At 73.1% G+C, this 113,710-nt stretch carries 112 protein-coding genes (1 of these 112 cut by a window edge); 67 read left to right on the top strand and 45 right to left on the bottom strand.

The annotated features are described in order from the left end of the window. Window positions 1-292: 292 nt before the first annotated feature. The 9 genes from AB0I60_RS31125 to dapC all read left to right on the top strand — a co-directional run bounded on the left by AB0I60_RS31125 (window position 293) and on the right by dapC (window position 8,644). Window positions 293-1,291: an ABC transporter permease gene (locus AB0I60_RS31125; protein ID WP_360736029.1), complete on the top strand. Its 999-nt coding sequence runs from the start codon at window positions 293-295 to the stop codon at window positions 1,289-1,291. A 1-nt stretch (window position 1,292) separates the two neighbouring features. Continuing rightward, entirely contained in the window at window positions 1,293-2,240 is a 948-nt protein-coding gene (locus AB0I60_RS31130) for an ABC transporter permease (protein ID WP_360736346.1), read from the top strand. A 14-nt stretch (window positions 2,241-2,254) separates the two neighbouring features. After that, on the top strand, window positions 2,255-3,415 hold the full coding sequence (locus AB0I60_RS31135) for an ABC transporter ATP-binding protein (protein ID WP_360736031.1): 1,161 nt from the start codon (window positions 2,255-2,257) through the stop codon (window positions 3,413-3,415). Then, a complete protein-coding gene (locus tag AB0I60_RS31140; protein WP_360736033.1) occupies window positions 3,412-4,467 on the top strand; it encodes a dipeptide ABC transporter ATP-binding protein in 1,056 nt (351 codons plus the stop codon). The genes AB0I60_RS31135 and AB0I60_RS31140 overlap by 4 nt, the downstream gene beginning before the upstream one ends. Before the next feature lie 82 nt (window positions 4,468-4,549). Further along, on the top strand, window positions 4,550-5,386 hold the full coding sequence (gene mshB / locus AB0I60_RS31145) for an N-acetyl-1-D-myo-inositol-2-amino-2-deoxy-alpha-D-glucopyranoside deacetylase (RefSeq protein WP_360736036.1): 837 nt from the start codon (window positions 4,550-4,552) through the stop codon (window positions 5,384-5,386). A gap of 26 nt (window positions 5,387-5,412) precedes the next feature. Then, entirely contained in the window at window positions 5,413-5,772 is a 360-nt protein-coding gene (locus AB0I60_RS31150) for a hypothetical protein (protein WP_360736349.1), read from the top strand. Then, the gene (locus AB0I60_RS31155; protein WP_360736039.1) at window positions 5,756-6,595 is read left to right on the top strand and encodes a hypothetical protein; all 840 of its coding nucleotides are present in this window, start codon (window positions 5,756-5,758) and stop codon (window positions 6,593-6,595) included. The genes AB0I60_RS31150 and AB0I60_RS31155 overlap by 17 nt, the downstream gene beginning before the upstream one ends. A gap of 643 nt (window positions 6,596-7,238) precedes the next feature. Then, on the top strand, window positions 7,239-7,565 hold the full coding sequence (fdxA, locus tag AB0I60_RS31160; protein ID WP_033430540.1) for a ferredoxin: 327 nt from the start codon (window positions 7,239-7,241) through the stop codon (window positions 7,563-7,565). Continuing rightward, complete coding sequence (gene dapC, locus AB0I60_RS31165) at window positions 7,562-8,644, top strand: succinyldiaminopimelate transaminase (RefSeq protein ID WP_360736041.1); 1,083 nt, start codon at window positions 7,562-7,564, stop codon at window positions 8,642-8,644. Before fdxA ends, dapC begins: the two co-directional genes overlap by 4 nt. Window positions 8,645-8,678: 34 nt before the next feature. On the opposite strand, the gene dapD is transcribed toward dapC, so the two are convergent. Next, window positions 8,679-9,650, bottom strand: coding sequence for a 2,3,4,5-tetrahydropyridine-2,6-dicarboxylate N-succinyltransferase (dapD, locus tag AB0I60_RS31170; RefSeq protein ID WP_360736043.1), 972 nt, complete (start codon window positions 9,648-9,650; stop codon window positions 8,679-8,681). A 25-nt stretch (window positions 9,651-9,675) separates the two neighbouring features. Between dapD and dapE the strand changes: the two genes are divergently transcribed. From dapE to AB0I60_RS31185, 3 genes are read left to right on the top strand one after another with little or no spacing between them, the layout of a single operon-like run. After that, window positions 9,676-10,743 carry a succinyl-diaminopimelate desuccinylase gene (dapE, locus tag AB0I60_RS31175; protein WP_360736046.1) on the top strand — a complete coding sequence of 356 codons (1,068 nt, stop codon included), beginning with the start codon at window positions 9,676-9,678 and terminating at the stop codon, window positions 10,741-10,743. 22 nt (window positions 10,744-10,765) lie between these two features. Continuing rightward, window positions 10,766-11,536, top strand: a complete 771-nt coding sequence (locus AB0I60_RS31180; RefSeq protein ID WP_360736049.1) for a TIGR00730 family Rossman fold protein — start codon at window positions 10,766-10,768, stop codon at window positions 11,534-11,536. Beyond that, window positions 11,518-12,069, top strand: coding sequence for a TIGR00730 family Rossman fold protein (locus tag AB0I60_RS31185; RefSeq protein ID WP_360736052.1), 552 nt, complete (start codon window positions 11,518-11,520; stop codon window positions 12,067-12,069). Before AB0I60_RS31180 ends, AB0I60_RS31185 begins: the two co-directional genes overlap by 19 nt. A 61-nt stretch (window positions 12,070-12,130) precedes the next feature. Here AB0I60_RS31185 and AB0I60_RS31190 read toward each other — a convergent pair whose 3' ends face one another. Both AB0I60_RS31190 and AB0I60_RS31195 read right to left on the bottom strand, forming a co-directional pair. Further along, window positions 12,131-12,490 carry a DUF3224 domain-containing protein gene (locus tag AB0I60_RS31190; RefSeq protein ID WP_360736055.1) on the bottom strand — a complete coding sequence of 120 codons (360 nt, stop codon included), beginning with the start codon at window positions 12,488-12,490 and terminating at the stop codon, window positions 12,131-12,133. 35 nt (window positions 12,491-12,525) lie between these two features. Next, window positions 12,526-14,049, bottom strand: coding sequence for a CocE/NonD family hydrolase (locus AB0I60_RS31195; protein ID WP_360736057.1), 1,524 nt, complete (start codon window positions 14,047-14,049; stop codon window positions 12,526-12,528). Between the two features lie 89 nt (window positions 14,050-14,138). On the opposite strand from AB0I60_RS31195, the gene folP reads away from it, so the two are divergent. Further along, entirely contained in the window at window positions 14,139-15,008 is an 870-nt protein-coding gene (gene folP, locus AB0I60_RS31200) for a dihydropteroate synthase (RefSeq protein ID WP_360736060.1), read from the top strand. A gap of 24 nt (window positions 15,009-15,032) precedes the next feature. On the opposite strand, the gene AB0I60_RS31205 is transcribed toward folP, so the two are convergent. Genes AB0I60_RS31205 through AB0I60_RS31220 form a run of 4 tightly spaced genes read right to left on the bottom strand, consistent with a single transcriptional unit; the run spans window position 15,033 to window position 19,966 of the window. Continuing rightward, window positions 15,033-16,481 carry an ATP-binding cassette domain-containing protein gene (locus AB0I60_RS31205; protein WP_360736062.1) on the bottom strand — a complete coding sequence of 483 codons (1,449 nt, stop codon included), beginning with the start codon at window positions 16,479-16,481 and terminating at the stop codon, window positions 15,033-15,035. Further along, window positions 16,478-17,968: a thiol reductant ABC exporter subunit CydD gene (gene cydD / locus AB0I60_RS31210; RefSeq protein WP_360736065.1), complete on the bottom strand. Its 1,491-nt coding sequence runs from the start codon at window positions 17,966-17,968 to the stop codon at window positions 16,478-16,480. The genes AB0I60_RS31205 and cydD overlap by 4 nt, the downstream gene beginning before the upstream one ends. Next, on the bottom strand, window positions 17,955-18,791 hold the full coding sequence (locus tag AB0I60_RS31215; protein ID WP_360736067.1) for a cytochrome d ubiquinol oxidase subunit II: 837 nt from the start codon (window positions 18,789-18,791) through the stop codon (window positions 17,955-17,957). The genes cydD and AB0I60_RS31215 overlap by 14 nt, the downstream gene beginning before the upstream one ends. 14 nt (window positions 18,792-18,805) lie before the next feature. Further along, on the bottom strand, window positions 18,806-19,966 hold the full coding sequence (locus AB0I60_RS31220) for a cytochrome ubiquinol oxidase subunit I (RefSeq protein WP_360736070.1): 1,161 nt from the start codon (window positions 19,964-19,966) through the stop codon (window positions 18,806-18,808). A 90-nt stretch (window positions 19,967-20,056) separates the two neighbouring features. On the opposite strand from AB0I60_RS31220, the gene AB0I60_RS31225 reads away from it, so the two are divergent. The 5 genes from AB0I60_RS31225 to AB0I60_RS31245 are packed head-to-tail and all read left to right on the top strand — an operon-like array spanning window position 20,057 to window position 22,455. Then, a complete protein-coding gene (locus AB0I60_RS31225) occupies window positions 20,057-20,395 on the top strand; it encodes a helix-turn-helix transcriptional regulator (RefSeq protein WP_360736072.1) in 339 nt (112 codons plus the stop codon). Next, a complete protein-coding gene (locus AB0I60_RS31230; RefSeq protein ID WP_360736074.1) occupies window positions 20,377-21,060 on the top strand; it encodes a permease prefix domain 1-containing protein in 684 nt (227 codons plus the stop codon). The genes AB0I60_RS31225 and AB0I60_RS31230 overlap by 19 nt, the downstream gene beginning before the upstream one ends. A gap of 57 nt (window positions 21,061-21,117) precedes the next feature. Then, the gene (locus AB0I60_RS31235; RefSeq protein WP_360736076.1) at window positions 21,118-21,507 is read left to right on the top strand and encodes a DivIVA domain-containing protein; all 390 of its coding nucleotides are present in this window, start codon (window positions 21,118-21,120) and stop codon (window positions 21,505-21,507) included. Further along, complete coding sequence (locus AB0I60_RS31240) at window positions 21,494-21,904, top strand: SRPBCC family protein (protein ID WP_360736078.1); 411 nt, start codon at window positions 21,494-21,496, stop codon at window positions 21,902-21,904. Before AB0I60_RS31235 ends, AB0I60_RS31240 begins: the two co-directional genes overlap by 14 nt. Continuing rightward, window positions 21,901-22,455 carry a DNA-3-methyladenine glycosylase I gene (locus AB0I60_RS31245; protein ID WP_360736080.1) on the top strand — a complete coding sequence of 185 codons (555 nt, stop codon included), beginning with the start codon at window positions 21,901-21,903 and terminating at the stop codon, window positions 22,453-22,455. Before AB0I60_RS31240 ends, AB0I60_RS31245 begins: the two co-directional genes overlap by 4 nt. Here AB0I60_RS31245 and AB0I60_RS31250 read toward each other — a convergent pair. Both AB0I60_RS31250 and AB0I60_RS31255 read right to left on the bottom strand, forming a co-directional pair. Then, window positions 22,442-23,221 carry an enoyl-CoA hydratase-related protein gene (locus AB0I60_RS31250; protein ID WP_360736083.1) on the bottom strand — a complete coding sequence of 260 codons (780 nt, stop codon included), beginning with the start codon at window positions 23,219-23,221 and terminating at the stop codon, window positions 22,442-22,444. The genes AB0I60_RS31245 and AB0I60_RS31250 overlap by 14 nt on opposite strands. Window position 23,222: 1 nt before the next feature. Then, complete coding sequence (locus AB0I60_RS31255; RefSeq protein WP_360736085.1) at window positions 23,223-24,017, bottom strand: PaaX family transcriptional regulator C-terminal domain-containing protein; 795 nt, start codon at window positions 24,015-24,017, stop codon at window positions 23,223-23,225. Window positions 24,018-24,279: 262 nt separating this feature from the next. Between AB0I60_RS31255 and AB0I60_RS31260 the strand changes: the two genes are divergently transcribed. Both AB0I60_RS31260 and AB0I60_RS31265 read left to right on the top strand, forming a co-directional pair. Then, window positions 24,280-24,447 (top strand): DUF3117 domain-containing protein, encoded by a 168-nt coding sequence (locus tag AB0I60_RS31260; RefSeq protein WP_012783412.1) that lies wholly within the window; start codon window positions 24,280-24,282, stop codon window positions 24,445-24,447. A 90-nt stretch (window positions 24,448-24,537) separates the two neighbouring features. Continuing rightward, the gene (locus tag AB0I60_RS31265; protein WP_360736088.1) at window positions 24,538-25,959 is read left to right on the top strand and encodes a leucyl aminopeptidase family protein; all 1,422 of its coding nucleotides are present in this window, start codon (window positions 24,538-24,540) and stop codon (window positions 25,957-25,959) included. Here AB0I60_RS31265 and AB0I60_RS31270 read toward each other — a convergent pair. Then, window positions 25,947-26,819 carry a LysR substrate-binding domain-containing protein gene (locus AB0I60_RS31270; RefSeq protein ID WP_360736352.1) on the bottom strand — a complete coding sequence of 291 codons (873 nt, stop codon included), beginning with the start codon at window positions 26,817-26,819 and terminating at the stop codon, window positions 25,947-25,949. The two genes, AB0I60_RS31265 and AB0I60_RS31270, sit on opposite strands and share 13 nt — an antisense overlap. Before the next feature lie 56 nt (window positions 26,820-26,875). Here AB0I60_RS31270 and AB0I60_RS31275 point away from each other — a divergent pair, with 56 nt between their 5' ends. Next, window positions 26,876-28,189, top strand: a complete 1,314-nt coding sequence (locus AB0I60_RS31275; RefSeq protein WP_360736090.1) for an MFS transporter — start codon at window positions 26,876-26,878, stop codon at window positions 28,187-28,189. On the opposite strand, the gene AB0I60_RS31280 is transcribed toward AB0I60_RS31275, so the two are convergent. Together AB0I60_RS31280 and glgA are read right to left on the bottom strand one after the other, a co-directional pair. After that, window positions 28,167-29,546: a hypothetical protein gene (locus AB0I60_RS31280; protein WP_360736093.1), complete on the bottom strand. Its 1,380-nt coding sequence runs from the start codon at window positions 29,544-29,546 to the stop codon at window positions 28,167-28,169. The genes AB0I60_RS31275 and AB0I60_RS31280 overlap by 23 nt on opposite strands. Window positions 29,547-29,652: 106 nt before the next feature. Next, window positions 29,653-30,813 carry a glycogen synthase gene (gene glgA, locus AB0I60_RS31285; RefSeq protein WP_360736095.1) on the bottom strand — a complete coding sequence of 387 codons (1,161 nt, stop codon included), beginning with the start codon at window positions 30,811-30,813 and terminating at the stop codon, window positions 29,653-29,655. A gap of 104 nt (window positions 30,814-30,917) precedes the next feature. Between glgA and glgC the strand changes: the two genes are divergently transcribed. Continuing rightward, complete coding sequence (gene glgC, locus AB0I60_RS31290; protein ID WP_360736098.1) at window positions 30,918-32,132, top strand: glucose-1-phosphate adenylyltransferase; 1,215 nt, start codon at window positions 30,918-30,920, stop codon at window positions 32,130-32,132. Window positions 32,133-32,203: 71 nt separating this feature from the next. Here the strand turns inward: glgC and AB0I60_RS31295 are convergent, their stop codons facing one another. Continuing rightward, on the bottom strand, window positions 32,204-32,830 hold the full coding sequence (locus AB0I60_RS31295; RefSeq protein ID WP_360736100.1) for an O-methyltransferase: 627 nt from the start codon (window positions 32,828-32,830) through the stop codon (window positions 32,204-32,206). Window positions 32,831-33,065: 235 nt separating this feature from the next. On the opposite strand from AB0I60_RS31295, the gene sigE reads away from it, so the two are divergent. The 4 genes from sigE (at window position 33,066) to tatB (ending at window position 36,418) form a co-directional block, all read left to right on the top strand. Further along, entirely contained in the window at window positions 33,066-33,638 is a 573-nt protein-coding gene (gene sigE, locus AB0I60_RS31300; RefSeq protein ID WP_015098323.1) for an RNA polymerase sigma factor SigE, read from the top strand. Then, window positions 33,635-34,288, top strand: a complete 654-nt coding sequence (locus AB0I60_RS31305; protein WP_360736103.1) for a zf-HC2 domain-containing protein — start codon at window positions 33,635-33,637, stop codon at window positions 34,286-34,288. The genes sigE and AB0I60_RS31305 overlap by 4 nt, the downstream gene beginning before the upstream one ends. A gap of 129 nt (window positions 34,289-34,417) precedes the next feature. Further along, window positions 34,418-35,959 (top strand): trypsin-like peptidase domain-containing protein, encoded by a 1,542-nt coding sequence (locus AB0I60_RS31310; RefSeq protein WP_360736105.1) that lies wholly within the window; start codon window positions 34,418-34,420, stop codon window positions 35,957-35,959. Between the two features lie 45 nt (window positions 35,960-36,004). Further along, entirely contained in the window at window positions 36,005-36,418 is a 414-nt protein-coding gene (tatB, locus tag AB0I60_RS31315) for a Sec-independent protein translocase protein TatB (protein WP_360736108.1), read from the top strand. Window positions 36,419-36,757: 339 nt separating this feature from the next. Here the strand turns inward: tatB and AB0I60_RS31320 are convergent, their stop codons facing one another. Further along, a complete protein-coding gene (locus tag AB0I60_RS31320; protein WP_360736355.1) occupies window positions 36,758-37,909 on the bottom strand; it encodes a P-loop NTPase in 1,152 nt (383 codons plus the stop codon). A gap of 120 nt (window positions 37,910-38,029) precedes the next feature. On the opposite strand from AB0I60_RS31320, the gene AB0I60_RS31325 reads away from it, so the two are divergent. After that, entirely contained in the window at window positions 38,030-38,491 is a 462-nt protein-coding gene (locus AB0I60_RS31325; protein ID WP_360736111.1) for a MarR family transcriptional regulator, read from the top strand. Between the two features lie 61 nt (window positions 38,492-38,552). On the opposite strand, the gene AB0I60_RS31330 is transcribed toward AB0I60_RS31325, so the two are convergent. From AB0I60_RS31330 to AB0I60_RS31340, 3 genes are all read right to left on the bottom strand, one after another. After that, window positions 38,553-39,059, bottom strand: coding sequence for a DUF1003 domain-containing protein (locus AB0I60_RS31330; RefSeq protein WP_360736113.1), 507 nt, complete (start codon window positions 39,057-39,059; stop codon window positions 38,553-38,555). Continuing rightward, a complete protein-coding gene (locus AB0I60_RS31335; protein WP_360736115.1) occupies window positions 39,052-40,305 on the bottom strand; it encodes a CBS domain-containing protein in 1,254 nt (417 codons plus the stop codon). The genes AB0I60_RS31330 and AB0I60_RS31335 overlap by 8 nt, the downstream gene beginning before the upstream one ends. Before the next feature lie 120 nt (window positions 40,306-40,425). Beyond that, window positions 40,426-40,557, bottom strand: a complete 132-nt coding sequence (locus AB0I60_RS31340; protein WP_360736117.1) for a hypothetical protein — start codon at window positions 40,555-40,557, stop codon at window positions 40,426-40,428. An 87-nt stretch (window positions 40,558-40,644) separates the two neighbouring features. On the opposite strand from AB0I60_RS31340, the gene AB0I60_RS31345 reads away from it, so the two are divergent. Continuing rightward, complete coding sequence (locus AB0I60_RS31345; protein ID WP_360736119.1) at window positions 40,645-41,496, top strand: PhzF family phenazine biosynthesis protein; 852 nt, start codon at window positions 40,645-40,647, stop codon at window positions 41,494-41,496. A 55-nt stretch (window positions 41,497-41,551) separates the two neighbouring features. Here the strand turns inward: AB0I60_RS31345 and AB0I60_RS31350 are convergent, their stop codons facing one another. Then, window positions 41,552-42,406: an aminoglycoside phosphotransferase family protein gene (locus AB0I60_RS31350; protein ID WP_360736121.1), complete on the bottom strand. Its 855-nt coding sequence runs from the start codon at window positions 42,404-42,406 to the stop codon at window positions 41,552-41,554. After that, window positions 42,403-42,753: a hypothetical protein gene (locus AB0I60_RS31355; RefSeq protein ID WP_360736124.1), complete on the bottom strand. Its 351-nt coding sequence runs from the start codon at window positions 42,751-42,753 to the stop codon at window positions 42,403-42,405. Before AB0I60_RS31355 ends, AB0I60_RS31350 begins: the two co-directional genes overlap by 4 nt. 113 nt (window positions 42,754-42,866) lie before the next feature. Here AB0I60_RS31355 and AB0I60_RS31360 point away from each other — a divergent pair, with 113 nt between their 5' ends. The 9 genes from AB0I60_RS31360 to AB0I60_RS31400 all read left to right on the top strand — a co-directional run bounded on the left by AB0I60_RS31360 (window position 42,867) and on the right by AB0I60_RS31400 (window position 53,228). Next, window positions 42,867-43,826, top strand: a complete 960-nt coding sequence (locus AB0I60_RS31360; protein WP_360736126.1) for a CoA ester lyase — start codon at window positions 42,867-42,869, stop codon at window positions 43,824-43,826. Window positions 43,827-44,360: 534 nt separating this feature from the next. Next, complete coding sequence (locus AB0I60_RS31365) at window positions 44,361-45,569, top strand: acyl-CoA dehydrogenase family protein (protein WP_360736128.1); 1,209 nt, start codon at window positions 44,361-44,363, stop codon at window positions 45,567-45,569. Between the two features lie 415 nt (window positions 45,570-45,984). Continuing rightward, window positions 45,985-46,512, top strand: coding sequence for a general stress protein (locus AB0I60_RS31370; RefSeq protein ID WP_360736130.1), 528 nt, complete (start codon window positions 45,985-45,987; stop codon window positions 46,510-46,512). 175 nt (window positions 46,513-46,687) lie between these two features. Further along, window positions 46,688-47,929, top strand: coding sequence for an ABC transporter substrate-binding protein (locus tag AB0I60_RS31375; RefSeq protein ID WP_360736133.1), 1,242 nt, complete (start codon window positions 46,688-46,690; stop codon window positions 47,927-47,929). Further along, the gene (locus AB0I60_RS31380; RefSeq protein ID WP_360736136.1) at window positions 47,926-48,879 is read left to right on the top strand and encodes a sugar ABC transporter permease; all 954 of its coding nucleotides are present in this window, start codon (window positions 47,926-47,928) and stop codon (window positions 48,877-48,879) included. Before AB0I60_RS31375 ends, AB0I60_RS31380 begins: the two co-directional genes overlap by 4 nt. Further along, entirely contained in the window at window positions 48,879-49,724 is an 846-nt protein-coding gene (locus AB0I60_RS31385) for a carbohydrate ABC transporter permease (protein ID WP_360736138.1), read from the top strand. Before AB0I60_RS31380 ends, AB0I60_RS31385 begins: the two co-directional genes overlap by 1 nt. A gap of 4 nt (window positions 49,725-49,728) precedes the next feature. After that, on the top strand, window positions 49,729-50,913 hold the full coding sequence (ugpC, locus tag AB0I60_RS31390) for a sn-glycerol-3-phosphate ABC transporter ATP-binding protein UgpC (RefSeq protein ID WP_360736141.1): 1,185 nt from the start codon (window positions 49,729-49,731) through the stop codon (window positions 50,911-50,913). A 246-nt stretch (window positions 50,914-51,159) separates the two neighbouring features. Next, window positions 51,160-52,047: an SDR family oxidoreductase gene (locus AB0I60_RS31395; protein ID WP_360736144.1), complete on the top strand. Its 888-nt coding sequence runs from the start codon at window positions 51,160-51,162 to the stop codon at window positions 52,045-52,047. Window positions 52,048-52,256: 209 nt separating this feature from the next. Then, window positions 52,257-53,228, top strand: coding sequence for a hypothetical protein (locus tag AB0I60_RS31400; RefSeq protein WP_360736146.1), 972 nt, complete (start codon window positions 52,257-52,259; stop codon window positions 53,226-53,228). A 10-nt stretch (window positions 53,229-53,238) separates the two neighbouring features. On the opposite strand, the gene AB0I60_RS31405 is transcribed toward AB0I60_RS31400, so the two are convergent. Beyond that, window positions 53,239-54,081, bottom strand: coding sequence for a chromosome partitioning protein ParB (locus tag AB0I60_RS31405; protein WP_360736148.1), 843 nt, complete (start codon window positions 54,079-54,081; stop codon window positions 53,239-53,241). Further along, window positions 54,081-54,761: a metallophosphoesterase gene (locus AB0I60_RS31410; RefSeq protein ID WP_360736149.1), complete on the bottom strand. Its 681-nt coding sequence runs from the start codon at window positions 54,759-54,761 to the stop codon at window positions 54,081-54,083. Before AB0I60_RS31410 ends, AB0I60_RS31405 begins: the two co-directional genes overlap by 1 nt. A 108-nt stretch (window positions 54,762-54,869) precedes the next feature. On the opposite strand from AB0I60_RS31410, the gene AB0I60_RS31415 reads away from it, so the two are divergent. After that, entirely contained in the window at window positions 54,870-55,955 is a 1,086-nt protein-coding gene (locus AB0I60_RS31415) for a DUF2332 domain-containing protein (protein WP_360736151.1), read from the top strand. A 12-nt stretch (window positions 55,956-55,967) separates the two neighbouring features. Here AB0I60_RS31415 and AB0I60_RS31420 read toward each other — a convergent pair whose 3' ends face one another. Both AB0I60_RS31420 and corA read right to left on the bottom strand, forming a co-directional pair. Then, window positions 55,968-56,243, bottom strand: coding sequence for a hypothetical protein (locus tag AB0I60_RS31420; protein ID WP_360736154.1), 276 nt, complete (start codon window positions 56,241-56,243; stop codon window positions 55,968-55,970). 257 nt (window positions 56,244-56,500) lie between these two features. Then, window positions 56,501-57,583: a magnesium/cobalt transporter CorA gene (corA, locus tag AB0I60_RS31425; protein ID WP_360736156.1), complete on the bottom strand. Its 1,083-nt coding sequence runs from the start codon at window positions 57,581-57,583 to the stop codon at window positions 56,501-56,503. Window positions 57,584-57,879: 296 nt separating this feature from the next. Between corA and AB0I60_RS31430 the strand changes: the two genes are divergently transcribed. Further along, on the top strand, window positions 57,880-58,386 hold the full coding sequence (locus AB0I60_RS31430; RefSeq protein ID WP_360736159.1) for a MaoC family dehydratase: 507 nt from the start codon (window positions 57,880-57,882) through the stop codon (window positions 58,384-58,386). Window positions 58,387-58,457: 71 nt separating this feature from the next. Further along, the gene (locus AB0I60_RS31435; RefSeq protein ID WP_360736161.1) at window positions 58,458-59,537 is read left to right on the top strand and encodes a DUF2332 domain-containing protein; all 1,080 of its coding nucleotides are present in this window, start codon (window positions 58,458-58,460) and stop codon (window positions 59,535-59,537) included. 48 nt (window positions 59,538-59,585) lie between these two features. Here AB0I60_RS31435 and AB0I60_RS31440 read toward each other — a convergent pair whose 3' ends face one another. Continuing rightward, window positions 59,586-59,999: an NUDIX domain-containing protein gene (locus AB0I60_RS31440; RefSeq protein ID WP_360736163.1), complete on the bottom strand. Its 414-nt coding sequence runs from the start codon at window positions 59,997-59,999 to the stop codon at window positions 59,586-59,588. Between the two features lie 143 nt (window positions 60,000-60,142). Between AB0I60_RS31440 and AB0I60_RS31445 the strand changes: the two genes are divergently transcribed. From AB0I60_RS31445 to AB0I60_RS31465, 5 genes are all read left to right on the top strand, one after another. Further along, window positions 60,143-60,301, top strand: coding sequence for a hypothetical protein (locus tag AB0I60_RS31445; protein WP_360736165.1), 159 nt, complete (start codon window positions 60,143-60,145; stop codon window positions 60,299-60,301). 43 nt (window positions 60,302-60,344) lie between these two features. Then, window positions 60,345-60,905 carry a PH domain-containing protein gene (locus AB0I60_RS31450; RefSeq protein ID WP_360736168.1) on the top strand — a complete coding sequence of 187 codons (561 nt, stop codon included), beginning with the start codon at window positions 60,345-60,347 and terminating at the stop codon, window positions 60,903-60,905. A gap of 14 nt (window positions 60,906-60,919) precedes the next feature. After that, the gene (locus tag AB0I60_RS31455) at window positions 60,920-61,777 is read left to right on the top strand and encodes a PHP domain-containing protein (RefSeq protein ID WP_360736170.1); all 858 of its coding nucleotides are present in this window, start codon (window positions 60,920-60,922) and stop codon (window positions 61,775-61,777) included. A gap of 74 nt (window positions 61,778-61,851) precedes the next feature. Beyond that, window positions 61,852-62,691 (top strand): PD-(D/E)XK nuclease family protein, encoded by an 840-nt coding sequence (locus AB0I60_RS31460; protein ID WP_360736173.1) that lies wholly within the window; start codon window positions 61,852-61,854, stop codon window positions 62,689-62,691. Between the two features lie 8 nt (window positions 62,692-62,699). Further along, window positions 62,700-62,996 carry a hypothetical protein gene (locus AB0I60_RS31465; protein ID WP_360736176.1) on the top strand — a complete coding sequence of 99 codons (297 nt, stop codon included), beginning with the start codon at window positions 62,700-62,702 and terminating at the stop codon, window positions 62,994-62,996. Between the two features lie 54 nt (window positions 62,997-63,050). Here the strand turns inward: AB0I60_RS31465 and AB0I60_RS31470 are convergent, their stop codons facing one another. The 3 genes from AB0I60_RS31470 to AB0I60_RS31480 all read right to left on the bottom strand — a co-directional run bounded on the left by AB0I60_RS31470 (window position 63,051) and on the right by AB0I60_RS31480 (window position 67,872). Then, entirely contained in the window at window positions 63,051-63,926 is an 876-nt protein-coding gene (locus AB0I60_RS31470; RefSeq protein WP_360736178.1) for an alpha/beta hydrolase, read from the bottom strand. Between the two features lie 76 nt (window positions 63,927-64,002). Continuing rightward, window positions 64,003-65,358, bottom strand: a complete 1,356-nt coding sequence (locus AB0I60_RS31475) for a PQQ-binding-like beta-propeller repeat protein (protein ID WP_360736181.1) — start codon at window positions 65,356-65,358, stop codon at window positions 64,003-64,005. 75 nt (window positions 65,359-65,433) lie between these two features. Beyond that, window positions 65,434-67,872 carry a DEAD/DEAH box helicase gene (locus AB0I60_RS31480; protein WP_360736183.1) on the bottom strand — a complete coding sequence of 813 codons (2,439 nt, stop codon included), beginning with the start codon at window positions 67,870-67,872 and terminating at the stop codon, window positions 65,434-65,436. A gap of 284 nt (window positions 67,873-68,156) precedes the next feature. Between AB0I60_RS31480 and AB0I60_RS31485 the strand changes: the two genes are divergently transcribed. Together AB0I60_RS31485 and AB0I60_RS31490 are read left to right on the top strand one after the other, a co-directional pair. After that, window positions 68,157-68,822 carry a ferritin-like fold-containing protein gene (locus AB0I60_RS31485; protein ID WP_360736186.1) on the top strand — a complete coding sequence of 222 codons (666 nt, stop codon included), beginning with the start codon at window positions 68,157-68,159 and terminating at the stop codon, window positions 68,820-68,822. A 62-nt stretch (window positions 68,823-68,884) separates the two neighbouring features. Then, window positions 68,885-69,109: a DUF3107 domain-containing protein gene (locus AB0I60_RS31490; protein WP_015098363.1), complete on the top strand. Its 225-nt coding sequence runs from the start codon at window positions 68,885-68,887 to the stop codon at window positions 69,107-69,109. 89 nt (window positions 69,110-69,198) lie between these two features. Here the strand turns inward: AB0I60_RS31490 and AB0I60_RS31495 are convergent, their stop codons facing one another. Beyond that, complete coding sequence (locus AB0I60_RS31495; RefSeq protein WP_360736190.1) at window positions 69,199-69,519, bottom strand: DUF4873 domain-containing protein; 321 nt, start codon at window positions 69,517-69,519, stop codon at window positions 69,199-69,201. Next, window positions 69,519-70,241: a TetR/AcrR family transcriptional regulator gene (locus AB0I60_RS31500; RefSeq protein ID WP_360736193.1), complete on the bottom strand. Its 723-nt coding sequence runs from the start codon at window positions 70,239-70,241 to the stop codon at window positions 69,519-69,521. Before AB0I60_RS31500 ends, AB0I60_RS31495 begins: the two co-directional genes overlap by 1 nt. 102 nt (window positions 70,242-70,343) lie before the next feature. Here AB0I60_RS31500 and AB0I60_RS31505 point away from each other — a divergent pair, with 102 nt between their 5' ends. Further along, the gene (locus AB0I60_RS31505) at window positions 70,344-71,243 is read left to right on the top strand and encodes a diiron oxygenase (RefSeq protein WP_360736195.1); all 900 of its coding nucleotides are present in this window, start codon (window positions 70,344-70,346) and stop codon (window positions 71,241-71,243) included. Next, window positions 71,216-72,109, top strand: coding sequence for an alpha/beta hydrolase (locus AB0I60_RS31510; RefSeq protein WP_360736197.1), 894 nt, complete (start codon window positions 71,216-71,218; stop codon window positions 72,107-72,109). Before AB0I60_RS31505 ends, AB0I60_RS31510 begins: the two co-directional genes overlap by 28 nt. A gap of 191 nt (window positions 72,110-72,300) precedes the next feature. Here the strand turns inward: AB0I60_RS31510 and AB0I60_RS31515 are convergent, their stop codons facing one another. Next, complete coding sequence (locus AB0I60_RS31515; RefSeq protein ID WP_360736199.1) at window positions 72,301-72,945, bottom strand: TetR/AcrR family transcriptional regulator; 645 nt, start codon at window positions 72,943-72,945, stop codon at window positions 72,301-72,303. 138 nt (window positions 72,946-73,083) lie between these two features. Between AB0I60_RS31515 and AB0I60_RS31520 the strand changes: the two genes are divergently transcribed. From AB0I60_RS31520 to AB0I60_RS31540, 5 genes are all read left to right on the top strand, one after another. Beyond that, complete coding sequence (locus AB0I60_RS31520) at window positions 73,084-74,061, top strand: alpha/beta fold hydrolase (RefSeq protein WP_360736202.1); 978 nt, start codon at window positions 73,084-73,086, stop codon at window positions 74,059-74,061. A gap of 87 nt (window positions 74,062-74,148) precedes the next feature. After that, on the top strand, window positions 74,149-75,168 hold the full coding sequence (locus AB0I60_RS31525) for a DUF3152 domain-containing protein (RefSeq protein ID WP_360736205.1): 1,020 nt from the start codon (window positions 74,149-74,151) through the stop codon (window positions 75,166-75,168). A gap of 134 nt (window positions 75,169-75,302) precedes the next feature. Next, entirely contained in the window at window positions 75,303-76,475 is a 1,173-nt protein-coding gene (gene moeZ / locus AB0I60_RS31530) for an adenylyltransferase/sulfurtransferase MoeZ (protein WP_360736207.1), read from the top strand. A gap of 169 nt (window positions 76,476-76,644) precedes the next feature. Then, the gene (locus AB0I60_RS31535; protein ID WP_360736210.1) at window positions 76,645-77,442 is read left to right on the top strand and encodes a TIGR02569 family protein; all 798 of its coding nucleotides are present in this window, start codon (window positions 76,645-76,647) and stop codon (window positions 77,440-77,442) included. A gap of 69 nt (window positions 77,443-77,511) precedes the next feature. Continuing rightward, on the top strand, window positions 77,512-77,904 hold the full coding sequence (locus AB0I60_RS31540; RefSeq protein ID WP_360736212.1) for a tetratricopeptide repeat protein: 393 nt from the start codon (window positions 77,512-77,514) through the stop codon (window positions 77,902-77,904). On the opposite strand, the gene AB0I60_RS31545 is transcribed toward AB0I60_RS31540, so the two are convergent. Continuing rightward, the gene (locus tag AB0I60_RS31545) at window positions 77,867-78,193 is read right to left on the bottom strand and encodes an MGMT family protein (protein WP_360736215.1); all 327 of its coding nucleotides are present in this window, start codon (window positions 78,191-78,193) and stop codon (window positions 77,867-77,869) included. The genes AB0I60_RS31540 and AB0I60_RS31545 overlap by 38 nt on opposite strands. 34 nt (window positions 78,194-78,227) lie before the next feature. Then, window positions 78,228-79,184, bottom strand: coding sequence for a chitinase (locus AB0I60_RS31550; protein WP_360736218.1), 957 nt, complete (start codon window positions 79,182-79,184; stop codon window positions 78,228-78,230). 174 nt (window positions 79,185-79,358) lie between these two features. On the opposite strand from AB0I60_RS31550, the gene AB0I60_RS31555 reads away from it, so the two are divergent. Continuing rightward, entirely contained in the window at window positions 79,359-82,514 is a 3,156-nt protein-coding gene (locus tag AB0I60_RS31555; protein WP_360736358.1) for an ATP-dependent DNA helicase, read from the top strand. A gap of 259 nt (window positions 82,515-82,773) precedes the next feature. After that, on the top strand, window positions 82,774-86,316 hold the full coding sequence (locus AB0I60_RS31560) for a UvrD-helicase domain-containing protein (protein WP_360736221.1): 3,543 nt from the start codon (window positions 82,774-82,776) through the stop codon (window positions 86,314-86,316). A gap of 33 nt (window positions 86,317-86,349) precedes the next feature. Here AB0I60_RS31560 and AB0I60_RS31565 read toward each other — a convergent pair whose 3' ends face one another. Then, the gene (locus AB0I60_RS31565) at window positions 86,350-86,886 is read right to left on the bottom strand and encodes a hypothetical protein (RefSeq protein ID WP_360736223.1); all 537 of its coding nucleotides are present in this window, start codon (window positions 86,884-86,886) and stop codon (window positions 86,350-86,352) included. A gap of 78 nt (window positions 86,887-86,964) precedes the next feature. After that, window positions 86,965-87,345, bottom strand: coding sequence for a hypothetical protein (locus AB0I60_RS31570; protein ID WP_360736225.1), 381 nt, complete (start codon window positions 87,343-87,345; stop codon window positions 86,965-86,967). Between the two features lie 59 nt (window positions 87,346-87,404). On the opposite strand from AB0I60_RS31570, the gene AB0I60_RS31575 reads away from it, so the two are divergent. Together AB0I60_RS31575 and AB0I60_RS31580 are read left to right on the top strand one after the other, a co-directional pair. Further along, window positions 87,405-88,817, top strand: a complete 1,413-nt coding sequence (locus AB0I60_RS31575; protein ID WP_360736227.1) for a M20/M25/M40 family metallo-hydrolase — start codon at window positions 87,405-87,407, stop codon at window positions 88,815-88,817. Then, window positions 88,814-89,890, top strand: a complete 1,077-nt coding sequence (locus AB0I60_RS31580) for a potassium channel family protein (protein WP_360736229.1) — start codon at window positions 88,814-88,816, stop codon at window positions 89,888-89,890. Before AB0I60_RS31575 ends, AB0I60_RS31580 begins: the two co-directional genes overlap by 4 nt. Window positions 89,891-89,928: 38 nt before the next feature. Here AB0I60_RS31580 and AB0I60_RS31585 read toward each other — a convergent pair whose 3' ends face one another. Then, entirely contained in the window at window positions 89,929-91,302 is a 1,374-nt protein-coding gene (locus tag AB0I60_RS31585; protein WP_360736232.1) for a HAMP domain-containing sensor histidine kinase, read from the bottom strand. An 11-nt stretch (window positions 91,303-91,313) separates the two neighbouring features. After that, the gene (locus tag AB0I60_RS31590) at window positions 91,314-91,991 is read right to left on the bottom strand and encodes a response regulator transcription factor (RefSeq protein WP_360736235.1); all 678 of its coding nucleotides are present in this window, start codon (window positions 91,989-91,991) and stop codon (window positions 91,314-91,316) included. Window positions 91,992-92,748: 757 nt separating this feature from the next. Here AB0I60_RS31590 and AB0I60_RS31595 point away from each other — a divergent pair. Further along, window positions 92,749-93,228, top strand: a complete 480-nt coding sequence (locus AB0I60_RS31595; protein WP_360736237.1) for a hypothetical protein — start codon at window positions 92,749-92,751, stop codon at window positions 93,226-93,228. Here AB0I60_RS31595 and AB0I60_RS31600 read toward each other — a convergent pair. Continuing rightward, window positions 93,159-94,055 carry a neutral zinc metallopeptidase gene (locus AB0I60_RS31600; protein WP_360736239.1) on the bottom strand — a complete coding sequence of 299 codons (897 nt, stop codon included), beginning with the start codon at window positions 94,053-94,055 and terminating at the stop codon, window positions 93,159-93,161. The two genes, AB0I60_RS31595 and AB0I60_RS31600, sit on opposite strands and share 70 nt — an antisense overlap. A gap of 15 nt (window positions 94,056-94,070) precedes the next feature. Then, window positions 94,071-95,126, bottom strand: a complete 1,056-nt coding sequence (locus AB0I60_RS31605) for a neutral zinc metallopeptidase (protein WP_360736242.1) — start codon at window positions 95,124-95,126, stop codon at window positions 94,071-94,073. 294 nt (window positions 95,127-95,420) lie between these two features. On the opposite strand from AB0I60_RS31605, the gene AB0I60_RS31610 reads away from it, so the two are divergent. The 4 genes from AB0I60_RS31610 (at window position 95,421) to nudC (ending at window position 100,930) form a co-directional block, all read left to right on the top strand. After that, window positions 95,421-97,061 carry a DUF2207 domain-containing protein gene (locus AB0I60_RS31610; RefSeq protein ID WP_360736245.1) on the top strand — a complete coding sequence of 547 codons (1,641 nt, stop codon included), beginning with the start codon at window positions 95,421-95,423 and terminating at the stop codon, window positions 97,059-97,061. A gap of 220 nt (window positions 97,062-97,281) precedes the next feature. Then, complete coding sequence (locus tag AB0I60_RS31615; RefSeq protein ID WP_360736248.1) at window positions 97,282-98,595, top strand: pitrilysin family protein; 1,314 nt, start codon at window positions 97,282-97,284, stop codon at window positions 98,593-98,595. After that, window positions 98,592-99,980 (top strand): pitrilysin family protein, encoded by a 1,389-nt coding sequence (locus AB0I60_RS31620; RefSeq protein WP_360736250.1) that lies wholly within the window; start codon window positions 98,592-98,594, stop codon window positions 99,978-99,980. The genes AB0I60_RS31615 and AB0I60_RS31620 overlap by 4 nt, the downstream gene beginning before the upstream one ends. Continuing rightward, window positions 99,977-100,930, top strand: coding sequence for an NAD(+) diphosphatase (gene nudC / locus AB0I60_RS31625; protein WP_360736253.1), 954 nt, complete (start codon window positions 99,977-99,979; stop codon window positions 100,928-100,930). Before AB0I60_RS31620 ends, nudC begins: the two co-directional genes overlap by 4 nt. 64 nt (window positions 100,931-100,994) lie before the next feature. On the opposite strand, the gene AB0I60_RS31630 is transcribed toward nudC, so the two are convergent. Continuing rightward, a complete protein-coding gene (locus tag AB0I60_RS31630) occupies window positions 100,995-101,849 on the bottom strand; it encodes an NmrA/HSCARG family protein (protein WP_360736256.1) in 855 nt (284 codons plus the stop codon). 58 nt (window positions 101,850-101,907) lie between these two features. Between AB0I60_RS31630 and AB0I60_RS31635 the strand changes: the two genes are divergently transcribed. Next, the gene (locus AB0I60_RS31635) at window positions 101,908-102,378 is read left to right on the top strand and encodes a MarR family transcriptional regulator (protein WP_360736258.1); all 471 of its coding nucleotides are present in this window, start codon (window positions 101,908-101,910) and stop codon (window positions 102,376-102,378) included. A gap of 42 nt (window positions 102,379-102,420) precedes the next feature. Here the strand turns inward: AB0I60_RS31635 and AB0I60_RS31640 are convergent, their stop codons facing one another. From AB0I60_RS31640 to AB0I60_RS31650, 3 genes are read right to left on the bottom strand one after another with little or no spacing between them, the layout of a single operon-like run. Further along, entirely contained in the window at window positions 102,421-106,434 is a 4,014-nt protein-coding gene (locus tag AB0I60_RS31640) for a TIGR02680 family protein (protein WP_360736260.1), read from the bottom strand. Next, window positions 106,431-107,669, bottom strand: coding sequence for a TIGR02678 family protein (locus AB0I60_RS31645; RefSeq protein ID WP_360736263.1), 1,239 nt, complete (start codon window positions 107,667-107,669; stop codon window positions 106,431-106,433). The genes AB0I60_RS31640 and AB0I60_RS31645 overlap by 4 nt, the downstream gene beginning before the upstream one ends. After that, window positions 107,669-109,147, bottom strand: a complete 1,479-nt coding sequence (locus tag AB0I60_RS31650; RefSeq protein ID WP_360736265.1) for a DUF2397 domain-containing protein — start codon at window positions 109,145-109,147, stop codon at window positions 107,669-107,671. Before AB0I60_RS31650 ends, AB0I60_RS31645 begins: the two co-directional genes overlap by 1 nt. A gap of 50 nt (window positions 109,148-109,197) precedes the next feature. Here AB0I60_RS31650 and AB0I60_RS31655 point away from each other — a divergent pair, with 50 nt between their 5' ends. Further along, window positions 109,198-110,160, top strand: coding sequence for a cobalamin biosynthesis protein (locus AB0I60_RS31655; RefSeq protein WP_360736268.1), 963 nt, complete (start codon window positions 109,198-109,200; stop codon window positions 110,158-110,160). On the opposite strand, the gene AB0I60_RS31660 is transcribed toward AB0I60_RS31655, so the two are convergent. The 3 genes from AB0I60_RS31660 to AB0I60_RS31670 are packed head-to-tail and all read right to left on the bottom strand — an operon-like array spanning window position 110,099 to window position 111,967. After that, on the bottom strand, window positions 110,099-110,896 hold the full coding sequence (locus tag AB0I60_RS31660) for an SURF1 family cytochrome oxidase biogenesis protein (protein ID WP_360736270.1): 798 nt from the start codon (window positions 110,894-110,896) through the stop codon (window positions 110,099-110,101). The two genes, AB0I60_RS31655 and AB0I60_RS31660, sit on opposite strands and share 62 nt — an antisense overlap. A gap of 16 nt (window positions 110,897-110,912) precedes the next feature. Further along, complete coding sequence (locus AB0I60_RS31665) at window positions 110,913-111,476, bottom strand: DUF1349 domain-containing protein (RefSeq protein WP_360736272.1); 564 nt, start codon at window positions 111,474-111,476, stop codon at window positions 110,913-110,915. Window positions 111,477-111,514: 38 nt separating this feature from the next. Further along, on the bottom strand, window positions 111,515-111,967 hold the full coding sequence (locus AB0I60_RS31670) for a low molecular weight protein-tyrosine-phosphatase (protein ID WP_360736360.1): 453 nt from the start codon (window positions 111,965-111,967) through the stop codon (window positions 111,515-111,517). Between the two features lie 47 nt (window positions 111,968-112,014). Here AB0I60_RS31670 and AB0I60_RS31675 point away from each other — a divergent pair, with 47 nt between their 5' ends. Next, complete coding sequence (locus AB0I60_RS31675) at window positions 112,015-112,485, top strand: hypothetical protein (RefSeq protein WP_360736275.1); 471 nt, start codon at window positions 112,015-112,017, stop codon at window positions 112,483-112,485. Between the two features lie 277 nt (window positions 112,486-112,762). Then, a protein-coding gene (locus AB0I60_RS31680; protein ID WP_360736278.1) for a polyprenyl synthetase family protein crosses the window boundary here: on the top strand, window positions 112,763-113,710 show its 5' portion. Its footprint extends 36 nt past the window's final position; only the first 948 of its 984 coding nucleotides appear in the window; its start codon is at window positions 112,763-112,765; its stop codon lies beyond the right edge, outside the window.

Here is a 113,710-nt window from a genome sequence, read left to right on the forward strand (position 1 = left end):
AGGAGATGCGCAACGACCTGCACAGCGTCCCGCTGTTCCAGCTCACCGACTTCGCCGCCAGCACGGCGGACATCTCGCCGATTTCCTACATCGGCGTGGGTGGTGGCGTGACCTGGAACCTGTACGCCTGGCAGATCAAGAAGTAAGTCGAGCTGCCACCAGCTCGCGACGCCAAACTGATTGAATCGACCGGGGGGCCGGTGCCACAAGCACCGGCCCCCCGGACGGTGTCCGCGTCGGGTAGGCTGGCCCGCTTGACGGCGGGGGCGCCTAGGGAGACTAGAGACTTGTCATGTTCCGTTACATAATCCGGCGGTTGTTGATCTCGATTCCGCTGCTGATCGTCGCTTCATTCCTCTGCTTCGGGCTCGTCAACGCCATGGGTGACCCCCTGGGCGAGTGGAAGCTGCAGAAGCCCCGCACCCAGGCGGAGATCACCGCCGCCTACGAGCGGACCGGCTACAACAAGCCGTTCTTCGAGCGCTACGCCAACTGGGCGGGCGACTTCGTGACCGGCGACTGGGGCGAGTCGGTCGTTCCCGGCAACGCGGGCAAGCCGGTCAAGGAAGAGCTGATCACGGCCTTCGGCATCACCCTGCGGCTGATCTTGATCGCGGAGATCGTCGCGCTGGTGCTCGGTATGGCCGTGGGCGTCATCGGCGCGGTCAGACAGTATTCGATATTCGACTACACGGCGACGGGCATAGCCTTCGCGATGTTCTCCATGCCGCTGTTCTGCGTGGCGCTCATCATCAAGGCGGGCGGCATCAAGTTCAACGACTGGCTGGAGTCGATCGGCGCGGGCCGCTGGTTGACCATGGCCGGTCCGCCCGGTGACGGGTTCAAGGGCAACATCGGCGAGCAGATCTACCAGTACTCCGGCGCGTTCATCCTCCCGACGATCTGTCTGGTGGCCATTCAGTTCGCGCTGTACAGCCGCTTCCAGCGGGCCTCGATGCTGGACACCCTCAACGCCGACTACGTGCGCACCGCACAGGCGAAGGGCGTCTCCGAGGGCCGCGCGATCTTCCGCCACGCGTTCCGCAACGCGCTCATCCCGATCGTCACGGTGTCCTCGCTGAACATCGGTGCCCAGTTCGGTGGTGCGGTCATCACCGAAACGGTCTTCGGCTGGTCGGGAATGGGCAAGTTCCTGATCGAGGCCATCACGAAGATCGAGCCCTACCAGGTGCTCGGATTCATGATGGTGACCGCCGTGTTCATCATCGTGTTCAACCTGATCGCGGACATCATGTACGCGGTCCTGGACCCGAGGATCCGCCTTGACTGAGATGGGTTCCCCCGTGGCGCAGGCACCCGCGCCCACCTCGGGCGAGGCGAGCCAGTTCGACAGCACCGCCGCCCGCAAGCAGTCCACCGTCATCCTGCGCCGGTTCCTCCGGCACAAGGCCGCCGTGTTCGGGCTGGTGCTGTTCGTCATCCTCGCGCTGTTCGCGTTCCTCGGCGGCGCGATCTGGAAGTACTCCTACACGGACCTGAGCTTCAAGCGGTACCTGCCGCCCAGCCTGGACCACCCCTTCGGCACCGACCGGCTCGGCGGCGACATGGTCGCCCAGCTCATCCGGGGCACCCAGTTCTCCCTCCAGATCGCCCTCGTGGTGGCCGTGCTGTCCACCGTGATCGGCGTGGTGCTCGGCGCGCTGGCCGGCTACCTCAAGGGCTGGGTCGACACCGTCATCAGCCGGTTCATCGACCTGCTGCTGGTCATCCCCAGCCTGGTCATCGCGGCCGTGCTGGTGCGCAACAGCTTCGTCGTCTCGGTGGCCGGCAACGGCGGCTCGTCCAACTGGATGATCGTGGCCCTCTACCTGGGCCTCATCGGCTGGCTGTCGATCGCCCGCGTCATCCGGGGCATGGTGCTCTCGCTGCGCGAGAAGGAGTTCGTGGAGGCCGCCCGCGCGCTGGGCGCGTCCACGTTCCGGATCGTGTTCCGGCACATCCTGCCCAACACCGTCGACGTCATCATCGTCAACGCGACGCTGGCCATCGCCCAGGCGGTGCTGCTGGAGGCCGCGCTGTCGTTCATCGGCCTCGGCGTCCAGTCCCCGGACACCTCGCTCGGCCTCATGATCAGCCAGAACAAGAACGAGCTCACGCTGCACCCGTGGCTGTTCCTGGCCACGTTCGTGTTCATCGTGCTGATCTCGCTGTCGGTCAACTTCATCGGCGACGGTCTTCGGGACGCCTTCGACCCGAGGCAGAAGAGGGTGAAGGCATGAGTGGGGTGGATGTCATGAACGAACCCGAGTCCGCCACCGAGCGCGGGGGCAGCGACAAGCTGATCAAGGTCGAGAACCTGTCGGTGGACTTCCCCACCGACGACGGCGTGGTGCACGCGGTGCGCGACGTGTCGTTCTCGCTCGGCAAGGGCGAGGTCCTCGGCATCGTCGGCGAGTCCGGCTCCGGCAAGTCCGTGTCGTCGATGGCGATCATGGGCCTGCTGCCCAAGACCGCCCAGATCGGCGGCTCGATCCGGTTCAAGGGCCGCGAGCTGGTGGGCCTGAGCTACAAGCAGATGCAGCCGGTGCGCGGCAACGGCATCTCGATGATCTTCCAGGACCCGATGACCTCGCTGAACCCCGTGTACACGGTGGGGTGGCAGCTCGCCGAGGCGTACCTGGCGCACCACGACGTGTCGAAGAAGGCGGCGTTCGCCAAGGCCGTCGAATCGCTCGAACTGGTCGGCATCCCGCAGCCGGACCGCCGTGCGGCGCAGTACCCGCACGAGTTCTCCGGCGGTATGCGGCAGCGCGCGATGATCGCCATGGCGATCATCAACGACCCGGACGTGATCATCGCGGACGAGCCGACCACGGCGCTGGACGTGACCGTGCAGGCGCAGATCCTGGACACGCTGCTGCGCATCCGGGACGAGACGAGCGCGGGCATCATGATCATCACCCACGACCTCGGCGTCGTGGCGGGCATGGTGGACCGCGTGCAGGTCATGTACGGCGGCACGGTGGTCGAGCAGGGCGGCGTGGACGAGGTCTTCGAAGCCCAGCGGATGCCCTACACCGTGGGCCTGCTCGGGTCGATCCCGAACCCGCAGCTGCTGGGCAAGCGGCTCACCCCGATCAAGGGTGCGCCTCCCTCGCTGATGAACCTGCCGAAGGGCTGTTCGTTCTCGCCCCGGTGCCCGCTCGTCGTCGACGAGTGCCGCGAGACCGAGCCGCTGCTGCTGGAGACCGACCGGCACGGCCACTTCGCGCGCTGCCACCGCTCGGCGCACCTCGCCACCATCGAGCACCCGCAGCGGCTGTTCGCGACCGAGGAGATCGGCGTGGTCGAGAACCCCGCGTCGCTCACCATGGCCAACCCGGACATCCCCGTCGCCGAGGACCTCGGCGCCGTGGAGGCGCGGCTGCACGAAGAGGAGAACCGGACCTCATGACCACCACCACACAGACCGGCCCCCGGGCCGGCGGTACCCCGGCCGGGGACGGCGGCGCACCGCTGCTGGAGGTCAAGGACCTGGTCAAGTCCTTCCCGGTGCGCGGCGGCGGCATCATCCCGCGCACGGTCGGCCAGGTGCAGGCGGTGTCCGGCGTCACGTTCGACCTGCGGGCCGGCGAGACGCTCGGCCTGGTCGGCGAGTCCGGTTGCGGCAAGTCCACGACCGGCCGCGCCATCCTCCAGCTGCACAAGCCGACGTCCGGCTCGGTGAAGTTCCAGGGCAAGGAGCTGACCAAGCTCGGCGGCAAGAGCCTGCGCGGCGTGCGCCGGGACATGCAGATCGTGTTCCAGGACCCGTACGCCTCGCTCAACCCGCGCTGGCAGATCAACGAGCTGATCTCCGAGCCGTTCAAGATCCACGGCACGGAGGACGGCCAGGACGTCCAGCACCGGGTGAACGAGCTGATGGAGCTCGTGGGCCTCAACCCCGAGCACCGCAACCGGTACGCCCACGAGTTCTCCGGCGGCCAGCGGCAGCGCATCGGCATCGCCCGCGCGCTGGCGCTGAACCCGAAGCTCATCGTGCTCGACGAGCCGGTGTCCGCGCTGGACGTCTCGGTGCAGGCGGGCGTGGTCAACCTGCTCGAAGAGCTCCAGGAGCGGTTGGGCCTGGCCTACCTGTTCGTGGCGCACGACCTGTCCGTGGTGCGGCACATCTCCGACCGGGTCGCCGTGATGTACCTCGGCAAGATCATCGAACTCGGTGAGCGCGAGGACATCTACGCCCGGCCGATGCACCCGTACACGCAGGCGCTGCTGTCCGCCGTGCCGGTGCCCGACCCCAAGCTGGAGCGCCGCCGCCAGCGGATCGTGCTCACCGGCGACGTGCCGTCCCCGGTGAACCCGCCCTCGGGCTGCCGCTTCCGCACGCGCTGCTGGAAGGCGCAGGACATCTGCGCCGTCGAGGAGCCGAAGCTGGAGGCGCGCGGCGACGGCCTGGGCACGCTGTCGGCGTGCCACTTCGCCGAGGTCCGCTCCCTGGTCGGCTGACCGGGTCGTGCCGACACGTCGGGGTCACCGCTTTCGCGGTGGCCCCGACGTCGTTGTCGGACCAGGTCTCTACGCTGATCCGGTGACGCTGACTGCTCCACCACGGCTGCTGCTGGTACACGCACACCCCGACGACGAGAGCCTGTGGACGGGCGGCACCATCGCCCGCTACGCGGCGAACGGGGTGCACGTCACCGTGGTCACCTGCACCCTCGGCGAGGAGGGCGAGATCATCCCGCCCGCACTGAGCGAACTGGCCGCCGGCGCGGCCGACCAGCTGGGCGGCTACCGGGTCGCCGAGCTGAGGTCCGCGTGCGCCGCGCTGGGCGTGACCGACCACCGCTTCCTGGGCGGCATCGGCCGCTGGCGCGACTCGGGGATGGCCGGCGTGCCCGCGAACGACCACCCGCGCGCCTTCTCCCGGGGCTCGCTCGACGAGCAGGCCGCCGAGCTGTCCGCCATCATCGCGTCGGTGAGGCCACAGGTCGTCGTCACCTACGACGCGTTCGGCGGGTACGGCCACCCGGACCACATCCGGGCGCACGAGATCACCACGGCGGCGGCCGGCGACGTGGACCGGGTGTTCCACGCGGTCACCTCCCGGTCGGCCACCGACCGGGGCGCGGCGGAACTGGCGACCTGGGACGACCTGCCGTGGCGGCTGCCCGAGCCCGGCGAGCTGCCGGTCACCGACGACGACGGGATCACCACCGCCGTCGACGTGTCCGAGCACCTGGTCGCCAAGCTGCGGGCGCTGCGCGCGCACTCGACCCAGGTCAGCGTGTGGCAGGACGGCCCCCGCGCGGCGTACGCCCTGTCCAACGGCATCGCCCAGCCCGTCGTGCCGGCCGAGTACTACGTGCTCGCGCGGGGCTCGGCGGACGGGGCGGAAGCGGACCTGTTCGGGGGGTTGGATTGAGGCGGCGGGTGGCCATCGGCGTCCTGATGGTCGAGGCGTTCGTGCTGGCGGTGCTGGAGCTGTTCTACCTGCCGCTGCGCCTCGACGGGACGCTGTTGCCCAAGGTCGCCGACTACCAGTTCCCGGTGACGATCCTGCTCGCCGTCGTCACCACCCCGCTGCTGGTCGTGCTGGCCTCCCGGTACGCGGACGGCGCGCTCGCCGCCGCCGCGCCGCTGCTGGTGTGGTTCGGCACGCTGCTGTACTTCGGCCTGTTCGGGCCGACCGGGAGCACGGTGCTGCTCGGCGACTGGCGGACGCTGCTGCTGTTCGCGGGCGGCGCACTGCCGGGCGCGATGGCGCTGGGCGCGTTCCTGGGGAGGGCGGCCCGTGCCGGCGATCACTGACCGGGACGTGGTCCGGGCGCTGCGGCCGTTCGTGCGGGCGACCGGGCCGCTGCTGGACACCCTCCGCGAGGCCAACCTGCTGGGCCTGCGCGACCGCTCGGCGGAGCACGGCGCGGACCGGCAGCTCGTGGAACGGCTGTGGGACCAGCTCGCCAAGGTGAAGGTGCCCGGGACCGCCGCGTGGGCCGGGATGTCGGTCGAGCAGCGCGACACCTGGTGGCTCAACCGGGTGGGGCGGCTGCTGTCGCTGCTCGCGGCGCTGCCGGGCGTCGGCGGCGCCCTGGCCGACCGGTTGCCGATCCAGTCGGCGCTGGGCGCGGCCGGGCAGGGCCTGCTGCTGTCGGCGATGGCGGGCGAGCACGGGCACACGACCACCGAGGCCCGGGTGCGGCTGCTGGCGCACGTGCTGTTCCAGCGCGAGGTGGACGGCCTGCCGGTGGACGCGCGGGCGGAGGACGAGGACACCGAGCAGCTGACCGCGGAGCTGGGGCACCGCTCGACCCTGCGCGCGATCGGCCGCACGGTGTGGAAGCTGGCGAAGGTGCTGTGGAGCCTGGAGGACGAGCTGGACAAGCGCCCCCACGGCCGCTTCTACCACCAGGCGCTGGGGATGCTGCCGGTGGTCGGCGTGGTGGGCGACTACCTGGGGGAGCGCTCGGCCCTGCGCCGCGTGCGGACGGCGGCCTACGAGTGGTTCGCCTCCCAACCACCACCGACGCCGAAACCCGCACTGCACCCACCGACCGAACCAACCCCGTCCACCGAGCAGGGCACGTCCGCTGTCCCTGAACCGCCGACCGACTCCGAACCACCCGCCGAGTAGCGCCCGCACCCCGACCCACCCCCTCCGACCTGACCGCATCCGCCCGCCCCCGGGGCCTCTACCCACTACATGCCGTCAGGTGCTCGGTGGGTTGTCGCGGGTTTCGGGTTCCCACCATGCGGACGCCCGGACCCCCGGAACGTCCACGCCGGCGGGCTTCGGGGTGGCGAAGGATCCCGGTCGACCGGTCGGCACCACGGGCTCCGCACCGCCCGACGAGCCCCCGCCGACCCGGCCTCCGACGACCGCGACCGCCTCCTCCGAGGGCGACCACACGGCCCCGTGCGCGGTCGGCGCAACGCCGGAACGGGCCGCGAGAACACCCACCCGCATCGCCCCCAGCGCACCGGTTGTCCGGCGGAAACCGTGGTCAGGGCGCTGTGTGCACCTCCGGGCGAACCGCCGCCGGCACGCGGCCACCGCCCGCCGCACGCACGTCCCGCGACGCCGGCCGGACGCCTGCGAAGGACGGCTCCGACCCGCCGCCCCGATCCGCCCCGGCATCGTCCTCCGCCCTGGTGGGCGACGTCCTGTGAGGTGGAGCACGGAGCGGATAAGGCAAGCCTGACCGGTGGACAATCGGACTCGCCGCGTACTCTCCGGCTTGCGCGGTGTGGACCAGGACAAGAGCAGGAGAGCAGCAGTGACCTATGTGATCGCCCAGCCGTGCGTGGACGTGCTCGACAAGGCGTGCATCGAAGAGTGCCCCGTCGACTGCATCTACGAAGGCGACCGGATGCTCTACATCCACCCGGATGAGTGCGTCGACTGCGGTGCTTGTGAGCCGGTGTGCCCCGTCGAGGCCATCTACTACGAGGACGACGTCCCGGACGAGTGGAAGGAGTACACGAAGGCGAACGTGGACTTCTTCGACGAGCTCGGCTCCCCGGGCGGCGCGTCCAAGGTGGGCAAGGTCAGCGCGGACCCGGCCTTCGTGAAGGCTCTCCCGCCGCAGGCGTCGCACGAGTGACCAAGCGGCTCCCGGACTTCCCCTGGGACGCACTGGCCGACCACGCCGCCACGGCGCGCGCGCACCCCGGTGGCGTGGTCGACCTGTCCGTGGGCACGCCGGTCGACCCGGTGCCGGAGGTCGTCCAGGCCGCCCTGTCGTCGGTCGCCGCCGAACCGGGCTACCCGACCACGCACGGCACGCCGGCACTCCGCGAGGCAGTCGTCGGCGCGCTGGCCCGGCGGCACGGCGTGCACGGGCTCGACCCGGCGGCCGTGCTGCCGACCATCGGCTCCAAGGAGCTGGTCGCCTGGCTGCCCACCCTCCTCGGCCTCGGCCCCGGCGACGTGGTGGCGATCCCGGCCCTGGCCTACCCGACCTACGAGGTCGGCGCGCGGCTGGCCGGCGCGACCGTGGCACGGCTGGCGGACGGTGAACCGCCGCCCGACGGCACCAGGCTGGTGTGGCTGAACTCGCCGTCGAACCCGACCGGCCGGGTCCAGTCGGCGCGGGAGCTGGCGCAGGCCGTGGCGGACGCCCGCGCGGTCGGCGCGGTGGTCGCGTCGGACGAGTGCTACCTCGCGCTGCCGTGGGAGGCGTCGCCGGTCTCCGTGCTGCGCGACGAGGTGCGCGGCGGCTCGCTGGACGGGCTGCTCGCGGTGCACTCGCTGTCCAAGTCGTCCAGCCTCGCCGGGTACCGCGCCGGGTTCGTCACCGGCGACCCGAAGCTGGTGGCGGCGCTGCTGGAGGTGCGCAAGCACGCCGGGATGATCGTGCCCCGGCCGGTGCAGGCGGCGATCACGGCGGCGTTGGGCGACGACGAGCACGTGGCGGCCCAGCGGGACCGCTACGGGCGTCGGCGGGAGCTGCTGCTGCCCGCGCTGAAGGCCGCCGGCTTCGCGGTCGACCACTCCGAGGCCGGGCTCTACCTGTGGTCGACCCGGGACGAGGACGCCTGGGACACGGTGGGGTGGCTCGCCGAGCGCGGCATCCTCGCCGCTCCGGGCACGTTCTACGGGCCCGCCGGCGACCGGCACGTGCGGATCGCGCTGACGGCCGCGGACGAGCGGGTCGCCACCGCCGTCGAGCGCCTCGCCTGACACCGGGCGGGGCGGACCCCGCCCGGCGCGGGCGTCAGTCGTTCGAGTGCAGCGCGGCGTTCAGCTCCACGCCGGTGCCCTTGCGGGCCTTCACCTTGATCACGCCGGTGGTCGAGTCGCGGAGGAACAGCAGGTTCGGCACGCCCGACAGGGTCGCCGCCTTCACGGTCGTGCCGTCCTCGGCGGTCACCTTGGTGCCCGCCGTGACGTAGAGCCCGGCCTCCACCACGGTGTCGTCGCCCAGCGAGATGCCCACGCCGCCGTTCGCGCCGACCAGGCAGCGCTCTCCGATGGAGATGACCTGCTTGCCGCCGCCGGACAGGGTGCCCATCACCGACGCGCCGCCGCCGATGTCCGAGCCGTCGCCCACGACCACGCCGGCCGAGATGCGGCCCTCCACCATGGACGCGCCGAGCGTCCCGGCGTTGAAGTTCACGAAGCCCTCGTGCATCACCGTCGTGCCGGCCGCCAGGTGCGCGCCCAGCCGCACCCGGTCCGCGTCGGCGATCCGGACGCCGCCGGGAACCACGTAGTCCACCATCCGGGGGAACTTGTCCACCCCGTAGACGGTCACCGGGCCGCGTGCGCGCAGGTTCGCGCGGGTCTCCTCGAAGCCCTCCACGGCGCACGGGCCGTGGTTGGTCCACACGACGTTGTTCAGCAGGCCGAACACGCCGTCCAGGCTCAGCCCGTGCGGGCGGACCAGCCGGGACGACAGCAGGTGCAGGCGCAGGTAGACGTCGTAGGTGTCGGCGGGCGGGGTGTCGAGCGCGGCGATGCCCACCCGGACGCCCACCACCTCGACGTCGCGGTCGGCGTCGGTGCCGAGCTGCCGGGCGGCGGCCTCGCCCAGCTCGGCCGCGACCTCGGCGGCGGACAGGCGGACCGTGCCCGCCTCCGCGTCGCCCAGCCGGGGCGACGGGAACCAGGTGTCCAGCACGGCTCCGGTGGAGGTGACGGTGGCGAGGCCGACGCCGTACGCGCCGGTGGGGTTTGCGGTGCTCACGGGTCTGAACGGTAACGTGCCGGGCGTGGCCGACACCTTGCACCTCGCCTCCGACCCCGTCGAGCTGACCGCCGCGCTGGTCGACGTGCCCAGCGTCTCCGGCGACGAGGCCGAACTCGCCGACCTGGTGGAGCGCTCGCTGCGCGCCCAGACCGGGCTGGAGGTGGTCCGGTCCGGCAACTCGGTGCTCGCCCGCACGAACCTCGGGCTGCCCGGCCGGGTGATCCTCGCCGGGCACCTGGACACCGTGCCGGTCAACGACAACCTGCCCTCCCGGCTGGTCGACGGGGTGCTGCACGGCCTCGGCACGTGCGACATGAAGGGCGGTGACGCGGTGATGCTGAACCTCGCCGCGACCGTCGACCGCCCCCGGCGCGACCTGACCTTCGTGTTCTACGACTGCGAGGAGGTCGAGGCGTCCCGCAACGGCCTGGGCCGGATCGAGCGGGAGCTGCGCCCCTGGCTGGACGCGGACCTGGCGATCGTGTGCGAGCCGTCGAACGCCGCCGTCGAGGCGGGCTGCCAGGGCACCATGCGGGTCGAGCTGCGGACGTCCGGCGTGCGGGCGCACACCGCGCGCGGCTGGATGGGCGTGAACGCGATCCACGCGGTCGGCGAGGCCCTGCGCAAGCTGGAGTCCTACGAGGCGCGGACCGTGGACATCGACGGCTGCGTCTACCGCGAGGGCCTCCAGGCGGTGCGGATCGCGGGCGGTGTCGCCGGGAACGTCGTACCGGACGAGTGCGTGCTCGCGGTCAACCACCGGTTCGCGCCGGACCGCACGCCGGAGCAGGCCGAGCAGCACCTGCGCGAGGTGTTCGAGGGCTACGAGCTGACCGTCACCGACTTCGCCGCCGGCGCGCTGCCGGGACTGGGCGCGGACGCCGCGCGGGAGCTGCTGCGGGCCGCCGGCGGCACCCCGGTGGGCAAGCTGGGCTGGACCGACGTGGCCCGGTTCGCCGCGCTCGGGATGCCGGCGGTGAACTTCGGGCCGGGCGACCCGACGCTGGCGCACACGCAGCAGGAGAACGTCCCGGTGAACCAGATCCGACAGTGCCGCGAAGTGTTGCACCGCTTCCTCAACGAGGACTGATCGCGGGGATAGACTCGCGCCAATGAGCGACCAGAACGGCGTCGACGAGCACCCCAAGGAGAAGCAGCGCGGACCTGTCGTCCTGCGCCGAGGTCGCCGCGAGGAGCTGACCACGACCGACCAGCGCCTGCTCGACTCGCGCGGCCCGACGGACTGGGTGCACACCGACCCCTGGCGGGTGCTGCGCATCCAGGCGGAGTTCGTCGAGGGCTTCGGCGCGCTGGCCGAGGTGCCCAGCGCGGTCACCGTGTTCGGCTCCGCCCGCACCGGCCGCGACCACCCCGAGTACGAGGTGGGGCGCAAGCTCGGCGGCGCGCTGGCCGAGGCCGGGTTCGCGGTGATCACCGGCGGCGGGCCGGGCGCGATGGAGGCGGTCAACCGGGGCTGCTCCGAGGCGGGCGGCTTCTCCGTGGGGCTGGGCATCGAGCTGCCGTTCGAGCAGGGCCTGAACCCGTGGGTCGACCTCGGCGTGAACTTCCGCTACTTCTTCGTCCGCAAGACCATGTTCATCAAGTACTCGCAGGCGTTCATCTGCCTGCCCGGCGGGTTCGGCACCCTGGACGAGCTGTTCGAGGCGCTGACCCTGGTGCAGACCAAGAAGGTCACCAAGTTCCCGGTGGTGCTGTTCGGCAAGGACTACTGGCAGGGCCTGTACGACTGGGTCAAGGACTCGGTGATGACCGGCGGCAAGGTCGGGGACAAGGACCTCTCGCTGCTGCACCTGACCGACGACATCGACGACGCCGTGCGGGTGGTCCAGGAGGCGCACCAGGCGTGGGCGGACGCGCATTGACCGCCGTCACCGTCTACTGCGGATCGCGGCGCGGCGTCCCGGAGTCCTACCTGGAGCTGGCGGCCGAGGTCGGCGGGGAGATCGCCCGGCGGGGCTGGGAGCTGGTGTGGGGCGGCGGTCGGACGTCGATGATGGGCGCGGTCGCCGAGGCCGCGCGCAAGGGCGGGGCGCGCACCACGGGCGTCATCCCGCACGCCCTGGTGGACCGGGAGTGGGCCGACGAGGACGCGGACGACCTGCTGCGCGTGGAGACCATGCGGGACCGCAAGGCGCTGATGGAGGCGCACGGGGACGCGTTCCTGGCGCTGCCGGGCGGCATCGGCACGGCCGAGGAGCTGTTCGAGGTGTGGACGGCGCGGGTGCTGGCGATGCACGCCAAGCCCGTCGTGCTGCTGGACGTGGACGGTCACTACGCGGGGCTGCTGACGTGGTTGGCGGAGCTGCGCGACCGCGGGTTCGTCTCGCAGTTCGCGCTGGACCTGCTGGTGGTGACCGACGACGTGGGCGCGGCGCTGGACGCCTGCGCCGGCTGAGCCGGGTGGTCGGGCGGCCCGGCTCCGCGCCGCCCGATCCCACATCGGCGTCCCGCGCCGGTCAGCCGAGGCGGTAGTCCAGGGTGATCAACTCGTGCTCCATCCTCACCTCACCGGTGAGGCCGGCCAGCTCGCCGGTGCCCGAGCCGGGGACGACCGCGCCGTAGTTCTGCTGGCCGGCGGGCGAGACGATCCCGGCGTGCTGGAACACGAACGTGCCCGCGCGGCCCTCCAGCAGGCCCTCGAACTTCTCGACGGCGACGTAGCCGGCCGAGCCCTCCGCCGGTTGGCAGGTGGTGAGCTCGGCCGTGCTCGTGCCCTCCATGGGCCCGGTGTAGGTCTTGTCGACCAGGACGTGGCCGAACTCGGACCCGGCGCGGTCCGCGTCGTCCCAGCGGGTGATGGTGAACTTCGATTCCATGCGGGGAGCCTCGCACGGGAACCTGCCGGCTGCTGTCAGCTTTGCGGGACCTCCAGCCGGGAGTCACCCCCGAAGGTGACGGTGGAGCCCAAGGTGCTCTTCCCGCCGTAGCGCAGGTCGACGGTGTCCACGACCAGCACCAACCGGTTGCCGGCCGCCACGTCCCACAGGGTCGGCTCCAGGTCGAGGTCCAGCGCGCGGGTGCCGGTGCCGGTCAGCGTGACCGGCTTGTGCGTGACCAGGGCGCCGAGGCCGAGCGGGTCCACCTCGTAGAGGTAGGCGAACAGGCTGGTCCGGGCAGCGGTCGTGGTGACGGTGAGGTGCGCGCGGGGCGTGCCGGCGACGGTCGTGCGGCTCCGCTGCGCGGGCCCGCGCCACACGGCCGCCGCGCTCCGGTCGACCAGCGGTGTGGCGACGGCGGTCGGGATCGCCAGGAAGCCCTGCAACGCGCCGGACACCAGGACCGCGCCGCTCTCCGCGACGGTCGGCCACCCGGTGCCGATGCGGGTGCCGGCCAGGGCGACGGTGTCGGTCCGGCGGGTCACCGCCGGCCAGGACGCGTACGGCCGCCAGGTGCCGCCGTTGTTCGGCTTGAGCTGCACGGGTGCCTCGCGGTCGATGCCGTTGTCGACGCCCTTGAGGTGGTGGTCGAACCAGCGGCCGACCGAGTTCCAGATCTCGTTGGGCAGGCCGGCCGCGCCGAACACCTCGGCGGTGGCGTGGTCGCCGGGGGAGAGCATCAGCCGCTTGGGGCCGGTCAGCCGCTGGAAGAAGTCCGTCACCTGACCGGGTGGGAAGAGGCCGTCGTTCCAGGCGTTGCCGATCAGCACGGCGGCCTTGACCGCGTCGACGTTCGTGACGGGGGAGCGCGGCGGCGAGATCGGCAGCACGTCGGCGAACCGGTCCTGCCGGTAGGCGGACTCGGCGTCGCGGAGCACCGGGCCGGGCCGGCCGGTGAGCCGGCCGAGGGCGAGCAGCAGCTCCACGGCCTGCGTGCTGACGGTCTCGTTCGGGTACAGCGAGCGGGCCAGGTCGGTCCACGTGCTCAGCGCGGCGACGGCCTTGACCCGGGGGTCGGCGGCGGCGGCGAGCAGCGACTGCCCGGCACCGTAGGAGATGCCGCCGACGCCGACCCTCGTGGCGTCGCCGGCCGCGTGCGCGATGCCCCAGTCGATCACCCGGCTCACGTCGGCGACGGTGTCCGGGCCCGCCACGTCGACCTCGCCGGCCGAGTCGTGGAAGCCCCGGCTGGTGTAGCTGATCACCGAGTAGCCGGACCGGTAGGCGAGGTCGGCCGCCGCGCCGACGTACTCGATGTCGCTCACCCCCCAGCTCGACGGCAGCACGAGCAGCGGGAACGGCCCGCTGCCCCGCCCGGTCGGCTCGACCACGAACGCCCGCAGCGGCGTGCCGCCCTGGCCGGGGATGGTCTCGTAGGAGACGGTGAAACCGGGTGCGGCCTGGGCCGGCGGGGCCAGGACCAGGGCCGTCACGGCGGTGAGCAGCAGGATGAGCGTCCGGCGCACGCGATCCTCCTCGGAGATCGTGATTCGGATCACGGTGGAATGGTGCCGAGGAGTAAAGCAGATACCTACTGCGGAGTAGCAACGGCTCGTGGCGCAGTTCACCCGATCGTGGACGTGGCACGATGAGGGCCATGCGGTTCGGCGAGCGTGACGTGCCCCGGGATCGGGCCCTGGTGATGGCGATCGTCAACCGGACGCGGGACTCCTTCTACGACCGGGGAGCCACATTCGACGACGCCGCCGCGATGGCCGCCGTCGACCGGGTGGTCGCCGAGGGCGCCGACATCGTGGACATCGGCGGCGTGAAGGCCGGGTCCAAGGGCGAGCCGGTCGACGCGGCCGAGGAGGCACGCCGGGTGGTGCCGTTCGTGGCCGCCGTCCGCGAGCGCCACCCATCCCTGGTGATCAGCGTCGACACCTGGCGGCACGAGGTCGGGCGCGCGGCGTGCGAGGCCGGGGCCGACCTGATCAACGACACCTGGGCGGGCGCGGACCCGGCGCTCGCCGAGGTCGCCGCCGAGTTCGGCGTCGGCATCGTCTGCTCGCACACCGGGGGGCTGCCGCCGCGCACCGACCCGCACCGGGTGCGGTACGACGACGTGGTCGCGGCGGTGGCGGCCGAGCTGGTGGCGCGGGCGGAGCGGATGGTCGCCCTGGGCGTGCCGCGCGAGGGCGTGCTGATCGACCCGACCCACGACTTCGGCAAGAACACCTGGCACGGCCTGGAGCTGCTGCGCCGGCTGACCGAGCTGGTCGACACCGGGTGGCCGGTGCTGATGGCGCTGTCCAACAAGGACTTCGTCGGCGAGACCCTGGGCGCGGACCTGGACGACCGGGTGGACGGCACCCTCGCCGCGACGTCCGTGGCGGCGTGGCTGGGCGCGAAGGTGTTCCGGGCGCACCAGGTCCGGCGGACCCGCCAGGTGGTGGAGATGGTGGCGAGCGTCGCCGGCACCCGCCCGCCCGCGAAGGTCCTGCGCGCCCTGGCCTGACCGACCCGTCCCGGCGGTCGCGGGTCAGCGGTGGGCGCGGGGCTGCTCGGCGTGCAGGCGGTCCTGGTAGTAGCCGGGGGTGGCGGCGAGTTCGGCGGGCGTGCCGCGCGCGGTGACCCGGCCGTCCTCGACCACCAGGACCTCGTCGAAGTCCGCCAGCGGTGCCAGGCGGTGCGTGACCAGCACGACCCGGCCGCGCGCGGCCTCCAGGACCCTGGCCAGCACCTCGTCGCCGTGCGCGGGCGACAGCCCCTCGACGGGCTCGTCCAGCAGCAGCACCTCCGGGTCGGCGAGCAGGGCGCGGGCCAGCAGCAGGCGCTGCCGCTGGCCGCCGGACAGCTCCGCACCGTGCTCGCCGACGACGGTGTCCCAGTCGACGTCGAGGTCGGCGATCCGGGCGACGCGGTCCAGCTCGTCCTGCGACGCACCGGGTGCCGCGAACCGGACGTTGGCGCGCACGGTCCGGTGGAACACGTGCGCGTTGTCGAGCACGCCCTTGGCCCGGCCCGGGTCAGCCGCCGCGATGGCCCGCAGCAGGGTGCTCTTGCCCGCCCCGCTCGGGCCGACCACCCCGGTCCGCCGCGCGGTCACCTCGACCGGCGCCGGACCCGGCCCGTGCGGACCCGGCCCGGCCGGGGTGGCGAGGGCCTGCCGGAGCCGGGTGAGCGATCCCCGGACCTCGGCCCACCGCCGGGCGGCGGTGGTCAGCGGCACGGCCACCTCCAGGGCCGCCACCGCGCCGAGCACGGCGTGCGCCGGTTCGCCCCGGACCAGCAGGAGCAGGGCGGTGCCGAACTGGGCGGCCACGGCGAGCCCGGCCAGGGCCGACGTGGCCCGGGAGCCGCGCCGCTCGCGTGCGGCCAGGTCGTCCACCACCGCGCCCGCCTTCGCCAGTTCCCGGTCCACCGCGCCGAAAGCGGTCAGCTCGGCCGCGCCCTCGCGCAGCGCCACCACGTGGTCGGCCAGCTCCGCGCGCAGCGGTGCCAGTGCGCGGAGGTGCCGGGCCGCCGCGAGGTACGCGGCGGTCGGCAGCACCAGCCCGACCACGAGCAGCCCGACGACCAGCGGCCAGGCGAAGCCCGACACCGGCACGACCACCGACCCGACCACCGCCGCCGCGCACGCCGGCAGCAGGCACCGCAGCACCGCGTCCTGCACGGCGTCCACGTCGGACACCAGCCTGGTCAGCGCGTCGCCCCCGGCCGGTGGCCGGCGCACCAGCGCGTCGTACACCCGGCCGCGCAGGTCGGCCATCGCCCGCAGCACCGCGCCGTGCCCGGCGAGCCGCTCCGCGTACCGCAGGCCGCCCCGGCCGACCGCCAGCGCCCGCACCGCCACGACCGCCACCGCCAGCGCGGACACCGGCGGCTGCTCGGCGGCCCTCATCACCAGCCACACGGCCGTCGCGGTCAGGCCGATCCCGGCCAGCTCCGCCGCCGCGCCGACGACCACGGCGAGCACCAGCCGGCTCACCGGACCTCCACCACCCGGTCGACCTCGCCCAGCAGCACCGGCCGGTGCGCCACGACCAGTGCGGTCCGGCCCCACGCCCGCAGCGCCCGCAGCACGGTCCGCTCGGTCCGGGTGTCCAGCCGCGAGGTCGGCTCGTCCAGCAGCAGCACCCGCGCCGAGTCCCGGACCAGCGCACGGGCCACCGCGACGCGCTGCCGCTCGCCCGAGGACAGCGCGTGCCGCGCGTCGAGCAGGTCGGCGAGCCCCACGGCCCGCGCCGCCGCCCGCACGTCCGCGCCCGGTGCGCCCAGCGCGATGTTCTCGGCGACCGTGCCGGGGAACAGCGTCGGCCGCTGCGGCACCCACGCGAGCTGCCGCAGCCACTCGGCGCGGTCGAGCTCGCGCAGGTCCACCCCGTCGACCAGGACCCGCCCCGAGGTCGGCTCGACCTCGCCCAGCAGCACGGCCAGCGCGGTGCTCTTGCCGCCGCCGCTCGGCCCGACCAGCGCGACCCGGTCACCGGGGTCGATCCGCAGGTCGAAGCCGGACAGCGCGGGCGCGTCCCGGCCCGGGTAGCGGACCTCGACGCCCTCGCACACCACGGCGGCCACCCGCAGGTCCGGTGGCCGCCGCCGGACCTGCCGCACCCGGGCCGGGACCGCGAACGCCCGCTCCAGCACGGCGAGCCCCTCCGCACCGGCGTGGAACCGCGCCCCGGCGGCGCGCAGCGGCAGGTACGCCTCGGGCGCGAGCAGCAGCACGAGCAGCGCCACGTCCAGCGCCACGCCGCCGTGCAGCAGCCGCAACCCCACCGGCACCGCGACCAGCGCCACGGACAGCGTGGCGACCAGCTCCAGCACCAGGGCGGAGAGGAACGCGACCCGCAGCGCGCGCAGGGTCTCCGACGCGTGCGCGTGCGACATCGCCCGCACGGTCCGCGCCTGCGCCGCGGCCCGCCCGAACAGGGCCAGCGTCGCCGAACCCCGCACCACGTCGAGGAAGTGCCCGCCGACCGCCGCCGTCGCCGCCCACTGCCGCCGCGTCCGGTCCCGGGTGTGCGCCCCGACCAGCGCCGCGAACACCGGCACCAGCGGCAGCGTCGCCGCGATGGTCAGCGCCGCGCCCCAGTCCGCGAACGCCAACCGCACCAGCACCGCGACGGGCACGGTCACCGCCACCACCAGTTGCGGCAGGTAGCCCGCGAGGTAGGGCTCGATGGCGTCCAGGCCCTTGACCACCAGGGTGGTCACCTCGCCGGTCGACCCGGGCGCGTCGAGCAGCACGCGCTTGCGCAACGCGGCCTTGAGCGAGGTGGCTTCCCGTTGCGTGACAACGCCTCCCGCCCACACCGCACCGGCCCGCACCGCGACGACGGCACCCAGCGGCACGAGTCCGCCGCCGCCGCTCAGCACGGACGCGAGCAGTTCCGCCTGGGCGAGCACGAGAGCGGCCGTCACGACGCCCAGCAGGACCAGGACGACGACGTACCGCCGGTCAACGTGCCGCACGGGCCACCCACCACGTCGCCCACTGGAAGAGCCCGACGAGCGGCAACACCACCAGCGCCACCCAGCCCAGCGCGCGCAGCGTCGGCGTGTGCGCCATCGCCTCGACGTCCACCACCGCCTGCGCCCCGAACACCGTCACGGGGAGGACGGCGCACACCGTTGCCGTGCAGAGGAAAGCGAGCCGGCGGGTCACCACCCGCGCGGCCAGCGGCAACGCCACCCCGAGCACCGCGCCCACTCCGCACCACGGTTCGCGGACCGGTCCGCTGAGCACGACCGCCGCGACGACGAACCCGGCCGCCGGCCAGGCCAGCACCCGGGCCGCCCGCGACGCCCGTTCCCGCACCGGTCCGCGCAGCCGCCAGGACAGGAACACCGCGCCGTGCAGCAGGAACAGCACCGGGACCCCGAACGCCCACAGCACCGCCGGCCCGCCGAGCACGTCACCGAGCAGCACGCCCCACCCCGCCGACACCGCCAGCGCGCCACCGACCAGCGGCGCGTCCCACCACGGGTGCGTGCGCAGTTGGACGGCGGCCGTGAACGCCACCAGGCCCACCAGGACCACGACGAACACCCCGTGGTGACCGGACAGCAGTTCCCCCTCCAAGCGCGGGAAAGCGCCGAACAGCACGCCGACCGCCGCCACCAGCCACACCTCGTTGCCGAGGAGGAACGGCGTCATCGCGCCCAGCACCCGCGAGCGCTCGACCTCGTCCCGGCCGACCACCCGGAACAGCAGCGCGACGCCGTAGTCGACGCCCGCCAGCGCGAAGTACCCCGCCGTCAGCAGCCCGAGCAGGGCGACCCACACACCTTCCACAGCGGAAACCCCCTTCAGAGAGCCGGCACGAGCGGCGACAGCGGGACGGCCTCGTCCACCGGTCCGCGCCGGACCAGCCGGGCGATCAGCACCCAGTCGGCGACCGCCAGCACGACGAACACGGCGGTGAAAGCGATGAACGAGAACAACATCCCGTCCCGGCTCACCTCCGACACCGCGTCCTCGGTCCTCAGCAGCCCGTAGACCAGCCACGGTTGGCGGCCCAGCTCGCGGAACAGCCACCCGCCGATCGCGGCGACGAAGGGCAGCGGGATGCCGAGCACCATGAGGTGCAGGACGAACCGGAGCCTGAGCACCCGGTCGCGCAGCAGCAGCGGCACGGTCAACCAGCTGACCAACACGAGCAGCAGGCCGATCTGGACCATGAGACCCAACCCGGCCGCGCCCGCCCCCGCGTCGGCCACCTTGGTCGGCTGGAACCGCCCGATCACCGGGAACTGCGCGACACCGAAGCCGACCAGCGCCGGCGCGGCCAGCGCGGTGACCACGACGCCCAGCCGCAGCGACCGCCGGAAGAAGTCGACCTCGGTGGTGCGCCGGACGAGGTGGTACGCGCTCACCCCCGTGACGAACACCCCGCCGGTGGTGAGCGCGGCGCACACGACGTGCCAGAACGCGCTGGTGAACAGGGGGTTGGCGAGCAGCGCGGAGAAGTCGACCAGCCGCAGCACGCCGTCCCGCTCCTCGTGCCCGACCGGGTGCTGGAGGAACGCGTTGGCCACCATGATCCACAGCGCCGACGCGTACGCGGTGAGCGCGACCAGCCAGATCAGGGCCAGGTGCACCCACCGGTTGAGCCGGTCCCGGCCGAAGATCCACAGGCCGAGGAACGTCGACTCCAGGAAGAACGCCACCAACGTCTCGATCGCGAGCGGTGCGCCGAACACGTCGCCCGCGTAGTGCGACAGGCCCGACCAGTTCAGGCCGAACTGGAACTCCATCACGATGCCGGTGGCGATGCCCAGCGCGTAGTTGACCACGTAGATCCGGCCCCAGAACCACGTCATCCGCGCGTGCACGGGGTCGTCGGACAGCGTCGCCCGGGTCTGCGCCACGGCGACCAGCGTCACCAGCCCGAGCGTCAGCAGCACGAACAGGAAGTGGAACGACGTGGTGACGGCGAACTGCAACCTGGCGAGTCCGAGGGCATCCATGGGTAGGCACGCTATAGGTAGGCAGCCAACCTATGGATCGGGGTTTTCCCCGAGGTGCCCCCGAAACCGCGACCCGTAGACTCGCTACCCGTGAAGTCGGACGCGCTGCGCGGCCACCTCGACGCGTTGTTGCTGGCCACGCTGGACGGTGGCCGGCGGCACGGCTACGCGATCATCGAGGCGCTGCACCAGCGCAGCGGCGGCGCGCTGGACCTGCCCACCGGCACCGTCTACCCGGCACTGCGCCGGCTGGAGACCGCCGGCCTGGTGACCAGCGAGTGGAGCACGGTCGGCGGGCGGCAGCGCCGCACCTACCGGTTGACCAGGGCCGGGCAGCGGGCGCTGGCCGCCGAGCGCACCGCGTGGCGCGAGTTCACCACGGTGATCGACGGAGTCCTGGGAGGCGGCCCGTGGCCTGCGGGGACGTGATCGACGAGTACGTGGCCGACCTGGGCAGCCGGCTGCGCGGGCCGGCCCACGTCAAGGACGACCTGCTCGCCGAGGCCCGCGACAGCCTGGACGACGCCGCCGAGGCCCACGCGCGCGCCGGCCTGGACGCCGGGCAGTCCCGGTGCCGGGCGGTCGCCGAGTTCGGCCCGGTCCACCTGGTCGCCCGCGACTACCAGGGCCTGCTGGCCCTCGCGCACGGCGTGCGCACCCTGTGGACGGTGGCGCTGGTCCTCCCGCTGGCGCACGTGCTGTGGGAGCTCAACCGGCGCTTCTGGATCGGCCCGTGGCCCGCGTTCGACCACGCCGGCCCGCCGCCGGACTGGTACCTCGCGGTCGCCCGCGCCAACGACTCGACCGGCTGGGTCGTGGCGGGCGCGGCGCTGTGCGCCCTGCCGGTCGGCCGCCTGCTGGCCCGCCGGGGCACCGACGCGCCGGCGCTCGCCCGGCTGGCCGGCGCGGTGGCCTCGGCCGCGATCGGGTTGAACGCGCTCGCCACCCTGGCGATCACCGCCGCCACCGCCCACGTCGACCCGGCCCGGCTGCTGATGTCACCGCCGGTCGCGGCGGCCGGCGTGATGTCGCTGGTCATCATGGGCAGGCTGGCCGTGCTGGCCCGGCGCTGCCTGGTGTTCGCCGCCCTCTGAGGACGGTTGCGCCGTTTCCCCGCGCCCACCCCACACGGCGTGTGCCACGATCGTCCCGTGACCACCGCGCTCATCTACCTCGTCGTCATGGTCCTCGTGGCGGCCGTGGTGTTCCTGCTGGCCTCGCTCCTGTTCGGCCGTGGCGAGGAGCTCGCGCCGCTGCCGCCGGGCGCGTCGCCGACCCGGCTGCCCGCCGAGGACCCGACCCCCGACGACGTGCGCGCCCTCCAGTTCCAGCAGGTCGTCCGGGGCTACAAGATGACCGAGGTCGACTGGGCGCTGGACCGCCTCGCCACCGAGGTGGGACGCCTCCGGGCCCGCGTCGCCGAGCTGGAGTCGGCCGGGAACCCGGACCGCGACCCCGACCCCGCCCCGGACCCGGCGCTCGACAGCGCCCCGGACGCGGACCGCGACCCCGACCGGGAACCGACCCGTGACCCGGCTTGAGCTGTCCGTGCCGGTGGCCGCCCCCGTCGAGACGACCTGGGCGGCGGTGACCGACTGGGCCCGCCAGGGCGAGTGGATGCTCGGCACCCGGGTCCGGGTGACGGCCGGCGACGGCCGCAGCGCGGGCACCGAGCTGTCCGCGTTCACCGGCCTGGGCCCGGTCGGCTTCACCGACACCATGCGCGTCACCGAGTGGGACCCGCCGCACCGCTGCGCCGTCCGGCACACCGGGCGGCTCGTGCGCGGCACCGCCGAGTTCCGCGTCCTGCCGCGCGGCGAGCACAGCGAGTTCGCCTGGTCCGAGGACATCCCCGCCCTGCTGGGCCTCGCGTTCGCCCCCGGCGTGCGCTGGTCCCTGCGCCGCTTCGCCGAGTTCGCCCGGGAGTACCGCCGATGATCCGCTGCCCGTGGGGCGACAGCACGCCGGACTACCACGACTACCACGACGCGGAGTGGGGCGTCGAGCTGCACGGCGACGTCGCCCTGTTCGAGCGGATGTGCCTGGAGTCCTTCCAGTCCGGCCTGTCCTGGATCACGATCCTGCGCAAGCGGGAGAACTTCCGCACGGCGTTCGACGGGTTCGTGCCGGCCGTCGTCGCCGAGTACGGCCAGGACGACTTCGACCGGCTGATGGCCGACGCGGGCATCGTCCGCAACCGGGCGAAGATCACCGCGACGATCAACAACGCCCGCGCCGTCGGCGAGCTGGACGTGCCGCTGGACGAGCTGCTCTGGTCGTTCGCGCCGAAGACCCACGAACGCCCGCGCACCGCCGCCGACGTGCCCGCCGTCACCGCCGAGTCCACGGCGATGGCCAAGGAGCTCAAGCGCCGGGGGTTCGCGTTCCTGGGCCCCACCACCTGCTACGCGCTGATGCAGGCCACGGGCATGGTCGACGACCACATCGCGGCCTGCTTCCGCGCGGGCGAGCCCGTCAGCGCCCGGTGAACTCCGCCGGGCGCTTGGCCACGAACGCCGCCACGGCCTCCCGGTGGTCGGCGGTCGCCCCGGCCTCGGCCTGCGTGCGCGCCTCGACGTCCAGCGCCGCCGCCAGCTCGCCGGAGAACGCCATCGCCTCCTTGATCTTCGCGTAGGCGGTGGTCGGCCCGGCGGCGAGCCGGCGGGCCAGCTCCAGCGCCGTGGCCAGCGCCTCCCCGTCCGGCACCACCTGGTTGACCATGCCGATCCGCAGCGCCTCCTCGGCCGCGACCGGCTGCGCCAGCAGCATCATCTCCATCGCCCGGCCGTGCCCGATCAGCCTCGGCAGCGTCCAGGACGCGCCCGAGTCCGCCGTCAGCCCGACGTTGGCGAACGCCATCAGGAACTTCGCGGACCGCGCCGCGATCCGCAGGTCGCAGGCGTAGGCCAGGGACGCGCCTGCGCCCGCCGCCGTGCCGTTCACCGCCGCGATCACCGGTTTCGGCATCGCCACGACCGCCTTGACCAGCGGGTTGTAGTGCTGCTCGACGGTGCGCAACGGTGCCGGGTCACCCGCCTCCAGCAGCGCGATGTGCTCCTTGAGGTCCTGGCCGGCGCAGAACGCCCGCCCCGCCCCGGTGATCACGACCGCCCGCACCGCCCCGTCGCGCGCGGCCTCGTCCACCGCCGCCAGGAGCTGCTCCTTCAGCGCCACGGTGAACGCGTTGAACGAGTCCGGGCGGTTCAGGGTGAGGGTGCGCACGCCGTCCGCGTCGTCGATGAGGAGTTCGGGCACGTCAAGGACCTCCGGTGGTGTCGGTTCCCAGGCTGTCGTCGACGAACCGGCGCACGGCGGGCGCGAGCCGCGCGGTGTGCCGGTCGAAGAACTCCGCCGCCGCCCGCCCCGGCCAGCCGGCCGGCAGCAGCTCGCGGGGCAGCCCGGGGTCGCGGAACAGGAACTTGCGCCACGCGTGCAGGAACCGCTGGGACGCCGCGAACGCGCTCGCCGGGTCCGAACCGTCCACAGCGGACACGGAGGGCTCCCACTCGGCCACGAACCGGGCGTAGTCCGCGCCGAGGGTGTCCAGGTCCCAGGCGCGGGCGGCCAGCTCGGCGGCCGGGCCCTCGTGCTCGCCGTGGAACGTGCTCGCCCGCACGCCCTCCGCCGCCAGCACGTCCGCCAGCTCCGGCGACGGGCGCGGTGCGATCCACGTCACGGTCCCGAGCGCCCCGTAGCCGAGCAGTTGCAGCGAGGAGGCGAGCCGGTCGCGGGCCTCCCGCGCGGGCAGCTCCTCCGGCACGACCACGTGCCAGCGACCGTCCCAGGTGGAGGGCCGGGTCCGGTAGATCCGGGCGGCGGCCTCGTCCAGCCGGCGCTCCGCGCGCGGGGTCATCGCGTAGCCGGGGCCCGAGGCCAGCCGCACCGGCTCCAACCAGCCCTGGCGCACCGTCCGGGACACCGCCGTCCGCACGGCGGGCGCGGCGAAGTCGAGGGGTTCGAGCAGCCGGACGAGGGCGGCGATGGTCGCGGCGCCACCCCGCTCGCGGAGGTGGCCGCCGTAGACGTCGAAGAGCGCGGAACGTGCTCGCACGAGATCGGAGTCTGTCAGGGCGACCCCGCGACACGCCACAGACCGCGGAATTGGTCACGACCGGATGACGGTGAATGCGCGGCCGGAAATCGTTGGCGCACGGCGATCCTGGCGCTGAACTGCGGTGAGGTGAAGATCGTCGGGAAGTCACGGATCGGTTGGAAAGATCGGTTCGGTTTCGCCGGCGAGTCCGCATAGGGGAGAATGGGGCGAGTATCCGGCCCTGGTCGGACGGGGAAGATGTTGACGGAGGGAGCACGCGATGGCGGCCATGAAGCCCCGGACCGGCGACGGTCCCCTTGAGGTCACCAAGGAGGGGCGTGGCATCGTGATGCGCGTTCCGCTCGAGGGCGGGGGACGTCTAGTCGTCGAGATGTCGGCGGACGAGGCCAACGCCCTGGGCGACGCCCTCAAGGCAGCCGCTGGCTGAGCCGGAGCGAGGAACATCAGGCCCCGGTTTCCACTGTGGAACCGGGGCTGCGCTTCGTCCTGGAAACCCCCGATCCCCGAGGAGCCCACCGTGCGCCTGCCCGTCCCCACCCCGCTCGTCGCCGTCGAGGCCGCCGGCTCCCTCCGGCGCGGCGCGGGGCGGGTGGTGCTGGCCTCGCCCGGCGAGCCGCCGCTGCTCGGACCGGGTGGCGAGGGCGTCGAGGTGTCCGCCGAGGTCACCGGCGCGGCGGGCACCACCCACAGGCAGGACGGCCGCTGGGTGCTCGGCACCGGCGAGGGCACCCCGGCCGACTGGCGCACGGCGGGCGCGTCCCTGGTCCGGGCGCTGGACGCGGACGTCGAGCGCGGCGGCGGGCTCACCTTCGACGTGCAGCTGACCGCGAACGCCGACGTGCGGGCGTTCGTGCTGGGCCTGGCGCTGGGCGGCTACCGGTTCAAGGTGACCGGCGAGCAGCCGCCCCGGCGCGTCAAGTCGCTGCGGCTGGTCGGCCCGGACGTCTCGCCCGACGACGTCCGCCACGCCCTCGACCTGGCCTCCGCCACCTCGCTGGCCCGTGACCTGGCCAACGCGCCGTCCAACGTCAAGGACCCGGCCTGGCTGGCCGGCGCGGCGGTCAAAGCGGCGTCCGGCGTGCCCGGCCTGGACGTCGTGGTCCGGGACGAGAAGTGGCTCGCCGACGCGGGCTTCGGCGGCGTGGTCGCGGTCGGCGGCGGCTCGTCGCGCCCGCCGCGCCTGGTCCACCTGACCTGGCGCGGACCGGCCGACGCCCCGCACCTGGTGCTGGTCGGCAAGGGCATCACCTTCGACACCGGCGGCATCTCGGTCAAGCCCGCCGACGGGATGCACCTGATGCGCACCGACATGGCGGGCGGCGCGGCGGTGATCGGCGCGGTGATCGCCATCGCCCGGCTCGGCCTGCCCGTCCGGGTGACCGGCCTGGTGCCGTGCGCGGAGAACCACGTGTCCGGTTCCGCCTACCGGCCCGGCGACGTGGTGCGGCACTACGGCGGCACCACCACCGAGGTCACCAACACCGACGCGGAGGGCCGCATGGTGCTGGCCGACGCGCTGGCCTACGCCGTCCACGAGCTGGAACCCGACGCGCTGGTCGACGTCGCCACCCTGACCGGTGCGATGAAGGTCACCCTCGGCACCCGGATCGGCGGGCTGTTCGCGAACGACGACGAGACCGCCGCGCGGATCGTCGAGGCCGGCGAGCGGACGGGCGAGGCGTGGTGGCGGATGCCGCTGCTGGAGGACCTGGCCGACGCCGTGAAGAGCGACGTCGCCGACCTCCGCCAGATCCCGCCCGGCCCCGGCGGCATCACCGCGGCCCTGTTCCTGCGCGAGTTCACCGGCGGCCTGCCGTGGGCGCACCTGGACATCGCCGGCCCCGCTCGCGCGGACCGCGACTACGCCGAGGTCGTCGCCGGCGCATCCGGCTTCGCCGCCCGCACGCTGGTGGAGTTCGCGGAGCACTACCGGCGCTGACCCGCGATGTGCGCCCGGAACGCGCGCACCGCCGGCGGCACCGGGGCGTCGGCGAGCCAGACCAGGGCGACCTCCCGCGCGGCCCGGGGGCTCAGCGGCAGCTCGACCAGGCCCGTCGAGCCCTCGGCCTGCGGCAGCAGCGCCACCCCCAGCCCGGCGGCGACCAGGCCGCGCACGGTCTCGCTCTCCTGGCCCTCGAAGGCCAGCCGGGGCGCGAAACCGGCCTCGGCGCACAGGTCGTCGGTGATCCGGCGCAGCCCGTAGCCGCGTTCCAGGCCGACGAAGTCCTCGTCGGCGAGTTCCGCCACGCGCACCGCCGCCCGGTCCGCCAGCCGGTGGCCGGGCGGCAGCACCAGCACCAGTTCCTGCTCGTGCACCACGGTGTGCGCGAACCCGGGCGCGTCCGGCGGCGGGGCGACCAGGGCGAGGTCCACCACCCCGTCCGCGAGGTGCGCCAGCACGGCCTGCCGCGAGTCCTGGACCAGCCGGAACCGCACGTGCGGGTGCTCGACCCGGAACCCGCGCACCAGCTCGGGCACCAGCGAGCGGCCCAGCAGGTGCAGGAACCCCAGGGCCACCAGGCCCCGGGACGGGTCGACCTCCTCGGCGGCGGCCCGGTGCCCGGCCTCCAGCACGCCCAGCGCGCGGTCGGCGGCGTCGGCCAGCAGCCGGCCCGCGCGGGTCAGCCGCACCCGGCGCCCGCTGCGGACCACGACCGGGGCGCCCAGCGCGTCCCCCATCGCGGACAGCCACCGGCTCACCGTGGGCTGCGGCACCCCGACGGCCTCGGCGGCGTGCGTGACGTGCTCGTCGCGCCCGAGCGCGCGGAGGATCGCGAGCTTCGGTGCCAATTCATCCATCACAGCATCAATCGTGGCTGAATTGCGTATTGGACGCATAAGTTAGCGTCGGAAACATGCCCAGTCGCCTCACCACGGCCACCGTCGCCACCGGTCTGGCGACCTTCGCGCTGCTGTACGCGCCCCAACCGGTCCTCCCGCAGATCGCCGCCGAGTTCGACCTCCAGCCGGGCGCGGCGTCCCTCGCGGTGAGCGCCGCGACGGGGGCGCTCGCCGTGGCCGTGATCCCGTGCGCCGTGCTGGCGGAGCGCGTCGGGCGGCGGAAGGTGATCGTCTGGTCGGTGGTGGCGGCGGCGCTGATCGGCCTGCTGCTGCCGCTCGCTCCGACCTACCCGGTGTTCCTGGCGCTGCGCGTGGTGCAGGGCCTGGCGACGGCGGGCATCCCGGCCGTGGCGATGGCGTTCCTGGCGGACGAGGCGAAGGCGGTCGGTGCGGCCATCGGCGCGCTGATCGCGGGCAACAGCGCGGGCGGCATGATCGGCCGGCTGCTGGCCGGCGTCGCCACCGACTGGACCGGGTGGCGCGGGGCGCTGGCGCTGGTGGCGGCGTTCAGCCTGGCGTGCGCCGTGGTGACGGCGGTCCTCCTGCCGACCGGCAGACCGACCCGGCGGCGGGAGCGCGGCCTGCGCTCCGCGTTCACCGACCGGGTCCTGCTGGCGCAGTACGCGGTGGCGACGCTCGGCGTGGCGGCGTTCGTGTCGCTGTTCAACGTGATCGCGTTCCGGCTGGCGCTGCCGCCCGGGGTGGCGTCGCTGGTGTTCCTGGCCTACGCGGCGGGCGGCGCGTGCTCGGCGCTGGCGGGCCGGCTGGCGGACCGGCACGGCCGGGCGCGGATCGCCCTGGCGGCGCTGGCGGTCACCGCGCTGGGCGCGGTGGCGACGGTGCCGGACACCCTGCCCGTGATCGCCGCCGGCCTGGTCGTCTTCACGGGCGGCTTCTTCGCGGTGCACGCGGTGGCGAGTTCGTGGGTCGGGGCCCGCGCGACGGCGAAGGGTCCGGCGTCGGGCGTCTACCTGTTCGCGTTCTACCTGGGCTCCAGCGCGGGCGGCACTGCGGGCAGCACCGCCTACCAGGCGTGGGGCTGGACGGGCCTGGTGCTGCTGGTCCTGGCCTGGCTGGCGCTGGCCGCCCTGGCCGTGGCCACCACCCGCACCACGTCCCGCACCGCCGACCCCGGAACCCCGCCCTCCCCGGCGACTGCGCCGACACCTCCCGCTGCCGCGCCCACCCCCGCTCCGGCTGCCGCTCCCAAGCCTCCCGCCACCGCCGCCGAGATTTCCGCCGCCACTCCCGACAGCCCCACCACCGGCGGCACGGCGGTCGTCGGGTGCCGGTCCGGCAGCGGGCTCAGAACTCCAGGGGCACCGTGACCGGGATCGGCGCCTCGATCGCCATCTCGCCCAGGACCGGCAACCGGACCGTCCCCGTGGTGGCCCCCGCCCCCGGCGCCACCGACACGGTCACCGAGCGGACGTCCGCCGGCACCTCCACCACCACCGCCACCGGGAACGTGTCGCCGCCCAGCCGCGCGCCGACGAGCGGTGCCCGGCTGCCGTCCGGGAGGGTCACCGCGACCAGGTCCTTGGTCACCGACGCCCCGGCCGACTGCGGCAGCCCCCGGCCCTGCAACCGCAGCTCCAGCAGCGCCCTGTCCGGTCCGGACGCGGTGGCCAGCAGGTACCGGTCCTCGTAGCTCACCGGCCGCTGCCGGCCCAGGCGCACCCGCTGCACCTCCAGGGACCCGGCCTCGGCACCCAGCTTCACCGGCAGCGACACCGGGGTCGGCGACGCCGGCCCCGCCGCGCGGCGCAGCACCGCCGGCCCGTCGCCCACCGGGGTGCCGGCCGGCACCTCCAAGCGCTGTTCCAGCGATTGCGCGCCCACCGTGTCCAGCACGAGCGCCTCGGGCCCGCCCGCGTCCGGCACGGTGTAGACGACGAACACCGAACCCTCCTCGGGTAACCGGTCCACGGCGAGTCGGTGCCGCCGGCCGGGCAGTTGCAGCGACAGCTCCGGCACCTGCGGCTCCCAGCCCTGCCACGGGCCCTGCCCGAACGCCGTGTCCGTCTCGGTCAGCCGCTCCACCGACAGCCGCAGCACGCGCAGCCGCACGCCGTGCTCGGCCCGCAGCTCACCCTGCTCCGTCTGCCACGACTCGGGGGTCGCGTACCCCGTCACCCTGGTCGAGAGCTGGTCGTCGCGCAGCACCCCGGACGCCCCGGCCACCGGGCGGCCGTCGTCGGGCAGCACGGCCAGGAAGTCCGGCCCGGCCTCGCCGACGTCCTGGTCGGCCTCGGCCTCCCGGCCGTCCGTGCGCACGAGCTTGCCCAGCGGCGTGCTGCGGTTGCCCGGCGCGGGCACCTGCGGCGGCTGGACCTCCAGCCGCACGCCGGCCTCGCCCCGCTCGACCTCCTTGAGCGGCACCGGCACCCAGTCGGTGGCCGCCGCCGTGCCCGGCACCTGCACCGGGCCGCACCACAGCCGCGTGTCGACCTCGGCGGCCTCCCCGGCGCGGGCGAACCAGCAGCTCACCGCCTCCTGCCCGGCGCGCGCGACGTAGCCGAAGCTCAGCGTGTAGCTGAGCTCCGCCTCCGCCTCCATCTGCAACCCCTGCGCATCGACCACCGCCCGGCCCCCGATGGTCAGCGCGGGCGGGGTGGTCCGATCCGGCACGGCCGCGCCGCACCCGCCCGCGAGCAGCACGACGAGGGCGAGCACCCAACGCATGTGACCCCCAGTAGTTCTCCACCTACTGGTTAAAAGGCGGTCACCACACCATCCGGTTGTCACGATTCCCTGTGACAGGAATCACCTCGCACCGGGACGGGACGGCTCAGCGCTGCCCGAGCACCGACCGGTACACGTCCACGGTCTGCTCGGCCACGTGCGCCCAGGAGAAGTCGCGCACCGCCCGCTCCCGCCCGGCCTCGCCGAACGCCCGCGCCCGCGCCGGGTCGCCCAGCACCTCGTTCACCGCGTCCGCCAACCCGGCCCGGAACCCCGCGACGTCCGCCTCGTCGTAGTGCACCAGCAGACCGGTCCGGCCGTGCTCCACGACCTCCGGGATGCCGCCCACGTCCGACGCCACGACGGCCGTCCCGCACGCCATCGCCTCCAGGTTCACGATCCCCAGCGGCTCGTACACCGACGGGCAGACGAACACCGCCGAGTGGCTCAGGATCTGCCGGACGGCGTCGGTCGGCAGCATCTCCCGCACCCACACCACGCCCGGCCGCGCCGCCGCCAGCTCGGCCACCGCCTGCCGGGTCTCCTCGGCGATCTCCGGCGTGTCCGGCGCACCCGCGCACAGCACGACCTGCGCGTCGTGCGAGATCCGGTGCGCTGCGGCGACCAGGTGCCCGACGCCCTTCTGCCGGGTGATCCGCCCGACGAAGGTCACGATCGGCCGGCCCGGGTCGATCCCGTGCCGCTCCAGCGCGTCCACCTCGGCCACCGGCCGGTACTGCCCGGTGTCGATCCCGTTGCGCACCACGTGCACCCGCGCCGGGTCCAGCGCCGGGTAGCAGGCCAGGACGTCGGCCCGCATCCCCTCGCTGACCGCGATCACCGCGTCCGCCGCCTCGTACGCCGACCGCTCGACCCACGACGAGATCCGGTAGCCGCCGCCGAGCTGCTCGGCCTTCCACGGCCGGCGCGGCTCCAGCGAGTGCGCCGTGACCACGTGCGGCACGCCGTGCAGCAGCTTGGCCAGGTGCCCCGCCAGGTTGGCGTACCAGGTGTGCGAGTGCGCGACGTCCACCCCGCCCAGCGCCGCCGCGATCTCCAGGTCGGCGGACAGCACGCCCAGCGCCGGGTTCACCGCCGCCAGCGCCGCGACCGGTTGGTGGGCAACGGCATCCGGGCGCGGCCCGCCGAACGCGTGCACGTCCACGTCGACCAGCCGCCGCAGCATCGGCACCAGGAAACCCACGTGCACCCCGGCCCCGCCGTAGACCTCCGGCGGGTACTCCCGTGTCAGCAGTCCAATTCGCACGCCGCCCACCGTAACCCCGGGCGGCGGGACGACCGGGTGAACAAGTCGGGTCCGCGTTGTCTCGCCGTTGGTGGGCCGGTGCCCGCACGGTTAGGGTCGTTGTCGTGAAAGGGCAACCGCATGTACTAGGAATTGTCCTCGCCGGTGGCGAAGGCAAACGGTTGTGGCCGTTGACCGCGGACCGGGCGAAGCCCGCGGTGCCCTTCGGCGGAAACTACCGGCTCGTCGACTTCGTGCTGTCCAACCTCGTGAACGCCGGTTTCGTCCGGCTGTGCGTGCTGACCCAGTACAAGTCCCACTCCCTGGACCGGCACATCTCCACCACGTGGCGGCTGTCCAACGTGCTCGGCCAGTACGTCACGCCGGTGCCCGCCCAGCAGCGCCTCGGGCCGCGCTGGTACACCGGCAGCGCCGACGCGATCTTCCAGAGCCTGAACCTCGTCAACGACGAGAAACCGGACCACGTCGTCATCTTCGGCGCGGACCACGTCTACCGGATGGACCCGGGCATGATGGTGGACCGGCACATCGCCGCCGGCGCGGGGGTGACCGTGGCCGGCATCCGGGTGCCGCGCGCCGAGGCCAAGGCGTTCGGCTGCATCGACTCCGACGAGACCGGGCTGATCACCGGGTTCCTGGAGAAGCCCGCCGACCCGCCGCACGTGCCCGACGACCCGGAGGTCACCTTCGCGTCGATGGGCAACTACGTGTTCACCACCGAGGCGCTGATCGAGGCGCTGCGCGCGGACGCCGCCAACCCGGACTCCGACCACGACATGGGCGGCGACATCATCCCCATGCTGGTCGACCAGGGCCGGGCGCACGTCTACGACTTCGCCGACAACGCGGTGCCGGGGGAGACCGACCGCGACCGGGGCTACTGGCGGGACGTGGGGACCATCGACGCCTACTACGAGGCGCACATGGACCTGGTCTCGGTGAACCCGGTGTTCAACATCTACAACCAGTCGTGGCCGATCCGCACCGCCACCCCGCCGCTGCCGCCGGCGAAGTTCATCGCGGGCGGCAGCGCCGAGGACTCGATGGTCGGGCCCGGCTCGATCATCTCCGGCACCGTCCACGGTTCCGTGGTCTCGTCCGACGTCGTGGTCGAGTCCGGTTCGGTGGTCCAGGGCAGCGTGCTGCTCCCCGGTGTCCGCATCGGCCGGGGCGCCGTCGTCCGCCGCGCGATCCTGGACAAGAACGTGGTGGTCCCGGACGGCGCGCTGATCGGCGTCGACCCCGCCACCGACCGGCAGCGCTACACCGTCTCGGCGGGCGGCGTGACCGTGCTGGGCAAGGGCGTCACGGCGGCCTGACGGCGTCACGCCGACGTGGTCGGGGACCTCTCCGCCAGGGGTCCCCGGCAGCCGCCCGCCACCCGGGCGGCCTAGTCGACCTTGGCGGCCACCAGCAGCCCGTCCCCCAGGGGCAGGATCACCGGCACCAGGCGGTCGTCGTCCCGCACCGACCGCGTGATCTCCCGCATCGCGGACGTCGCCGGGTCCCGGTGCGAGGCGTCGGCCACGCGCCCCTTCCAGAGCACGTTGTCGAACGCGATCACCCCGCCGGGCCGCAGCAGCCGCACGCCCTCCTCCAGGTACTTCGGGTACTCGGTCTTGGCCGCGTCCACGAAGACCAGGTCGTACGCGCCGTCGGTCAGCCGGGGGAGCACGTCCAGCGCCTGGCCCATGATCAGCCGCGTCCGGGACACCGGGACGCCCGCCTCGCCGAACGCGACCCGCGCCGCCCGCTGGTGCTCGGGCTCCGCGTCGATCGAGGTCAGCACACCCGCCGCCGGCATCCCGCCGAGCAGGTACAGCGAGCCGACGCCCGCGCCCGTGCCGACCTCCACGACGGCCCTGGCCTGCAGCGCGGCGGCCAGGAACCGCAGGGCCGCGCCGCCACCGGGCAGGATCGGCACGCAGCCCAGGTCGGCCGCCCGTGCCCGCGCCGAGGCGAACACGGCGTTTTCGGGCAGGTAGCCCTCCACGTACTCGCGCAGCGGCGCATCCACAGCCCAGAGGTTAACGCCGGACGCGGCGGATCGGGTGAACCTCCCGTGGACCGGAATTCTCAGCGTGCTCTCAGCCGACTCTCACCATGGTTATAAGCGAGCCGGTCAGGCTGGTCCCAGCACGGGACCACGGGGAACAGGTTCCGGCGCACGACCCACGGGGAACACGGGAGCCGCAGCGAACGTTGAACCGTGCAGCAGGGCAGCCAGCCCACTGGAGGTGCTTCACCGCCCGATGCCAACGCAGCCGTATACCGCCACAGCACCCATCGACGACACGGAGTGGATCGTGCCGACGTGGGACCAGGTCGTCCGCGACCACGCCGACCGGGTGTACCGGCTGGCCTACCGCCTGACCGGCAACCAGCACGACGCCGAGGACCTCACCCAGGAGACGTTCATCCGGGTGTTCCGCTCCCTCGCGTCGTACCAGCCGGGCACGTTCGAGGGCTGGCTGCACCGCATCACCACGAACCTGTTCCTCGACATGGTCCGCCGCCGCTCCAAGTTCCGGATGGAGGGCCTGCCGGACGACGCCGACCGCGTCGCCGGCGACGACCCGTCACCCGAACAGGTATACACCGACACCCATCTGGACCCGGACCTCCAGGCCGCGCTGGACGAGTTGCCACCGGACTTCCGCGCCGCAGTAGTGTTGTGTGACGTCGAAGGTCTGTCGTACGAGGAGATCGGCGCGACCCTCGGCGTGAAGCTGGGTACCGTGAGGAGCAGGATCCACCGGGGCCGCCAGGCCCTGCGCGCCTCACTGGAACGCCGACGGGGTCTCGTCCGGGAGGACTCTGCATGACCGATCTGCGAGGTTGGGGACTGCCCGAGCAACACCTGTTGCCCGACGCGGTCGTCGCCTTCGTCGACGGGGAGCTGTCGGCGTCGGCGCACGGCCGCGCCTCCGCCCACCTGGCGCGCTGCCCGTTCTGCGCCGCCGAGGCGTACTCGCAGCAACAGGCGAGGTCCGCGGTCCGCACGGCGGAGACCCCGTGCGCCCCGGCGGGCCTGCTGGCCAAGCTCGGGGCGATCCCCCAGGAAGTCGACCTGCCCAGCGCGCCCGACAACCTGGCGGTGACCGAGGACGGCCAACTGGTCACCGTCCAGCGCCCGGACCGGGTGACCTTCGGCACGGGCCCCGTGCTGGGCCAGAGCCGCCCCTTCGGCACCGGCAGCCGCTTCGGCAGCCGAGCCCGCCAGGGAGCGGGCGTGGTCGTCTCGGGCCTCATGCTGGGAGCCCTGGCCCTGGTGGTCCCCGGCAGCGACCACCCGGCCGCGACCCCGGCGCAGGGCGCGACCCCACCCCCGCCCCCGGCGGTGGCGCCCCCGTTGCCCCGTGACGGCACCCACCCGGCCGCTGCGGTACAGCACCCCCTCTCGGCAGGAGAAGCGGGCCCCAGGTCGAACCCGACCATCCGCCCCGCCGCCACCAACGCCCTGATGGACCGCTGAGCCAGGCGGGCCACTCGGCCACATCACGCCTCTGCCTCCCTCTGACGACAACTTCACCGATCACCGGGCACGATTGACCCGGCACCACCGGCCTTCGTGCCGATCGGGAAAGACGACGTGCGGGGAGCGATGAGCGAGCCACAGCAGGGCAACGGGACCCCCAGGTCCGGCGTGGACGACGGGGCCCACCGCAGGCTGGCTCCGCGCCCCCTGAACCGCCCCTCGGTGGACCCGGGCCACACGGCCGTGTTCGGCCGCCCGCCCGGCGTGGCGGGCGCCTTCGCCGACCGCCACCACCCCAACGGCAGCCCGAACGCCAACGGCTCCGGCGGCACCCACCTCGCGCCGCCCCCGCCCGAGGCCCTGACCACCGCGTTCGGCCGTCCGCAGGGCACCTCCGACCTGCTGCAGCGCCCACCCGTCGACCTCAACGGCGAACCCGAGGTGGAGCCCGTCTTCTGGGACGGCAAGCCCGCCGGCGACTCGTGGCGCGACCCGAGCGCCGGTGCCGTGATCGGTCCGCCGGCGGTGACCGAGGAGCCGGCCAAGGCCGCGACCCCCGCCACCACGACCACCGGCCCGCAGCTCAGCGTCCCCGAACTGCTGTTCGGCAGGCGGGTCAAGCCCACCGGGCTCATCCTGCTCATGGTCGCGGCCCTGGTCGTGGGCGCGGCGGGTGGCGTGGTCGGCTGGCTGGCGGGCAAGGTCGGCAACCCCCTGACCGACGGCGGCGTCACGCTCGCCGAGGTGCAGCCCGGCAAGGAACGCCCGGTCGGGTCGGTGGCGGACATCGCCAAGCGCGTCACGCCCAGCGTCGTGTCCATCGAGTTCAAGGGCGCGAACGTGGCCGGCGTCGGTTCGGGCGTCGTCATCGAGGGCGGCGGCTACATCCTCACCAACGACCACGTGGTCGCCCCGGCCGTGCAGGACACGTCCGCGAAGCTCACCGTCGTCTTCACCGACGGCAAGCGCGCGGTGGCCCAGGTCGTGGGCCGCGACCCGAAGACCGACCTCGCCGTCATCAAGGTCCAGGTCGACAACCCCACCGTCCTCCAGTTCGGCAACTCCGACGACCTCGCGGTCGGTGACGCGGTGCTGGCGATCGGCTCGCCGCTGTCCCTGTCGAACACGGTGACCGAGGGCATCGTGAGCGCCCTGCACCGCCCCGTCACGGCGGCGGGTGAGAACGGCGGCCCCCAGGTCACCTACGACGCGATCCAGACCGACGCGGCCATCAACCCCGGCAACTCCGGCGGCGCGCTGGTCGACTCGTCCGGCACGCTGGTCGGCATCAACTCGTCCATCCGCACCGAGACCGGCGGCTCGGTCGGCCTCGGCTTCGCGATCTCCGGCAACTACGCCCGCAAGGTCTCCCAGGCCCTCATCCGCGACGGCCAGGTCAAGCACGCGGACATGAACCTCAACGTCCGCTCCGTCTCCGCCGAGACGGCTGAAGGTGCGAAGGTCCAGAACGTCCTGGAGGGCGGGGCGGCAGCCGCCGCCGGCATCCAGGAGGAGGACGTCATCACCAAGGTCGGCGACCGCATGGTCCGCAACGCCGCGGAGCTGACCGTAGCCGTGAGGAACCGTGAAATCGGGGAAACGATCCCGGTCGTGCTGGCCAGGCAGGGACGGGAGCTCACCGTGCAGGTGACGCTCCGGTCGGACTGACGGCTAGTCTGGCCAAGGGCGGCAGTCGGCGGAGGTGGCAGGCGAGTGTTCGAGAACATCGGCTGGGTGGAGATCCTCGTTATCGTGGTCGCGGGCCTGTTCATCCTGGGCCCGGAACGCCTACCCGCAGCCGCCGCGTGGGTGGGCAAGACGATGCGCCAGGTGCGCGAGTACGCGACAGGCGCGCGCGACCAACTGAAGCAGGAGATGGGCCCCGAGTTCGACCAGTTGCGCAAGCCGCTGGAAGACCTCCGGGAACTGCGCAACTTCGACCCGAAGCGGGCCATCACCAAGCACCTGTGGGACGACGTCCCGGCGAACGGCAACAACACGAAGCCCAACGGCTTCTCGGGCCCGCACACAACGCTCCCCCCGGGCCCGACAGGCGCACGGGAAAGGGAACGCGAACGCCCCCTGCAACAGGGTGAACGCCCCCCGTACGACCCAGACGCCACATAACCAAGAACAACCAAACAAAGAGGCGCGCACCCCCAAGGTGCGCGCCTCTTCCACGTGCGCAGCACACACCCCACCCAGGTGAGTCGTGTCATCCCCGTGTGGCCCGCGCGCAGCGAACCGCGCTTGGCCAGGTCATGCAAGCACGCCCTTCGCTTGCATGACCTGGCCAAGGGTGGTTGTCTTTGACCGGGCCACACGGGGATGACACGACGACCCACGCACTTCCGTCATCCTTGGCGGCTCGCCCGTCCGGCGAGGACTCTTTTCTTTTTCTACAACCCACACTCAAGCCACAAAACCGACCCGCACAGCCGAAGCCGCAAACCCGGGATCAGCCGCTCAACGCCCAGCAGGCGACACGTTCAACAACCGCCCGGCCAACCCACGCGACCGCACCGACAACTTGGCCGCCACCGAAGTCAGCACCTGCGCCGCCGTCGACGTGGGCGCGTCGAGCACGATCGGCGTCCCGGCGTCGCCCTGCTCGCGCAGCCGGGGGTCCAGCGGCACCTGCCCCAGCAGCGGCACCTCCGCCCCGACCGCCTGCGACAGCGAGGACGCCACCGCCTGCCCGCCGCCGCTGCCGAAGACGTCCATCCGGGTCCCGTCCGGCAGTTCCAGCCACGACATGTTCTCGATGACGCCCGCCACCCGCTGACGCGTCTGCAACGCGATCGAGCCGGCGCGCTCCGCGACCTCGGCCGCCGCCTGCTGCGGGGTCGTCACGACGAGGATCTCCGCGTTCGGGACGAGCTGGGCCACCGAGATGGCCACGTCGCCGGTACCCGGCGGCAGGTCCATGAGCAGCACGTCCAAGTCGCCCCAGAACACGTCCGCCAGGAACTGCTGCAACGCGCGGTGCAGCATCGGGCCGCGCCACACCACCGGCGTGTTGCCGGAGGTGAACATGCCGATCGAGATCAGCTTCACCCCGTGCGACTGCGGCGGCATGATCATCTTCTCGACCTGGGTGGGGCGCGCTTCCGTGCCCAGCATCCTCGGGATCGAGTGCCCGTAGATGTCCGCGTCGACCACGCCCACCGACAGGCCCCGGGCCGCCATCGCCACGGCCAGGTTCACCGTGACGCTCGACTTGCCCACACCACCCTTGCCGGACGCGACGCAGTACACCCGCGTCAGCGAGCCCGGCTGGGCGAACGGGATGACCGGCTCCTCGACGCCCCCGCGCAGCGACTTGCGCAGCTCGGTCCGCTGGGCGTCGCTCATCACGTCCAGCGCCACGCGCACCGACGACACGCCGTCGAGTTCCGACACGGCGGACGTGACGTCGGCGGTGATCTTGTCGCGCATCGGGCAGCCCGCGACGGTCAGGTACACCTCGACGTCCACGACCCCGTCGGTCACCGAGACCGACTTCACCATGCCGAGGTCGGTGATGGGACGCCGGATCTCCGGGTCCTGCACCGTGGCCAGCGCCTTGTGCACGTCGTCAACGGTAGGAAGGGTCTGCGTCACTGGATCGCCTTCGATCGCCTACAGAGGAGAACGCCATGCTACGGCGGCGCGGCGCACCTCCAAGCTACCGGTTGGTCACCTCGAATTCGGGGCCAGCGCGAAGCCGGTTGCGTGCTTTCCGTAACATCGTGATCCGTGCCGGAAACCGGAAGTGCCCGGTTGCCCACCCGAACCGAGCTCGGTGTGTGGCGATCCTTCCTCCGGGCCCATGCGCGGCTCACTCGGATCCTGGAAGCCGAACTGATCGCCGAGCAGCGCCTATCGCTCGCGGCTTACGACGTCCTCGTGCAGCTCGCCGAGGCTCCGCAGTACCGACTGCGGATGACCGAACTGGCGGATGCAGTCCTGCTGTCGCGCTCCGGCGTGACCCGACTTGTCGACCGGCTGGAGCGCGCCGGCCTCGTGCTCCGGGAACGCGCGGACGGTGACGGCCGGGGCGTGGTCGCGGTGCTGACACCGCTCGGCCTCGACCGCCTGCGGATCGCGTCGGGCACCCACCTGACCGGTGTGGCGCACCACTTCGCCGAGGCGTTCGGCCACTCCGAACTGGAGGCGTTCGGCCGGACCTGCGACCGCTTGGCCACGGAAGAGCCTTAGTCCCGCCCACCAACCGCCCATCAACCACCCAACGGCCGGCCCCAACGAACCAACCGCACACCTAGGACGGCACGTCATCCCACCGAGGGTCGTCCTTCAACGCCTTGCGGCGCTGCTCCCGGAACACCCGGTCCAGCTCGCTGCGCAGGAAGTCGCGCGTCGCCACCTCCCCGACGGCGAGCCGCAGCGCGGCCAGCTCCCGCGCCAGGTACTCGGTGTCGGCCTTGGTCTGGGCTGCGCGCGACCGGTCCTCCTCCAGCGACACCCGGTCCCGGTCGTCCTGCCGGTTCTGGGCCAGCAGGATCAGCGGCGCGGCGTACGCGGCCTGCGTGGAGAACGCCAGGTTGAGCAGGATGAACGGGTACGGGTCCCACTGGAGGGACACCGCGACCAGGTTCACCGTGATCCACACGATCACGATCAGCGTCTGCCAGAACAGGAACTTGCCGGTCCCGAGGAAGCGGGCCAGGCGCTCGGAGAACCTCCCGAACGCCTCCGGGTCGAGCTCGAACCGGAAGCGGCCGGGTGGGCGCGGCTGGTCGAGCCGGCGGCGTGGCAGCTCAGGCATGGGTCAGCCCCGTTTCCCGCCAGTTGTCCGGCAGCAGGTGGTCGAGCACGTCGTCCACGCTGACCGCGCCCAGCAGGTGGTCGGTCTCGTCGACGACCGGCCCGCACACCAGGTTGTAGGCGGCGAAGTACCGGGTGACCTCGCTCAGCGAGGCGTCCGGGGCCAGCGTGGCCAGGTCGGTGTCCAGCACGCCCGCCACCAGGTCGGACGGCGGCTCGCGGAGCAGCCGCTGGATGTGCACGCACCCCAGGTACCGCCCGGTGGGCGTCGCGGTCGGCGGCCGGCACACGAACACCATGCTGGCCAGGGCCGGCGTCAGGTCGGGGTTCCGCACGTGCGCCAGCGCCTCGGCGACCGTGGCGTCCGGGGCCAGCACGACCGGTTCGGGCGTCATCAACCCGCCCGCCGTGTCGAAGCTGTACTCCAGCAGGCGCTTGACCGGGGCCGACTCCTCCGGCTGCATCAGGTCGAGCAGCCGGTCCTTGTCCCGCTCGGGCAGCTCGGCCAGCAGGTCGGCCGCGTCGTCGGGGTTCATCGCCTCCAGCACGTCCGCCGCGCGCTCCTCGTCCAAGTGCGCCAGCAGGTCCTTCTGGTCGTCCTCGGGCAGCTCCTCGATCACGTCGGCCAGCCGCTCGTCGTCCAGCGCCTCGGCCACCTCGTACCGCCGCTTCACCGGCAGGCCGTGCAGCGCCAGCGCGACGTCCGCCGCGCGCATCGTCTCGAAGACCGCGACCAGGTGCTGGGCGCCCTGCGGCTGCCCGGCGATCTCGGTCACCGACAGCCCGGTCAGCTCCTCCCACCGCACGACCTGCACGGGTCCGCGCCGCGAGAGCCGCCCGGTGCGCTCGCGGACCGCGACCCGCGTCATCCGCCAGTCCCTGGTCCGGGTCGGTTCCATGGCCGCGTCCACCAGCACCGCGTCGGCCCCGGCCCCGGTGCGCACGCGGGCGTCCAGCAGCTCGCCGACCACCAGCACCTCGTTGGTGCGCTGGTGGAAGTGCCGCAGGTTGACCGTGCCGGTGGCGAGCGTGACGGCGTTCGGCTCGATCGAGGTCACCCGCAGCATGGGCACGAAGATCCGCCGCCGGGTGGCCAGCTCCAGCACCAGCCCCAGCACCCGGGGCGGCTGCCGGTCGACCCGCAAGCCGATCACCAGGTCCCGCACCTTGCCGATGGATTCCCCGTCGGGCCCGAAGACGGGCAACCCGGCGAGCTGAGCGGCGAAGACCCGGTTCACAGCGACCACCGGGCCAGGCTAACCAAGGTCAGCTCCGCCCGCTCCTCCCCGGGCCGGGCGGCACTGCTCCCCGGACCGGGCCGCGCCTCGTCCCGGACGGGGCGGCGCCCCTCGACGGCGGGACGAAGATCAGGTCGGCTCGGCCTGGAGGAACTGCGGCCGGACGTCGAAACCGTGCCGCCGGTACGCCGACACCGCGCGCTCGCTGGAGTGCACGGTGACCCGGTCGACGCCGACCGCCCACCCACCCAGCACGGCCACGACACAGCAGTGCGACGGCCCGATCCCGACCCGGACTCGAAGACGGGAAGAAGTGCGCGTCGCCGGTGCGGGTCTAGGGTCGGTGAAGTGCGCAACTACGACGTGCTCGACGTGTTCACCGACCGTCCCTTCGCGGGCAACCAGCTCGCCGTCGTGCACGACGCCGAAGACCTGACCGACCGGCAGATGCAGGCCGTCGCCCAGGAGTTCGGCTACTCCGAGACGGCCTTCCCGGTGCCGCCCACCGATCCGGCCGCCGACTACCGCATCCGCATCTTCACGCCGGTCACCGAGCTGCCGTTCGCCGGTCACCCCAGCATCGGCACGGCCTGGCTGCTGGGGTCGCGCGGCGTGCTCCCGCTCGGCCGGGCGACCCAGCAGACGGCCCGGGGGCTGCACCGCGTGGTGGTCGACGCCGACCGGGCGACGCTGGAGGGCGACACCCCGGTCGTCGGCGACTACCTGGACGCCGGTCCGCCGGCCGCCGCGCTCGGCCTGTACCTGTCGGACGTGGACCCGCACGCCGAAGCGGGGGTGGCGGGCGCGGGGCTGGACTTCACGTTCCTCCCGGTGCGCGCCGACGCCGTGGCCCGCGCCGCACCGCGCGTCGACCTGGGTGAGCACGTCGTCGGGCGGGGGCTGGTGGCGGTCTCGTTCGTCGCGGGCGTGGCGCACGTCCGGATGTTCCGGGCGACCGGGGGAGAGGACCCGGCCACGGGGTCGGCCGCGCTGGCGCTCGGCGTCTGGCTGGCGGACCGCGGTCTGCTGCCGGGTGACGGTCGGCACGCCGTGGTGGTGCGGCAGGGGGAAGAGGTGGGTCGTCCGTCCACTCTGGACTGCCTGGTCACCGTGCTCGGCGGGGTGGCGACGCACGTCGCCGTGGGTGGTCGGGTGGTGCCGGTGGCCCAGGGGCGGATCAGGGTGCCTGAGTCCTCTTGATTCGTTCCGCACCCGACTCGACCCGAACCAGCCCGAACCGTCCCGGCTGGAACGGTCAGCCTGCGAGCAGCCGCGCCACCCCCTCGCAGAACGCGGCCAGCTCGGTTTCGCCGGATTCGGTGCACCACAGCCAGTTGTCGACGGCCCGGTACAGCGCCCACCGCCGCGCCCGTTCCGCGTCCAGCTCGCCGAGGTCGCACAGCGCCGCCAGCCGGTCCAGCACGGCCCGCTCACCGTCCAGCTCGTCGGCCCTGTTCCACAGCAGCGGGATCACGCCGAACTCGCGGTCGCCGGAGATCGGTTTCGGGTCGATCATCAGCCACGGCTCGCGGTCGGCGCGCAGCACGTTCGCGTAGTGCAGGTCCTGGTTGACCAGGGTGTTGCCGGCGGTGGCGACCAGGTCGCGGCCCAGTTCGCCGGCGAGCCGGACGAACCGCTCCGGCACGACGCCGCCCAGGGCCGCGTTCTCCCCGACCAGGTCCCCGACCTCCACCCGGCGGAACTCCGGCCCGGCCGGCCGGCGCAGCCGCCGCAGCAGGCCGGCGGTGACGTCGAGCGCCTCCCCGATCGGCACGTCGAGCAGCGACCCGGGGTGCAGGCGTTCGAGCAGCAGCGCGCCGCGCTCGTCGTCGTTGTCCAGCAACCGGACCACGCCGTCGCCGTCCCACGCCCGCAGCGCCGCCGGTTCCTGCCGCGTCTCGTCGTCCAGCCAGGTCAGCTTCAGCACCGCGCTGCCGCCGTCCGCCCGCCGCACCGGCAGGACGACGGCGACGTAGCCGTTCATCAGGTCGCCGTCCGGGGTGAGCTGCCAGCGGTCGCAGAACTCGGCGGCCAGCGCGGGCAGGGTCGCCCGCCACGCCAGCACGTCCTCCCCGTGGTCGACGGCGAAGTCCGCCGGCACGGTGATCACGAGGTCGCCGCCGGGGAGAGGTCCATGCGGTAGACCGCGTCCCACGCCGGCGTCGTGTTGAGGCGGGCGGTGCGCAGGGCGGCGGCGGTGTCGTCGTCGGGCGTGACCAGCCGCGCCGTGACCGGGACGGTGACCAGGTGCGAGTGCGTCGAGGGCGAGCGCACGGTGAGCGCGCACCCGACGCCGTCGGCCAGGCCCGGCACCTGCTGCTCGGTCCCGCCGACCGCCACCAGCACGGCGTCGTCGCGCCACAGCGCCCACACCAGGCGCGGGTCGTGCCCGGCCGGCGCGACCCACACCGCCGCCGCCTTGCGCAGGGCGTTGTCCAGCACTCGGGTGATCTCCACCGGTTCAGCCTGCCACGGCCTGTGAGCCGGGACTCACGAAATAGCGGCGGACCACCCCGCGTGCCACGCTGCGCAGAGCGAGAGTTACCGGCCGGTACGAGGAGGTACCCCCAGTGGTCGACCAGCAGCGTCCCCGTCGCTCGTGCCTGGCCGTGCCCGGATCGAGCCAGAAGATGATCGACAAGGCCCGCACGCTGCCCGCCGACCAGGTGTTCCTGGACCTGGAGGACGCCTGCGCGCCGCTGGCCAAGCCGGGTGCCCGCAAGACCATCGTCGCGTCGCTCAACGAGGGCGACTGGGGGTCGCGGGCCAGGGTCGTCCGCGTGAACGACTGGACCACCGAGTGGACCTACCGCGACGTCACCGAGGTCGTGGAAGGCGCGGGCGCGAACCTGGACTGCATCATGCTGCCCAAGGTGCAGACCGCGCAGCAGGTGCACGCGCTGGACCTGCTGCTCACCCAGATCGAGAAGACCATGGGCTACGAGGTCGGCCGGATCGGCATCGAGGCGCAGATCGAGAACGCGCTCGGCCTGATCAACGTGAACGAGATCGCCACCGCGTCACCGCGCGTCGAGACGATCATCTTCGGGCCGGCCGACTTCATGGCGTCGATCAACATGAAGTCGCTGGTGGTCGGCGAGCAGCCGCCCGGCTACGACGTCGGCGACGCCTACCACTACATCCTGATGCAGATCCTGATGGCGGCGCGCGCCCACGACAAGCAGGCCATCGACGGGCCGTACCTCCAGATCCGCGACGTCGAGGGCTTCAAGCGGGTCGCCGGCCGGTCGGCGGCGCTGGGCTTCGACGGCAAGTGGGTGCTGCACCCCGGCCAGATCGACGCGGCCAACGAGGTGTTCAGCCCCAAGCAGGAGGACTACGACCACGCGGAGAACATCCTCGACGCGTACGACCACTACACCTCCGAGGCGGGCGGGAAGCGCGGCGCGGTCATGCTCGGCGACGAGATGATCGACGAGGCGTCGCGGAAGATGGCCCTGGTGATCTCGTCCAAGGGGCGGGCGGCCGGCATGTCGCGGACGGACGTCTGGGCTCCGCCTGCGGGGTGATCCCCGGGCGGTCGGCGTTGCTGCCGGTGTCGGGGTGTTCCCCGGTCACCGCCGGTGTCGGGAAGGCCACTGTGGGGTGGTCCTGACCGGTGAGCATTCCCACAAATCGTCGGCGGAAATGGCGATCAAGGGGTGGGGCGTGTGCATGGTGATGCCCATGTCACGTTCCCGCACCGCGAGGCCCCGGATACGGCTTTTCCGTCGCCGGCCCGCAGACGATCTGTTGGAGCGCAGTTTCCGGGTTTGTCCCGGGTGTGCCGCCGATGTTCACGTGTTCGCCGATGTGTGTCGGCATTGCGGTGGTTCATTGGAACTGCTCGGGGCTTGATTGCGGTTCTCGGAGGTAAAGGCGGCGGCGACGTCATTGCCGTCTCGTGTGGTGTGAGGGTCAGCCCGGCGGCGCGATCCCGCCGGGCGGTGAGGGGGCCCGGCTGTTTCGGTTCAGCGGGTGGCGGAGAGCACCTTCGTGACGCGAACGGGCGTTAACCAGGCCATACTCGCCGGTAACCTCGGGAGCTACGAAGGGATCGTGCGATGGCGCACCTCGCCCAGACCGCCGGACTCACCGACATCCAGGAGGAGATCCTCTCCACGGTCCGCGCCTTCGTGGACAAGGAGATCATCCCGCACGCGCAGTCCCTGGAGCACGGCGACACCTACCCCGAGGACATCGTCGAGGGCATGAAGGAGATGGGCCTGTTCGGGCTCACCATCCCCGAGGAGTTCGGCGGGCTCGGCGAGTCGCTGCTCACCTACGCCCTGGTGGTCGAGCAGATCGCCCGGGGCTGGATGTCGGTCTCCGGCGTGATCAACACCCACTTCATCGTCGCGCACATGCTCAAGCAGCACGGCACGCCCGAGCAGCAGCAGAAGTACCTGCCGCGCATGGCGACCGGCGAGGTGCGCGGCTCGTTCTCGATGTCCGAGCCCGAACTCGGCTCCGACGTGGCGGCCATCCGGACGCGGGCGACCCGGACCGGGTCCCAGGCCGGGGCCGGGTTCGCGATCAGCGGTCAGAAGATGTGGTTGACGAACGGCGGCACGTCGAACCTGACTGCGGTGCTGGTGAAGACGGACGAGGGCGCGGAGAAGGCGCACCACAACCTGACGACGTTCCTGGTCGAGAAGCCCGAGGGGTACGGGGAGGTCCTGCCCGGCCTGACCATCCCGGGCAAGATCGACAAGATGGGGTACAAGGGCGTCGACACCACGGAGATGGTGTTCGACGACTTCGCCATCGACGCCGACCAGGTGCTCGGCGGTGTGACCGGGCAGGGGTTCCGGCACATGATGGACGGCGTCGAGGTCGGGCGGGTCAACGTCGCCGCGCGGGCCTGCGGGATCGCGCTGCGGTCGTTCGAGCTGGCGATCGGGTACGCGCAGCAGCGGAAGACGTTCGGCAAGCCGATCGCGGAGCACCAGGCCATCGCGTTCAAACTCGCGGAAATGGCGACCAAGGTCGAGGCCGCGCATTTGATGATGGTGAACGCGGCCCGGTTGAAGGATTCCGGTGCGCGCAACGACGTCGAAGCCGGAATGGCCAAGCTGATCGCTTCGGAGTACTGCGCCGAGGTCACGCAGGAGGCGTTCCGGATTCACGGCGGGTACGGGTACTCGAAGGAGTACGAGATCGAGCGGTTGATGCGCGAGGCCCCGTTCCTGTTGATCGGGGAGGGGACCAGCGAGATCCAGAAGACGATCATCAGCCGCGGGCTGTTGAGGGACTACCGGTCTCGGGGCTGATCCCGGGCAGTGGTGCGGGGCGCGTGGCGGAAGTGCAAGAGAGTCCTCGCCGGACGGGCGAGCCGCCAAGGATGACGGGTGGTGCGGGTCGTCGTGTCATCCCCGCATGGCCCGGTCAAAGACAACCACCCTTGAGTGGGGTGTGCAAGCGAGGGGCGTGCTTGCACACCCCACTCAAGCGCGGTTCGCTGCGCGCGGGCCATACGGGGATGACACGACCTGGTGGGTGGTGTGCGCGGGGCGCGCGTGCGCGGGGTGGGTGGGGTGGGTGCTGTGGGTGGGGTGGTGGTCGGGTGGGTGGGTGAGGGGTCGGCTGGGGATGAGGTCACGGATGCGTTGAGTTCCGGGTTACCCGTTTCGCGCTGTTCGCCCGGCCTTGGCAGGATGGGGGTGATCAGCAGAAGAGGTGGTCTCCGTGACGAGTTCCTTCTCCGGTCAGAGCCGGCCTGGTGTGCCGCCGCGACTGCCCACGCCGCCCACCGGGTGGCCGATCGGCTCCTACGGCACCTACGAGGAGGCCCAGCGCGCGGTCGACTTCCTCGCCGACGGTGATTTTCCCGTGCAGGAGGTGACCATCGTGGGGGTGGACCTCATGCTCGTGGAGCGGGTCACCGGGCGGCTCACGTGGGGGCGGGTGCTCGGGACGGGTGCCGCTTCCGGGGCCTGGTTCGGGTTGTTCGTCGGCGTGTTGCTGTCGCTGTTCAACACGAACACCGGGGCCAGTTTCGGGCCGATCCTCGTCGGGTTGGTCGTGGGTGTCGGGTTCGGGTTGATCTTCGCGGCGGTCGGGTACGGGTCGGCCCGGGGCAAGCGGGACTTCCAGTCCGCCAGCCAGCTCGTGGCCGGGCGCTACGACGTGCTGTGCCAGCCCCGCAACGCCGAGCGGGGGCGGGACCTGCTGGCCAAGCTGGCCATGCGGCCGTCCGACGCGCCCAAGGACTAGAGGTTTCACCTCGGTGATCACCGGGTAGAGCCCTTCCGGGCACCGGTGGTTGCGGCACCTGATCACCGGGCCTACGTTCGTTCCACCGGTCGGCTTCGCGGCCCTCCGGTGGGGCACGACGAGGTGCCGGGCGCTGCGGTCTGGTTCCTCCGCTGTCGGGAAGGAGGCTGGGCCGATGACGCGTCATCGGTTGGCCGCCGCCGGGTGTGCCGCGCTGGTCGCGGCGTCCGGGCTGGCGGGGTGTGGCTCGGGTGACGGCGGGATCACCATCAACGTCTACAAGTACCCGCAGGAGAGCTTCCAGAAGATCGTCGACCGGTGCAACGAGGTCGCGGACGGCTACCGGATCGTCTACCACAAGCTGCCGCGCGAGGCGGACGGCCAGCGCGAGCAGCTCGTCCGCCGGCTCGCCGCCGAGGACGACGGGATGGACGTCCTCGGGCTGGACGTGACCTGGACCGCCGAGCTGGCCAAGGCCGGGTGGATCAAGGAGTTCACCGGCTCCGCGAAGTCCGAGGTGGAGAGGGGCACGCTGGAGACGCCGCTGGAGACCGCCCGCTACGAGGGCAAGCTGTACGGCGCTCCGGACAACACCAACGTCCAGCTCCTCTGGTACCGCAGTGACCTCGTCCCCACTCCGCCGAAGACCTGGGACGAGATGATCGAGGTGGGCTCGCGGCTCAAGGCCGAGGGCAAGCCCGGCCTCGTCGAGGCGCAGGGCAAGCAGTACGAGGGGCTCGTCGTCCTGTTCAACACGCTGGTCAACTCCGCGGGCGGCGAGATCCTGAACGAGGACGGCACCAAGGCCGTGGTGGACGACGACGCCGTCAAGGCGCTCGAAGTCCTCCAGAAGTTCGCCACCTCCGACGTCGTCGACCCGTCGTTCGCCAACTTCGCCGAGGACGACGCCCGGCTGGCGATGGAGGGCGGCAAGGCCGCGTTCATGCTGAACTGGCCGTACGTCTACGCCGCCGCGCAGAAGAAGCCGGAGTTCGCGGCGAACTTCAAGTGGGCGCCCTACCCGTCGATCGACGGTTCCGGTGCCAAGGTGACGGTGGGCGGCGTGAACTACGCCGTCAGCTCGTACACGCCGCACGCCGAACAGTCGTTCGACGCGGTCACGTGCCTGCGCAGCGCGGAGAGCCAGAAGTTCGCCGCCATCAACGACGGCGTGCCGCCGACCATCGAGTCCGTCTACGACGACCCGGAGATGGCCGAGCCCTACCCGATGAAGGAAGCGATCCTGGACACGCTGAAGACGGCGAGCGTCCGGCCCCGCACCCCGGCGTACCAGAACGTGTCCACGGTCATCTCGACCATCCTGTCGCCGCCCGGCTCCATCGACCCGGGGCCCACGGCGGAGCGGTTGCGCACCGAGTTGCAGAACGCGCTCGACTCCAAGGGGGTGCTGCCATGAGCCACGCGCTGTCCGAGGAGAAGGACGAGCGGGTCGCGGAGGGGCGCAAGCCGGCCAAGGCCGCGCTGAGCGAGGGCAAGAAGGCCGAGCGGCGGCTGGGGTTGCTGCTGTGCGCGCCGGCGGTGCTGGTGATGGCGGCGGTGGCCGGGTGGCCGATCCTGTACTCGTTGTGGCTCTCGTTGCAGCGGTACGACCTGAAGTTCCCGGACCGCCAGGAGTTCGTCTGGTTCGACAACTACGTGACCGTGCTGTCCAACTCGTACTGGTGGAACGCGGTGTGGATCACGGTCGTGATCACCGTCGTGTCCGTGGTGATCGAGCTGGTGCTGGGCATGGCGCTGGCGCTGATCATGCACCGCACGCTGGTGGGGCGCGGCATCGTGCGCACGTCCACGCTGATCCCGTACGGGATCGTGACCGTGGTGGCGGCGTTCTCGTGGCGCTACGCCTGGACGCCCGGCACCGGGTACCTGTCCGAGCTGGTGGCGGGCGGCGAACCCGTGCTGACCCAGAAGATCCCGGCGCTGATGGTGGTCATCCTGGCCGAGATCTGGAAGACCACGCCGTTCATGGCGCTGCTGCTCATGGCGGGCCTGGCGCTGGTGCCGGACGACCTGCTCAAGGCGGCGGCGATGGACGGCGCGAACGCGTGGCAGCGGTTCACCAAGGTGATGGTGCCGGTGATGAAGCCGGCGATCCTGGTGGCGCTGCTGTTCCGCACGCTGGACGCGTTCCGGGTGTTCGACAACCTGTTCGTGCTGACCGGTGGGTCGCAGGGCACGACGTCGGTGTCGATGATCGCCTACAACAACCTGATCAAGGGCCTGAACCTGGGCATCGGCTCGACCATGTCGGTGCTGATCTTCCTGATGGTGGCGCTGATCGCGTTCATCTTCATCAAGCTGTTCGGTACCGCTGCCCCCGGCAGTGACAGCGGCGGGAGGCGTTGATGGCGGGCATCGGAGGGGCCGAGACCACCGGGCGCAAGGCGCGCTGGGCCGTGCTCAACGTGGTGGTCGTGGTGTACGCGCTGTTCCCCGTGCTGTGGATCGTCTCGCTGTCGTTCAAGACGAAGGAGACGTTGGCGGACGGCAACTTCATCCCGCGCGAGTGGACGCTGGACAACTACACGTCCATCTTCTCCACCACGGAGTTCGTGCGGGCGCTGGTGAACTCGATCGGCATCGCGGTCATCGCCACCGCCATCGCGGTGGTGTTCGGCACGATGGCCGCGTACGCGATCGCCCGGCTGGACTTCCCCGGCAAGCGGGTGCTGGTCGGGATCTCCCTGCTGGTGTCGATGTTCCCGCAGATCTCGCTGATCTCGCCGCTGTTCGAGATCGAGCGGACGCTCGGGCTGTTCGACACCTGGCCGGGGCTGATCCTGCCCTACATCACGTTCGGGCTGCCGCTGGCGATCTACACGCTGTCGGCGTTCTTCCGGGAGATCCCGTGGGAGCTGGAGAAGGCGGCCAAGATGGACGGCGCGACGCCCGGTCAGGCGTTCCGCCGGGTGATCGCGCCGCTGGCCGCGCCGGGCGTGTTCACCACGGCCATCCTGGTGTTCATCTTCTGCTGGAACGACTTCCTGTTCGCGATCTCGCTGACCTCCACCGAGAACTCGCGCACGGTCCCGGTGGCGCTGTCGTTCTTCACCGGCAGCTCCCAGTTCGAGGACCCGACCGGGTCGATCGCCGCCGCCGCCGTGGTGATCACGATCCCGATCATCCTGTTCGTGTTGTTCTTCCAGCGTCGGATCGTCGCCGGGTTGACCTCCGGCGCCGTCAAGGGGTGAAGCAATGGCCGAGATCGTGCTGGACAAGGTGAGCAAGCAGTACCCCGACGGCGCAGTGGCCGTGCGGGACGTGGACATCGAGATCGCCGACGGCGAGTTCATCATCCTGGTGGGCCCGTCCGGGTGCGGGAAGTCCACGACGCTGAACATGATCGCGGGGCTGGAGGACATCACGTCCGGCGAGCTGCGGATCGGCGGCGAGCGGGTCAACGAGCGCGCGCCGAAGGACCGCGACATCGCCATGGTGTTCCAGTCCTACGCGCTGTACCCGCACATGACGGTGAAGGAGAACATGGCCTTCCCGTTGCGGCTGGCCAAGGTGGACAACGCGACGGTGGAGAAGAAGGTCCGGGACGCGGCCGAGATCCTCGACCTCTCTCAGCACCTGGACCGCAAGCCCGCCAACCTCTCCGGCGGCCAGCGCCAGCGGGTGGCGATGGGGCGGGCGATCGTGCGCAGCCCCAAGGCGTTCCTGATGGACGAGCCGCTGTCCAACCTGGACGCGAAGCTGCGGGTGCAGATGCGGACCTCGGTGTCGCGCCTGCAGAAGCAGCTCGGGACGACCATGGTCTACGTGACCCACGACCAGACCGAGGCGATGACCCTCGGCGACCGGGTGGTGGTGATGCGGGGCGGCGCGGTGCAGCAGGTCGGTGCCCCGCAGTACCTCTACGACCACCCGGCCAACCTGTTCGTGGCGGGGTTCATCGGCTCGCCGTCGATGAACTTCGTGCCGGCCGCGCTGGAGGGCGGTGCGGTGCGCTCGCCGCTGGGCGAGGTCCCGCTGACCGACCGGGTGCGCGGGCTGCTCTCCGCCGCCGACGCGCCGCGCGAGGTGATCATGGGCCTGCGGCCCGAGCACTTCGAGGACGCGCGGCTGGTGGACGACGGGGTGCGGGCGCACGGTGTCACGTTCTCCAGCCACGTCGACGTGCTGGAGTCGATGGGCTCCGACAAGTACGCCTACTTCAGCCTGTCGGGTGAGCAGGCCACGTCGGCGGAGCTGGCCGAGCTGGCCGCAGACGCGGGCTCGTCGGACGTGCCCGGCGGCGGCGTCTCGCTGGTCACCCGGCTGTCCGCCGCCTCGACGGCCACCGAGGGCGAGCAGGCGGAGATCTGGTTCGACGCCGACAAGGTCCAGCTCTTCGACCCCGGCACCGGGGCCAACCTGACCTATTCCGGCGACTGAGCGGTCGCGGGGGCCGTCCCACCTGCGCGGACGGCCCCTCCCCGCCGCAGGTCACGGGGAGTTACTGACCAGCCGGGACCATCGGCAGGGACGAACTCCATAGGCCATTCAGCGCAGCAGACGTGCAGCTCGCCGCTTGCGTGCGGCGCTCGTGCCGGTCCGTCCCCACCCTGGTCGAAGGCGGGGATGACCCCGATCGACGGCGTCGGGGCAGGGGAGACCGCCGAGCACAGAAGAGAGCGCGCGATGGGGATTCTTGACGGAAAAGCAGTCGTGATCACCGGTGCGGGGCGCGGCCTGGGAGAGGCCTACGCGATGCACGCGGCGCAGTCGGGAGCCGCAGTCGTGGTCAACGACGTCGAAGCCGACCTCGCCGAACAGGTCGCCGAGCACATCCGGGGGTACGGCGGTCGGGCGGTCGCCAGCACGCACACGGTGGCGGACCCGACCGAGGCCGAGAAGATCGTCGGGACGTGCCTGACCGAGTTCGGCCGGCTGGACGGCCTGGTGAACAACGCGGGCCTGAACTACGAGACCCTGCCGTGGGAGGACGACCCGGAATCGGTGCGTCGCACGGTCGAGGTCAACCTGCTGGGCGTCATCTACACCGGGATCGCCGCGATGCGCGCCATGCGCGAGCAGGGCGGCGGTTCGATCGTCAACATCTCGTCCGGGGCGTTCTTCGGGCAGCGCAAGCTGGCCACCTACTCCGCGACCAAGGGCGCGGTCGCGTCCCTGAGCGCGTCGTGGGCGCTCGACCTGGAGGGCGAGGGCATCCGCGTCAACGCGGTGTGCCCGGTCGCCCACACCCGCATGGTCTGGAAGTCCGAGCGGTCCCTGCGGGCGATCCCCGCCGACCGCACCCCCGGCAAGGTCGCGCCGCTGGTGCTGTTCCTGCTCAGCGACGCCGCCGACGGCATCACCGGCCAGATCGTCCGGTGCAACGGCCGCCAGCTCCACCTGGTGGGGCACCCCTACTTCAAGCAACCGATCCTGGAGAGCGACACCTGGGACACCACCTCGGTGAAGCGGGCGTTCGACGGGGTCCTCCAAGCGCACCTGGAGCCGTTCGGGCTGGAGAAGCGGATGCCCCCGCGCCTGCGCGAGCTGGTGGAGCCCGGCCGGACCGCGTGACGGGCGGGAGCCGGGTCGGCTGACCACCGGGTGACCCGCACCGGTGGTGCACGACGTCGGGCACGTCGCCGGGGAGTGCCGCCCGGAGGTGGCGGCACTTCTCCACGGGTCGGTGGTCGGGTGAACTTCGGTCCTGGACGGGTGGATTTCACTGCATCACTCGGACGGGTGATCGTGGAATCGTCGTACCCCCCTGTCACCATCGAACCGTGCCCGCGCGCAGGCCCAGCGTCACCGACTGGCGGCTGGTGGTCCAGTCGCGGTTGGACCGCGTCCGGGCGGACCTGGCCACGCTGGGGGTGCCGGACCCGCTCGACCCGGAGGGCACCCAGTGGCGGGTCGTGGCCGAGCAGGAGGCGGCTGTCGTGGAGGACATGGTCACCCGGCGCGAGTCGCGCCGGCGGGAGGTGGCCTCGTGGTGGTCGGGGTGGCACATCGAGCGGGCCTGGCGGTCGCTGCACGAGGCGGAGATCGCGGTGGTCGCGGCGGGCAGCGGGTTCCTCGGGCGGTTGCCGGGGTTGCGGGCGCGGGTCGCGGAGAACCTCGACGACGACGACCCCCGGCGGGTCGCGCTGGAGGAGCTGCGGCCGGGGGAGTTCCCGCTGGTGGTGGAGCGGGAGCTGGTGGTCGACGCGCTGCGGGCCTCGTTCGACAAGTCGGACTTCGCGCACGTCGGGTCGCGCGCGCTGCGCAACAAGCTGATCGCCGCGTCGGTGGTGCTCTTCGCGGTGAACACCCTGCTCGGGGTGATCGGGCTGGTCAGCCCCGGGATGATCCCGATGTGCGTGGGGTCGGAGCGGCTGCCCACGGTGTGCCCGGCCGGCCGGAGCGCGACCGGCGTGGACGTGTGGCTCATCCAGGTGCTGGGCGCGTTCGGGGCGATCCTGTCGGCGGTCGTGCTGCTGCTGCGCCGGCGGCCCAGCCTCTCGCCCTACGTGATGATCGGCTACCAGGCGACCATCAAGATCCTGCTCGGGTCGGCGCTCGCGGTGATCGGCATCCTGGCGCTGGGCGCGGGCGTGACCACGGGCCTCATCGGCGTGGCGTCGCAGGCGGCGCTGCTGCTGTGGGCCGTGATCCTCGGCTACTCGCAGCAGGTGGCGACCCGCCTGCTGGACAGCTACGCGGACCGGGTGATGGACCAGGCTCGCCCGCTGCCCAAGGTGGAGGGGCAGCGGTAGGTCGGGGTCCTCAGCGGCGGCGGGACCGGATGGTGTCGATCACGCCCTGGTCCCAGCGGTGCGTGCGGATGAGGCGGTAGCGCTCGGCGGCCACCCACATGTACGCCTCGGTCTCCGTGCGGTCGCCGACCAGGTCGGCCTGCCGCAGCATCCCGACCACCGGCACGTACTCCTCGGCGTACCAGCGCAGCGCGACCGCCGCGCGGTCCAGGAACGCGCCCTCGTCCTGCATCAGGCGGAACCCCCACGCCTCGACGTGCTCGCCCAGCTCGGCGTAGTCCCACGGGTCGGACAGCAGCACGGCCGCGCGCGCCTCGCCGGCCAGCGGCACGCGTTCCAGGAACAGCCGCCGGTAGTCCTTGACGATCAGGTCGCCCCGGTGGCGGATGCCGTGCGCCGCGATCCGGGTCACCACCTCGGTCACGTACGCGTCGATCACGGTCAACCCGAGCGCGTGCGCGACCGACACCCGGTGGTGGCCGTCCTGGACGAAGTGCAGGTCGCCCACCCGGTAGACCTCGATCGGCGGCACCGCCTCGCCCCGGCGGGCGGCCAGCGCCAGGCGCTGCCAGCGCTCCCGCACGCGCGCGGACGTCGGCCGGAACCGCCGGTCGAAGTCGCGGGTGCGGTCGACGCTGCCCACGATCGAGTCCAGCCGGACGGCCTGCAGCCCGAGCCGGCGCTCGCCGAGCATCCCCAGCGCCTCCACGACCTCGTGGAACGGCAGCATGATGTTGACGTCGTCGGGCTCGCGCCGCAGCCACGCGGCCAGGCGGGACATCACCTGGCCGCGCCGGGCGCGCAGGAAGTCGTTCTCCGCGTCGGCGGCGGGGAACCCGGTGTCGCGGCGCATCAGCCCTCCTCCTCCCGCGCCGGACCGCCCCCGGACACGTCCAGCACCTGGTAGCCCACCACGTTGACCACGCGCGTGCCGCCCAGCAGCCGGTCCGGCCGGGGCACGCCGTGCGGGTGGATGTGGCCGTGCAGCACCAGTGGCGGGCGCAGCCGGCGCACGGCGTCGTGCAGGCACGCGAAGCCCCGGTGCGGCGGGTCGGCCTCGTCGCCGCAGCCCAGCGGCGGCGAGTGGGTGAGCAGCAGGTCGACGGGCCGGCCGTCGCGCAGCCCGCGCCACGCCGCCAGCCGGGCCACCCGGCGCACCCGCCGCGCCTGCTGCCGCTCGGTCCACTGGTTGGGGCCGTCGTTGTAGCGGATGGAGCCGCCCAGCCCGGCGATCCGCAGCCCGGCGACGTCGACCACGCGCCCGTCCGCGTCCACCCCGCCCGCCGGGCCGGGCCAGCGGGCCGGGATGCCGGCCCTCGTCCACAGGCCGCGCACCTTCGAGTAGCCGCTCAGGTCCGGGTCGTGGTTGCCGGGGACGAACACGCACGGCCGGTCCAGCGCCGAGGACAGGAACTCCAGGTAGTCGAACGGCAGGTCGCCGGCCGCGACGACCAGGTCGACGTCGTACCGCCGCACCTGGTCGGTCCACAGCCGCTCGACCACCTCGTCCGCCACCGCGAGCACCTTCGGCACCCGTCGAGCGTAGAGCCGGTGACGGCGCGCGACACCTCGTCGGTGAAAGGGTGAAATGCGGGTTTCGCCCGCTGCCGCGCGGCACGATCCGGACTAGCGTCGCCAGGTGTGCTCGCCGAGATGTTCCTCGACGCGGCTCGCGGCTGTCGGGACCACAGTCCGCTCACCCACACCCTGCTGGTGTCGGCGGCGGCCGACCTGGCGCGCGGCGGGATCACCGCGCGGGTGATGGCGGGCGCGGAGTGCGACCGCAAGGGCACCGTCCCCGGCCTGCGGTTCGCCGGCGCGCTGCACCGGGTGGTGCTGGAGGGCCGCGCGCCCCGGCTGGCCGGGCACTACCCGACGGCGGGCGGGGAACCGCGCCTGGACACCCTGTGGGACGACGTGCTGCCGGTGCTGCACGAGCAGGTGGACGAGCTGCGCGCGCTGGTCAACGCGACCGTCGTGCAGACCAACGAGCCCGGCCGCAACGCCCCGCTGTTCGGCGGCCTCCAGACCGCCGCGCACCTGGTCGCCGACGCGGTCGGCAGGCGCACCACCTTCCCGGTCCGGCTGCTGGAGGTGGGCGCGTCCGGCGGCCTGAACCTGCGCCCGCACCGGATCGCCTACCGGGTGGGCGACGAGGTGTTCGGCGACGTCGGCAGCCCGTTCGCGCTGGACGTGCGGTGGACCGGCCGCCCGGCCGTCGACCTGTCGCACAACCTGCGCCTGGTCCGCCGGTCGGGCTGCGACGTCAACCCGGTGGACGTGTGCACGGAGGACGGGCGGCTGCACCTGTCGTCGTTCGTGTGGGCGGACCAGCGGTGGCGGTGGGAACGCCTCCAGGCCGCGCTGGACCTGGCCCAGCTCGACCCGGTGCCGGTGCAGCGGGCGACCGGGCCGGAGTGGCTGGCCGAGCAGCTCGCCCGGCCGGAGCGGGACGTGCTGACCGTGGTGTGGCACTCGGTGGTGTGGCAGTACGCGTCCCCGGCGGACCGCGCCATGGGCCGGGCGATCCTCGCCGACGCGGCCGGCCGCGCGACGCCGATGGCCCCGCTGGCGCTGCTGGTCTTCGAACCGCGCCGGACCCACGAGACCACCCGCTACGACTTCCAGCTCCTGCTGAAGCTGTGGCCGAGCGGCATCTCGCTGCGCCTGGGCTCCGGGGCCGGGCACGGCATCCCGTTCGCCTGGCACACCGAGCCGTGGGCCTGACCGGGCGCAGCCCTACCGCGACCGGTCCGCGTGCACGCCGAACTTCTCGGCCACGAACCGCCAGAACAGCGGGACCGCCTGGGCGACGGGCACGATGACCCGGTCGTCGTGCCCGGTGGGGGAGCGGTGCTCGATGAGGACGTCGCCGCAGGAGCGGACGCTGCCCACGATGTCGGCGCCGTACCGGATCGCGGGCTCGCGCGCCGCACCCTCGTGGAACCAGGCCGCGATGTCGGCCCAGGGCACCTCGGTGAACGGGGTCTGCCAGGCCCGTGAGCGCATCGTCACGCGGCCGGTATCGGTGGTCGGCGGGGCAACGGGTCAGTGGGCCGGCTGGGTCCACTGTGGACGATCCGGTCGCCGTGGGCGGCGTTGCGCGCCCCACCTCCGCGCCGGAGGTGGGGCGGTGGTCCCCGCTAGTTCCCGGTGGCGATCAGCAGGGTGACCGTGGTCAGCCAGCCGATCAGGAAGGCGAGGATCCAGAACCGGAGGTTGGTGAGCATTCTGGTCATGGTGGGGTCCCGTCGGGTCGGGGTGGTTCGGGGTCACAGCCAGCGGTTCCGACGGAATATTCGGTACAGGGTGAGGCAGGCGACCAGGATGATCGTGATCACCATGGGGTAGCCGTAGCGCCAGTGCAGCTCCGGCATGAAGTCGAAGTTCATCCCGTAGACGCCGACGACCATGGTCGGCACCGAGATGATCGCCACCCAGGACGAGATCTTGCGCATGTCCGAGTTCTGCTGGAGCGTGATCTTGGCGAGCGTCGCGTCCACCAGCGTGGTCAGCAGCTCGTCGAAGTTCATCACCCGCTCCGAGACCTCGGTGAGGTGGTCGTCGACGTCGCGGAAGTACGACCGCACCTGCTCCGGGATCAGCGGCGTGTACCCCTCGGCCAGCCTGCGCAGCGGCACCGCCAGCGGCATCACCGCGCGGCGCAGCTCCAGCACCTCGCGCTTCATCAGGTAGATCTGGTCGGCGCTGATCCGGCTGCGCGGCGCGAACACCAGCGCTTCCATCTGGTCGATGTCGTCCTCGATGTGGTCGGTCACGTCGAGGTAGTTGTCCACCACGTGGTCGGCGATCGAGTACAGCACGGCGGCCGGGCCGACCCGCAGCTTCTCCGCGTCGCCCTCCAGCTCGCGCCGCACCGCCGCCAGGCCGGAGTGGTTGCCGTGCCGGACCGTGACCACGAAGTCCCGGCCGAGGAACACCATGATCTCGCCGCTCTCCACGATCTCGTTGGCCGTGTCGGGGGACGCGTTCTGGACGTACCGCACGGTCTTGAGCACCATGAACAGCGTGTTGTCGTACCGCTCCAGCTTGGGCCGCTGGTGCGCGTGCACGGCGTCCTCGACGGCCAGCTCGTGCAGCCCGAACGTCTCGGCGACGCCCTGGATCTGCTCCTCGTCCGGCTCGTGCAGGCCGATCCACACGAACCCGTCGCCGCGCCGGCGCACCTCGCCCACGGCGTCGGTGTGCGACCACCGGCCGGACAGCCGTTCGCCGTCGACGTACACGCCGCAGTCGACCACGTACGCCGACAGCGGCACGGGGATCGGCACCGCCGGGCGGTCGCGGTCGGGCACGCGGCCTCTCAGGCCGCCGAGCGAGGGCAAGCTGGGCACGGGTCCTCCAGACAGGGGCGTCGACTCGCGTGGGAAGAGATCACGACGGCACGTCCCCGACCGGACAGCGCTGGGCCTAGCTGTGGGAAGCCGACCCTCCGCGGAGGACGCGCGAGGTACTCGCAGGATGGGGGTCGTTACTCATCGGTAGCCCTCACCTCCTCGGGTCGGTCGTCCGTGGCGGTGGAGTCGCTCACAGACCGGTTGCCGAGGGTACTCCTCCCGAGTCCACACTGTCGTCCCGGTCGTGGGGTGCTCCATCACGGGCCCCGGACACGAGCCAACGGAGGCGCGCGGTGCAGTTCGGGCGGTACTACGAGGAGTTCGAGGTCGGCGCGGTCTACAAGCACTGGCCCGGGAAGACGGTCACCGAGTACGACGACCACCTGTTCTGCCTGCTGACGATGAACCACCACCCGCTGCACCTGGACGCGCACTACGCGGCGGAGACCACCGACTTCGGCAAGAACGTGGTGGTGGGCAACTACATCTACTCGCTGCTGCTGGGCATGTCCGTGCCCGACGTGTCGGGCAAGGCGATCGCCAACCTGGAGGTGGAGTCGCTCAGGCACATCAAGCCCACCTTCCACGGCGACACCCTCTACGGTGAGACCGAGGTGCTCGACAAGACCCCGTCGAAGTCCAAGGACGACCGGGGTGTCGTGCACGTCGAGACGCGCGGGTACAAGCAGGACGGGACCGTCGTCTGCGTGTTCCGCCGCAAGGTGATGGTGCCCAAGCGCTCGTACGGCGACAGCCGGGGCGGCGAGCAGCCGGGCCGGCCCGAGCCGAAGCTCGGCTGACGGACGTGGGCGGTGGTGCCCGGTCCGCGCGGACGGCCGCCGGTTCGGATCGACTAGCACGAAGGAGTGACGTGACTGCTCTGGATCTGGTGCAACGGCGACTGTCCCGGTTCGCGGAACGGGAGACCCAGGGGGTCTCGCCGCTCTACGAGCACCTGGCCGTGCGCGCCGCCGACGATCCCGAGGTCGCCGGGCTGCTGACCGCCGCCCCGGAGCACTTCGCGCACGCGACGCTGTTCCTGGCGGCGGCGCACCGCCTGGTGCAGGCCGAGCCGTTCCACGCGCTGACGGACTACTACCCGTCGCTGGGCGGCACGTACGGGGCCGACGAGCGCACCTGGCCGCTGTTCCGGGAGTTCGTGCTGGAGCGGGCGGACCGGATGCGGGAGCTGATCGCCACCCGCTCCACGCAGACCAACGAGGTGCGCCGGGCCGCCCTGCTCTACCCGGCGGTGGCGATGGTCAAGGGCCCGGTCGGGCTGCTGGAGGTCGGCTGCTCGGCCGGGCTGCTGCTGGGCCTGGACCAGTACGGCTACCGGTACCAGACCGAGCAGGCCGGGCAGCTGGTCGCCGGCCCGGCCAAGGCCGCGCTGGGGCTGCACTGCGCGCTGGAGCTGGCCCCCGGCGCGGAGCTGCCCCGCATCCCCAAGTCGGTGAAGGTGGCGGCGAAGGTCGGCCTGGACCGCGCGCCGGCCGACCTGACCGACGAGGACACCTACGCGTGGCTGGAGGCGTGCGTCTGGGCCGACCAGCCCGAGCGCCTGCGGCTGTTCGGGGTGGCCGCCGGGGTGCAGCGCAAGTCGCCGCCGGTGTTCGTCACCGGCGACGCCGTGGACGACCTGGCCGCCGCCGCCGCGCAGGTGCCCTCGGAGCTGCCGCTGGTGGTGGTGACCAGCAGCGTGCTGGCCTACCTGCCGGCGGCCGACTTCGTGCGCGCCCTGCGGGGGCTCGACCGCCCGGTTTGGTGGGTCAGTCACGAGGGGTACTCGGAAGCGCTGGAGCACGTGCTGCCCGGCCGCGACGACCTGGGTGCGGGCGACACCGCGTCCGGCGTGCTCGGCCTGGTCCGGTTCGAGGCCGGGGAGGTGGTGTCGGCCAAGGCGCTCGCCCGGACCGCGCTGCACGGCCAGCGGCTGGTCTGGCTGCCCTGACCGCCTGCTGACCGCCCGTGTCGTCCAGCCACGATCGGGCGAAGTCGATCAGGCCCGGGGGAGTGCTCCCCACGCGTGGAGCGCCTCCCGGAGGCCGTCGACGAGCTGAAGTGTGTCCAAGATCGCAGTGGTCGCCCACCGGGCTTCCGAAGCGTCGTCGCCCGGTCGGAGCACACCCGATCGCACCAGGCAGGCGTAGTCGTGGATGTCGTAGACGCCGTCTGCCGCCGGTCGGGTGACGCGGCCCAGCAGCGGCCCGACCGTCACGCAGAGTCCGGTCTCCTCCAGGACTTCGCGGGTCACGGCCTCGGCATCACCCTCGCCGGGCTCGACTCGTCCGCCCGGTACCGACCACCGTCCCTCACCTGGGGGATTCGCCCTCCGCACGAGTAGTAGTCGCCCGTTCGAGTCATGGACGACACCGCCGACACAGCGGATCAAGGGAGTTCGATCGGAGGTCACGGTGACCGACCGTAGTCACACCGGAACGGCGGTGCAGGCGGCTACCCCAGGTGCGGTACAAAACTCCCAAGGTGCCGCGCTGTGCGGTACAACGGTTTTCACTGGCGCCAAACGGGTGCGGGTAGCGAACGGGGTTGATCACCGTGAATCTGAAGAAGATTCTCACTTTCGCCGGGGTCGGCTTGGTCCTGTTCTTCCTCATCGCGGAGCCGCAGCAGGCGGCTCAGCTCGTCCAGAACGTCCTGGGCACACTGCGGGGAGCCGCTGAGGCGCTCATCACCTTCGTGAAACAATTGTTCTGAGTCGCCCGGCTCGTCCCCCACGGCGAAGGGTCAGGTCCGAGGCATGTTCGCACCGAGGGACCCCGACGAGTACCTGCTCCCCACGGAGCGTCGGGTCATCCGGGTCCGCAGGCACTGGAGCAGTCTGATCTGGGACCTCCTGGAGGCGGCGGCCCTGCTGGCCGGCGCGATGATGATCTCCTACCTGCTGCCCGACAACGCGGGCGTCGTCCAGAACATCCTCTGGTACGCCGCGCTGTTCGTGCTGCTCAGGCTGGCCTACTTCGTCATGGAGTGGTGGGTGGAGCGGATCGTCGTCACCGACAAGAGGTTCATGATCTCGTCGGGGGTCTTCGAGACCAAGGTGGCCATGATGCCGATCAGCAAGGTCACCGACCTCACCTACGAGCGGACCGTGGTCGGGCGCATGTTCGGCTTCGGCACGCTGGTCGTGGAGTCGGCGGGGCAGATCCAGGCCCTCAACCGGATCGAGTACCTGCCGAACCCCGAGGAGGTCTACGACGCCATCTCGGAGTTGACCTTCGGCGACAAGAAGGCGCAGGCCGAGAGGTTCTCGATGATCAAGGCGCAGCGGGCGGCGCGCGGGAAGAAGATGGTCCCGTAGGTCAGACTGGGCGGGTGCGCATCGACCTGCACACCCACTCGACCGAGTCCGACGGCACCGACACGCCCGCGGAGCTGGTGGCCGCCGCGGCGGCCACCGGTCTGTCCGCCGTCGCGCTGACCGACCACGACACCGCCGCCGGCTGGGCGGAGGCAGCCGACGCGCTGCCCCCCGGCCTGCGCCTGGTGCGCGGCGCGGAGCTGTCCTGCGCGTCGGACGACGGTCGAGGCAGGGTCATCACCGTCCACCTGCTCGCCTACCTCTACGACCCGACCTCGCCGGCCCTGGTCGAGGAGCAGCTCCGGCTGCGCTCCGAACGACGCCACCGGCTGCGCCGGATGGCCGTGCGGATGGTGGAGGACGGCTTCCCCGTCGACCCGGACGAGCTGATGGCGTCCATGCCCGCCGACGCACCCGCCGGCCGCCCGCACCTGGCCATGGCGCTCATCCGGGCCGGTGTCGTGTCCAGCGTGGACGAGGCGTTCGCCCGGTACCTGACCGGCGGGCGGTACTACGTGCCGCGCACCGACACGCCGGTCGCGCGCGCCATCGCCATGATCGCCGACGCGGGCGGCGTCACCGTGCTCGCGCACCCCTTCGCCTCCTCCCGGGGGCCGATCGTGTCCGACGCCGTGCTGGCCGACCTCGCCGACCTGGGGCTGGCCGGCGTCGAGGTCGACCACCCCGACCACGACCCGGCGACCCGCGCGCGGCTGCGCGGGCTCGCGGGCGAGCTGGGGCTGCTCACCACGGGGTCGTCGGACTACCACGGCACCAACAAAACCGTGCGCCTGGGCGCGGAGTCCACATCACCCGACGTGCTCGACGCGATCGCCGACCGGGCCACCGGCTGCAAGGTGCTGGTCGGCTAGGCCGACCGCCGAGGGGGCCTGGGCCGTTCGCAGGCAGTTCCCGGGCTGTCGGTCCGCCTCGGTAGTTTGGTCCGGTGCAGGAACAGCTGGGGTTCGACTTCGGCGCGATGCCGAGGAAGCTCGTGCGGGTCACGCCGTCGAAGCTCTCGACGTGGGCGGACTGCCCGCGCCGGTTCCGCATGGCCTACGTCGACCGGCCCGCGCCGCCGCGCGGCGGGGCGTGGGCGCACAACACGCTGGGCGCGGTCGTGCACAACGCGCTCAAGGCGCTGTTCGACCTGCCGCCCGAGCGCCGCACCCCGGACCAGGCCGTGGCCCAGCTCCACCGGCAGTGGAAGAACGAGGGGTTCCGCGACCCCGAGCAGGCCGCCGTCTACCGGGGCCGGGCCGAGGGGTGGGTGCGCGACTACGTCGCCGACCTCGACACCTCCGTCGACCCGGTCGGCATCGAGCGCTGGGTGTCCGCGCCGACCGCGAAGATCGTCGCCGAGGGCCGGGTCGACCGCATCGACCTGCGCGACGGCGAGCTGGTCGTCGTCGACTACAAGACCGGGCGGCACGCGCTGACCGTGGACGACGCCCGGGGCTCCCAGGCGCTGGCGCTCTACGCGCTCGCCGCCCGGCGCACCCTGCGCAAGCCGTGCCACCGGGTGGAGCTGCACCACCTGCCCACCGGTGCCGTCGCGGTGTGGGAGCACACCGAGGAGAGCCTCGCGCGGCACGTGTCGCGGGCCGAGGAGGCGGCCGACGAGATCGGCCTCGCCGCCGACACGCTCGCCGCCGGCGGCGACCCGGAGGTGCTGTACCCGCCCCGCACGGGCAACCAGTGCACCTGGTGCGACTTCCGCCGGAGCTGCCCGGAGGGGCAGCGGGCGGCCCCGACACTCGACCCGTGGGCTCTGCTCGCGCCGTAGGGAGATCCGTGACGAAGGTGGAGGCCGAGCCGCGCGCGCTCAAGGCGTGGCGCGGGGTGGGCGGGTGCGTGGCCGTGGGGCTCGCGCTGCTGGCGCTGGCGCTGATCGGCGTGCAGGTCTACGCGGGGGTGCACGACCTGCCGGGGCCCGGCGTGGACGTCGTGGTGGGGCACGTGGTGGCCGCCGCCGTCGCCGTGGTGGCGCAGGTGGTCGCCGACCGCCGCACGGGCTGGGTGGCCGGGCTGTGCGGCCTGGCGGTGCTCGTGGCCGGCGCGGCGACCCTGTGGTTCTACTGGTGGGCGTGAGCGGGTCCGCCGGGGCTGAGCGGCTCGCGGTGGGCGTGGGCGGTCCCGCCGGGGTCAGGCGCTGAGCCAGGCCCGCCAGGTCGGCAGGAGCGTGGCCAGCAGGGCGTCCGGGGCCTCCGTGTTCGGCGAGTGCAGCACGCCCGCGAGGACGGCGAAGTCGGCGTCCAGGCGCTCGGCCATGTCCCGCTGGCTCGCCGCCGACCAGGCGTCGTCCAGCTCGCCGCACACCACCAGGCACGGCGTGCCGGACGAGCGCAGCAACCGGGCCAGCTTCGCCACCAGGTCGGGCTCCGTGCGCAGCGCGTCGCCCATGCCGAGCAGGCCGGCGGCGGACGAGCGCAGGAACCGCTCCCGGTAGAAGTCCTTGAGCTGCTGCGGCACCAGGGCCCAGCGCGGGTTCAGCGCCGCCCGCACGAGGGTGAACTCGTAGAGCGCCGCGACACCCCGCTCGCGCAGCAGCGGCTCGCCCCGGTCCAGCGCCACCCGGCGCTCGCCCGGCGGCAGCTCGGCCGGCCCGGACGACAGCAGCGTCAACCCGGTGACCGGGGCCTGCGCGAGCACCGCGCCGCGCGCCACCAGACCGCCGTAGGAGTGGCCCAGCAGCAGCACCCGCCGGCCTTCCGAGGCCAGCTTGCCGACCAGCTCCGCCAGCGCGGCGCCCAGCGGACCGGGCCGGTGGTCGGCCTCGGTGGCGGGACCCGGCGACTCGTACTGGCCGGGCAGGTCGATCGCCACGACCTCCAGGCCGGCGTCCGCGATCGGGTCGAGCAGCGGCGCGAAGTCCTCTTTGGACCCGGTGTAGCCGGGCACCAGCAGCACCGTGGCACCTCGGTCGGCCCCGCAGGCGGGCGAGCGCAGCGCGGCGATCGGGCCGAACCGGCCGGGGAGGTCGACGCGTTCCGCGCGGTGCGGGCTGAGCTGCGAGTGCACGTCTCGCAGTGTGCCGCACGACGCGCGGACGCGCGCAGGTGAGCGAACGCGGGTGCCGGCGGCACCCGCCCGCCGGTCAGCGCAGGGCGACCAGCGTGTCGCCGCGCTGCTCCAGCACCACCGGGCCCTCGGTGCCCATCAGCACCGGGCCGGTGTAGCCGCCCCGGTCGACCGGCACGCGGCCGATCTCCTCGCCGGTGACCTGGTCGACCACCTTCAGCGCGTCCTTCACGGGGATCAGCGCGCGGCCCGCCAGCGTCGTGCCCGGCCCCTGGGACTCGGTCGTCCACAGCGGGTTCAGGTCGGCCAGGGACAGCGCGACCGTGCGCGACCCGGTGAACCAGTACACGGCGGCGGTGCTGGTCATCGTGCTGACCACCCGGCCCGGCGGGTCACCCGCCAGCTCCTGCGCGCTCACCTCGACCGGGTACTCCTGGATCAGCCCGCCGGTCTCGGCGTCGAACACGACGAGCTTGCCCGGCACGGCCACCGCGACCCGGTTGGCGGTCACCGCGACCACCCGCGCGCCCTTGGCCCCGATCAGCGCGGTGCTGATCACCTGCGGCTCGTCGGACTTCTCCGGGTTGGGCTTGAGCACCGTGATCCGGTCGGACGGGTCCTGGTGGTAGCAGCGCTCGACCACCGCCGCCTTGCCGCCGGTCACCGCGAACGACCCGTACTGGCAGCCCGGCCGGGGCTGCTTGCCGGAGTTCACGATCGCCCGCAGCGTGCCGTACTCCAGCGACCGCACCAGGTCGTCGCGCCGGTACACCTCGAAGTACGTCTCACCGGTGGCCAGCACGTGCGAGCCCTCGTTGAGCAGGCGGGTGTCCAGCGCGGCGTCGCCGTTGCGCTGCGCGCCGCGCTTGCCGGACGCGGCCTCCAGCGTGGTCAGCTCCGAGCAGTTGGTGTCCTTGCGGTACAGGGCGAACACCCGGCCCCAGGCCGTGCTCACCGTGCACAGCGGCCAGTTGCGGCTGTAGCGCCAGCGGACGTCGCCGGTCAGCGCGTCCCGGCCGAGGACCTCGCCGCCGTCCCCGGTCACCACCACCGAGTCCAGGTGCACCGGCACCTGGGTGGCGGCGCTGGGAGCGCGCCACAGCTCGCCCAGCGACGGCGGCAGCACGGTCACCGGCTGCAGCGGGGTGAACTGGTCCGAGCCGGTCTGCGTCGTGGTGTTGCGGGCGTCGCTGGACACCCACACCAGCAGGCCCGCGACCAGCACCCCGACCACCACGAGCGCCAGGGCGAGGTAGTCGCCCCGCGTCCGCCAGGTCCGGACCGGGCCCACCGGGCCGTCGTCGGTGCCGCCGGGCGCGGGTTCCGCCAGGACGTCTTCGGTGGCGACGGCGGCCGGTCGGTCGGTGTCGGCGGACGGTTCGCCGTCCACCACCACCTGCCCGTTCGACTCCGCCTGTTCCGGCTGGCCCACTGCCCGGCTCCCGATGGGTTCGCTGATGTCTCCGGCCACATGCTGCCGCACGTGGCCGGAGATCCGTGTGAGGCGTCAGTCTGCCGACGGCAGGGCGTCGGGGGAACCTTCCGCCTCGGTTCGCGTGCGGCGCCTGCGGGTGCGGGGGCGCTCGGCGTCCTCCGCGTCCGCGCTCTCCGCCTTGCGCCTGGTCCGGGGACGGGTCGCCGCTTCCTCGGGCTGCGCGTCGGCGGTGGCCTCGGCCGCCTTGCGGGTGCGCGTCCGCTTCGGGGCCTCCGCTGCGGGCTGGTCGGCCGCCTCGCCCGCCTCGGCGGGTGCCGCGGCCTTGCGGGTGCGGGTCCGCTTCGGGGGCGCTTCGGCCGCCGGCTGGTCGGCCGCCGCCGGCGCGGTGCCGGCCGGGGCCTCGGCGGGCTCGGCCTTCTTCCGCGTGCGGGTGCGCTTCGGCGCGGCCTCGGGGACGGTCTCGGTCACCTCGGTGACCGGTACCGCGACCGCCTCGGCGGGCACGTCCGCCGGGATGTCGACCGGTTCGGCCTTCTTGCGGGTCCGGGTCCGCTTGGGCGCGGTCGCCTCGGCCGGGGCGTCGGCGGCGGGTGCCTCCGGCGCGGTCGGGGCGTCGACGGGTGCGCTCCCGGCGTTGGCCTGGGCGGACGTCCCGGCCCGGCTGCGCCGGCGGCTGCGGGTCGGCGCCTCGCCGGCGGGGGCTTCCGCCACGGGTGCCGCGTCCGCCGCTGCGGCGCCCTGCGCCGGGCTGTCCTGGCCCGCGTCGCCTTGCGCGGGGTCGACCTCGGGCGCGGAGCCGTTGGCGGTCGTCACGGCCTCGCCGGACGAGCCGCCACGACGACGCCGGCGGCGCGACCGGGTGGGTTCGGCCGAGCCGGCCTCGCCGTTCGCGGTCCCGCCGTCCTCGACCTGGCCGTTCTCGACCTGGCCGGTGGCGGTCCGGCCGTGCGCAGGGGTCGCCTCGGCGACCTCGCCGTCCGCGACGCCCGCGCGGCTGCGCCGGCGGCGACGGGTCCGGCCGCCGCCGTTCTCGGTGCCGTCCGCGGTCGCCGGGGCCTCGCCGTTGGTGCCGGGGGCACCGCCCGCGCCGCGCTTGCGCCCGCGCTTGCGGGGCTTGCGCTCGCCCTTGAGGTTCTCCTCCGGCTCCGCGTCCAGGCCCGCGCGGGTGCGCAGGCCCAGCGGCAGCCGGCCGGTCGAGCCCGCCGGGATGTCCAGCTCGGCGAACAGGTGGTCGGACGTCGAGTACGTCTCCACCGGCTCCGGCTTGCCCAGGTCGAGCGCGTCGCTGATCATCTTCCAGCGCGGCATCTCGTCCCAGTCCACCAGCGTGACGGCGACGCCCGTGCGACCCGCGCGACCGGTCCGGCCGATGCGGTGCACGTAGGTCTTCTCGTCCTCCGGGCACTGGTAGTTGATCACGTGCGTGACGCCCTCGACGTCGATGCCGCGCGCGGCCACGTCCGTCGCCACCAGCACGTCGATCTTGCCGCTGCGGAACGCCCGCAGCGCCTGCTCACGTGCGCCCTGCCCCAGGTCGCCGTGCACGGCGGCGGCGGCGAACCCGCGCTCGACCATCTCGTCCGCGACCTTCTGCGCGGTGCGCTTGGTGCGGGTGAAGATCATGCACAGGCCGCGCTCGCGGGCCTGCAACGCGCGCGCCAGCAGCTCGGTCTTGTCCAGCGCGTGCGCCCGGTAGACGAACTGCTCGGTGCGCTCGTGGATCGCGCCCGCGTCGTTCTCCTCGGCGCGCACGTGCGTGGGCTGGTTCAGGAACGTGCGGGCCAGCGTGATGATCGGCCCCGGCATGGTCGCCGAGAACAGCATCGTCTGGCGCTCGTCGGGCACCATGCGCAGGATGCGCTCGATGTCCGGCAGGAAGCCCAGGTCCAGCATCTCGTCGGCCTCGTCCAGCACCAGCCCGCGCACCTTGCCCAGCACCAGGTGGCGCTGCTCGGCCAGGTCGAGCAGCCGGCCCGGCGTGCCCACGACCAGGTCGACGCCCTTGCGCAGGGCGTTGATCTGCGGCTCGTAGGGCCGGCCGCCGTAGATGGCCAGCACCCGCACGCCCAGGTGCTTGGCGGCGTCGGTGAGGTCGTGGGTGACCTGGAGGCACAGCTCACGGGTCGGCACGACGACCAGCGCCTGCGGCGTGCCGTCGCCCGGCACGGTGACGCGCTGGAGCAGCGGCACGCCGAACCCCAGGGTCTTGCCGGTGCCGGTGCGGGCCTGCCCGATGACGTCGTCGCCGGCCAGCGCCAGCGGCAGCGTCAGCTCCTGGATGGCGAACGCGCGCTCGATGCCCGCCTCGGCCAGCGCGCGGACGATCTCGGCGCGCACGCCCAGCTCGGCGAACGTGGGGGAGTCGGACCGGACCGGCGCGTTGGCGACCAGCGGGTGCGAGGTGTCCACGTCGGGGACCCCGCGCTCGCTGTGCTCCAACGCCACCGCGTCCAGATGGGTCTCTTCGTTTGTCGCGGTCAGGATGATCGCCTCTCTCGTACCAGCGCGCACGGCCTGTACGGGCCACTCGACCGCGCCCACCGCCGCGCGGCCGTGGGGACGGCCGGGCGTGTGGCGCGGGAGGGCCTGCGAGGTATGCGCGCACCCTCTCCTGGCGGCACGGTGCCGCCGTAGTCGGCTCTCGGCACCGCTGCGAGCCCCTGGTGGGCCGCGCCGCGCCGGGCGTCGGGTGACCACTCTACCTCCCGACTAGGCCGTTCGGGGTGGAACGGGCCGGGTCGCTGCGGAGTCGCGTGCCTGGGGTGTTGCGAAGACCACCCGACTAGGCTCGCGCCATGGGTGACGGAGCGGTGGAGTCCGGCCAGGTGGCCGAAGGCGTGGTCGACCTGCTCGGCGCGCTGGCCTACGGCGAGCTGTCGGCGTTCGACCGGTTGGCGGAGGACGCGCGGACCGCGCCGACGCTGGCCGGGCGGGCCGACCTGTCCGCGATGGCGGCGGCGGAGATCGGCCACTTCACGCTGATCGAGCGCTACCTGGCCGACCACGGCCACGTGCTGGAGGACGCCATGAGCCCGTTCGTGGCGGGCTTCGACGCCTTCCACGCCTCGACCGCGCCCAAGTCGTGGCACGAGTCGCTGGTCAAGGCGTACGTCGGCGACGGCCTGGCGGCGGACTTCTACCGCGAGGTCGCGCAGTGGCTGGACGAGCCGACCGGGGAGCTGGTGCTCGCGGTGCTGGCCGACACGGGCCACTCGGCGTTCGCCGAGCGCGAAGTCCGCGCGGCCTGCGAGGCGGACCCGAAGATCAAGGACCGGCTCACGCTGTGGGGCCGCCGGCTGCTCGGCGAGGCGTTGACGCAGGCCCAGTACGTGGTGGCGGAGCGCGACCCGCTCGCCGAGCTGATCGTGCGCGGCTCCGGCGACCTCGCCGGCATCGCCGGGCTGTTCCGGCGGCTCCAGCAGAGCCACACGCGGCGCATGACGGCGCTCGGGCTCGGCTAGGGTTGATTTCGAAGGTTGTCTGACCGCTGGTTCGGGCGGTCAACGCGTGTACGGAGGTCAGCGTGGAGGTCAGGGTCGGCGTCGCGGACAGTCCGCGTGAGCTCGTGGTGTCGAGCTCTCTGTCCCCCGATGAGGTCGAATCGCAGGTCGCGGACGCGCTGAGGGCGGGCAGCGGCCACCTGACGCTGGTCGACCAGAAGGGTGCCCGCTACGTGGTGCCCGCGAGCCGCATCGCGTACGTGGAGATCGGTCCGAGCGACTCGCGCAAGGTCGGCTTCACGGCGTAGGACCTCGGTCCCGTCGAGGGATCGGCAGAGCTGACGGCAGGGGCGTCCCGCTCGCGGGACGCCCCTTCGTCGTGCCCGGCCGGGCCGGGTCAGATCGCCTCGGACGGCTCCGGCGGCGGGACGGTGAACGGGGGCGTGCTCGTGCCGGCCACCCGGTAGCGCCGCCACGGGTCGGGGTCGGTCAGCGCGCCGGTCGCCGAACCGCCCGGCGTGCGCAGCAGCGCGGTCCGCGCGCCCGCCTCCACCAGTTCGGTGACCCGGTCGTCCGCCGCGACCCGGCCGTACCAGTGGTACCGCCCGTCGATGGGCTGGAAGTACCCCCGCAGCTCGACCCGCACCGGGACCTCGCGCCGGCCGAACACCAGCACCGCCTCCCCGGTGTACCCGTCCTCGTCGTGCTCTCCGGACATCAGCCCTCCTCGCCGTTGACGAGCCGCAGCCGCGCGGTCTCCTCGGTGAAATCGGTGGCCAGCGGTGCGTCCGGGTCGAGCGCGACGCCCGCCGACCGGAGCAGGCCGTCGATGGCGTGCCAGATGATCGTGGCCAGGTAGTCGCTCAGGCTCGCCCGGGTCATGGACTGGCGGTCCAGCCACCAGTCGCCGGCGTTCTGGACCATGCCGACCAGGGCGTGCGCCCACGGCTCCGCCCCGCCGGAGTCCATGTCGAACGCGCGCAGGTAGTCGCCCAGCAGGCGGGCCAGCGCGGCGGCGATGAGCTGCTTGTCCTCGTGCACGACGTCCTGCTCGACCGGGCGGTCGGTGAACGACTTGCGCACCACGAACCGGTACAGGTTCGGGTTCTCCTCGATGACCGACAGGTAGGCGTCGACGATGCCCCGGATCCGGGCGCGGATCGGCCCCTCGTGGGTGATCGCCGGCACCATCCGGTCCATCAGCAGCTCCGTGCCGCGCTGCCCGACCGCCAGGTAGAGGTCGGACTTGTCGGCGAAGTGCCGGTACAGCACGGGTTTGCTCACGCCCGCCGCCGCCGCGATCTCGTCCATGCCGACATCGGGGCCGTGCGCGGCCACGGCGCGGATCGTCGCCTCGACGAACTCCGCGCGACGCGCCTCGCGGTGCCCCTTCCAGCGCTCCCGGCGCGCGTCCGTCCCGCCCTTGACAGTTCGAGCCATGTGACGCACGCTACCAGAAGTAACTGTTACCTCAAGTCGCAGATAAACCCGGTGACCGCGCACGACCGGTGGCCGCGAGCACCCCACCCGGGGAGGGACCCGATGACGAGGACCGCGAAGGTCGCCGACCGCGAGAAGACCGCCGAGCGGCTGCTCAACTCCTCGGCGGACAAGTTCTACGACCCGGAGGTGGACATCGACTGGTCCGCGCCCCTGGTCGACGGCCTGCGGTACACCCCCGAGCACCGGTGCTCGCTCTACGGCACCGAGCTGTGGGACCGGATGACGCCCGAGCAGCGGATCGACCTGTCCCGGCACGAGGTCGCCAGCGTGGCCAGCGTCGGCCTGTGGTTCGAGATCCTGCTGATGCAGATGCTGCTCAAGGAGGTCTACCGGTCCGACCCGACGACCAAGCACGCGCAGTACGCGCTGACCGAGGTCGCCGACGAGTGCCGGCACTCCACCATGTTCGCCCGGATGGTCGAGCGCATCGGCTGCCCGCCCTACGGCCCGCGCCGGTACACCTACCAGCTCGGCAAGCTGCTCCCGGTGATCGGCTACGGCCCCGCCCTGTACGGCTCGATCCTGGTCGCCGAGGAGATCCTCGACCGGATGCAGCGCGAGACCATGGCCGACGAGACCGTGCAGCCGCTGGTGCGCATGGTCAACCGGATCCACGTGCTGGAGGAGGCGCGGCACGTCCGGTTCGCCCGCGAGGAGGTCGTGCGCGGCGTGGAGACCCTCACCCGGAAGGAACTGCCCTACCAGCGCTGGCTGATCGCCACCACGTCGATGTTCATCACCCGGTCGCTCATCAACCCGGAGGTGTACGCGGCGGTGGGCCTGGACAAGGAGGAGGCGCACCGGGCGGCGCTGGGCAACCCGAACTGGCAGGAGACGATCCGGTGGTCCGGCGAGCGCATCATGAAGTTCCTGGACGAGCACGGACTGGTCGGGAAGCCGGGGATGCGGGCATGGCGCCGCTCGTTCCTCCTCGGGTGAGCGCGCCCTGGGCGCCGGACCACCGGTTCGTGGCCTCCGACGGGACGGCGCTGCACGTCGTGGACAGCGGTCCGCGCGACGCCGGGGTGACCACCGTGCTCGTGCACGGCTGGACCCTGGACCACACGTCGTGGGACGAGGTGGCCCCGGCCCTGCCCGGCCGGGTGCTCCGCTACGACCACCGGGGGCACGGCGGATCTGCGGCGTCCTCGGCGGAGACGTCCACGATCGAGCGGTGCGCGGACGACCTGGCCGAGCTGCTCGCGGCCCGGGTGCCCACCGGGCGCGTCGTGCTCGCGGGCCACTCGATGGGCGGGATGACGATCATGGCGCTGGCCGAGCGGCACCCCGCGCTGCTCGACCGCGTCGCCGGGGTCGTCCTGGTCGCCACGTCGTCGGGCGGGCTGTCCGGCTCGACGCTCGGGCTGCCGGGCGTGTGGGGCCATGCCTTCCTGGCCGGCGAGCGCGCCTCGAACCGGCAGCTCGCCCGCCTGCGCCGACCGCAGTTGTTGCAGCGCACCGGCGTCCTGCGCCCCGGCCTGCGGTGGCTGCTGTTCGGCCGGCAGCCGCTGTGGCGCGACGTGGCGTCCACGGCGGTCATGGTGGGCCGGTGCAACCCGGTGGCCATGGTGGCGTTCCGGGGTTCCCTGGACGCCCACGACCGGGTGAGGTCGCTGAAGCGGTTCGCGGGCATCCCGGCGGTGGTCCTGGCCGGCGGGGCCGACCGGCTCACCCCGGCCGGGCACGCGCGGACCATCGCCGACGAGATGACCGACGCCGAACTGGTGGTCTACCCGGGCGCGGGGCACATGCTGCCCCTGGAGCGGTCAACCGAGGTCACCGCACACATCGTCGCACTCCTGTGACAGCTCCAGCCCTGTCCCACCGACGCACCACCACGCGAGGCCGCGTCCTACCGACGCACCACCACGCGAGGCCGCGTCGGTAGGTCGAGTCTCATTTGCCGTCGACCGAGCCGAAGGCCCGATCGACGGGAAATCAGGCTCGACCTGCCGACTTGAAGCGGCCGAGCCCGCCGCGCTGGAGGCGCGGCAATTCAATTCTGGAGGGGGAAGCCGCCGCCGATGCCCCGCCAGGCGAGGGTCGAGATCAGGGCCACCGCGTCCTCCTTCGGGACCTGGCGGTCGTCGGCCAGCCACGCACGGGCGGTGACCTGGGACAAGCCCACCAGGCCGACCGCGAGCAGCTTGGCGCGGTGCTCGTCCAGGCCGGTGTCGGCGGTGATCGTCTCGGTGATCGCCTCCACGGTCTCGGTCGTCGCCCGCTCCACGGCCTGCGCCACCGCCGGCTCGCTGCGCAGGTCGGACTCGAAGACCATCCGGAACGCCTGGCCCTCGCCGTCCACGAAGTCGTAGAACGCGCCGACGGTCGCCTTCACCCGCTGCTTGTTGTCCGAGGTGGAGTCCAGCGCGTCGCGCACGCGGCCCACCAGTTCGTCCACGTGGGACTCCAGCAGCGCCATGTACAGCTCCAGCTTGCCGGGGAAGTGCTGGTAGAGCACCGGCTTGCTGACGCCCGCGCGCTCGGCGATCTCGTCCATCGCGGCGGCGTGGTAGCCGTTGGTCACGAACACGTCCTGCGCCGCGGCCAGCAACTGGGCACGCCGGGCGGTGCGTGGGAGGCGGACCCCCCGTCCCGCGCCGCCGTTGTGCCCGACCGTGGTCTGGGCCGTCTCCGTCATGGTGCCTCCAGCCAACCTGTCCATCGCGGAACCGGCAAGGGGTGACCCCGCCGGCTCGTCGGCAACCTTACTCGCTGGTAGCAGCGTCCTGGGAAAGCTTCTCGTTTCGTAGGACGCCCGGGAAGGCATCCTGGAGCAATGACCGAGACCCTGGAGGCGAGCAGACCCGCCATCACCCACGTGCCCCTGTCCGCCGCGCCGCTACCTCCGGTGGACACAACGAGCGCGCCCTGGCCTGGTGACTACGTCGAGGTGGCCGGGCACACCGTGCACGTCCGGCGCACGCCCGGCCCGGCCGGCGCGACCGCCGTCTACGTGCACGGCCTGGGCGGTTCGGCGACGAACTGGACCGACCTGGCCGGCCAGCTGTCCGGGCACGTCGCCGGGCACGCGCTGGACCTGCCGGGCTTCGGCCGCTCCGAGCCGATCCCCGGCTACACGTTCAGCATGACCACGCACGCGGAGGTGGTGGCCGGGTTCGTCGAGTCCCTCGGCGTCGGCCCGGTGCACCTGTTCGGCAACTCCATGGGCGGCGCGATCTCGCTGATCACCGCCGCGACCCGGCCCGACCTGGTGCGCTCGCTGACCCTGGTCTCACCCGCCGTGCCCGACCTGCGGCCCAGCCTGCGCCGGGTGTCCGACCCCCGGCTGCCGCTGGCGTTCCTGCCGGTCGTCGGCGCGCGCGTGCGCCGACGACTGGCGCTGACAACACCCCGCGCGCGGACCGAGCAGATGTTGCGGCTGTGCTTCGCGGACCCGTCGACGGTGCCGGACGTGCGGATCGAGCAGTCCGTGGAGGAGTACGCGGAGCGGTCCGCACAGCCGTGGGCGGGCGACGCGCTGGGGCGCAGCACGGTGGAGCTGATCCGGTCGTGGCTGGTGCCCAGGTCCCGGTCGATGTGGCTGCTGCCGCCCCGGGTCACCGCGCCCTCGCTGGTGGTGTGGGGCACCGACGACCGGCTGGTCAGCGCCCGCAAGGCGCCCCGGGTCGCCCGGCTGCTGCCGCGCGGGCGGCTGCTCGTGCTGCCCCGCACCGGCCACGTCGCCCAGATGGAGCGCCCGGAGTCGGTGGCGCGAGCGGTGCTGGGCATGTGGGAGTCCGGGGATGCCTGGTAGACCCGTGCGGCGCGGTGGCCGGGCCCCCGCGCGCGGTGCCGGCACCGGCGTCCACCTGGTGGGCGCGGTTGTGGCACCCTGTTCGCCGTGAACCGGACATCGCAGGACGGGCGCGCGCCCGCCCCGGGTGCCCGGCCGTCCCCCCCGGACGACCGCTACCGCCGGGGCTCCCGGCGCACCGGGGCCGAGCCGCTGACCGCCTCCTGGGAGCCGGCCGGCCACCGGCCGCGCCCCCGGCGGCGCGGGTTCAAGGGCCTGGTCGCCGGCTACGGCTGGCGGATCTACGCCATCCCCGTGCTGGTGGTGCTGACCGCGCTGGTGGTGCTGGACACCGCTGCGCCCGACCAGGTCGACTCCGCCGGCGAGACCTCCGCCGCGCCGTCGAGCGCGCCGACGTCGTCGGGCCCGCCGGCGGCGGGGGAGACGCCGCCCGCCAAGGTGGACCTGATCACCATCCCCACCGCCGTGCTGCCCGACGGCCCGAAGTTCTCCGAGCAGGGCGCGGGCACGTGGCAGGTCATCGCGGGCTCCGCCCCGCAGGTGGGGCAGGGCCGGGTCTACCGGTACGCGGTGGCCGTCGAGGACGGCGTGGAGGCGGCCGACTACGGCGGTGACCGCGAGGCGTTCGCGCGGACCGTCGACGGCGTCCTGGCAGACAGCCGGAGCTGGATCGGCAGCGGCCAGGTGGCGATGCAGCGCGTCGAGCCCGACCAGCCGGTGGACTTCACCGTGAGCCTCACCACCACGTCGACCACGCACAGCATGTGCGGCTTCCAGATCCAGTACGAGTCGTCGTGCTGGCACCCGCCGACCAAGCGCGTGGTGATCAACGTCGCCCGCTGGGTGCGCGGCGCGAAGGCGTACAGCAACGACCTGTCGACCTACCGCGCGTACGCGATCAACCACGAGGTCGGCCACGCGCTGGGCAACGGCCACGAGGGCTGCGCGGAGAACGGGCACGCCGCGCCGGTGATGATGCAGCAGTCCTTCGGGGTGGCCAACGACTACGTGGCCCAGTTGAACGAGGTCGACTCCTCCAACCGGGGCGTGGTGCCCAACGACGGCAAGGTGTGCACGCCGAACGCGTTCCCCGTGGCACCTCGCTAGGCCGCCGTTCGGGCATCCTGGACGGGGTGGTTCCGGGGCCGTCCACGCTCTGGGACGGCTTCCCATCCGGGAAGACGGTGCGCCAGGCTGGTGTTGTCCGTCGGTACAGGACATGTTTCGTCGAGGAGGATCAGATGGCGCTTCCGCCGCTCGTGGAGCCCGCAGCGGAGCTGACCAAGGAAGAAGTCGCGCGGTACAGCCGGCACCTGATCATCCCGGATGTCGGGGTTGACGGTCAGAAGCGGCTGAAGAACGCGAAGGTCCTGGTCGTGGGCGCGGGCGGGCTGGGTTCGCCGGCGCTGCTCTACCTGGCGGCGGCCGGGGTCGGCACGCTGGGCGTGGTGGACTTCGACATCGTCGACGAGTCGAACCTCCAGCGCCAGGTCATCCACGGCCAGTCGGACGTGGGCAAGCCCAAGGCGGAGTCCGCGCGCGACTCGGTCGCCGAGATCAACCCGTTCGTGAAGGTCAACCTGCACCAGGTGCACCTGAACTCGGAGAACGTGCTCGACGTCTTCCGGGACTACGACCTGATCCTGGACGGCACGGACAACTTCGCCACCCGGTACCTGGTCAACGACGCCGCCGTGCTGCTGGGCAAGCCGTACGTGTGGGGCTCGATCTTCCGGTTCGAGGGCCAGGTCAGCGTGTTCTGGGAGGACGCGCCGGACGGCCAGGGCCTGAACTACCGCGACCTCTACCCGGAGCCGCCGCCGCCCGGCATGGTCCCGTCGTGCGCCGAGGGCGGCGTGCTGGGCGTGCTGTGCGCGTCGATCGGCTCGATCATGGTGACCGAGGCGATCAAGCTGCTGACCGGCATCGGCGAGACGCTGCTCGGTCGGCTCATGGTCTACGACGCCCTGGAGATGACCTACCGGACCATCAAGATCCGGAAGGACCCGGCGAGCATCAAGATCACCGAGCTGATCGACTACGAGGCGTTCTGCGGCGTGGTGTCCGACGACGCGCAGCAGGCGGCGGCGGGCAACACGATCACCCCGCTGGAGCTGAAGCAGAAGCAGGACGCCGGTGAGGACTTCCTGCTGGTCGACGTCCGCGAGCCGCACGAGTACGAGATCGTGCGGATCCCCGGCTCGGTGCTGATCCCCAAGGACCGCATCCTGTCCGGCGAGGCGTTCTCCGAGCTGCCGCAGGACAAGCAGGTCGTGCTGCACTGCAAGTCCGGCGCGCGCTCGGCCGAGGCGCTGGCCGCCCTGCACCGCGCGGGCTTCAAGGACGCCGTGCACGTCGGCGGCGGTGTGCTGGCCTGGGCCCGCGAGGTCGACCCGTCGCTGCCCACGTACTGAGGTAATCCGGGGGTCGCCCGTGCGCGGGCGGCCCCCGGCGCTCTCGTCGGACGTGATCTTGGCAATACTGTGAAACCGCAATAGTGCGGTTGGGCCGGATGGGTGCAGACCGCGTCACTCGCGGCGCTGCGTCCACCGAACACGAGGCTCCTGCGGGTAGCGTGCCGGCGTGACCCCATCCCCGGAGCCGCCGCCGTCGCACGTGCGCGCCGCGTTCGGCGCGCGTGACGCCGAGCCGGAGCTGATCGACGCCGGTCCGGTGTGGCGCTGTGGCGACGCGGCGATCCGGCCGGCGGGCAGGCCCGCCGAGGCGACGTGGGTCGCCAAGACCCTCGACACGCTGACCGTGGACAACCTGCGCGTGGGCAGACCCCTGCGGTCCACCGACGGCCGGTACGTCGTCGGCGGGTGGGCCGCCACCAAGTACCTGTCCGGTCGGGCAGAGCCCCGGCACGACGAGATCGTGGAGGTCGCCGTCCGGCTGCACCAGGCGACCCGGGGTCTCACCAAGCCCCGCTTCCTGGACGCCCGCGCGGACGTGTTCGCCGTCGCCGACCGCTGCGCGTGGGAGGAGGGCGGGGCCGAGCTGGACCCGGCGCTCGGCGGCCGGCTCTTCGAGCTGCTCGCCGCCTACCGCAAGCCGGTCGCGCTCAAGCCGCAGGTGGTGCACGGCGACCTCTTCGGCAACGTGCTGTTCGCGGGCGACGCGGCACCGGCCGTCATCGACTTCAAAGCGTTCTGGCGCCCCGCCGAGTACGGAGCCGCGATCGTCGTGGTGGACGCGACCTCCTGGGGCGGCGCGGACCACGGCTTGATCCAGCGCTGGGCCCACCTCGCCGAGTGGCCGCAGATCCTGTTGCGCGCGACGCTGTTCCGCCTCGCGGTGCACGCGCTGCACCCGCTGTCGGGCCCGGGTTCGCTGGTCGGGCTGGAGCGGACGACCACCCGGGTGCTCGAACTGCTCTGATCCCCGGTGGAATAGTTGAGACCTCAACCAGGTTGATGCGGTCGAGACCCCCGGAGCAGAGGAGGCGTTGTGACCACCGACATCCGCGAACTGCTCGACCACGGCCGGGAGTTCCGCGCCGCGGGCGACCCGAGCAGCGCCGCGCGGTTCCTGGCGCAGGCGGCGGAACTCGCCCCGGCCGACCGGACCGTGCTCACCGAGCTGGCCCTCGCGCACTTCCATTCGGCGGCGCTGGGCCGGGCCGAGGGCGTGCTGCGCGAGCTGGTCGACCTCGACCCGTCCGACGGCTACGCCCGGCTGCTGCTCGGCCGCACGCTCAGCCGGCGCAGCCGGCACGCCGAGGCGCTGCCGCAGCTCCGGCTCGCCGCCGCGCTCACCCGCGACCCCGACGTGCTGGCCGAGCTGGCGAGGGTCGAGCAGCGGGTCACCACAGACCGGGTGGCTCCTCCGCCTTCTCCCTGACCGCGTCCTCCCAGCGGTACGCGCGCAGGTCGACCTTGCCGTCGACCACCGCCACGCCCTCCTCGCGCAGCAGCTGGTGCTGCGCGTCGGCGATGTGCGGCGCGCACGTGCCGTTGGCGCGCAGCACCCGGTGCCACGGCAGGTCGTGCCCGTCCTGGTTCAGGACCTGGCCGACCAGCCGGGGCGACGGGGCCCGGGACAGGTCGGCGACGTCGCCGTAGGTGGCGACCCGGCCCCGGGGGATGGACCGCACGGTCTCGCGGACCAGTTCGTGCAACTCTTCATCCACCGACCCAGTTTTCCACGCCGGCGGGGCCGTCCGGTCAGCCGGTGTAGCCGGCCACGATCTTGGTGAAGTCGTACGTGCCCTGGTTGGTGCCGCTGCAATCGCTGCCGGACCCGCCGCAGTTGCCCTTGTCGCGGTTGGTGGCCCAGAACGTGAAGCGGGCCAGGTGCTTGCTCGCCGCCCAGTCGCGGATCGCGCGGAACTGCGCCGTGGTCACCGTCTCGCCGGTGTCGGTGATGCCGTTCATGGACGACAGCCCGCTGCGCCGGTACGCGGCGTCGTCGGAGAGCCCGAAGGTCGCCTTGACGTGGTTCTTCAACCCGTCCACGGCGGACTTGGTGCCCGCCACCAGGTCGCTGGGCCCGCCGAAGTTGAACGGCATGACCGCCCACACGTCGACCGGCGCGGCCAGCTCCTTGGACCGGGTGACCAGCCGGGTGCCCCACGAGTTCAGCCCGGCCCGGTTGGTCGGCATGGTGACCACCGTCCGCACCGCCGGGTTGTTCTGCTTCACGATCTTCAGCGCGCCCAGGATCCGGTCCTGCACGGTGGCGTTCTCGAACTCGTCGGTGTTCTCGATGTCGATGTCGATGGCCTTGAGCTGGTAGGCGTCGATCACCTTCTGGTAGGCCGCCGCGAGCGCCGCCGCCGACGAGCAGCGCGGGCCCAGCTTGGTGCCCGACCAGCCGCCGAACGACGGGACCACGTCACCGCCTGCGGCCCGGATGTTGCGGATCAGCGTGGCGTCCGCGCCGGTGAGCGGGCGTCGGCCGTCCCACGCGGGGTTGCACCCGCCGTCCGAGAGGATGAACGCCAGCGTGAACGCCTTCACGCCGGTCTGGTTCATCACCGTCACCGGGTTGGGCTTCGCACCCCACTGGTACAGGTAGGGCGCCGCCAGGACCGGGTCCGGCGCGGCCTGGGCGGCGGGCGCGAGGGACATCGCCGCGAGACCCGCCGTGATCGTGACCATCAACCGCCGCAAGGGTTTCATCGTTCCTCCGGGACGCAGGGGGAGCACGCTGCGGCGGCGGGGACGCGTGCGCCGGGGACCTACCCAAAGTGGCCTGGACCACTCGGATTTGTCAAGAGACCGTACAAAACGGCCGTGTCCGCCTGCCCCCTACCCGGCTCTGTCGTACCCCCGTGGTTCCATCGGCGCGTGGCAGTGGACAGGGCCCCGTTGCTGGTGCGCCGGGTGCGGGAGGAGCACCCCCGGCGCGGGTGGAGCGCGCCCGCGCGGGCGGTGCTCGACCACGGCGGCGGGCCGCTGCGCGTGCTCGGCGGCCCCGGCACCGGCAAGACCACGCTGCTCGCCGAGGTGGCGGCCGACCGGATCCGGCGCGGCGGGGCCGACCCGGAGAGCGTGCTGGTGCTGACCGCGAACCGGCGGGCCGCCGTGGCCATGCGCGCCCGCATCACCCGCCTGCTGACCGCCGAGGTCGAGGGCGAGGTGCTGCCGACGACGCAGGAGCCGCTGGTCCGCACCGTGCACTCGTACGCGTTCGCCGTGCTGCGCGCCCAGGCCGTGCGGCGGGGCGAGCCGACACCCCGGCTGCTCTCCGGCCCCGAGCAGGACGCGGTGGTCCGCGAACTGCTCGCGGGCGACGTGAGCACGGGCGCGGCGCGGTGGCCGGGGCGGCTGCGCCCCGCGCTCCCGCTGCCCGGCTTCGCCCAGGAGCTGCGCGACCTGCTGCTGCGCGCCACCGAACGCGGCCTGGCACCCGAGGACCTGGTCGAGCTGGGTCGCGCGCACGGCCGGGACGAGTGGGAGGCGGCCGGCCTGTTCGGCACCCAGTACGAGCAGGTCAACCTGCTGGCGGCGGCCGGGCAGGGCGCGGCCTCGTCCTACGACGCGGCCGAGCTGGTCGCCACCGCGCTGCTGGCCTTCGAGACCGACGCGGACCTGCTGCACGCCGAACGCACCCGGGTCCGCCACCTGCTCGTGGACGACGCCCAGCACCTCGACCCGCTGCAGCACGCGCTGGTGTCCGCGCTGGGTGCGGCGGCGCGGGAGTTCGTGCTGGCGGGCGACCCGGACCAGGCGGTGTTCTCCTTCCGGGGCGCGGACCCGGTCCTGCTGTCCGGCGCGGACGTGCCCACGGCGGTGCTGCGCGAGGGCCACCGGATGGCGCCGGAGATCCGGGCCGCCGTCGCCCGGCTGGCGGCCCGGCTGCCCGGCGCGTCCCCGGCCCGCGAGGTCACCCCGGTCGACGCCGCCGGCTCGGTCCAGGTTCGGCTGTTCGCCTCGGCCGCGCAGGAGGCGAGCTGGGTGGCCGACCAGTTGCGCCGCGCCCACCTGATCGACGAGGTGCCGTGGTCGGAGATGGCCGTCGTGGCGCGCTCCGCCGGCCGGTCGCTGCCGGTGCTGCAACGCGCGCTGCTCGCGGCGGGCGTGCCGGTCGCGGTGCCGAACGACGAGCTGCCGCTGGCGAAGCAGCCCGCCGTGGCCCCGTTCCTGGCCCTGCTGCGCTGCGCCGCCACCCCCGGCAGCCTCGACGAGGACGTCGCCGCGATGCTGCTCGCGTCCCCGCTGGGCGGCGCCGACCCGCTGGCGCTGCGCCGGCTGCGGCGCGGCCTGCGCCGGCTGGAGCTGGCCGCCGGCGGCGACCGCCCCAGCGGGGAGCTGCTGGTCGAGGTGATCGAGTCCGACGACCGGCTGGCCGCCCTGGAGGACGCCGAGGCCCAGCCCGCCCGGCGGGTCGCCGCCCTGCTGCGCAAGGCCCGCCGGGGCATCGCGGCCGGGCACAGCGTCGAACAGGTCCTGTGGGAGCTGTGGCAGCACACCGGCCTGCAGAACCGCTGGGTCGCCCAGTCCGCGCGGCACGGCACCACCGGGATGCAGGCGGACCGCGACCTCGACGCGGTCGTCGGCCTGTTCGAGGCGGCGGCCAAGTACGTCGACCGGCTGCCCGGCGCGGGCGCGGACGGCTTCGCCGACTACCTCGCGGCCCAGGAGATCGTCGGCGACACGCTCGCCGCGTCCGCCCCGGTCGGCGAGGCCGTCGCGGTGCTCACCGCGCACTCGGCCGCCGGCCGGGAGTGGACCGTGGTGGCCGTGCCCGGCGTCCAGGAGGGGAGCTGGCCGGACCTGCGGCTGCGCGGCTCGCTGCTCGGCGTCGAGCGGATGGTCGACGTGCTGACCGGCGTCGGCGAGCAGGTGTCGGCCATCGCGCCGCTGCTCGCCGAGGAGCGCCGGCTGCTCCTCGTGGCCGCCAGCCGCGCCCGGCGGGCCCTGCTGGTCAGCGCCGTGCGCGGCGAGGACGAACAGCCCTCCCGGTTCCTCGACGAGCTGGAGGAGCTCGCCACCGACGAGCCCGAGCGCCCCACCTACACCCCCCAGCGCGGCCTGGTGCTGGCCGAGCTGGTCGGCGAGCTGCGCCGGGTCGTGTGCGCCGAGGACGAGACCGGCGACCGCCGGGACCGGGCGGCGGCCCAGCTCGCCAGGCTCGCCGCCGAGGGCGTGCCCGGCGCGCACCCCGACTCCTGGTACGGCCTGGCCGACGTGACCTCCGACCAGCCGCTGTGGACCGAGGAGCACACGGTCAGCGTGTCCCCGTCGACGGTCGAGGTGCTGGCCAAGTGCCCGGTCCGCTGGGTGGTCGAGCGGCACGGCGGCCAGGACCCGGCCGAGCTGGCGTCCATCACCGGCACCCTCGTGCACGCCCTCGCCCAGGCCGCCGCGACCGGTGCGGGCGAGAAGGAGCTGCGCGCCAAGCTCGCCGAGGCGTGGTCGGCGGTCGACGCCGGGGCACCGTGGTTCTCCCGCCGCGAGCGGATCCGGGTGGAGCGGATGCTCGACACGTTCCTCACCTGGCTGACCACCAGCCGCGACCAGCTCACCCAGGTCGCCGTCGAGGAGGAGATCTCGGTCGAGGTGCCCAAGCGCGACGGCGGCCCGTGGCTGAAGGTCAAGGGCCGGGTCGACCGGCTGGAAACCGACCGCGACGGCCGCCCGGTCGTGATCGACCTCAAGACCGGCAAGTCCCCGGTGACCAAGGAGGAAGCCCGCCAACACCCGCAGCTGGCGGTCTACCAGCTCGCGTCCGCGCTCGGCGGCTTCACCCACCTCGGCCTGGGCACCGACCCGGGCGGCGCGCGCCTGCTGTACGTGGCCAAGGAGAACAAGAAGACCGGGGCCACCGAGCTGGAACAGGCCCCGCTGGACGAACAGGGCGTCCGCGCCTGGCTGGAAGCCGTGCAGGCCGCCGCCGGCTCCAGCGTCGGCCCGGTCTACACGGCCAGCGAAACCCCGGACTGCGACCGCTGCCCGGCCCGCACCGCGTGCCCCGTCCACGCCTCCGGCAGGCAGGTCAGCCAATAGCCCCGACCGCGCGCCGGTGTGTCCGTCGTCTCACGCCGGGCGGCGAACGCGCCCCCGACGCCGCTCCGGCCACCACGGCGTCACCCGCCGGTAGCACACCGTGGGCACCGCCGACGTGGCGTTTGGCGATGCCCGCCCCGGTCTGACACAGTCGTGGGCCGCTGAGACCAGGGCAGCGCCGCCGCCCGCACCGCGCCCGACGACCGATCCGGCCGTGCCGCTGCGGGTCGCCGGGGCTTCACGCGGCCGGGATCGGAGAATGCGAGTCGTGGCAGTGCCGGGTGGAGATCGAGGACGAGCGGGCGGTGCGCAGCACCTGGCCAGCCCGTTCGAGGTCGCCGAAGCCCTCGGCCTGCCCAAACCGACCCCCGAGCAGGCCGCCGTCGTCGCCGCGCCCACCGCGCCCGCGCTGGTCGTGGCGGGCGCCGGCGCGGGCAAGACGGAGACGATGGCCGCCCGCGTCGTCTACCTGGTCGCCAACGGCTTCGTCACGCCGGACCGCGTCCTCGGCCTCACCTTCACCCGCAAGGCCGCCCGCCAGCTCTCCGAGCGCGTCCGCGCCCGGCTGCGCCGGCTCGGCGGCTCCCCGCTGCTCGACCGCCTGGACCCGAGCGGCGAGCGCCGCGCCGCCGTCCTCACCACCGAGCCGGTCATCCTCACCTACCACGCCTACGCGGGCCGCCTGGTCGGTGAGCACGGCCTGCGCCTGCCCGTCGAGCCGGGCGTGCGGCTGCTCACCGAGACGGCGTCGTGGCAGCTCGCCCACCGGGTCGTCTCGACCTGGGCGGAGGACATCGACACCGACAAGGTCCCGGCCACCGTCACCGGCTACCTGCTCGCGCTGGCCGGCGAACTCGGCGAGCACCTGGTCGAACCCACCGACCTGCGCAAGAACGCCGAGTGGCTGACCACGGTGATCGAGTCGGCCCCCAAGACCGCGCGCCAGCGCGACGCCCTGCCCGAGAAGCTCAAGGACATCGTCAACGCCCAGCGCCTGCGGGTGAACCTGCTGCCGCTGCTGGAGGCGTACCAGGCGCGCAAACGCCGTGAAGCGGCGATGGACTTCGCCGACCAGATGTCCCTCGCCGCCCGCCTGGCCGACGAGTACCCCGAGGTCGTGCGCGGCGAGCGGGAGCGCTACGGCGCGGTCCTGCTCGACGAGTACCAGGACACCGGCCACGCCCAGCGCGTGCTGCTCCGGTCCCTGTTCGGCCAGGGCGAGCCGATGGCCGTCACGTCCGTCGGCGACCCGGCCCAGGCCATCTACGGCTGGCGCGGCGCGTCGGCCGCCAACCTGCCGCGCTTCGTCCACGACTTCCCGCCCGCCCGCAAGTACGGCCTGCTCACCAGCTTCCGCAACCCGCCCGAGGTGCTGGCGCTGGCCAACGCCGCGTCCGCGCCGCTGCGCGCGTCCGGCCTCGACGTGGAGGAGCTGCGCGCCCGGCCCGGCGCGGGCCCCGGCGACGTCCGCATCGGCCTGTTCCCCGACGTCCGCGCCGAGCTGGACTGGATGGCCGACACCGTCGCCGCCCAGTGGCAGGACCACCTGGACTCCAGCGACGAGCCGCCCACCGCCGCCGTCCTGGTCCGCCGCCGCGCCGACATGGCCGCGATCGCCGCCGCCCTGCGCGAGCGCGACCTGCCCGTCGAGGTGGTCGGCCTGGGCGGGCTGCTCGACGAGCCCGAGGTGCGCGACCTGACCAGCGCCCTGCGCGTCCTGGTCGACCCGCTGGCCGGCACGGCCGCCGCCCGCCTGCTCACCGGCTCCCGGTGGCGGGTGGCCGCCGTCGACCTGGCGGCGCTGTGGAAGCGCGCCCGCGAACTCGCCGGGGCACCCAGCCGCCAGTCCGTCGTGGACGACCCGCTGGCCGTGCTCGCCGACGCCCTGCCCGGCGAGCACGCCGAACAGGCCGGCCTGGCCGACGCCCTGGACGACCCCGGCGACCCGACCGCGTACTCGGCCGAGGGCTACCACCGCGTCCGGCGGCTGGGCGCGGAGCTGTCCGCCCTGCGCCGACGCCTCGACCAGCCGCTGCCCGAGCTGGTCGCCGACGTCGAGCGCACCCTGCTGCTGGACATCGAGGCCATGGCCCGGCCGGGCGGCGTTGGCCGGTCGCACCTCGACGCGTTCGCCGACGTCGTCGCCGACTTCGCCGCCGCCAGCCCGTCCGCCACCCTCCCGGCCCTGCTCGACTACCTCTACACCGCCGAGCACGCCGAAGACGGCCTGGAACCCGGCGAGGTCGAGGTGGCCGACAACCGGGTGCAGGTGCTCACCATGCACTCGGCGAAGGGCCTCGAATGGCACATCGTCGCCCTGCCGCACGTGGTGAAGGACGTGTTCCCGGGCCGGAAGAAATCGTCGTGCTGGCTCAAGGCGGTGGCCGAGCTGCCCGCCGAGCTGCGGGGCGACGCGGCCGACCTGCCGCAGCTCCGCATCCCCGGCGGCAGCAACCGCAAGGAGGTCGAAGAGGCCCTGGACCGCCACGCCGACGACTTCGAGGATCGCCGCCTGGTCGAGGAGCGCAGGCTGCTGTACGTGGCGCTGACCCGGTCCGAGCACAACCTGCTGGTGTCGGGCCACTGGTGGGCGGAGACCGGCGAGAAGCCCAAGGGCCCGTCCACGTTCCTGAGGGAACTCCGCGAGTTCGTGCTGACCGCCGAGCACCCGCCGGCGGACGTCGTCCACTGGGCGCCGCCACCCGTCGAGGACGAGGCCAACCCCCTCGCCTCCCAGGTCAAGTCGGCGCAGTGGCCGGCCGACCCGCTGGGCAAGCGCCGCGCCGCCGTGGCCGAGGGCGCGGACCTGGTCCTGGCCGCCCTGTCCCGCCACCGGGCCACCCCACCGCCACCCGCCCCCGCACCGGCCGCCACGCCCACGGACGCCGACCTCCCACCCGAGCCCCCTGAAGACCTCCCCCCGGAGCCGCCGGAGGACTACGGCCCACCCCCGGAGCCACCGGACCACGACACCGACGAGTTCGTCCCACCCGCCGACGAGGAGCCCGACCACTCCGCCGACCTCACGGACCACCCCACCGACCCGACGGACACCCCACCGGACGACTTCGCGGCCGACCCGGCTGACCCGTCGGATCCCGCCGGCCTGCCCGGCCTGCCCGCAGACGACCCGGAGGGCTGGGCACGCGACGTGGACGTCCTGCTCGCCGAACGAGCCGCCGCCGCCGACCGGCGCGAACGGGTCGTCCTGCCCGACCACCTCTCGGTGAGCCAGCTCGTGGAACTCGCCGACGACCCGGACAAGCTGGCCCGCCGGCTGCGCCGCCCCCTGCCGTTCCCGCCGAACCCGCTCGCCCGGCGCGGCACGGCGTTCCACACGTGGCTGGAACAGCGGTTCGGCGCGACCCGGCTGCTCGACCTCGACGAGCTGCCCGGCGCGGCCGACGAGGGCGCATCACCCGACACCGAGCTGGGACGCCTCCAGGACGCGTTCCTGGCCAGCGGGTGGGCCGACCGGACCCCGCACGACGTCGAGGTGCCGTTCGAGGCCGAGATCGACGGGATGTCCGTGCGCGGGCGCATGGACGCCGTCTTCGCCGACCCGGACGGCGGCTGGACGGTCGTGGACTGGAAGACCGGCGCGGTCCCCGACGAGGAGCGGCTGCCGGCGCTGTCCGTGCAGTTGGCCGCCTACCGACTGGCCTGGGCGGCGCTGTCGGGCACCCCGGTCGACCGGGTCCGCGCGGCGTTCCACTACGTCCGCCACGACCACACGCTGCGCCCCACGGACCTGCTGGACGCCGACGGCCTCCGCACCCTGATCCGCTCGGTGCCGACCTAGCGGTGCCGACCTGGTGTTGCTGGCTCCCGGCGGTCAGCCGGTCACCCGGGCGTGCGCCGGGACCTCCTTCAACACCCGGTCGTAGAGCACTTCGAGCAGCCAGCGGCCGAACAGCGACGGGCCGAACTCGGTCGACCGGTCCTCCGGCGGCACCAGCAGCTCGGCCACGCCCGACTCGTCCACGGCCACCACGCCGATCCCGTAGTAGTCGAGTTCCATCAACGGCCACGACCGGTCGCCCTGCGGCGCGGGCAGCACCACCGAGCACGGCGCGAGCGTCATCAACGTCCCGCACGACTGCAACGCGCGGTCCACCGTGGACTCACCCACCAGGACACCCACCAGCTCCACGGCGGGCACCGGCAACTGGTCGTGCGCGGTGGGCTCGAACCAGGAGCGGAACCACGACGGGTCCGCCTGGGGCGGCCAGCCGTTCGCGCTGCGCCACTCGTGCACGTCGGCACGAACCCGCACGACGGCCGACACCTGGTGACCCAGCACGGCGACGTCGGGGACGACGATGCCGCGCCAACCGAGTGCCGACGCGGCATGGTGGAGGAGCGGTTGCACTCGGGCATCCTAGGGCTGGTGACGGGTTCGATGACAGATCTCGGCCGCGCTGAGTATCACACCCTGCGCCGAGAGTGATCAGTGCGCCGAACGGCGGACGCGCAGCGCCCAGAGGATCAGCGGCACCTGCAACGGGAGCCGGCCGAAGGCGATCGCCCTCGCCCTGGGCGACTTCGCCCGGTAGTCGTAGGCCATCTTGACGTTCGCCGGGAACACCGCGGCGAAGAACCCGGCCGTGAGCAACCCACCCAACCCGCGCGTGCGCGGCGCGGCCACTGCGGCGGCCAACGCGACCTCGGCGACACCCGAGACGTAAGTCCAGGTCCGAGGCTTGCCCGGCAGCGATCGGGGCACGATCGCGTCGTACGGCCCCGGCCGGGCGAAGTGCGTGACGCCGGCCGCGCCGAGCAACCCGGCCAGCGCGACCGCCGACCAGGAACGGGAACGAGTGGGTTCCATGGGACTCACCCTGTCATGCCGACCACCGACCGGCCCGCCCAGGGTTATCCTCCCGCACCGTGAGTGGTGATCCGGAAAATCCTGAACATCCCGAGCGCGCCGCCGTCGCCGCCCTCGCCGACGACTTCGTCGCGGACCTGCGGGAGTGGCTGGCCATCCCGTCCATCGGCACCGACCCGGCACACCACGAGGACGTGGCGCGCTCCGCCCAGTGGCTCGCCGACGCGCTGCGCCGCGACGGCTGGCCCGACGTCCGCGTGTGGTCCGGCTCCGGCGCGCTGCCCGCCGTCTACGCGTGCCTGCCCGCCGCCGACCCGGACGCCCCCGTCGTGCTGGTCTACGGGCACCACGACGTCCAGCCGGTCGACCCGGTCGAGGAGTGGCACCACCCGCCCTTCGAAGGCACCCTCGTCGGCGAGGAGCTGTTCGGGCGCGGCGCCAGCGACGACAAGGGCCAGGTGGCGATGCACCTGCTCGGCGTCAAGGCGCACCTCGCCGCCCTGCGCGCCGACCACCCCTCGGTGACGATCAAGCTGTTCGTGGAGGGCGAGGAGGAATCCGGCTCCCCGAACCTGTCCCGCCTCCTCGACGACCACCGCGCCGACCTCGCGTGCGACCTCGTGGTCTTCACCGACACGCCGCTCTACGCCCGCGACGCGCCCACCCTGTGCACCGGGCAGCGGGGCAACTACGGCGCCGAGGTCGTGTTCACCGGCGGCACCACCGACGCCCACTCCGGCCGCGCCGGCGGCAGCGTGCCCAACCCCGCCACCGCCATCGCCCGCCTGGTCGCCGCGCTCCACGACGACCGTGGCAGGGTGCAGTTGCCCGGCTTCTACGCCGACGTGGTCGAGCCCACCGCCGCCGAACGCGCCGACTACGCCGCGCTCCCGTTCGACCCAGAGGTGTGGCTGGCCAACTCCGGCGGCGCGCAGGCCGAAGCCGGCGAAGAGGGCTGGTCCACCCTCGAACGCGTGTGGGTGCGCCCCACCGCCGAGGTCAACGGCATCGTCGGCGGCTACACCGGGCCGGGCCTGAAGACCATCGTCCCCGCGCGGGCGGCGGTCAAGCTGTCGTTCCGCCTGGTACCCGACCAGCAACCCGACCGCATCGCCGCAGCGCTCCGCGAGTTCGTCGCCACCCACACCCCGCCGGGCCTGCACGCCGAGATCATCCCGCGCGGTGACGGCGCACCGCCGTACGCGATGCCCGTCGACCACCCCGCCGTGCACGCCGTCAAGGAAGCCCTCGAAGGCGCGTTCGAGCAGCCGGTCCGGTACAGCCGGACCGGCGGGAGCGGACCCGCCGCACTGTTGCGCCGAGGGCTCGGCGTGCCGGTCGTGTACCTCGGCGCGACGTTGCCGGATGATCGCATCCACGCGCCCAACGAGCGCGTCGTCGTGCCGCTGCTGCTCCGCGGCGCGGAAGCAGCAGCCCGCCTGTGGCGGCTACTCCCGGAGAGGCTGTCATGATCCGCCGGTTCCACCAGGGCGAGCCGCTCAGCGAACGGCCCGGCCACACCCTGGTGGGTGTGATCCGGATGCCCGACACCGTGCAGAGCCCGGTGCAGGCGATCGCGAAACGCGTCATCGGCGCACTGGCAGCGCTGATGGCCGCGGTGCTGATCGTGTACTTCGACCGCGACGGCTACCGCGACGTCAACGAGGACGGCCTCTCGTTCCTCGACGCCGTGTACTACGCGACGGTGTCGCTCTCCACCACCGGGTACGGCGACATCACCCCCGCCAGTTCGTCGGCGCGACTGGTCAACGTCCTGGTCATCACCCCTCTCCGCGTGCTGTTCCTGATCGTGCTGGTCGGCACCACCCTCGAAGTGCTCACCGAACGCTCGCGGCAGGCGCTGCGGATCCAGAAGTGGAGGACCAAGGTGCGGGACCACGTCGTCGTCATCGGCTACGGGACGAAGGGCCGGTCCGCTGTCAGCGCCCTGCTAGGCGATGGCATGGAACCGGGCTCCATCGTCGTGGTGGACACCTCGCAGGAAGCCCTCGACGCCGCCTCGTCCATCGGCCTGGTCACCGTCCACGGCACCGGGACCAGCAACGACGTCCTGCGGGTCGCCGGAGTCCCGAAGGCCCGCGCGGTCGTGGTGGCCGCGAACCGCGACGACACCTCGGTCCTGGTCACCCTGACCGCCCGCGAACTGGCGCCGAAGGCCCAGGTGGTCGCCTCGGTCCGGGAACGCGAGAACGAACACCTCCTCCGCCAGTCCGGTGCCGACTCGGTCGTGGTCTCCAGCGAAACCGCCGGCCGCCTGCTCGGCATGGCTACCTCCACCCCGTCGGTGGTCGACATGGTGGAGGACCTGCTGACCCCGGACGCCGGCCTGGCGATCGCGGAGCGGGACGTGGAGCCGTCCGAGATCGGCGGCTCCCCGCGCCACCTGCCCGACATCGTGCTGGGCGTGGTCCGCGCCGGCACCCTCTACCGGGTGGACGCCCCGGAAGCCGACGCGGTGGAAGCAGGTGACCGCCTCCTCTACGTCAAGAAGGTCACCCCACCCAAGGAAGCCGACCCCGTGTAGCCCACCCCCGGCCAACCGGCCGGCGATCGACCGGTCGACTACTCGGCCAGCGGAATCCGAACCTGGAAAGCAGCACCCGGACCGCTGGTGTCGACGGCACCCGGACCGCCGGGTCCGACGGCACCCGGACCGCCGGGTCCGACGGCACCCGGACCATCCGGTTCCCCGGCCGTCCGACCGCTCGGTCCGGTGGCCCTCGGACTGATCGGTTCGATGCAGGACAGCTCACCGCCGTGGGCTCGGACCACGCCGCGAGCGATCGAGAGGCCGAGCCCCGAACCGCCGGAGCGGCGGTCCCGGGCCTCGTCCAGGCGGACCAGGCGGTCGAAGATCCGGTCCCGTTCGTCCGGGGCCACGCCCGGCCCGTTGTCCGACACCACCAGCCAGGCGTAGCTGCCCACCGTCGACACGCGCAGCCGCACCCGACCGGACGGCCCGGTGGCCTGGCGGGCGTTGTCGGCCAGGTTCGCCAACACCTGTGCCAGGCGCTGCGGGTCACCTGACACGTAGGCCGACTCACCCTCGGCCGCGATGTCGAAATCGGGAGCCAGCAGCCGGGAACGCGCCACCTCGGCCTCCGCCAGCGCCAGCAGGTCGACCCGTTCCCGGTGCAGTTCCAGGCCGGCGTCGATGCGAGCCAGCGCCAGCAGGTCGTCCACCAGCCGCCCGGCCCGGCGGGACTCCCGCACCAGGAGCAGGTTCAGGCGTTCCCGCTCCTCGGCGCTGCCGGTCTGCATCAGCGCCTCCGACACGGCCTGCACGCCCGCGATCGGCGTCCTCAGCTCGTGCGCCGCGTCCGCGACGAATCTCTTGGTCCGTTCCTCCGATCCCTCCAGTGAGTCGAGCATGTCGTCGAACGCGGCTGCGGTCCGACCGAGTTCGTTGTCCGTCCGGGCCGGGTTGAGCCGGTGGCCCCGGTCGCCCCGCGCGATCGACCGGGCCAGCGTGGTCATCGCGTCCAGCGGTGCCAGCGCCCGCTGCACCACGCCCACCATCGCCACCGCCGTCACGGCCAGCGCGGCGAAGCCGACCAGCAGCAGCAACCGGCGCAAGCGGGCCTGCGCGACGGTGATCACCGACGACTCCACGTAGAGCGTGATGGTCGACCCGTCCGGCAGGTCGCGGGTGACCTTGTTGGTCACCTCGTCGGTCGGCAGGTGACCGAACTCGGTGCCGTCCGGCATCACCAACCGCGCCTGCACGCCCCGGCCCTCCAGCCGGTTCACCAGCTCCGCTCCGCGCACCCGCTGCTTCACCAGCGTCTGCGCGTTGCGGGACTTGTCCAGCAGCGTCGTCTCCACGTCCTGCACCGACTGCGACATGAACAGGGCGTCCACCACCAGCACCAGTCCGACGAGGACGATGCCGAGCACCGCGATCGCCGAGACCGTGACCCGACGCCGCAGGGACACCGTGCGGAGGCTCACGAGTCTTCCGCACGCAACACGTACCCCAATCCCCGCACGGTGTGCAGCAACCGGGGCCCGTGCTCCTCCAGCTTCCGGCGCAGGGCGCTGACGTGGACCTCGACCAGGTTGGGGTCGTAGTCCTCGTACCCCCACACGGCGGTCAGGATCTGCGTCTTGCCCACCACCCGGCCTCGTTGGGCGGCCAGGTAGCGCAGCAACCGCAGCTCCGTCGCGGTCAGCTCCACGGGAGCGCCCCCGCGCAGCACGACCGCCGAGTCGGCGTCCACGACGAGGTCGCCGATCTGCACGGTCGACGGCGTGCGGCCCAGCCTCCGCAGCACCGCGCTGACCCGTGCCACCAGCTCGGCCAGCACGAACGGCTTCACCACGTAGTCGTCCGCACCCCGGTCGAGCCCGCGCAGCCGGTCCGCCACACCGTCACGGGCCGTCAGCATGACCACGCCCGCCCCGCTGGTGCGCCGGATGACCTCCAGGAGCATGAACCCGTCGCGGCCCGGCAGCATCACGTCCAGCACCACCAGGTCGGGCCGGAACCGGGTGAGCTCGCCCTCCAGGTCCCGGCCGTCCGGACGGACCTGGACCTGGTAGCCCGCATCGCGCAGGGCCGAACTCACCGCGGCGCCGATGGCCTCCGCGTCTTCGATCACCAGCACCCTGGCAGCAGTCGACACCTCCTCATTCTGCGTGGTAGGGGCAGGACCCCGCCCGCGTCTTCAGCCTGCGTTCAGGCAATCGGTCGGACAATTCGACACGGAGCAGCGGTACACCCCGGCCACTCGAACTCAGCGGCCCCGCGCCCGGCCGCTCGCGCCCCGGCTACCCGGGCCGGGCTGCCCCGCGCTCGGCCGCCCGACCCGGATCGCCTGCACTCGCCTGCACTCGCCTGCACTCGCCTGCACTCGCCCGCGCAGAGCCCGGCCGCGCGAACCCAGCCGGCCCCGCGCCCGGCCGCCTGAGTCCGCCCGCGCCCTGCCCGCCCGAGTCCGCCCGCTTGAGCGCGCCCGTTTGAGCCCGGCCACCGGAGCCCCACCGTCTGCGCCCCAACCCGCGACCGACCCGCGACCGACCCGCGACCGCTCGCCGGAGCCCGCCCGCGTCCCAACCCCACGCCCCGCCCGCTGGGCCTGGCAGCCGGCACGTGGTGACTCGGAACCCGAGCGCCCGGACGAGAACGCCGAGGCGCGACCTCCCAGGCCGGGCGTCAAGGATCGGCGCCCGGTCCGGGACAACGTCTGAAGTGGACATCGGTCTCGATCGCGGCCGGTGGCCGGTGGTCCGCCGCGAGGTCGGATGGTGGTTTGTGCATGGGTCAATGATCGAACGGGTGTTCGACTAGGATCAAGATCACCATCGGGTGAACGGCGGGCGGGGTGGATCACCGGCCCGGCCCCACGACAACACGACACCCGGTCTGCGACCATCCACCCTGTGGCGGTTCGGCTCAGCCCAGTCCGGTGGGCGCTGATCCTGCTGGTCGTCGGACTGGCAGGGGTCGCGGCGGCGGTCGCGCTCTGGTGGCCGGGCGGCACGGCGGTCGAGGTCCGGCGGGCGCAGGCGACCGTGACCACGCCGGCGCCCTGCGGTGGCTCCGACACCTACGACCGGGTCGAACTGAAACTCGACGGCCAGGCCCGCACGGCCAAGCTCGACGGCTGCGGCCACCGCGAAGGCGAGGCCGTGGAGGTCGTGCTCCCCGCCGACACCACCGGCGACTTCACCGTCCAGGTGGCCGACAGCACCCCGGTGGCGGCGCCCTTCGGGACGCGGCTCGCCGCGATGCTCGTGTGCCTGAGCGGCTTGGCGGGCGGCTTGTACGCCTACCTGCTCGGCAGGTCGCGTCAGGCGACGGCGTCCGCCGAGGCCGTGAACGTGTTGCAGGACGTGGTGACGCCCCCGGTGAAGCCGTAGGACGCCCACTCGGCCTGGTTGGTCGGGCTGCCGTGCGCGTTCTTCTCGGCGGGCTCCTCGACGGCGTACTGGAAGTCGTCCGCCGCCTCCTGAGCCAGTTGCGCGCCGATCGAGCCGGACACCGCTGCCAGGAAGATCCCGGCGAAGCAGTTCGCCTGAAGCTCGATCCGGCGGGACATCTCCAGCCCGGCCGGGGTCTCCTCGCCCGCGTCCACGATCTTGCTGTCCGCCGCGCGCAGCATCCCGGTCAGCGCCTGCACGTGGTGCCCGTACTCGTGCGCCAACGTGGCGAGGTGCGTCGCCGGGTGGTCGCCGCCGCCGTTCTCACGCAGCCGCGACGTGGGCATGTAGATGGTCCGGTTGCGCCCGCAGTAGTAGGCGACCGCCTCGGTCTCCGCCGGTGCCGCACCGCAGGGACCGTCCTGCAGGTCCGGTGCTGCGTCCAGCTTGGGCACCTCGAACGGGAGGTTCGCCTGCTCCAGCGCGGGCCGCCACGCCACGTCAAGGCACGCCACGCCCGCTGCGTAGTAGGCCGCGAGTTCGGTGTCGGACACACCGAACGCGGGCAGTGCGCACGTCGCGCCCACCGGACGGGCCGGCGTGGTCAGGAACGGGTGGTCGCCCAGCCGGTGCACCGCGCGGGGCCGGGGCTGCTCGCTCGTCGCCGGCGCGGCGGGTGCGCCGGGCGCGGCGACCGGCCTGCCGCTGATCCGCCGGCTGGTGTCCACCTGCGTGACCAGGCCGAGGCCGAGCACGCAGGCGACGATCAACGAGAACACGCCGATGAGGACGATCGGGTTGTTCTTGGGCTCCTCGGGCGTGTGCACGGTCCTCCAGTCGGGTCAGCTGACGTCCGCCGCGCTCGCCAGCCAAGTGTTGCACGCGCTCGTCTCGTTGTTCTTGAAGCCGTGCTGAACCCATGCCGCGTTGCGCTCCGGGGAACCGTGGTCGCGGTTGGGGTAGATGGGGTAGTCGCCCCGGTTGCCCGCGTCGGTCAGCGCCACTTGGATCACGTCACCGGGGATCGCGCCGTGCGACAGCGGGGCCAGGGTCATCCCGCCGAAGCAGGTGGCCTGGAGCTCCTTGCGCCGGTTGAGGTCGAGTCCGGCCTCGGTGTCCCAGCCGCCCTTCTCGTACTGGGCCTGGCTGGACGCGCGAAGGATGCCGGACAGCCACTGGACGTGGTGGCCGTACTCGTGCGCCAGTTGCCCGAGGTACTTGCCGGGGTGGTTCGGGTTCGCCGAGCCCTGTTCGCTCGCGTAGTGGTTAGGCGTCCAGTAGATGGTGCCGTCGCAGTACATCGCGGTGCGGTCGGGGCCCATGGAGCCGCACGTGTTGGTGATCTGCGAGGTCACCATGACCAGCTCGACCGGCTGGTAGGGCAGGTTCGCCTTCTGGAAGGACGGCTTCCACATCGCCTCGATGCACGGCAGCGCGGCACGCAGGAACTGGTCCTGTCCGGAGGGCGAGTAGTCCATGCCCGGCAGCGCGCAGCCGTCGATGTTGAACGCGCCCAGGCCACCGCCGTGGATCGGGTTGTCGCCCAGCGCGATCACGGCCTTGGGGCCGGCCTTCGTGGTGCCGGCCGACGTGGGCCGGGAGGACGTCGTCGTCCTGGTCGTCGTGGTCGTTTCGGTCGTCGTGGTGGTCTCGGTCGTGTACGTGTAGCTCGAATAGCCGGAGTAGGCGGAGTCGCTCACGCTCTTGCGCTTGCTGGACGCCACGGTGATCCCCACGGCCGCGATGCCGAGGACGACGACCCCGATCAGGATGCCCGCGACGAGCGGCCCCCTGCTCTTCTTGCGCGGCATCGGCGGGTAGGGGCCGCCGGGACCCCACCCGGGCGGCGGGCCCCAGTTGACCGGCGGCGGCTGAGGCGCAGCCAGCGGCGGTGGCATCACCTGATGGGGTGGTTGTTGCGGCCACTGCGGTGGAGGTGGTGCCTGCGGCCCCGTGCGAGGCCCCGCCGGCATCTGCGGAGGCATCTGCGGATGCTGCTGTTGCGGCTGCTGGGTGGGCCACGGGCGGGTCGGCTGGGGGGTCAGCGGCGCGGGCACGGGCGGTGGCCCAACCGGTCGTGGCGGCGGCTGGCCACCCGGCGGCGGTGGTTGCGTCATCGCTGGTGGTCCCCCATATCGCGGATGCCCGAATCAGCACAGAAGCATAGGCGGACTCCGCTATTCTCCGCGGCCGTGTTGAAAAACTGGGGAGCGGCGTTCACCTGCGCCGTCGCGCTGTGCTCGGTCACCGGCACGGCGGCGGCGGAGCCGGTCGGCGAGGTCGGGCTGCCCGGCACGGTCGGTGCCGACGTGCGCCTGAAACTGGAGCGCGACGGCAAACTGTCCGTGACGGAGGTCGTCACGGTCCCCGAAGGCAGGACCGCCAAACGGGTGGTTCCGCTGCGCATCGCGGTCAGTGACACCCGCGACCGGGTGTTCGAGGTGGACAGCGCGGCCGTCGACGGCAGGGGCACCGCGACGGCGACCGCCGACGACCTCACCATCGCCCTGGAGGCGGGCACCTCCACCGTCACGTACTCCGTGGTCGGCGCCGTCGCCCAGATCGGCGACAGCCTGGAGTTGCGGTGGCAACCGGCGAGCGGCTGGGACACCGCGCTGGACTCGGTGAAGATCTCGGTCATCACACCGGATGCCCCCAAGTCGGTGAACTGCCTGGCCGGCACGCCCGGCACGGCCAAGCCGTGCACGACCGCCGAACTCGGCGACGGGCGCGGCGTCCGGGCCGCCGAAATCGGACTTCCCGCAGGTGAGCGTATCGACGTGGCGGTCGGGCTGCAGGACGGCGCGGCACCCGCGAACGCCCGGGTCGAGGAGACGTCGGGCCTCGCCGCCGCGTTCGCGCTGACCCCGTTGAGCAGTGTCCTCCTGGCCGTGCTGGCACTGCTCCTGCTCGGCGGCGTCGTGCTGCTGTGGTACCTGCGCGGCCGTGACTCGCGCGCGCTCGCGGGTGAGGTCGGGCCGGTGAACGTGCTGGTGTCCGACCCGTCCGGGCACATGGCGTTCGCCTCGCCGGACGGCGTGCTGCCGGGCCAGGTCGGCACCGTGGTGGACGAGCACGTCGACGTGGTGGACGTGACGGCGACCATCGTGGACCTGGCGGTGCGGAACTACCTGTGGATCGAAGAGGTCGACGGGCTCGACTGGCGGTTCGTGCGGCGCAACCCCGCCGACCCGTCGCTGTCCGGGTACGAGCGCGCCGTGTACGCCGCGATCCTGCCGGACGGTGCGGACGCCGTGCTGCTGTCGGAACTGCGGAGCCGGCGGATCGACCTGGCGAAGGTGCGCGACGAGTTGTACGCCGACGTGGTGGCCAAGAACTGGTTCGTGCGCCGGCCGGATGCAGAACGCAGCCTGTGGTGGTGGGTCGGCATTGCGCTGACCGTCCTGGGCGTCGGTGCGACCGTTCTGCTGGTGTTGATCACCGGACCCGCATTGTTCGGGGTAGTCGTCGCGGTCGCGGGCATCGCGTTGGCATTGGGCGCGCGTTCCATGCCCGCGCGCACCAAGCGGGGCAGTGTGCTGTTGGAGCACGTGCGCGGCTTGCGCGGCTATCTGGTGTCCGCTACTCCGAACGACATCCCGGACGCGGACCGGGAGATGGTGTTCTCGCGGTCGCTGCCGTACGCGGTCGTGCTGGGCGAGACCGAGCGCTGGCTCGGCGCGTTCGCCGGCGGCCGGGCCGGGCTGTACTGGTTCGGCGAAGCCGAGAAGGCCCCTGACCTGCGGCGATTCGCTCACCGGTTCCCGACTTTCCTGGGCGCTGTGGACGGGGTGCTGGCCCAGGCCGGGCACCTGCGATCGCTCCGGGGCTGAGCTTTCACCCGATGGTGATCTTGCCTCGGCTCGAACTCCTGTTCGACAATTGACGCATCCCGCCTCAGGGCTCCGAAGGGCCTCGGAGCAGGCCGGCGGGGGAGTTCGTCGGTGTCGTCGGGTGCGGGAACGCGCCCGGTGGGCGGCAGGGCGACACGGGCGTTGGTCCGGGCAGGCCACCTGCGGTCCTCCGGGGGCCGGAAGCCCGTAGGCTGCGTCCATGGCGCTACCCGAACTGCACAGGTTCACGCTTCCCAACGGCCTGCGGGTGGTGCTCGCCCCAGACCCGAGCGCCCCGGTCGTCGGGGTGAGCGTGCACTACGACGTGGGATTCCGCTCGGAGCCGGAAGGCCGGACAGGGTTCGCGCACCTGTTCGAGCACCTGATGTTCCAGGGCAGCGAGAGCTTGGAGAAGCTCGCTCACTTCCGTCACGTGCAGTCCTCGGGCGGCACGTTCAACGGGTCGACCCACCCCGACTACACCGACTACTACCAGGTGCTGCCGTCCGCCGCGTTGGAGCGGGCGCTGTTCCTGGAGGCGGACCGGATGCGTGCGCCGAAGCTGACCGAAGAGAACCTGCGCAACCAGATCGACGTGGTGAAGGAGGAGATCCGACTCAACGTGCTCAACCGGCCGTACGGCGGGTTCCCCTGGATCCTGCTGCCGCCGGTCCTGTTCCAGACCTTCCCGAACGCCCACAACGGCTACGGTGACTTCACCGACCTGGAGAACGCGACGGTCGACGACTGCGCGGCCTTCTTCGACACCTACTACGCGCCGGGGAACGCGGTGCTGACCATCGCGGGCGACTTCCGGCCCGAGGTCGCCAGGGGTCTGGTGGAGAAGCACTTCGGGGACGTGCCCGCACGCCCCGTGCCCGAGCGGCCGTCGTTCGCGGAAGCGCCGCCGAAGGGCGAGCTGCGCGCCGAGCACTCGGACAAGCACGCGCCGATGCCCGCCATCGCGTTGGGGTACCGCATCCCCGACCCGGTGAACGACGTCGAGGGCTACCTGTCCTACCTGGTGCTCGCGGGCGTGCTCACCGACGGCGACGGCTCCCGGCTCCAGCAGCGGCTGGTGCACCAGGAGGCGGTCGTGGTCGACGTCGGCGCGGGGTGCGGGCTCTTCGGTCCGCTGGAGGCGCGCGACCCCGACACCTTCAACATCACCGCGATCCACTCGCCGGAGGTCACCCCGGAGCAGGTGGTCGCGGCGGTGGACGAGGAGCTGTTGAAGCTGGCCGAGAAGGGACCGACGGAGCAGGAGCTGGCGAAGGTCACCGCGCGGTGGGTGTCGACCATGCACCGCGAGCACGACCGGCTGACCAGCCGCACGCTCGGCCTGGGCTCGGCGGAGCTGCTGTTCGGCCGCGCCGAGCTGCTCTACGAGCTGCCGGACAAGCTGGCCGCGATCACCACCGACGAGGTCGCCGCGGCGGCCAAGGCGCTGCGGCCGGACTCGCGGGCCGTGCTGATCCTGAACCCCGCCGTCGCCGAGGCCGGCGCGGCTGCTGACAACGGAGGTACCGAGTGAGCGCCCCGACGACGCACCGCAGCGCCGAGGAGATCGGTCGCACGGAGCAGGGGCCGCGTCCGCTCCCGGAGCTGGGCGAGCAGCGGGCTGCCGCCGACCTGTCCACGGTGGACACCGTGCTGGCCAACGGGCTGCGGGTGATCGCGGTGCGCCGGTCGTCGGTGCCGCTGGTGGAGGTGCGGTTGCGCATCCCGTTCGGCGACCCGGCGGCCTCCAGCGCGGGGTCGACGCACGCGGCGCGGGCCGAGGTGCTGGCCAACACCGTGCTCACCGGCACCGCGACGCGCAGCCGGGTGGACGTGGACACCGAGCTGGCGCTGGTCGGCGGCGAGCTGGACGCGGTGGTGGACCCGGAGCGCCTCGCGTTCTCCGGCAACGCCCTCGTGTCCGGGCTGGACACCGTGCTGGACGTGCTGCGGGACGCGCTGACCGGTGCGGTCTACCCGGCCGAGGAGGTCGAGCGGGAGCGGGCGCGGCTGGTCGAGCGGATCAGGCTGGCGCGGTCGCAGCCGAACGTGATCGCGCGGGAGGCGCTGCAGCGCCACCTGTACGGCGACCACCCGTTCGCCAAGGAGATGCCGGAGGCCGACGAGGTCGCCGGGGTCGGCCGGGACGAGGTGCTGGCGCTGCACGCGTCGGCCGTGCTGCCGCGCGGTTCCGTGCTCGTCGTCGTCGGCGACGTCGAGCCGGACGCCGCCGTGCGGGCGGTCGAGGGTGCGCTCGGCGGGTGGACCGGCGAGGGCACCGCGGTGTCGCTGGCCCCGCTGCCCGAGGTGCGCGGCGGCGACGTGCTGCTGGTGCACCGGCCGGGCGCGGTCCAGTCGCAGATCCGGCTGGCCGGGCGCGGCCTGGTGCGGACCGACCCCCGGTACCCGGCGCTGCAGATCGCGAACCTGGTCTACGGCGGGTTCTTCTCGTCGCGGCTGGTGGAGAACATCCGCGAGGACAAGGGCTACACCTACAGCGCCCGCTCGCACCCGGAGTTCACGCCGGGCGGCGCGACGCTGCTGGTGGACGCGGACACGGCGAGCGAGGTGACGGCGGCGGCGCTGCTGGAGACCCGCTACGAGCTGGGCCGGCTGGGCCTGGTGCCGCCGTCGGAGTCCGAGGTGGACACCGCGCGCCGGTACGCGATCGGGTCGCTGCTGACCGCGACGTCGTCGCAGGGCGGCCTGGCGTCGTTCCTGGTGAACCTGGCCGGGCTGGGCCTGGACATCGAGTGGTTCACCGGGCACCCCGCGCGGTTGGAGGCGGTGACCGTGGAGCAGGTCGCGGAGGCGGCGCTGGAGTTCTTCGCGCCGAGCGCGTTCACCGGGGTCCTGGTGGGCGACGCGGAACTGCTCGCGCCGCAGTTGAGGTCGTTGGGCGGGGTCAGCCTGCCGTGAGCTTCGAGCTGGTGGAGCTGCCGGCGCTGTCGCGGTTCACGGTCGACCGGCAGGAGCCGTTGCGCGGTGACGCGGAGCGGCTCGCGCAGCTGTGGCCGAAGGCGCGGGTCGTCTCCGTCGACGAGCACGGGCGGACGCTGGTGGCCGAGCGGGCGTCGCGGCTGGTCGACCGGCCCGCCACCGACTTCGGTGACGAGCCGCCGGAGGGTGCGGTGCTGCTCGGTGAGCAGGACGGCGTCGCGTACTGGGCGGTGCCGACGGCGTCGGCCGAGGCCGGTCCGGGTGCGCCTGCGGGGCGGGCCTGGTTCGGCGTGGAGCCGACCGACGAGCCGCAGTGGCTCGACCTGCGGGCGTGCGGGGCGTTGCTGGACGACACGGGGGCGGGGCTGTTCACCTCTGCCGTGGCGTTGTTCCACTGGCACCGGACGGCGAAGTTCTGCGCGGAGTGCGGCGGCGGCAAGTCCGCCGTGAAGGCCGGGTGGGCGCGGGTGTGCGCGCAGTGCGGCCGGGAGGAGTACCCGCGCACCGACGCCGCAGTGATCTGCCTGGTGCACGACGGCGCGGACCGGGTGCTGCTCGCGCGTGGCGCCGGGTGGCCGGAGGGGCGGTACTCGGTGCTGGCCGGGTTCGTCGAGGCGGGCGAGTCGCTGGAGGCGTGCGTGGCGCGGGAGATCGCGGAGGAGGTGGGTGTCGCCGTGTCGGGCATCCGCTACCTCGGCAGCCAGCCGTGGCCGTTCCCGCGCTCGTTGATGGTGGGGTTCGAGGCGGTCGGCGACCCGGACGAGCCGCTGCGGCTCGCCGACGGGGAGATCGCGCAGGCCAAGTGGGTGACGCGGGCCGAGGTGCGCCAGGCGCTGGAGGTGCCGGGGAGCGTGCCGGACCTGCTGCTCGCGCCGGGTGCGTCGATCGCGTTCCGGATGATCCAGTCGTGGGCGGCGGCCGGGAACTAGCCGCCGGGTTCGTGGTGCGGGCCGGTCCTGGTGGGCCGGCCCGCACCGCGTTGTCCGTGCGGCATCAGAGCAGGTCGGGCCAGGGCACGGTGGCGACGACCTGGGCGTAGGTGTGCCAGGTGATCTCCGGCAGGGCCGCGTGCAGGCGGGGCAGGTCGACGTCGGTGCCGACGTCGGTGAAGTAGCGGAACATCGCGGCCAGGTCGGTCGAGTGGCGGGCCACGACGTCCAGCGGCGTTTGCCGGTGATCGATCTGCCGGCCGGTGGCCGCCGTGAGGATCTCGGCCATCCGGTGCGGGGTGAGGGCCTCGCCCGCCAGGTCGAGGCGGGTGTCGGCGAAGCGGTTCGGCTGTTCCAGCGCGAGCGCGGCCACGGCGGCGATGTCGCGCACGGCGACCAGGTGCAGTTCGCGGTCCGAGGGCATCGGCAGGCCGAGCACGCCCCGGCGCAGGCCGGAGAGGGTCCACTCGCCGAACTTGTCGTCGATGAACGCGGCCGGGGCGAGGATGGTCCACGGGACGTTCCCGCCGGCCAGGTGCTCTTCGATGCGTTGTTTGCTGTCGAAGTGCGGGATGCCGGTGGAGCGGTCGGCGTTCGAGGCCGAGGTGAACACGACGTGGTCGACGTCGTGGGCCGCGTCGACCAGGGCGATGCCGTGCCGGGTTTCGGTCGCCGGGTCGCTGTCGAACGGGGTGGTCACCGCGAACACCGAGCGGACGCCCCGGAGGGCTTCCTCCAGCGACGCGGGGTCGTCGTAGTCACCGACCGCGATCTCCGCTCCGGATGCCCGGAGTCGTTGTGCGGCGGGGCTTCCCGGGTTGCGGGTGAGGGCGCGGACGGGGTGGCCCCGGTCCAGGAGGAGGCGGGCGAGGGCGCCGCCCTGGGCTCCGGTCGCGCCGGTCACCAGAATCAATTCCATGGGCAAAGGTTGACACTGAAAATGTTACCTGGTCAAGCGAGTTGGTAGGGTGGCCGGCGTGAACCGGTCCGAGCCGAGCGACGAGATGCTGGCGTGGCTGTACGCGCAGCAGGGTGTGGACGCGGTGCGCGTGGCGATGGGCGGACGGGTCGAGGCGCAGGCCGGGTGCTCGCTGCTGGAGCACGAGGCGCTCTACCGGATTGACATGAACGGGCGGCTGCCGATGTCGGAGCTGTCCGAGCTGCTCGCGGTGAGCCCGAGCGGGGTGACCCGCCTGGTGGAACGGCTCGTGCGGCGCGGTTGGGTGGAACGGTCGCAGCCGCCGGACAACCGGCGCGTCGTCTACGCGGCGCTCACCGACCAAGGTCGGCAGGTGCTGCACGACACCACCGCCCCGACCTACCGCGCGGCGGTCGCGGAGGAGTTCGCCGCGCCCCTCGATGAACAGGACGTAACCGACCTCAAGCGGATCGGGCGCAAACTGCTGGAAGCGCACGGCAAGTGGGACGCCCAGCGGTTCGCAACCTGAGCCGGAGCGCGCCCCAGGACGCCACCGGCCGGCGGCCCCGGCTCACGGGTCGACGCGGTCCAGCGCTGCCCCGTCCCACGTCGTCTGCGTGCACGCGACGCCACGGCCGTTCTTGGGGCGCAGCACGTCGTAGATGTGCATCCGGGGGATCTTGTCCGACACGCCCCAGCCGCTCGGCCAGGTGATCACCCAGTCCATGTCGAGGTCCACCAGCAGCCCGAGCATCCGCGCGATGGTCGGGTCGTCCAGCCGCTCGAACGCCTCGTCCAGCAGCACCAGCCGCAACGGCGAGAAGTCGCCGCTGACCGCGTCGTAGAACGACGCCGCCGCCGCGAACAGCGTCACGTACGAGATGAGCCGGGTCTCGCCGGACGACAGCTGCCGCAGCCGCCGCTCGCGCGGGTTCCCGTCCGGGCCGGTGTCGGCGACGGTCACGGTGAACTGGTGCCACGTCCGGTAGTCCAGGGCGCGGGACAGGATCTCCGCGTAGCTGCCGGAGTGCGAGTCCCGTTCGGCCTCGATCCGCTCGGTGAACACGCGGCGCAGCACGGCGTCCTGCTCCGGGTCGCGGTCCGCGTACGGGAGGCGGACCAGCGCGAGCGCGTCGCGCGTCTCCTCCTCCAGCGCCGCCGACGGCTTCCACGCCAGCTTCACGTGCACGCCCTGGCTGGACCGCGCCCGCCCGAGCACCTCGTTCATCCGCTTGCACAGGTCCTCGGCGACGGCGATCTGGCCGCGCAGCCACTCCGCGAGGTCCCGGATCAGGTAGTCGGCGAAGATGTTCTGGTACCGCTCGTCGAGGAACCCGCGCTGCTCGGCGAGCTTCCCGGTCACCTGGCGGGCCGCCACGGCGACCGGCCGCGCGCCCTCCTCGCCGGTCACCGTCACGGTGAGCAGTCCCTCGTGCTGCTCGGCGGCGATGTCGTGGCTGCCCGCGAGCGAGGTCTGCAACGCCTGGAGCTTGGTGATCACGGTCGCCTCGCCCGCGCCGCGCCGGTCGGACGCGGCGAGGGCCGCGCGCACCGACTGGACGTCCTCGGGCACGTCCGGCAGCGCCGCGACCAGCACGCCGGGCGCGTGGACGGTGGCCTTGAACCGCTCGGCCGCGCGCACCCGCGCGTCCTGCGCCGAGGCGAGCTGCCCGCCTGCGGCGTCGAGCTGGGCGGACAGCTTCGCGGCCTGTTCGCGGGCGGTGGTCACGCGTTCGCGCACGCCCTTGAGCTCGGCGCGCATCTCGCGGCGGGACCGCTCGGCGGCGGAGAGCTGGCCGGCGATCTCGCGCGCCTCGCCGCCGATCGCGTCGGTCAGCTCGGCCAGGGTGGTCGCCTGGGTCGCGTAGTCGACGCACCGGGTCCCGGCGTCGGCTTCGGCGGCCACCCGGTCGTCCACGGCCGCGTGGTAGCGGTGGGCGGCGTCGGTGAGGTCGGCGACGGTCGACCGGCACTGGCGGCGCAGCACGTCACCGAGGCGGTCGGCGGTGCGCTGGGCCTCGGCCGCGGCGTGCTGGGCCTGGCGCAGGCCCTCGGTGGTGGCGGGCAGGCCCGCGTCCCCGGCCCGGCGCTCGACCTCGCCCCGGGCCGCCTCGCCCCGGGCCTGGGCGGTGTCGAGTTCGGCGCGCAGCTCCTCGGCGCGCTTGGCGGCCCGCTCGGCGGATTCCTGCGCGGCTTGCAGCCGGCCGTGCCGGGCGACCAGCTCGCGGTCGGCGGGGAACCGGTCGAGGTGCGCCTCCCACCGCGCGACCAGGTCGTGCGCGGCGGCCAGCCCGGTCTCCGCCTCGCCCAGCTCGGCGCGCAGGGCGGCGAGCTCGTCCTCCAGCTCGGCGATCCGGCGGCGGCGGGCGGCTTCCCGCGCGCCCGCGCCGATGAACTCGGCCGCGTCCTTGTGCCACGCGCCGGTCAGCACGCCCGCGCGCCACCCGCCGTCCGGGGACACCGCGACCGCGCCTTCGCCCAGCGACACCGACGCGAGCAGGGCCGCGACGACCTCGGCGGGCACCGGTGAGCCCGGGTCGACGGCGGGTGCCAGCACGGAGGCCAGGGACGGTCCGGCCACGGGGTCGCCGGGCACCGCCAGCACGCCGGCGGGTCGGCCGGGCACCGCGCCGGACGCGGTCACCCAGGCGTCGAGCAGCCCGGACGCCTCCAGCGCCGCTTCCACGCCCGCCCGCCGGTCGTCGTCCACGCCGGGCCGGAAGTCGACCAGCCGGTAGAACGGCGACCCGGCTGCCGGGTCGCGGTCGGCGAGCGCGTACCGGCCGCGCTCGGGGGTGCGGGCGGTGCCGGAGCGCAGGGCCGCCAGTTCCGCGTCCAGCGCGTCGATCGCCGTGCGCAGGTCGCCCCGCCGCGCGGTCGCGCCGTGCACGGCCTCGCGCGCCGTGGCGACCAGCGGGCCGACCCACTCGCGGGCGGCGGAGGCCACCGACCGCGCCGTGGCCGGGTCGACCGTCGTGGGCAGCGCCGGCGGGTCCTGGGGCCGCGCCGGGCCGGACCCCTGCCACGCGCGCACCTCGTCCAGCCAGGTCAGCGCGACCTCGGCGAGTTCCTGCGCCTCCTGGTTGCGCAGCGCGGACGCCTCGGTCGCCGCGTGCCGCGCGTCCCGGGCGGTCTGCCGCAGCGCGTCCACCTCGCGCTGCGCGGTGTCCAGCTCGTCGGCCTGCCGGTGCAGCGCCAGCGCCAGCGCGCCGCGCTGCCGGGCCAGGGAGGCGATCTCCTCGGTGCGCGCCGCCGACGGCTCCAGGTCGAGGTCTGCCGGGGCGGGCGGCACGCGGCGCTCGATGGGCAGCGGCTCGGCCTCCGGGTCGGGCTTGGCGCGCACGGACTCGGTCCGCACCTCCGCGTCCAGCACGGCCACCCTCGGCACGTCCGGCGCGAGCGCCTCGTCCAGCCCGGCGACCCGCAGGTGGTGGCGCAGCGGCTCGACGAGGTCGTCGGCCGCGCCCAGGTCGTCGGCGAGCCGGCGCAGCAGCCGCAGCACGCCGTCGACCGCGCCGTCCTCCTGCGAGCGCTGCTTGCCCGCCACGTCCAGCGCGGCGATCGCCGACGAGCGCTTCTCCTCCACCAGCTTCTCGCGGGTCTGGAGGTCTTGCAGGTCGCGGAAGGCGGGCAGCTCCTTCAACGCGCCGATGGTCTCCTCGGCCTGCTGCTCGCCGGTCTCCAGCGAGGTCAGCGAGTGCTCGGCCGACGCGCGCTCGGCCGCCGTGGCGTCCAGCGCCGAGGCCAGCTTCGCCGACGAGCGCTCCAGCTTGCGCACCGCGTCCTCGGCCGCGTCGAGCCGGTCCGCCGCCGCCCGCAAGCCGCCGAACGCGTAGTCGGCGTAGGTCTTGAGGAACGTGCCGAGGGCCGCGTCCGCCGACGACAGCCGGACGATGTTCTCGCGGATCGACTCCAGGTCGTCGAACGAGGTCGCCAACTGCTCGACCATCGCCTGGTCCAGCGGCGGCAGCGCGTCGGACAGGATCTGCTCCAGCTGCCCTTCCAGCACCTTCAGGCCGACGTCGGGGTTGCGCAGGGTGCGCTGGAGGTGCAGCAGGTCGCCGTAGCGCGCGCCCGGCACGCCGTAGACGGTCTCGGCGATCTTCGCCCGGAACGCGGCTTCTTCCAGCACGCAGTCCGCGCCGATCAGGTCCCGCAGCTGAGCCGGGCCCAGCGGCGTGCGGTCCGCCCCGACCAGGTGCAGGTCGTGCCCGACGCGCGCGGACGTGACGAACCGCCACGAGTCGGTGATCGCCTGGGACGTCTTGGACGCCTTCACGCCCAGCCCGCACGTCAGGTGCTCGTCACCGCGCACCAGTTCGACCCACGCGTACCCGATGCGGTTGGGGCCGCCGTCGTAGTCGTCCAGCATCAGCCGGCGCAGGCTGACCGTGTCGAAGCCCTTCGACCCGACCTGGCGCAGGTCGCCGTCCAGGCACAGGGGGAGCAGCAGCTCCAGCGTGCGCGACTTGCCCGACCCGTTGGTGCCCTGGAAGACCGCGCGGCCACCGGAGAAGTCGAAAGCCTGCTCGGTGTACTGCCAGATGTTGACGATGCCGCCTCGGTGCAGCCGCCACCTGTTCACGCGTTCTCCTCATCGTGCGGGACACCCGCACCCGGTCGGCTGTGACGTGCGGGAAGAGCGTCGCACGCCCCCTCCTCCGGGCCGTCGAAAAGCGACCAGCTCGGCACTTCCTGCACCACCGGTGGTCGCTCCACCCCACGTTCGGGGTCTCCGTCCGGCTGCGGCAGCCAGCGGTGCGCGGCGGCGCAGATCGTCCAGCCGTGTTCGGACCGCACGGCCAAACCCATGCGCCGCAGCAGTTCCAGCACCTCGTCGGCCAGGCGCCCCAGGTCGTCGGTGAACTGCTTCGACCACGCCGCCGGGTAGTCCTCGACCAGCCGGCCGCACAGCTCGACCAGCCGCTCCCGCTCGACGGGGTGCCGCCCGGCCACGGGCTCGTCGGCGAGCAGGTCGGGCAGCGCCAGCAGCGCGATCCGGGCCGCCGTCGAGGTGCCGGGGAAGGACAGGTCGGTCAGGTAGTCCTCGGGGTCGGCCGCCAGCACGCCCTCCGCGCGGACCTCGGTGCGCAGCCCGAACGACGCCTCCAACAGCGCCGACTCCTTGCGCTGGTTGCGCCGCAGCCACTCGGACTGCTCGGCGGGCAGGTCGGCGTGCAGCACCACCGGGTTCTCCACCAGCTTGCGCCGCACCGCGTGCTCGACGCCGCGCGGACCGGGCCGGGCCGCCAGCTCCACTAGCCGGCCCGGCGAGGTCGCCTCGGCCACCGGACCGGTCAGCAACTGGCCGAGCAGGTCGGTGTCGACGGTGATCAGCGCCTCCGTCTGCACGTCGACCGTCCCTTCGGTCTCGTGCAGCACGCCGAGGGACACCAGGTGCCGCAGCGCCGCCGTCAGCGCGCGCCGGTCGACCACGTCGTCCACGACCTCGACGCCCGCTTCCGCCGCCGCCGCGCGCACGTCGGAGACCAGCCGCGACAGCAGGGTCTGCCGCCCGATCCCGGTCAGCACCGCCATGGTGAGCGCCACGTACGCGTAGCCGCGCGGCGACATGCCCAGCACGCCGCGCGAGTCGTCCGCGCCCGGCCCCGCCTTGTACAGGCGGGCGAAGCGGCGCTCCACCACCAGCCGGTACCCGAGCCGGCGGGCGAACAGGTCCTGGAGCGCGAACCGGTGCCGGTAGACCAGGGTCAGCAGCTCGCCGTCCGGGCCGTCGGCGCGCAGCAGCGGCCTGCGCAGCAGGGTGCGGGCGCAGCGCACCACGTTCGCCGCGTCGATGTCGGAGAGGTCGTCGAACATCAGTCGAGCACCAGCGTCGAGTCGTGCAGCGTCAACGTGCCTGCGCGCGAGCGGATGCGGGTGGACGTGCCGGCCTCGTGCGCGACGGTGACGCGCAGCCCGCGCACCGGGTCGGTGGCCGAACCCGGATCGGCGGCCGTGTCGCGCTGCGCCATGGCCAGGGTCAGCAGCTCGCACAGCACGCCCAGCGCCTCGCCGGACAGCTCGGTGGTGGCCAGGCTCGGCGCGGCGGCGGCCAGCTCGGCGACCGACGCGGCCCGCCGCTCGTCCGCGTCCCGCGCCTCGGCCAGCAGCGACTGCTCGGTCATCGGGTCGTCCAGGATGCGCGACGTGCGACCGCGCGCGCCCCGGTCGCCCCGGCTGCGGACGCTCACCGACACCTCGTGCACCGGGCCGTCGCGCCACGGCGTGCGCTCGTTGTCGGTGTCGTGCTCGGGCGCGGGCGACAGGTGGCGGGCCGGGTACAGGCCGAACGCCGCCGCGTACAGCTCGTGCGCCTGCGACCGGGTGCCGCCGTCGAACCAGGCCGCCAGCTTCAGCAGCTCGGCCCGCCGGCCGGGCAGCAGGCCGCCGCCGGAGGTGGCGCGCTTCACGCTGGCCAGCAGCGACCCGATCGCGCGGGCCGTCGCGTCGCGCAGCGCCGTGACCTGGCTGGGCCGGCCGGGCCGGTCGACGAACCAGTCGGTCAGCTCCTGCCAGTCCTCCGCCGACCGGCCGCGCGCCCGCTCCACCCGCTCGCCCAGGTCGGCGCGACCCAGCAGCCGCAGCAGCTCGGCGCGGGCCGAGGCGAGCCGGGCCAGCGCGTCGGCGATCGCGGGCGTGTGCCGCAGCACGTCCTCCACGACCATCTGGATGTACTCGACCAGCAGGTTGCGGAAACCGGAGATCTCCTCCGGCGCGAGGTGGTGGCGGGTCACGACCTGGCCCAGGTAGGCGTAGAAGTCGCGGACCGTCGCGGCCAGCTCGGCGTGCTGGAGGAACAGCGTGGTGACCTGCTCGGCGAGCACCTCGCGGGGCCGCTTCGCCTCGCTGAGCAGCGCCTCCGACAGCGAGCGGCCCAGCCGGCCCAGGCCGCGCTCCACGGCGGGCAGCAGCTCGCGGGACACCTCGCGGGCGCCTTCCGGCACGCGCAGCAGCTCGTCCACGTCCCGCTGGACCCGCACCGCCAGCTTCGAGACCTGGTAGCGGACGCTGCCGTGCTGGAACTCGGCGATGCTCGACGCCACGACCTCGCGCCGGCCCTGCACCAGGTTGCCCCACTCCACGAGCTGCCGCAGCCGGGTGATCACGTTCTCGATGCGCGACTCGCCCGGCTCGACCCGGCCCTGGCGCTCCGCGCCGGCCAGCGCGCCCGCGACCTCGCCCGCCGACAGGTCGGCCAGCAGGGTCGAGGTGAACAGCCGCATGATCGCCAGGTAGGTGCGCTGGTGGTCACGCGCGTCCAGGTACGCGTAGAGCTTGAGCCGGGCCGGTTCCACGGGAGGCACCCTAGTGCGGGCCGCCGGCGGTCGCGGGATACCGTGCCCGGGTGAGCGTGGGACGCGCTGTCGGGTTGTTGCTGGGCGTGGCCGCCGACGCGGTGTTCGGCGATCCCCGGAGGTTCCACCCGGTGGCGGGGTTCGGGCGGGTGGCCGCCGCCGTGGAGCGCCGGGTCTACCGGGACCACCCGGCCGCCGGAGTCGTGCACACCGCCACCCTGGTCGGCGGGACCGTGCTGGCCGGGATGGCCGTGGAGCACGCCGGCCGCAGGCACCCCGTGCTCCAGGCGCTGACCACCGCCGCCGCGACGTGGGCCGTGCTGGGCGGGTCGTCGCTGGCCGACGAGGGCACCGCGATGGGCCGCGAGCTCGACGGCGGCGACCTCGACGCGGCCCGGCGCCGGCTGCCGAACCTGTGCGGCCGGGAACCGGCCCGCCTGGACACCCTGGGCCTGGCCAAGGCGACCGTCGAGTCGGTGGCGGAGAACACGTCCGACGCGATCGTCGCGCCGCTGTTCTGGGGCGCGGTCGCGGGCGTGCCGGGCCTGCTCGGGTACCGCGCCGCGAACACCCTCGACGCGATGGTGGGCCACCGCAACGCCCGCTACGGGCGGTTCGGCTGGGCCTCGGCGCGGCTGGACGACGTGGCGAACCTGCTGCCCGCGCGGCTCGCGGCGCTGCTCACGGCAGCCGGCGCACCGGTCGTCGGCGGCTCGTCGGGCGAGGCGTGGAAGACGTGGCGACGGGACGCGGCGGCCCACCCCAGCCCCAACGCGGGCCAGGTGGAGGCGGCGTTCGCGGGCGCGCTGGAGATCCGGCTCGGCGGGCGGACGGTCTACGCGCACGGCGCGGAGGACCGGCCGGTGCTCGGCCACGGCCGCAACCCCGACGCCGGGCACGTCACGCGCGCGGTGGAGCTGTCCCGGGTGGTCGGCGCGTCGGCCGCCGCCGTCACCTCGGTGCTGGCGCTGCTTCGTCCTCGGCGAGCAGCTCGGCGACCGTCTTCCGCTTGACCTTCGGCCCGGCGTCGAGCGCGCCGCCCGGCCGGGCCTCGCGGACCGTGAAGTACAGCCAGCCGGCCAGCGCCATCGCGCCGAACGCGATCCACTGCAACGCGTAGGAGAAGAACGGGCCCGCGTCGAGCTTGGGCAGCGGCAGCGCCTCCTCGACGCCCGGCTGCCCCTCGGTGAGCTGGAAGTAGCCGGGCCGGATGTCCAGGCCCGACGCGCGGCCCACCACGGCCGAGTTGATCGCGTACACCTCGCGGTGGCCGTCGCGCTCGATCGCGTCCCGGTTGTCGTTCTCGCCCGCGCGGACCCACGCGACCAGGGTGACCTCGCCGTCCGGGACCGGCTTGAGGGTCGGCACCCTCAGCCCGTTCACCGGCCGCACGTAACCCCGGTCGACCAGCACGGTCTGGCCGCTGTCCAGCACGAACGGGGTGAGCACCTCGGACGCGGCCTCGCCCTGGACGGTGCGCAGCCGGGCGACGGCCTGGCCCTCGGGCAGGTAGCGGCCGGTCATCGCGACCCGCCGCCACTCGTTCTCGGCGTTGGGGCGGTCCAGGACGGTGGCGACGGGCACCGGGTCGGTGCGCACCGAGGTGGTGACGGCGTCGTTCTGGGTCTCGCGCTCGCGGTCGCGGCTGAACTGCCACGGGGCGAGCAGCGCGAAGCACGCGCCCGCGAACACCCAGACCGCCAGCGTCAACGCCAGCCAACCCGGCCGCAACAGGAAGCTCAACCGCACCCTCCCACGGTAAGCCCTACGCCGTTGTGACCTGCACCCGGTCGAACCGGGCGGTGAAACCGGGGCCGGTCGGCGCCGCCGCAGCGACACCCGCCAGGGTGCCCACCCCGGGCGGGGAGTAGGCCAGCCGCAGCATCGTGGTCGGCTCGGCGTCGCCCAGGCCGTACCGCACGGTCACCGCGTCGCCCTCCCTGGTCGCCGAGATCGACACCCTGGTCGGGCGGGTCGCCGGCACCACCGACCAGTCCGAGAAGTCGCGGGTGACGACCGCGCTGACCTGGAACTCGTCGTCGACCAGCTCGACCCCGGCCTTGATCCAGTTCCGCTCGTCCACGCGCAGCGCGATGCCCGCCTGGTCGTACTGGGCGGCGTAGTCGGCGGTGAACGAGGCGGTGAGGGTGAAGTCGCCGGTCAGCGGGACGCCGAGGAGGTGGCCGGTGTCGCGGACGAACCCGTAGTGGGTGGACCTCCAGAAGTCGGTGTCCGGCGCGGTTTCGACGCGCAGGACGTCGGCCAGCGACCAGGAGGGCGGCTCGTTGAACCACTGCCAGTCGTCGCGGCCGAACGCCCTGATCCCCATCGGCCCATCATGGCAGCGCCCGGCGGGCGGGTGCCCGGTCAGAGCCGTTCGCGCACCTCGGCCAGCAGGCCGGGCACCGCCGCTTCGACCTGGGAGATCACCAGGTCGAAGCCCGGCCGGTCGCCGTAGTACGGGTCCGGGACGTCCCGGCCGTCCGCGTCGGGGTCGAACGAGCGCAGCAGGCGGACCTTCGCCGGGTCGGTCAGCCGGCGCAGCGCGCGGGCGTGGCCCGCGTCCAGCGCGATGACCAAATCGGCGTCCAGGTGCTCGTCGCCGACCTGCGCGGCGGTGTGGTCGGTGGGGTAGCCGTGGTCGGCCGGCGACTTCGCGGCCCTCGGGTCGGCCGGGCCGCCGACGTGCCACCCGCTGGTGCCCGCGCTGGTGACCGTCACGAGGTCACCCAGGCCGGCCCTGCCCAGGTGGTCGCGGAATATGATCGCCGCCACGGGGGACCGGCAGATGTTGCCGGTGCAGATGAAGGTCACGTGCAGCGCCACGGCAGGAGTGTGCCAGGCGGCGTGCTCCGGGTGGGGGATCGATGTCGAGCGTGGTCGGTGTGGTGCTGCTGCTCGTCGCGGCTTTCGCGGCGGTCGCGGGACTCTCGTGGTGGCGCCGGTCGGGGCCGGAGACGCCCGCGTTCGCCCGCCACCGGCCGTCCGTGCCGAACGCCGAGCTGGTCCCGGACCGGAACGCCGGGTTCTTCACCGATCGCGGGTTCCTGTTCCGCCGACGCCACTTCTTCGTCGCCACCGGATGCCCGCCGGTGCGCATCACGGACTTTCCGTCACTCGACGTGCGCAGGTGGGAGCAGCCCGTGCGGGTCGCGCGCGTCGGGTTGCGCTCGTGGTGGTGGTACGAGGACGCCTTCTACCGCGAAACCGCCGGGTACCGGCCCGACGACGTGCACCGGCTGGTGCGCGACCTGGAACGCCGTGACCAGGCGAGGAAGCGGCGCGCGCAGCTCATGTCCGATGTGGACGCGAGCTTGCGCAAACGTCCACAGGGGTAACGTTCGGACGTTTCGTCACGACGGTGTTCGTGTAGTGGCACCTCGGGAAGAGGAAACATGAGCGACCCCCTCCTACGTGACTTCGCGGCCGATGACGCGCGACCGCCCATGCGGTGGCACTGGATGGTCTGCGTCGTGGTGGTGTTGCTCGCGGTGGCCGCGTCGATGCTCTGAGTGGCACCGGCTCCCCGTGTGATCGTCCGATCGGCCCGCCACCCCGGGCGAGCGCGCCCCGCGTCTCAGCGGGCTCTCAGCAGCGACGAGCGACCATCCTGGTGTGCCCATCACGACCATGCCGACCATCCCCGCGTTGGCCAACGCGCTGCCGAGGGTCGAAGACGAGATCCGGCAGTTGGCCACCTCTTCGAGGCTCCCGATCGTCAACTCGTTCGCCGGGCGGCTGACCGCCGCCGGGGGCAAGCGGCTGCGGTCGGTGGTGCTGCTGGCCGGGTCGCTGGCGCTGGCCGGCGAGGTCCCGGACCGGGCGGTCACGGCGGCGGCGTGCGTCGAGCTGCTGCACGCCGGCTCGCTGGTGCACGACGACCTGATGGACGGCGCGGTCGAGCGGCGCGGGGTGCGGACCGTCAACGCCGAGTGGGGGCCGGGGCCGGCGGTGCTGGTCGGCGACTTCATGCTGGCGCGGGCCAGCCAGGCCGCGCTGGCGTCGATCTCGCCGTTCGCGGCGGAGCAGCTCGCCGCCGCCGTGACCGACCTGGTCGAGGGGCAGGTGCTGGAGGTGCTCGACCTCTACGACGTGCACCGCTCGCCGGACGGCGCGCTGCGCTCGATCGCGCTCAAGACCGGGGCGCTGTTCCGGGTGGGGTGCGTGCTGGCGGCGCACTGCGCGTCGGCCCCGGAGGAGGTGACGACCCGGCTCTCGGAGTACGGGGCGCACTTCGGCCTGCTGTTCCAGATCCTCGACGACCTGCTCGACCTCACCTCGTCGGCCGAGCGGCTGGGCAAGCCGGTGGGCAACGACATCCGGCAGGGCGTGTACACGTTCCCGCTGCTGCGGTCGTTGACGGAGGGGCAGCGGGAGCTGCTCGCCGAGCGCGGCCGGGACCTGGGCGAGACCGAGCTGGCCGGGCTGCTGGCCGGGCTGCGGGCCGGCGGGCTCGTCCCCGAGACCGTCGCCTACTGCCGCAACCTGGCCGACCAGACCGCGCAGGCGCTGCCCGAGGTGCCCGGCTCGGAGGCGCTGGACGTGCTGCGCCGGCTGCCGGTG

The sequence above is a fragment of the Actinosynnema sp. NPDC050436 genome (assembly GCF_040655415.1).
GTDB lineage: Bacteria > Actinomycetota > Actinomycetes > Mycobacteriales > Pseudonocardiaceae > Actinosynnema.

Coding starts and splice junctions, on each gene's coding strand:
- AB0I60_RS31310 (WP_360736105.1), top strand. CDS start 34,418: ATGAGCGAGCCACAGCAGGGCAACGGGACCCCCAGGTCCGGCGTGGAC.
- AB0I60_RS31380 (WP_360736136.1), top strand. CDS start 47,926: ATGAGCCACGCGCTGTCCGAGGAGAAGGACGAGCGGGTCGCGGAGGGG.
- AB0I60_RS31405 (WP_360736148.1), bottom strand. CDS start 54,081: ATGCGCCGCGACACCGGGTTCCCCGCCGCCGACGCGGAGAACGACTTC.
- AB0I60_RS31245 (WP_360736080.1), top strand. CDS start 21,901: ATGATCCGCTGCCCGTGGGGCGACAGCACGCCGGACTACCACGACTAC.
- AB0I60_RS31180 (WP_360736049.1), top strand. CDS start 10,766: ATGAGCGACCAGAACGGCGTCGACGAGCACCCCAAGGAGAAGCAGCGC.
- AB0I60_RS31280 (WP_360736093.1), bottom strand. CDS start 29,546: ATGCGTTGGGTGCTCGCCCTCGTCGTGCTGCTCGCGGGCGGGTGCGGC.
- AB0I60_RS31645 (WP_360736263.1), bottom strand. CDS start 107,669: ATGTTCGACGACCTCTCCGACATCGACGCGGCGAACGTGGTGCGCTGC.
- AB0I60_RS31580 (WP_360736229.1), top strand. CDS start 88,814: ATGATCCGCCGGTTCCACCAGGGCGAGCCGCTCAGCGAACGGCCCGGC.
- AB0I60_RS31260 (WP_012783412.1), top strand. CDS start 24,280: ATGGCGGCCATGAAGCCCCGGACCGGCGACGGTCCCCTTGAGGTCACC.
- AB0I60_RS31515 (WP_360736199.1), bottom strand. CDS start 72,945: ATGACGGAGACGGCCCAGACCACGGTCGGGCACAACGGCGGCGCGGGA.
- AB0I60_RS31560 (WP_360736221.1), top strand. CDS start 82,774: ATGCGAGTCGTGGCAGTGCCGGGTGGAGATCGAGGACGAGCGGGCGGT.
- AB0I60_RS31385 (WP_360736138.1), top strand. CDS start 48,879: ATGGCGGGCATCGGAGGGGCCGAGACCACCGGGCGCAAGGCGCGCTGG.
- AB0I60_RS31520 (WP_360736202.1), top strand. CDS start 73,084: ATGACCGAGACCCTGGAGGCGAGCAGACCCGCCATCACCCACGTGCCC.
- AB0I60_RS31190 (WP_360736055.1), bottom strand. CDS start 12,490: ATGGAATCGAAGTTCACCATCACCCGCTGGGACGACGCGGACCGCGCC.
- AB0I60_RS31505 (WP_360736195.1), top strand. CDS start 70,344: ATGACGAGGACCGCGAAGGTCGCCGACCGCGAGAAGACCGCCGAGCGG.
- AB0I60_RS31375 (WP_360736133.1), top strand. CDS start 46,688: ATGACGCGTCATCGGTTGGCCGCCGCCGGGTGTGCCGCGCTGGTCGCG.
- AB0I60_RS31365 (WP_360736128.1), top strand. CDS start 44,361: ATGGCGCACCTCGCCCAGACCGCCGGACTCACCGACATCCAGGAGGAG.
- AB0I60_RS31270 (WP_360736352.1), bottom strand. CDS start 26,819: ATGGATGAATTGGCACCGAAGCTCGCGATCCTCCGCGCGCTCGGGCGC.
- AB0I60_RS31495 (WP_360736190.1), bottom strand. CDS start 69,519: ATGTCCGGAGAGCACGACGAGGACGGGTACACCGGGGAGGCGGTGCTG.
- AB0I60_RS31330 (WP_360736113.1), bottom strand. CDS start 39,059: ATGCCTGAGCTGCCACGCCGCCGGCTCGACCAGCCGCGCCCACCCGGC.
- AB0I60_RS31570 (WP_360736225.1), bottom strand. CDS start 87,345: ATGGAACCCACTCGTTCCCGTTCCTGGTCGGCGGTCGCGCTGGCCGGG.
- AB0I60_RS31605 (WP_360736242.1), bottom strand. CDS start 95,126: ATGCCACCGCCGCTGGCTGCGCCTCAGCCGCCGCCGGTCAACTGGGGC.
- AB0I60_RS31450 (WP_360736168.1), top strand. CDS start 60,345: ATGTTCGCACCGAGGGACCCCGACGAGTACCTGCTCCCCACGGAGCGT.
- AB0I60_RS31135 (WP_360736031.1), top strand. CDS start 2,255: ATGAACGAACCCGAGTCCGCCACCGAGCGCGGGGGCAGCGACAAGCTG.
- AB0I60_RS31510 (WP_360736197.1), top strand. CDS start 71,216: ATGGCGCCGCTCGTTCCTCCTCGGGTGAGCGCGCCCTGGGCGCCGGAC.
- AB0I60_RS31125 (WP_360736029.1), top strand. CDS start 293: ATGTTCCGTTACATAATCCGGCGGTTGTTGATCTCGATTCCGCTGCTG.
- AB0I60_RS31130 (WP_360736346.1), top strand. CDS start 1,293: ATGGGTTCCCCCGTGGCGCAGGCACCCGCGCCCACCTCGGGCGAGGCG.
- moeZ (WP_360736207.1), top strand. CDS start 75,303: ATGGCGCTTCCGCCGCTCGTGGAGCCCGCAGCGGAGCTGACCAAGGAA.
- AB0I60_RS31500 (WP_360736193.1), bottom strand. CDS start 70,241: ATGGCTCGAACTGTCAAGGGCGGGACGGACGCGCGCCGGGAGCGCTGG.
- AB0I60_RS31485 (WP_360736186.1), top strand. CDS start 68,157: ATGGGTGACGGAGCGGTGGAGTCCGGCCAGGTGGCCGAAGGCGTGGTC.
- sigE (WP_015098323.1), top strand. CDS start 33,066: ATGCCAACGCAGCCGTATACCGCCACAGCACCCATCGACGACACGGAG.
- AB0I60_RS31630 (WP_360736256.1), bottom strand. CDS start 101,849: ATGGAATTGATTCTGGTGACCGGCGCGACCGGAGCCCAGGGCGGCGCC.
- AB0I60_RS31220 (WP_360736070.1), bottom strand. CDS start 19,966: ATGGATGCCCTCGGACTCGCCAGGTTGCAGTTCGCCGTCACCACGTCG.
- AB0I60_RS31140 (WP_360736033.1), top strand. CDS start 3,412: ATGACCACCACCACACAGACCGGCCCCCGGGCCGGCGGTACCCCGGCC.
- ugpC (WP_360736141.1), top strand. CDS start 49,729: ATGGCCGAGATCGTGCTGGACAAGGTGAGCAAGCAGTACCCCGACGGC.
- AB0I60_RS31550 (WP_360736218.1), bottom strand. CDS start 79,184: ATGAAACCCTTGCGGCGGTTGATGGTCACGATCACGGCGGGTCTCGCG.
- folP (WP_360736060.1), top strand. CDS start 14,139: ATGAGGGCCATGCGGTTCGGCGAGCGTGACGTGCCCCGGGATCGGGCC.
- AB0I60_RS31150 (WP_360736349.1), top strand. CDS start 5,413: ATGGTCGAGGCGTTCGTGCTGGCGGTGCTGGAGCTGTTCTACCTGCCG.
- AB0I60_RS31675 (WP_360736275.1), top strand. CDS start 112,015: ATGTCGAGCGTGGTCGGTGTGGTGCTGCTGCTCGTCGCGGCTTTCGCG.
- AB0I60_RS31395 (WP_360736144.1), top strand. CDS start 51,160: ATGGGGATTCTTGACGGAAAAGCAGTCGTGATCACCGGTGCGGGGCGC.
- AB0I60_RS31615 (WP_360736248.1), top strand. CDS start 97,282: ATGGCGCTACCCGAACTGCACAGGTTCACGCTTCCCAACGGCCTGCGG.
- AB0I60_RS31665 (WP_360736272.1), bottom strand. CDS start 111,476: ATGGGGATCAGGGCGTTCGGCCGCGACGACTGGCAGTGGTTCAACGAG.
- AB0I60_RS31305 (WP_360736103.1), top strand. CDS start 33,635: ATGACCGATCTGCGAGGTTGGGGACTGCCCGAGCAACACCTGTTGCCC.
- AB0I60_RS31275 (WP_360736090.1), top strand. CDS start 26,876: ATGCCCAGTCGCCTCACCACGGCCACCGTCGCCACCGGTCTGGCGACC.